Source organism: Streptomyces sp. NPDC002935 (genome assembly GCF_040611295.1).
Lineage (GTDB): Bacteria > Actinomycetota > Actinomycetes > Streptomycetales > Streptomycetaceae > Streptomyces.
Genome location: NZ_JBEXNW010000031.1, coordinates 1 through 109,079 on the forward strand (window position 1 = coordinate 1; position 109,079 = coordinate 109,079).

General features: G+C 69.8%; 118 protein-coding genes and 1 pseudogene. 57 read left to right on the forward strand and 62 right to left on the reverse strand.

The features are described from left to right. Positions 1–215: 215 nt before the first annotated feature. Positions 216–977: a CDP-alcohol phosphatidyltransferase family protein gene (locus ABZX90_RS32440; RefSeq protein ID WP_355210864.1), complete on the reverse strand. Its 762-nt coding sequence runs from the start codon at positions 975–977 to the stop codon at positions 216–218. Between the two features lie 145 nt (positions 978–1,122). On the opposite strand from ABZX90_RS32440, the gene ABZX90_RS32445 reads away from it, so the two are divergent. Continuing rightward, positions 1,123–1,674 carry a GNAT family N-acetyltransferase gene (locus ABZX90_RS32445; protein WP_351135111.1) on the forward strand — a complete coding sequence of 184 codons (552 nt, stop codon included), beginning with the start codon at positions 1,123–1,125 and terminating at the stop codon, positions 1,672–1,674. Between the two features lie 60 nt (positions 1,675–1,734). Here the strand turns inward: ABZX90_RS32445 and ABZX90_RS32450 are convergent, their stop codons facing one another. The 6 genes from ABZX90_RS32450 to ABZX90_RS32475 form a co-directional block, all read right to left on the reverse strand. Then, a complete protein-coding gene (locus tag ABZX90_RS32450) occupies positions 1,735–3,351 on the reverse strand; it encodes a type VI secretion protein (RefSeq protein WP_355210867.1) in 1,617 nt (538 codons plus the stop codon). Between the two features lies 1 nt (position 3,352). Next, positions 3,353–4,780 carry an ATP-binding protein gene (locus ABZX90_RS32455; RefSeq protein WP_351135115.1) on the reverse strand — a complete coding sequence of 476 codons (1,428 nt, stop codon included), beginning with the start codon at positions 4,778–4,780 and terminating at the stop codon, positions 3,353–3,355. A 14-nt stretch (positions 4,781–4,794) separates the two neighbouring features. Further along, on the reverse strand, positions 4,795–6,354 hold the full coding sequence (locus ABZX90_RS32460; protein ID WP_351135117.1) for an SCO6880 family protein: 1,560 nt from the start codon (positions 6,352–6,354) through the stop codon (positions 4,795–4,797). Continuing rightward, entirely contained in the window at positions 6,351–7,682 is a 1,332-nt protein-coding gene (locus ABZX90_RS32465) for a hypothetical protein (protein WP_355210871.1), read from the reverse strand. The genes ABZX90_RS32460 and ABZX90_RS32465 overlap by 4 nt, the downstream gene beginning before the upstream one ends. Beyond that, entirely contained in the window at positions 7,672–8,523 is an 852-nt protein-coding gene (locus ABZX90_RS32470) for a hypothetical protein (protein WP_355210874.1), read from the reverse strand. The genes ABZX90_RS32465 and ABZX90_RS32470 overlap by 11 nt, the downstream gene beginning before the upstream one ends. A 210-nt stretch (positions 8,524–8,733) precedes the next feature. Beyond that, complete coding sequence (locus ABZX90_RS32475) at positions 8,734–9,042, reverse strand: hypothetical protein (protein ID WP_037622434.1); 309 nt, start codon at positions 9,040–9,042, stop codon at positions 8,734–8,736. A 488-nt stretch (positions 9,043–9,530) separates the two neighbouring features. Here ABZX90_RS32475 and ABZX90_RS32480 point away from each other — a divergent pair, with 488 nt between their 5' ends. Both ABZX90_RS32480 and ABZX90_RS32485 read left to right on the forward strand, forming a co-directional pair. Continuing rightward, positions 9,531–9,905 (forward strand): metalloregulator ArsR/SmtB family transcription factor, encoded by a 375-nt coding sequence (locus ABZX90_RS32480; RefSeq protein WP_351135123.1) that lies wholly within the window; start codon positions 9,531–9,533, stop codon positions 9,903–9,905. Then, positions 9,902–10,540, forward strand: a complete 639-nt coding sequence (locus tag ABZX90_RS32485; RefSeq protein ID WP_355210878.1) for an SRPBCC family protein — start codon at positions 9,902–9,904, stop codon at positions 10,538–10,540. Before ABZX90_RS32480 ends, ABZX90_RS32485 begins: the two co-directional genes overlap by 4 nt. A 266-nt stretch (positions 10,541–10,806) precedes the next feature. Here the strand turns inward: ABZX90_RS32485 and ABZX90_RS32490 are convergent, their stop codons facing one another. From ABZX90_RS32490 to ABZX90_RS32500, 3 genes are read right to left on the reverse strand one after another with little or no spacing between them, the layout of a single operon-like run. After that, positions 10,807–11,034 (reverse strand): DUF397 domain-containing protein, encoded by a 228-nt coding sequence (locus ABZX90_RS32490; protein ID WP_355210881.1) that lies wholly within the window; start codon positions 11,032–11,034, stop codon positions 10,807–10,809. After that, positions 11,027–11,230: a DUF397 domain-containing protein gene (locus ABZX90_RS32495; protein WP_355210884.1), complete on the reverse strand. Its 204-nt coding sequence runs from the start codon at positions 11,228–11,230 to the stop codon at positions 11,027–11,029. Before ABZX90_RS32495 ends, ABZX90_RS32490 begins: the two co-directional genes overlap by 8 nt. A gap of 11 nt (positions 11,231–11,241) precedes the next feature. After that, positions 11,242–12,087 carry a helix-turn-helix transcriptional regulator gene (locus ABZX90_RS32500; protein WP_355210887.1) on the reverse strand — a complete coding sequence of 282 codons (846 nt, stop codon included), beginning with the start codon at positions 12,085–12,087 and terminating at the stop codon, positions 11,242–11,244. Between the two features lie 208 nt (positions 12,088–12,295). Between ABZX90_RS32500 and ABZX90_RS32505 the strand changes: the two genes are divergently transcribed. The 4 genes from ABZX90_RS32505 (at position 12,296) to ABZX90_RS32520 (ending at position 15,681) form a co-directional block, all read left to right on the forward strand. Beyond that, positions 12,296–12,742 (forward strand): ATP-binding protein, encoded by a 447-nt coding sequence (locus tag ABZX90_RS32505; RefSeq protein ID WP_351131564.1) that lies wholly within the window; start codon positions 12,296–12,298, stop codon positions 12,740–12,742. A 124-nt stretch (positions 12,743–12,866) separates the two neighbouring features. Then, positions 12,867–13,673 (forward strand): trypsin-like peptidase domain-containing protein, encoded by an 807-nt coding sequence (locus ABZX90_RS32510; RefSeq protein ID WP_355210891.1) that lies wholly within the window; start codon positions 12,867–12,869, stop codon positions 13,671–13,673. A gap of 104 nt (positions 13,674–13,777) precedes the next feature. Next, positions 13,778–14,785 (forward strand): bifunctional lytic transglycosylase/C40 family peptidase, encoded by a 1,008-nt coding sequence (locus ABZX90_RS32515; RefSeq protein WP_351131567.1) that lies wholly within the window; start codon positions 13,778–13,780, stop codon positions 14,783–14,785. 194 nt (positions 14,786–14,979) lie between these two features. Continuing rightward, positions 14,980–15,681 (forward strand): phosphatase PAP2 family protein, encoded by a 702-nt coding sequence (locus ABZX90_RS32520; RefSeq protein WP_351131568.1) that lies wholly within the window; start codon positions 14,980–14,982, stop codon positions 15,679–15,681. A gap of 9 nt (positions 15,682–15,690) precedes the next feature. Here the strand turns inward: ABZX90_RS32520 and ABZX90_RS32525 are convergent, their stop codons facing one another. Both ABZX90_RS32525 and ABZX90_RS32530 read right to left on the reverse strand, forming a co-directional pair. Then, positions 15,691–17,262 (reverse strand): FAD-binding oxidoreductase, encoded by a 1,572-nt coding sequence (locus ABZX90_RS32525; RefSeq protein WP_355210896.1) that lies wholly within the window; start codon positions 17,260–17,262, stop codon positions 15,691–15,693. Positions 17,263–17,460: 198 nt separating this feature from the next. Continuing rightward, positions 17,461–17,631 (reverse strand): hypothetical protein, encoded by a 171-nt coding sequence (locus ABZX90_RS32530; RefSeq protein WP_351131572.1) that lies wholly within the window; start codon positions 17,629–17,631, stop codon positions 17,461–17,463. A 118-nt stretch (positions 17,632–17,749) separates the two neighbouring features. Here ABZX90_RS32530 and ABZX90_RS32535 point away from each other — a divergent pair, with 118 nt between their 5' ends. Further along, positions 17,750–18,580, forward strand: a complete 831-nt coding sequence (locus tag ABZX90_RS32535) for a hypothetical protein (RefSeq protein ID WP_351131573.1) — start codon at positions 17,750–17,752, stop codon at positions 18,578–18,580. 130 nt (positions 18,581–18,710) lie between these two features. Next, positions 18,711–18,899, forward strand: a complete 189-nt coding sequence (locus ABZX90_RS32540; RefSeq protein WP_351131574.1) for a hypothetical protein — start codon at positions 18,711–18,713, stop codon at positions 18,897–18,899. 141 nt (positions 18,900–19,040) lie between these two features. Here ABZX90_RS32540 and ABZX90_RS32545 read toward each other — a convergent pair whose 3' ends face one another. Further along, a complete protein-coding gene (locus ABZX90_RS32545; protein WP_351131576.1) occupies positions 19,041–19,397 on the reverse strand; it encodes a metal-sensitive transcriptional regulator in 357 nt (118 codons plus the stop codon). A 236-nt stretch (positions 19,398–19,633) separates the two neighbouring features. Here ABZX90_RS32545 and ABZX90_RS32550 point away from each other — a divergent pair, with 236 nt between their 5' ends. Together ABZX90_RS32550 and ABZX90_RS32555 are read left to right on the forward strand one after the other, a co-directional pair. Then, positions 19,634–20,254, forward strand: coding sequence for a DUF47 family protein (locus tag ABZX90_RS32550; RefSeq protein ID WP_351131577.1), 621 nt, complete (start codon positions 19,634–19,636; stop codon positions 20,252–20,254). Positions 20,255–20,261: 7 nt separating this feature from the next. Beyond that, a complete protein-coding gene (locus ABZX90_RS32555; RefSeq protein ID WP_355210901.1) occupies positions 20,262–21,260 on the forward strand; it encodes an inorganic phosphate transporter in 999 nt (332 codons plus the stop codon). Positions 21,261–21,558: 298 nt separating this feature from the next. On the opposite strand, the gene pstB is transcribed toward ABZX90_RS32555, so the two are convergent. The 11 genes from pstB to ABZX90_RS32610 form a co-directional block, all read right to left on the reverse strand. Further along, on the reverse strand, positions 21,559–22,335 hold the full coding sequence (gene pstB, locus ABZX90_RS32560) for a phosphate ABC transporter ATP-binding protein PstB (protein WP_351131580.1): 777 nt from the start codon (positions 22,333–22,335) through the stop codon (positions 21,559–21,561). A 48-nt stretch (positions 22,336–22,383) separates the two neighbouring features. Then, positions 22,384–23,442 (reverse strand): phosphate ABC transporter permease PstA, encoded by a 1,059-nt coding sequence (gene pstA, locus ABZX90_RS32565; protein WP_351131581.1) that lies wholly within the window; start codon positions 23,440–23,442, stop codon positions 22,384–22,386. Then, positions 23,439–24,440 (reverse strand): phosphate ABC transporter permease subunit PstC, encoded by a 1,002-nt coding sequence (gene pstC / locus ABZX90_RS32570; protein ID WP_355211047.1) that lies wholly within the window; start codon positions 24,438–24,440, stop codon positions 23,439–23,441. Before pstC ends, pstA begins: the two co-directional genes overlap by 4 nt. A 100-nt stretch (positions 24,441–24,540) precedes the next feature. Beyond that, positions 24,541–25,671, reverse strand: coding sequence for a phosphate ABC transporter substrate-binding protein PstS (gene pstS, locus ABZX90_RS32575; protein WP_351131582.1), 1,131 nt, complete (start codon positions 25,669–25,671; stop codon positions 24,541–24,543). A gap of 461 nt (positions 25,672–26,132) precedes the next feature. Then, a complete protein-coding gene (locus tag ABZX90_RS32580) occupies positions 26,133–26,546 on the reverse strand; it encodes an NUDIX hydrolase (RefSeq protein WP_351131584.1) in 414 nt (137 codons plus the stop codon). Between the two features lie 10 nt (positions 26,547–26,556). After that, positions 26,557–27,537: a CHAD domain-containing protein gene (locus tag ABZX90_RS32585; protein ID WP_351131663.1), complete on the reverse strand. Its 981-nt coding sequence runs from the start codon at positions 27,535–27,537 to the stop codon at positions 26,557–26,559. A gap of 70 nt (positions 27,538–27,607) precedes the next feature. Then, complete coding sequence (locus ABZX90_RS32590; RefSeq protein WP_351131586.1) at positions 27,608–29,839, reverse strand: RNA degradosome polyphosphate kinase; 2,232 nt, start codon at positions 29,837–29,839, stop codon at positions 27,608–27,610. A gap of 316 nt (positions 29,840–30,155) precedes the next feature. Continuing rightward, positions 30,156–31,175 (reverse strand): hypothetical protein, encoded by a 1,020-nt coding sequence (locus ABZX90_RS32595; RefSeq protein WP_355210906.1) that lies wholly within the window; start codon positions 31,173–31,175, stop codon positions 30,156–30,158. Further along, positions 31,172–32,134, reverse strand: coding sequence for a hypothetical protein (locus ABZX90_RS32600; protein ID WP_355210909.1), 963 nt, complete (start codon positions 32,132–32,134; stop codon positions 31,172–31,174). The genes ABZX90_RS32595 and ABZX90_RS32600 overlap by 4 nt, the downstream gene beginning before the upstream one ends. Next, positions 32,131–33,054 (reverse strand): ABC transporter ATP-binding protein, encoded by a 924-nt coding sequence (locus ABZX90_RS32605; RefSeq protein ID WP_355210912.1) that lies wholly within the window; start codon positions 33,052–33,054, stop codon positions 32,131–32,133. Before ABZX90_RS32605 ends, ABZX90_RS32600 begins: the two co-directional genes overlap by 4 nt. Next, on the reverse strand, positions 33,051–33,437 hold the full coding sequence (locus ABZX90_RS32610) for a GntR family transcriptional regulator (protein ID WP_351131591.1): 387 nt from the start codon (positions 33,435–33,437) through the stop codon (positions 33,051–33,053). The genes ABZX90_RS32605 and ABZX90_RS32610 overlap by 4 nt, the downstream gene beginning before the upstream one ends. Before the next feature lie 191 nt (positions 33,438–33,628). On the opposite strand from ABZX90_RS32610, the gene ABZX90_RS32615 reads away from it, so the two are divergent. The 5 genes from ABZX90_RS32615 to ABZX90_RS32635 all read left to right on the forward strand — a co-directional run bounded on the left by ABZX90_RS32615 (position 33,629) and on the right by ABZX90_RS32635 (position 38,313). Continuing rightward, the gene (locus ABZX90_RS32615; protein ID WP_261702099.1) at positions 33,629–34,171 is read left to right on the forward strand and encodes an RNA polymerase sigma factor; all 543 of its coding nucleotides are present in this window, start codon (positions 33,629–33,631) and stop codon (positions 34,169–34,171) included. Between the two features lie 50 nt (positions 34,172–34,221). Further along, positions 34,222–35,097 carry a zf-HC2 domain-containing protein gene (locus ABZX90_RS32620; RefSeq protein ID WP_351131665.1) on the forward strand — a complete coding sequence of 292 codons (876 nt, stop codon included), beginning with the start codon at positions 34,222–34,224 and terminating at the stop codon, positions 35,095–35,097. Further along, entirely contained in the window at positions 35,094–35,954 is an 861-nt protein-coding gene (locus tag ABZX90_RS32625; protein ID WP_351131593.1) for an ABC transporter ATP-binding protein, read from the forward strand. Before ABZX90_RS32620 ends, ABZX90_RS32625 begins: the two co-directional genes overlap by 4 nt. After that, positions 35,951–37,522: an ABC transporter permease gene (locus ABZX90_RS32630; protein WP_355210916.1), complete on the forward strand. Its 1,572-nt coding sequence runs from the start codon at positions 35,951–35,953 to the stop codon at positions 37,520–37,522. Before ABZX90_RS32625 ends, ABZX90_RS32630 begins: the two co-directional genes overlap by 4 nt. 80 nt (positions 37,523–37,602) lie before the next feature. Then, positions 37,603–38,313, forward strand: a complete 711-nt coding sequence (locus ABZX90_RS32635) for an ABC transporter (protein ID WP_355210918.1) — start codon at positions 37,603–37,605, stop codon at positions 38,311–38,313. Positions 38,314–38,483: 170 nt separating this feature from the next. Here ABZX90_RS32635 and mshD read toward each other — a convergent pair whose 3' ends face one another. Further along, the gene (gene mshD, locus ABZX90_RS32640) at positions 38,484–39,410 is read right to left on the reverse strand and encodes a mycothiol synthase (RefSeq protein WP_351131598.1); all 927 of its coding nucleotides are present in this window, start codon (positions 39,408–39,410) and stop codon (positions 38,484–38,486) included. 431 nt (positions 39,411–39,841) lie between these two features. Here mshD and ABZX90_RS32645 point away from each other — a divergent pair, with 431 nt between their 5' ends. Continuing rightward, entirely contained in the window at positions 39,842–41,641 is a 1,800-nt protein-coding gene (locus tag ABZX90_RS32645; RefSeq protein WP_355210921.1) for a bifunctional metallophosphatase/5'-nucleotidase, read from the forward strand. Positions 41,642–41,720: 79 nt separating this feature from the next. On the opposite strand, the gene ABZX90_RS32650 is transcribed toward ABZX90_RS32645, so the two are convergent. The 4 genes from ABZX90_RS32650 to ABZX90_RS32665 form a co-directional block, all read right to left on the reverse strand. Continuing rightward, on the reverse strand, positions 41,721–43,163 hold the full coding sequence (locus ABZX90_RS32650; RefSeq protein ID WP_355210924.1) for a HAMP domain-containing sensor histidine kinase: 1,443 nt from the start codon (positions 43,161–43,163) through the stop codon (positions 41,721–41,723). Beyond that, complete coding sequence (locus ABZX90_RS32655; protein ID WP_351131602.1) at positions 43,160–43,891, reverse strand: response regulator transcription factor; 732 nt, start codon at positions 43,889–43,891, stop codon at positions 43,160–43,162. The genes ABZX90_RS32650 and ABZX90_RS32655 overlap by 4 nt, the downstream gene beginning before the upstream one ends. Before the next feature lie 78 nt (positions 43,892–43,969). Further along, positions 43,970–44,149 (reverse strand): hypothetical protein, encoded by a 180-nt coding sequence (locus ABZX90_RS32660; RefSeq protein WP_351131671.1) that lies wholly within the window; start codon positions 44,147–44,149, stop codon positions 43,970–43,972. A gap of 14 nt (positions 44,150–44,163) precedes the next feature. After that, entirely contained in the window at positions 44,164–45,375 is a 1,212-nt protein-coding gene (locus ABZX90_RS32665) for a trypsin-like peptidase domain-containing protein (protein WP_355210927.1), read from the reverse strand. A gap of 499 nt (positions 45,376–45,874) precedes the next feature. Between ABZX90_RS32665 and ABZX90_RS32670 the strand changes: the two genes are divergently transcribed. Next, complete coding sequence (locus ABZX90_RS32670; RefSeq protein WP_355210930.1) at positions 45,875–46,381, forward strand: VCBS repeat-containing protein; 507 nt, start codon at positions 45,875–45,877, stop codon at positions 46,379–46,381. A gap of 166 nt (positions 46,382–46,547) precedes the next feature. Here the strand turns inward: ABZX90_RS32670 and ABZX90_RS32675 are convergent, their stop codons facing one another. Together ABZX90_RS32675 and ABZX90_RS32680 are read right to left on the reverse strand one after the other, a co-directional pair. Continuing rightward, entirely contained in the window at positions 46,548–47,570 is a 1,023-nt protein-coding gene (locus tag ABZX90_RS32675; protein WP_351131606.1) for a LacI family DNA-binding transcriptional regulator, read from the reverse strand. A gap of 23 nt (positions 47,571–47,593) precedes the next feature. Beyond that, positions 47,594–48,412: a response regulator transcription factor gene (locus tag ABZX90_RS32680; protein ID WP_351131607.1), complete on the reverse strand. Its 819-nt coding sequence runs from the start codon at positions 48,410–48,412 to the stop codon at positions 47,594–47,596. A gap of 253 nt (positions 48,413–48,665) precedes the next feature. Here ABZX90_RS32680 and ABZX90_RS32685 point away from each other — a divergent pair, with 253 nt between their 5' ends. The 4 genes from ABZX90_RS32685 to ABZX90_RS32700 all read left to right on the forward strand — a co-directional run bounded on the left by ABZX90_RS32685 (position 48,666) and on the right by ABZX90_RS32700 (position 51,983). Further along, positions 48,666–49,547, forward strand: a complete 882-nt coding sequence (locus tag ABZX90_RS32685) for an alpha/beta fold hydrolase (protein WP_351131608.1) — start codon at positions 48,666–48,668, stop codon at positions 49,545–49,547. Positions 49,548–49,613: 66 nt separating this feature from the next. Beyond that, the gene (locus ABZX90_RS32690; protein ID WP_351131610.1) at positions 49,614–49,868 is read left to right on the forward strand and encodes a MoaD/ThiS family protein; all 255 of its coding nucleotides are present in this window, start codon (positions 49,614–49,616) and stop codon (positions 49,866–49,868) included. Between the two features lie 8 nt (positions 49,869–49,876). Beyond that, on the forward strand, positions 49,877–51,070 hold the full coding sequence (locus ABZX90_RS32695; protein ID WP_355210935.1) for a hypothetical protein: 1,194 nt from the start codon (positions 49,877–49,879) through the stop codon (positions 51,068–51,070). Positions 51,071–51,239: 169 nt separating this feature from the next. Continuing rightward, the gene (locus tag ABZX90_RS32700) at positions 51,240–51,983 is read left to right on the forward strand and encodes a DUF2993 domain-containing protein (protein ID WP_351131613.1); all 744 of its coding nucleotides are present in this window, start codon (positions 51,240–51,242) and stop codon (positions 51,981–51,983) included. A gap of 34 nt (positions 51,984–52,017) precedes the next feature. On the opposite strand, the gene ABZX90_RS32705 is transcribed toward ABZX90_RS32700, so the two are convergent. After that, positions 52,018–52,893, reverse strand: coding sequence for a transposase (locus ABZX90_RS32705; RefSeq protein WP_355210938.1), 876 nt, complete (start codon positions 52,891–52,893; stop codon positions 52,018–52,020). Positions 52,894–53,207: 314 nt separating this feature from the next. On the opposite strand from ABZX90_RS32705, the gene ABZX90_RS32710 reads away from it, so the two are divergent. From ABZX90_RS32710 to ABZX90_RS32730, 5 genes are all read left to right on the forward strand, one after another. Continuing rightward, complete coding sequence (locus tag ABZX90_RS32710) at positions 53,208–53,288, forward strand: putative leader peptide (protein ID WP_350310325.1); 81 nt, start codon at positions 53,208–53,210, stop codon at positions 53,286–53,288. 147 nt (positions 53,289–53,435) lie between these two features. After that, positions 53,436–54,281: a sulfurtransferase gene (locus ABZX90_RS32715; RefSeq protein WP_351131617.1), complete on the forward strand. Its 846-nt coding sequence runs from the start codon at positions 53,436–53,438 to the stop codon at positions 54,279–54,281. Positions 54,282–54,311: 30 nt separating this feature from the next. Next, complete coding sequence (locus ABZX90_RS32720; RefSeq protein WP_054232391.1) at positions 54,312–54,599, forward strand: DUF1416 domain-containing protein; 288 nt, start codon at positions 54,312–54,314, stop codon at positions 54,597–54,599. A gap of 188 nt (positions 54,600–54,787) precedes the next feature. After that, entirely contained in the window at positions 54,788–55,051 is a 264-nt protein-coding gene (locus tag ABZX90_RS32725) for a DUF3099 domain-containing protein (protein WP_351131619.1), read from the forward strand. 106 nt (positions 55,052–55,157) lie between these two features. Then, on the forward strand, positions 55,158–55,553 hold the full coding sequence (locus ABZX90_RS32730) for a VOC family protein (RefSeq protein WP_351131621.1): 396 nt from the start codon (positions 55,158–55,160) through the stop codon (positions 55,551–55,553). Here the strand turns inward: ABZX90_RS32730 and ABZX90_RS32735 are convergent. Continuing rightward, positions 55,547–55,909, reverse strand: a complete 363-nt coding sequence (locus ABZX90_RS32735; RefSeq protein WP_261702080.1) for a DsrE family protein — start codon at positions 55,907–55,909, stop codon at positions 55,547–55,549. The two genes, ABZX90_RS32730 and ABZX90_RS32735, sit on opposite strands and share 7 nt — an antisense overlap. A gap of 157 nt (positions 55,910–56,066) precedes the next feature. On the opposite strand from ABZX90_RS32735, the gene ABZX90_RS32740 reads away from it, so the two are divergent. The 6 genes from ABZX90_RS32740 (at position 56,067) to ABZX90_RS32765 (ending at position 61,339) form a co-directional block, all read left to right on the forward strand. Continuing rightward, on the forward strand, positions 56,067–56,906 hold the full coding sequence (locus ABZX90_RS32740) for a hypothetical protein (protein ID WP_355210944.1): 840 nt from the start codon (positions 56,067–56,069) through the stop codon (positions 56,904–56,906). Between the two features lie 197 nt (positions 56,907–57,103). Continuing rightward, positions 57,104–57,907: a hypothetical protein gene (locus ABZX90_RS32745; RefSeq protein ID WP_355210947.1), complete on the forward strand. Its 804-nt coding sequence runs from the start codon at positions 57,104–57,106 to the stop codon at positions 57,905–57,907. 212 nt (positions 57,908–58,119) lie between these two features. Further along, on the forward strand, positions 58,120–58,920 hold the full coding sequence (locus ABZX90_RS32750; RefSeq protein ID WP_355211052.1) for a hypothetical protein: 801 nt from the start codon (positions 58,120–58,122) through the stop codon (positions 58,918–58,920). Positions 58,921–59,182: 262 nt separating this feature from the next. Next, complete coding sequence (locus ABZX90_RS32755; RefSeq protein ID WP_351131628.1) at positions 59,183–59,758, forward strand: FABP family protein; 576 nt, start codon at positions 59,183–59,185, stop codon at positions 59,756–59,758. A gap of 121 nt (positions 59,759–59,879) precedes the next feature. Beyond that, entirely contained in the window at positions 59,880–60,305 is a 426-nt protein-coding gene (locus ABZX90_RS32760) for a transcriptional repressor (protein WP_351131629.1), read from the forward strand. Between the two features lie 68 nt (positions 60,306–60,373). Then, positions 60,374–61,339, forward strand: a complete 966-nt coding sequence (locus tag ABZX90_RS32765) for a folate-binding protein (RefSeq protein WP_351131631.1) — start codon at positions 60,374–60,376, stop codon at positions 61,337–61,339. Positions 61,340–61,422: 83 nt separating this feature from the next. Here the strand turns inward: ABZX90_RS32765 and dtd are convergent, their stop codons facing one another. Next, entirely contained in the window at positions 61,423–61,848 is a 426-nt protein-coding gene (gene dtd, locus ABZX90_RS32770; RefSeq protein ID WP_351131632.1) for a D-aminoacyl-tRNA deacylase, read from the reverse strand. Positions 61,849–62,041: 193 nt separating this feature from the next. Between dtd and ABZX90_RS32775 the strand changes: the two genes are divergently transcribed. From ABZX90_RS32775 to ABZX90_RS32785, 3 genes are all read left to right on the forward strand, one after another. Then, the gene (locus ABZX90_RS32775) at positions 62,042–62,698 is read left to right on the forward strand and encodes an AmfC protein (RefSeq protein WP_351131633.1); all 657 of its coding nucleotides are present in this window, start codon (positions 62,042–62,044) and stop codon (positions 62,696–62,698) included. A gap of 273 nt (positions 62,699–62,971) precedes the next feature. Beyond that, positions 62,972–63,910: an asparaginase gene (locus ABZX90_RS32780; RefSeq protein WP_351131667.1), complete on the forward strand. Its 939-nt coding sequence runs from the start codon at positions 62,972–62,974 to the stop codon at positions 63,908–63,910. Positions 63,911–64,173: 263 nt separating this feature from the next. Further along, on the forward strand, positions 64,174–65,439 hold the full coding sequence (locus tag ABZX90_RS32785) for a GNAT family N-acetyltransferase (protein WP_351131635.1): 1,266 nt from the start codon (positions 64,174–64,176) through the stop codon (positions 65,437–65,439). Between the two features lie 176 nt (positions 65,440–65,615). Here the strand turns inward: ABZX90_RS32785 and ABZX90_RS32790 are convergent, their stop codons facing one another. Continuing rightward, the gene (locus ABZX90_RS32790; protein ID WP_351131636.1) at positions 65,616–65,801 is read right to left on the reverse strand and encodes a hypothetical protein; all 186 of its coding nucleotides are present in this window, start codon (positions 65,799–65,801) and stop codon (positions 65,616–65,618) included. Between the two features lie 216 nt (positions 65,802–66,017). On the opposite strand from ABZX90_RS32790, the gene ABZX90_RS32795 reads away from it, so the two are divergent. Then, a complete protein-coding gene (locus ABZX90_RS32795) occupies positions 66,018–66,926 on the forward strand; it encodes a GntR family transcriptional regulator (protein WP_351131668.1) in 909 nt (302 codons plus the stop codon). Here the strand turns inward: ABZX90_RS32795 and ABZX90_RS32800 are convergent. Then, the gene (locus ABZX90_RS32800) at positions 66,916–67,110 is read right to left on the reverse strand and encodes a hypothetical protein (RefSeq protein WP_328554757.1); all 195 of its coding nucleotides are present in this window, start codon (positions 67,108–67,110) and stop codon (positions 66,916–66,918) included. The two genes, ABZX90_RS32795 and ABZX90_RS32800, sit on opposite strands and share 11 nt — an antisense overlap. A 187-nt stretch (positions 67,111–67,297) precedes the next feature. Here ABZX90_RS32800 and ABZX90_RS32805 point away from each other — a divergent pair, with 187 nt between their 5' ends. The 5 genes from ABZX90_RS32805 (at position 67,298) to ABZX90_RS32825 (ending at position 73,339) form a co-directional block, all read left to right on the forward strand. Then, positions 67,298–68,182 (forward strand): GntR family transcriptional regulator, encoded by an 885-nt coding sequence (locus ABZX90_RS32805; protein ID WP_351131638.1) that lies wholly within the window; start codon positions 67,298–67,300, stop codon positions 68,180–68,182. Next, on the forward strand, positions 68,131–68,922 hold the full coding sequence (locus ABZX90_RS32810; RefSeq protein WP_351131639.1) for an HAD family hydrolase: 792 nt from the start codon (positions 68,131–68,133) through the stop codon (positions 68,920–68,922). The genes ABZX90_RS32805 and ABZX90_RS32810 overlap by 52 nt, the downstream gene beginning before the upstream one ends. A 256-nt stretch (positions 68,923–69,178) precedes the next feature. Then, a complete protein-coding gene (locus ABZX90_RS32815; protein WP_355210956.1) occupies positions 69,179–70,234 on the forward strand; it encodes an aminoglycoside phosphotransferase family protein in 1,056 nt (351 codons plus the stop codon). Between the two features lie 220 nt (positions 70,235–70,454). Then, complete coding sequence (locus ABZX90_RS32820; RefSeq protein WP_351131643.1) at positions 70,455–71,102, forward strand: TetR family transcriptional regulator; 648 nt, start codon at positions 70,455–70,457, stop codon at positions 71,100–71,102. Between the two features lie 41 nt (positions 71,103–71,143). Next, positions 71,144–73,339, forward strand: coding sequence for an AAA family ATPase (locus tag ABZX90_RS32825; RefSeq protein ID WP_355210959.1), 2,196 nt, complete (start codon positions 71,144–71,146; stop codon positions 73,337–73,339). 10 nt (positions 73,340–73,349) lie between these two features. Here the strand turns inward: ABZX90_RS32825 and ABZX90_RS32830 are convergent, their stop codons facing one another. The 3 genes from ABZX90_RS32830 to ABZX90_RS32840 all read right to left on the reverse strand — a co-directional run bounded on the left by ABZX90_RS32830 (position 73,350) and on the right by ABZX90_RS32840 (position 76,200). Beyond that, entirely contained in the window at positions 73,350–74,021 is a 672-nt protein-coding gene (locus ABZX90_RS32830; protein WP_351131646.1) for an SDR family NAD(P)-dependent oxidoreductase, read from the reverse strand. Continuing rightward, positions 74,018–74,872 (reverse strand): nitroreductase/quinone reductase family protein, encoded by an 855-nt coding sequence (locus ABZX90_RS32835; protein ID WP_351131648.1) that lies wholly within the window; start codon positions 74,870–74,872, stop codon positions 74,018–74,020. Before ABZX90_RS32835 ends, ABZX90_RS32830 begins: the two co-directional genes overlap by 4 nt. Positions 74,873–75,312: 440 nt before the next feature. Further along, entirely contained in the window at positions 75,313–76,200 is an 888-nt protein-coding gene (locus tag ABZX90_RS32840) for a sigma-70 family RNA polymerase sigma factor (RefSeq protein WP_355210964.1), read from the reverse strand. A gap of 107 nt (positions 76,201–76,307) precedes the next feature. Here ABZX90_RS32840 and ABZX90_RS32845 point away from each other — a divergent pair, with 107 nt between their 5' ends. Further along, on the forward strand, positions 76,308–77,150 hold the full coding sequence (locus tag ABZX90_RS32845; RefSeq protein ID WP_355210967.1) for an NAD(P)H-binding protein: 843 nt from the start codon (positions 76,308–76,310) through the stop codon (positions 77,148–77,150). 112 nt (positions 77,151–77,262) lie between these two features. Here ABZX90_RS32845 and ABZX90_RS32850 read toward each other — a convergent pair whose 3' ends face one another. From ABZX90_RS32850 to ABZX90_RS32860, 3 genes are all read right to left on the reverse strand, one after another. Next, the gene (locus ABZX90_RS32850) at positions 77,263–78,123 is read right to left on the reverse strand and encodes a GNAT family N-acetyltransferase (RefSeq protein ID WP_355210970.1); all 861 of its coding nucleotides are present in this window, start codon (positions 78,121–78,123) and stop codon (positions 77,263–77,265) included. A 119-nt stretch (positions 78,124–78,242) separates the two neighbouring features. Continuing rightward, positions 78,243–78,629 (reverse strand): PPOX class F420-dependent oxidoreductase, encoded by a 387-nt coding sequence (locus ABZX90_RS32855; protein ID WP_355211056.1) that lies wholly within the window; start codon positions 78,627–78,629, stop codon positions 78,243–78,245. A gap of 206 nt (positions 78,630–78,835) precedes the next feature. Then, positions 78,836–79,603, reverse strand: a complete 768-nt coding sequence (locus tag ABZX90_RS32860; protein ID WP_351131652.1) for an SDR family NAD(P)-dependent oxidoreductase — start codon at positions 79,601–79,603, stop codon at positions 78,836–78,838. A gap of 128 nt (positions 79,604–79,731) precedes the next feature. Here ABZX90_RS32860 and ABZX90_RS32865 point away from each other — a divergent pair, with 128 nt between their 5' ends. The 5 genes from ABZX90_RS32865 (at position 79,732) to ABZX90_RS32885 (ending at position 83,317) form a co-directional block, all read left to right on the forward strand. Next, entirely contained in the window at positions 79,732–80,340 is a 609-nt protein-coding gene (locus tag ABZX90_RS32865; protein ID WP_355210974.1) for a TetR/AcrR family transcriptional regulator, read from the forward strand. A 626-nt stretch (positions 80,341–80,966) separates the two neighbouring features. Then, entirely contained in the window at positions 80,967–81,419 is a 453-nt protein-coding gene (locus ABZX90_RS32870) for a DUF1062 domain-containing protein (RefSeq protein ID WP_351131655.1), read from the forward strand. A 264-nt stretch (positions 81,420–81,683) separates the two neighbouring features. Then, the gene (locus ABZX90_RS32875) at positions 81,684–82,214 is read left to right on the forward strand and encodes a helix-turn-helix transcriptional regulator (protein WP_351131656.1); all 531 of its coding nucleotides are present in this window, start codon (positions 81,684–81,686) and stop codon (positions 82,212–82,214) included. Between the two features lie 56 nt (positions 82,215–82,270). Continuing rightward, positions 82,271–82,858, forward strand: coding sequence for a hypothetical protein (locus ABZX90_RS32880; RefSeq protein ID WP_355210978.1), 588 nt, complete (start codon positions 82,271–82,273; stop codon positions 82,856–82,858). 117 nt (positions 82,859–82,975) lie between these two features. After that, positions 82,976–83,317, forward strand: coding sequence for a DUF2516 family protein (locus ABZX90_RS32885; RefSeq protein ID WP_351131659.1), 342 nt, complete (start codon positions 82,976–82,978; stop codon positions 83,315–83,317). Between the two features lie 241 nt (positions 83,318–83,558). Here ABZX90_RS32885 and ABZX90_RS32890 read toward each other — a convergent pair whose 3' ends face one another. The 3 genes from ABZX90_RS32890 to ABZX90_RS32900 all read right to left on the reverse strand — a co-directional run bounded on the left by ABZX90_RS32890 (position 83,559) and on the right by ABZX90_RS32900 (position 87,622). Further along, positions 83,559–84,887, reverse strand: a complete 1,329-nt coding sequence (locus ABZX90_RS32890) for a SpoIIE family protein phosphatase (protein ID WP_351131661.1) — start codon at positions 84,885–84,887, stop codon at positions 83,559–83,561. A gap of 534 nt (positions 84,888–85,421) precedes the next feature. After that, a complete protein-coding gene (locus ABZX90_RS32895; RefSeq protein WP_355210981.1) occupies positions 85,422–86,513 on the reverse strand; it encodes an NlpC/P60 family protein in 1,092 nt (363 codons plus the stop codon). A gap of 323 nt (positions 86,514–86,836) precedes the next feature. Then, a complete protein-coding gene (locus ABZX90_RS32900; protein WP_351120827.1) occupies positions 86,837–87,622 on the reverse strand; it encodes a class I SAM-dependent methyltransferase in 786 nt (261 codons plus the stop codon). Positions 87,623–87,941: 319 nt separating this feature from the next. Here ABZX90_RS32900 and mshA point away from each other — a divergent pair, with 319 nt between their 5' ends. The 3 genes from mshA (at position 87,942) to ABZX90_RS32915 (ending at position 91,866) form a co-directional block, all read left to right on the forward strand. Next, positions 87,942–89,279: a D-inositol-3-phosphate glycosyltransferase gene (mshA, locus tag ABZX90_RS32905; protein WP_351120798.1), complete on the forward strand. Its 1,338-nt coding sequence runs from the start codon at positions 87,942–87,944 to the stop codon at positions 89,277–89,279. A gap of 64 nt (positions 89,280–89,343) precedes the next feature. Next, on the forward strand, positions 89,344–89,835 hold the full coding sequence (locus ABZX90_RS32910; protein WP_355210984.1) for a YbjN domain-containing protein: 492 nt from the start codon (positions 89,344–89,346) through the stop codon (positions 89,833–89,835). Positions 89,836–90,006: 171 nt separating this feature from the next. Next, positions 90,007–91,866 (forward strand): glycosyl hydrolase family 28-related protein, encoded by a 1,860-nt coding sequence (locus ABZX90_RS32915; RefSeq protein WP_355210987.1) that lies wholly within the window; start codon positions 90,007–90,009, stop codon positions 91,864–91,866. Here the strand turns inward: ABZX90_RS32915 and ABZX90_RS32920 are convergent. After that, positions 91,820–92,611 (reverse strand): AraC family transcriptional regulator, encoded by a 792-nt coding sequence (locus ABZX90_RS32920; RefSeq protein ID WP_355210990.1) that lies wholly within the window; start codon positions 92,609–92,611, stop codon positions 91,820–91,822. The two genes, ABZX90_RS32915 and ABZX90_RS32920, sit on opposite strands and share 47 nt — an antisense overlap. 49 nt (positions 92,612–92,660) lie before the next feature. Here ABZX90_RS32920 and ABZX90_RS32925 point away from each other — a divergent pair, with 49 nt between their 5' ends. After that, on the forward strand, positions 92,661–93,113 hold the full coding sequence (locus tag ABZX90_RS32925; protein WP_355210993.1) for a DUF2000 domain-containing protein: 453 nt from the start codon (positions 92,661–92,663) through the stop codon (positions 93,111–93,113). A 51-nt stretch (positions 93,114–93,164) separates the two neighbouring features. Here the strand turns inward: ABZX90_RS32925 and ABZX90_RS32930 are convergent, their stop codons facing one another. Continuing rightward, positions 93,165–94,517, reverse strand: coding sequence for an MFS transporter (locus ABZX90_RS32930; RefSeq protein WP_355210996.1), 1,353 nt, complete (start codon positions 94,515–94,517; stop codon positions 93,165–93,167). 195 nt (positions 94,518–94,712) lie between these two features. On the opposite strand from ABZX90_RS32930, the gene ABZX90_RS32935 reads away from it, so the two are divergent. Beyond that, complete coding sequence (locus ABZX90_RS32935; RefSeq protein WP_326787009.1) at positions 94,713–95,474, forward strand: phosphoglyceromutase; 762 nt, start codon at positions 94,713–94,715, stop codon at positions 95,472–95,474. Between the two features lie 100 nt (positions 95,475–95,574). On the opposite strand, the gene ABZX90_RS32940 is transcribed toward ABZX90_RS32935, so the two are convergent. The 11 genes from ABZX90_RS32940 to ABZX90_RS32990 all read right to left on the reverse strand — a co-directional run bounded on the left by ABZX90_RS32940 (position 95,575) and on the right by ABZX90_RS32990 (position 103,261). Then, positions 95,575–95,754, reverse strand: coding sequence for a hypothetical protein (locus ABZX90_RS32940; RefSeq protein WP_355210999.1), 180 nt, complete (start codon positions 95,752–95,754; stop codon positions 95,575–95,577). Between the two features lie 495 nt (positions 95,755–96,249). Beyond that, a complete protein-coding gene (locus ABZX90_RS32945) occupies positions 96,250–97,506 on the reverse strand; it encodes a site-specific integrase (protein WP_355211002.1) in 1,257 nt (418 codons plus the stop codon). After that, positions 97,506–97,742, reverse strand: coding sequence for a helix-turn-helix domain-containing protein (locus ABZX90_RS32950; RefSeq protein WP_355211005.1), 237 nt, complete (start codon positions 97,740–97,742; stop codon positions 97,506–97,508). Before ABZX90_RS32950 ends, ABZX90_RS32945 begins: the two co-directional genes overlap by 1 nt. Beyond that, positions 97,735–99,033 (reverse strand): replication initiator, encoded by a 1,299-nt coding sequence (locus tag ABZX90_RS32955; RefSeq protein WP_355211008.1) that lies wholly within the window; start codon positions 99,031–99,033, stop codon positions 97,735–97,737. Before ABZX90_RS32955 ends, ABZX90_RS32950 begins: the two co-directional genes overlap by 8 nt. A gap of 164 nt (positions 99,034–99,197) precedes the next feature. Continuing rightward, positions 99,198–99,437, reverse strand: a complete 240-nt coding sequence (locus ABZX90_RS32960; RefSeq protein ID WP_355211059.1) for a SpdD protein — start codon at positions 99,435–99,437, stop codon at positions 99,198–99,200. A gap of 31 nt (positions 99,438–99,468) precedes the next feature. Further along, the gene (locus ABZX90_RS32965) at positions 99,469–99,663 is read right to left on the reverse strand and encodes a hypothetical protein (RefSeq protein WP_355211011.1); all 195 of its coding nucleotides are present in this window, start codon (positions 99,661–99,663) and stop codon (positions 99,469–99,471) included. Between the two features lie 14 nt (positions 99,664–99,677). Beyond that, on the reverse strand, positions 99,678–99,869 hold the full coding sequence (locus tag ABZX90_RS32970; protein ID WP_355211014.1) for a mobile element transfer protein: 192 nt from the start codon (positions 99,867–99,869) through the stop codon (positions 99,678–99,680). Positions 99,870–99,881: 12 nt separating this feature from the next. Continuing rightward, positions 99,882–100,502 (reverse strand): DUF2637 domain-containing protein, encoded by a 621-nt coding sequence (locus ABZX90_RS32975; protein ID WP_355211017.1) that lies wholly within the window; start codon positions 100,500–100,502, stop codon positions 99,882–99,884. An 85-nt stretch (positions 100,503–100,587) separates the two neighbouring features. Continuing rightward, a complete protein-coding gene (locus ABZX90_RS32980) occupies positions 100,588–101,964 on the reverse strand; it encodes an FtsK/SpoIIIE domain-containing protein (RefSeq protein WP_355211020.1) in 1,377 nt (458 codons plus the stop codon). Further along, positions 101,964–102,320 carry a hypothetical protein gene (locus ABZX90_RS32985; protein WP_355211023.1) on the reverse strand — a complete coding sequence of 119 codons (357 nt, stop codon included), beginning with the start codon at positions 102,318–102,320 and terminating at the stop codon, positions 101,964–101,966. The genes ABZX90_RS32980 and ABZX90_RS32985 overlap by 1 nt, the downstream gene beginning before the upstream one ends. Before the next feature lie 155 nt (positions 102,321–102,475). Beyond that, positions 102,476–103,261, reverse strand: coding sequence for a GntR family transcriptional regulator (locus ABZX90_RS32990; protein ID WP_355211026.1), 786 nt, complete (start codon positions 103,259–103,261; stop codon positions 102,476–102,478). A gap of 107 nt (positions 103,262–103,368) precedes the next feature. Here ABZX90_RS32990 and ABZX90_RS32995 point away from each other — a divergent pair, with 107 nt between their 5' ends. The 4 genes and pseudogenes from ABZX90_RS32995 to ABZX90_RS33010 all read left to right on the forward strand — a co-directional run. Beyond that, positions 103,369–103,776 (forward strand): NUDIX domain-containing protein, encoded by a 408-nt coding sequence (locus ABZX90_RS32995; protein ID WP_355211029.1) that lies wholly within the window; start codon positions 103,369–103,371, stop codon positions 103,774–103,776. A 46-nt stretch (positions 103,777–103,822) separates the two neighbouring features. Beyond that, positions 103,823–104,251 (forward strand): ATP-binding protein, encoded by a 429-nt coding sequence (locus ABZX90_RS33000; protein ID WP_355211032.1) that lies wholly within the window; start codon positions 103,823–103,825, stop codon positions 104,249–104,251. Then, on the forward strand, positions 104,251–104,616 hold the full coding sequence (locus ABZX90_RS33005) for a hypothetical protein (RefSeq protein ID WP_355211062.1): 366 nt from the start codon (positions 104,251–104,253) through the stop codon (positions 104,614–104,616). The genes ABZX90_RS33000 and ABZX90_RS33005 overlap by 1 nt, the downstream gene beginning before the upstream one ends. 176 nt (positions 104,617–104,792) lie before the next feature. Beyond that, positions 104,793–104,915: pseudogene (locus tag ABZX90_RS33010) on the forward strand (OB-fold domain-containing protein); the annotation flags it as partial. 39 nt (positions 104,916–104,954) lie between these two features. On the opposite strand, the gene ABZX90_RS33015 reads toward ABZX90_RS33010, so the two are convergent. From ABZX90_RS33015 to ABZX90_RS33030, 4 genes are all read right to left on the reverse strand, one after another. Then, the gene (locus ABZX90_RS33015; protein WP_355211035.1) at positions 104,955–105,446 is read right to left on the reverse strand and encodes a hypothetical protein; all 492 of its coding nucleotides are present in this window, start codon (positions 105,444–105,446) and stop codon (positions 104,955–104,957) included. Next, positions 105,443–105,709 (reverse strand): hypothetical protein, encoded by a 267-nt coding sequence (locus tag ABZX90_RS33020; RefSeq protein ID WP_355211038.1) that lies wholly within the window; start codon positions 105,707–105,709, stop codon positions 105,443–105,445. The genes ABZX90_RS33015 and ABZX90_RS33020 overlap by 4 nt, the downstream gene beginning before the upstream one ends. 1,056 nt (positions 105,710–106,765) lie before the next feature. Further along, positions 106,766–108,175, reverse strand: coding sequence for a pentapeptide repeat-containing protein (locus tag ABZX90_RS33025; protein WP_355211041.1), 1,410 nt, complete (start codon positions 108,173–108,175; stop codon positions 106,766–106,768). Then, a complete protein-coding gene (locus ABZX90_RS33030; protein WP_355211044.1) occupies positions 108,172–108,528 on the reverse strand; it encodes a hypothetical protein in 357 nt (118 codons plus the stop codon). Before ABZX90_RS33030 ends, ABZX90_RS33025 begins: the two co-directional genes overlap by 4 nt. Between the last annotated feature and the right edge of the window lie 551 nt (positions 108,529–109,079).

The window sequence follows — 109,079 nt, forward strand, 5'->3', positions numbered from 1 at the left end:
CTCACAGCGCCGATGGTACTGCAGGGGGGACCCTGTGGGAGAGTAGGACGCCGCCGAACAAATTTTGAAGAAAACCCCCGTACCGGGAAACCGGTACGGGGGTTTTCTGCGTTCAGGACTGTTTCGTTCAGTACTCGGACGCGGAGGTCCTGGTGAAGGTGAAAGGGGGGCGGTCTCCTTGCGGAGTCCGCCCCCCTTTTTTTCTTGCTGTGCGGTTACTTCAGGCGGGACGACGCGACGATCGAGACGATGTGCGCGGGCACGAGCAGCCACACGATCGCGGTCACCGCGACGGTCGCGATACGCGTGGCGGTCAGGTCGCCGAGCGCCAGGTCGATGATCGCGGTGACGAGCAGCAGGATCGTGCACTCGATGCCGTTGACCAGGCGGTGGAGGCCCACGGCCGAGGTCAGCCGGCGGATCCGCGCGAGACCGCTGGAGCGCGGGACGACGGACTGGTCGGTGGCCTTCTGCATACCGCTGTCGGAGCGGGCCACGTGGACGAGGTCGGAGGACGACTTCAGGAGCAGGACGCCGATGGCCGCGGCAAGACCGGCCACCAGATAGGGGTCGAGGCCGAGTTGGGAGGCTCGGATGCCCATGCCCACCATGACGGCGGCGTCGGCGAGGTAGGCGCCGAGCCGGTCCAGGTAGACGCCGAGCGGGCTGAACTGGCGGCGCCAGCGGGCCACTTCGCCGTCGACACAGTCGAGCAGCAGGTACAGCTGCATGAAGAGGACGGAGAGCACGGCGCCGCCGAGGCCCGGCAGGATCAGGGCGACTCCGGAGAACACCCCCGCGAAGACCATGATCACGGTGATCTGGTTCGGCGAGATGCGCGTGTCGACGAGGTGGCGGGTCACGCGCAGGGAGAGAGACCTCATGTAGAGGCGGCCGGCCCAGTGTTCGGCCCTGCTGTCCAGTTTGCCCGTGGGGTGAATGACGGTGCGGAGTTCCTCTAGTTGGACTTTGGGCATGCGGCGTTCTCCCTGGCGAGCTGGCACTGGATCGATCGGCTGGCAATGTCGTACAGGGAAGAGCATGACGGGGGTTCGGGCGGCGTTGATCGGCAGGGTGGATATCAGGTGAGAGTTGTCGTACGCGCGTACTACGGTTTCTCCCATGACCCACGTGATCCGTTCCATACGACCCGACGAGTGGCTTCAGGTGAAGGAGCTCAGACTCGACGCCCTGCGGGACCCGGTCGCGCACCTGGCTTTCCTGGAGACCTACGAGGACGCGGTCGCCAAGTCCGATGCGTTTTGGCAGGACCGGACGGTCGGAGCGGCCGTCGGTGTCACGGAGCGGCAGCAGATCGTGGCCGTCGCCGACAACGGGGTGTGGGCCGGATCCGTGACCGTGCTGGTCGAAGAGGCCGGTGTGCGGGACCCGTTCGGGAAGGTGACCGAGCGGAGCCAGGGGCATCTGGTGGGGGTCTTCGTGCGGCCCGAGTACCGGGGGAGTGAGGCCGGGGTGACCCGTGCGCTCTTCGACGCCGCTCTCGCCTGGTCCTGGGGGATCGGGCTCGATCGTGTGCGGCTCTTCGTGCACGAGAAGAACAGCCGTGCCGAGGCGTTCTACCGGAAGGCGGGCTTCGTACCGACCGGAGAGACGGTGCCGATGCCGGGGGACACCGGGGAGTTGGAGCTCGAGTTCGTGATCGATCGGGGGTAGGGCCTGCCCGCTTGCGGGGCGGCGTCCTCCGCCGACCCGGGTGCGGTGGCCGACCGGGCGTCAGACCGGAAGCTCGTACTGCGGCCAGCGCGACCGGAGTTGTTCGCGGGAGCGGAGGAGGGCCAGGGTCGGCAGGCCGCGGGCCGGACCGGTGGTCAGGAGGTCCGGGAGCTGGGGGAGCGGGGCCACGGCCGCGACGTCGTCGAGGACGAGCGTGAGTGGTGGGTCGAGGCGACCGGAGGATGACCGTTCGGCCATGCGCCGGCCACGCTCGACCACGCTTGAGGCGAGGGCCGTCAGGAGCGGCATGGCGCCGGGGTTCGCCTTGGGGTCCTCGATGGGTTCGCCGACCACATAAAGCGTGCCCCCTTCGTTGACGAAGGAATCCAAGGCGAGGCTGTCATTTCGGTTCGGAGTGCAGGCCTCGCGGATATTGACCGTGCCGAAAGAGGCGAGGGCACGCGCCGTCAGTTCCTGCGCGATGTCCCGGCGTTCGGGGTGCGAGATGAGCGCGGCCTCCAGCTCGCCCGCGGCGCCGGACGCGGCCTTGGGGTTCGTCCGCAGGGCTCGTACGGCGTCCTGCACCTGTGAGCCCTGGGCCCAGCGGTGGACATGGCGGAAGGTCTTGCCCTCCACCGCGGCGGCGTGCAGATAGCTGCGCATGAGCGTTTCCGCGACATCGGCCATCGCCTGGTCCACCTTGGCGGTGGGGCGCACCGGGGCGAGGAGGGCCGCCGCCCTGGCCGCCGCCGTCTCCTTGTCCTCGCAGCCTGCCGCGGGGGACCAGTGGAGTCGTGCGGGGGTGTCGCAGAGGTGGGCGGGGTCGTAGAGGAGGACGGGGCCCAGTTTGGCGCGGGCGTCCTTGGTCTCCGACCAGGTGCGGGGGTCGGACGTGATGACGAGGGCCGGACCCTCGGCGTCGCGTACGGCCTCGGCCGCGGTGGGGTGGCGGGCTTCGGCGGGGGCCAGGACGACCGCGCGGGTGGACGTCCACGTCGGATTCGGCTGGGGTGCCATGGCGGGGCGGGGTGCCGTCGCTTCGAAGGAGGCGGTCTCCCGGCCACCCACACGTTCGCCCGCCTGCTCGTCCGCCCGTTCGCCTGTACGTTCGCCCGCATGGTCGCCGGCGAGCTCGCGCGCCCGCTGGTCCACTCGTTCGCCCTCGGCTGCCGTGAAGGCCGTCTCCAGGGGCTGCGCGGCCATCGGTTGCGCGGGCCTCGGCCGTACCGCCGTCGGCTGCTGCTCCGTCCTGGCCGGCGGCACCACCGGACCGGGCGCGTCCGCGGACGCGGTGGCCTCGGCCCGTCTTCGCGCCCGTCCCGCCCGCCACCGCGCCACGGTCCCCATCACGAACACCGCGAGGACCAGCAGCACCATCAACTGGCCGATGAACAGGCCCCAGAAGAGGCCGTAGCCGGACAGCTGGGCGGCGGGGGTGTCGGGCCAGGCGCCGGCGATGTCGTGCGGCGCGCCGATCAGGTGCCGCATGGCCAGCGGCGTACGGGTGAAGGTGATCGCTTCCGGCCAGGCGCCGCGGGAGAACCAGCCCGCGAGGCCCGTCGCCGTCCACACCATCAGCGTCATGCCGAGGAGGAAGCCCAGCACCCCGATCAGCAGGCCGTCGGGGATGCCGCCCGCTGCCTCGCGCCGGGGGTCGTGCCGGTCGTCCTGTCTCATCTCACGCCACCGTGGACTCGGAGGAGCCGTCGAGATCGCTGAGGTGCTGCTCCATGAAGGCAGCCGCCCGTTCCTCGGCCTCCAGTTCGGCGGCGCGCATCGCGTCGTCGGAGAGGAGGAGGTCGGCGGACGACTCCGTCATCGCCCGGTCGGTGAAGACCAGCGGGCGTTCGGTCTCGGTGATGAGGTGCTTGACCACCTGGACGTTGCCGTTGACGTCCCAGACCGCGATGCCCGGGGTCAGCGTCGGGATGATCTCGACCGCCCAGCGGGGCAGGCCGAGGACCCGGCCGGTGGACCGTGCCTCGTCCGCCTTCTGCGCGTAGATGGTCCTCGTCGACGCCATCTTCAGGATCGCGGCGGCTTCCTTGGCCGCCGCTCCGTCGACCACGTCCGACAGATGGTGGACCACCGCCACGAAGGACAGGCCGAGGCGCCGCCCGAACTTCAGCAGACGCTGGAACAGCTGCGCCACGAAGGGGCTGTTGATGATGTGCCACGCCTCCTCCACCAGGAAGATGCGCTTCTTGCGGTCGGGCCGGATCCAGGTGTGCTCCAACCACACACCCACGATCGCCATCAGGATCGGCATGGCGATCGAGTTCCGGTCGATGTGCGACAGGTCGAACACGGTGAGGGGGGCGTCCAGGTCGATGCCGACCGTCGTCGGGCCGTCGAACATGCCTCTCAGGTCACCGTCGACCAGCCGGTCCAGGACCAGTGCGACGTCCAGGCCCCATGCCCGTACGTCGTCTATGGCGACGTTCATCGCCTCGGCCGACTCCGGTTCGGGGTGGCGCAGTTGCTCCACGATGTCGGTGAGCACGGGCTGGCGCTCGACGATCGTCTCGTTGACGTAGGCGTGCGCGACCTTCAGGGCGAAGCCGGACCGCTCGTCGAGGCTGTGGCCCATCGCGACCTCGATGATCGTGCGCAGCAGTGCCAGCTGGCCCGTCGTCGTGATCGCGGGGTCGAGCGGGTTGAGGCGGATTCCCATGTCCAGGGCGGCCGTCGGGTCGAGCCGGATGGGAGTTATTCCCAGCTCCTGCGCGATGAGGTTCCATTCGCCGACGCCGTCCTCGCCCTGGGCGTCGAGGACGACGACCTGGCGGTCGCGGAAGCGCAACTGCCGCAGGACGTACGTCTTCTCCAGCGCCGACTTGCCGTTGCCGGACTCTCCGAGGACCAGCCAGTGCGGGGCCGGGAGCTGCTGCCCGTACAGCTGGAAGGGGTCGTAGATGTAGCCCTTTCCGGAGTACACCTCGCGGCCGATGATGACGCCCGAGTCGCCGAGGCCCGGGGCGGCGGTGGGCAGATAGACCGCCTGGGCCTGGCCCGTGGACGTACGGACGGGGAGGCGGGTCGTCTCGACCTTGCCGAAGAGGAAGGAGGTGAAGGCGTCCGTCGCGGCGGACAGCGGATCCCGCATCAGTGCATCAGCCCCTACCTGCGGATTCCGGTGGCGAACGGGAGGGTGTTGACGAAGGCCCGGTGGTGCTCGCGGTCGCACCACTCCAGCTTCAGGTACGACTTGCCGGCCGAGGCGCGGATGGTGCGCTTGTCGCGCGCGAGGGCCTCGGGGGAACGGGAGGACACGGTGATGTAGCCGACGAGGTTGACGCCCGCGGCGCCGCTCGCGAGGTCCTCGCCGCGCTGGTCGAGACGGTTGTGCGAGGCGACGTCGCGCGGGTCGACGGTCCGGTTCATCTTGGCGGCGCGGCTGGCCTCGGCCTCGTCGTTCGTCTTCTCGGTCAGCATGCGTTCGATGGCGATCTCGGTGGGTTCGAGGTCCATGGTCACGGCGACCGTGCGGATGACGTCGGGGGTGTGGACGAGGAGCGGGGCGAGGAAGTTGACGCCCACCGGGGTCATCGGCCACTCCTTCACCCAGGCCGTGGCGTGGCACCAGGGCGCGCGGGTGGAGGACTCGCGGGTCTTCGCCTGGAGGTACGTCGGCTCCATGGCGTCCAGCTCGGCCGGCCAGGCGTTGCGCTTGGTCATCGCCTGGATGTGGTCGATCGGGTGGTCGGGGTCGTACATCGAGTGCACGAGGGAGGCCAGCCGGCCCTGGCCGAGCGGCTGGCGTACGCGGATGTCGGCTTCCTGGAGCCGGGAGCAGATGTCGGTCAGCTCGCGCGCCATGACGACGGCGAGCCCGGCGTCCCGGTCGAGCTTCCGCCCGCCCTGCGGCCGCGCGGCCCGTGCCATCGCCTGTGCCTCGGCGGCCAGTTCGCGTGAGTAGTGCATGCAGGCGACGAGATAGGCCCGGTGCTGCTCACTGCTCGTGGACACCATGGACTGGAGCTGGTCGTAGGACTGCTGGAGCCATCCGGGAGCCCGCTCGTCCCCGCGTACGGAGACGTCCTTGGCGTGCGCGTCCGGGTCGGCGGGGAGGGTGCGGGCGAGCATCTGGAGGCGGGTGACGAAGCCGTCGCCGTTCGCCACGTGCTTGAGCAGTGTGCCGAAGCGGTCGACGAGGGCCTCCTGGTCCTCGCTGTCGCGCAGACCGACACCCGGCCCCTCGATCTCGATCGCGGCCGTCACGGTCCGCCGGTCGGCGTGCAGCAGCACGGCGATCTCGTCGGGGCCGAACGGGGCGGCGAGCCAGGAGATCCGCCCGATGCCGGGCGGCGGTCCGATCTCGACCTCTTTCCCGTCGACGCGGGTACCGGCCTCCATCACATGACTGCGGTACGCCGTTCCCCGGCGCAGGCTCCGCTTGTAGCTGCGGTTGATCTCGAACCACTTGTAGAACGTGCGGCGTTTGTAGGGGATGTACACCGCGGCCAGCGCGAGCAGCGGGAAGCCCATCAGCAGCACGATCCGCAGGGACAGGACCGGGACGAGCAGGCCGCACATCATGCCCAGGAACGCGCCCCCGATGATGAGCGCGATCTCGCCGGACTCGCGGTTCCGGCCGACGATCGCGTTCGGCCGGGCGCGGCCGATCAGATATGTACGGCGGGGCGTGACCGGATGGGACAAGTGGGACTCGGTCGTCAACGCCCTTCACCTCCCGTGCGGTTGGTACTGCTGTTGCGGGTGTTGCTCGCGTGCGGGGTGTTGACCGGGCTGGTACGCGGTGGGGGTGCGGCGGAGGGGACAGATCCGCCGCCTCCGTTCGGCGTACGACTGCTGTGCGCGGCCACACCGCCGGACGCGGGGTTGGCGGGGCGAGGCTGGCTGTTCCCGCCCCCGCCTCCTCCACCGTTGTTGTCGGCGCGCGTGCTGTGCGTCTTGATGCCCTGCGCGACCAGGGTGGCCGGCGAGCTGATCACGGCGGCGGCCTTGCCTTCGGCGCCCTGCATGATGCGGTTGTTGCGGGAGCCGGCGATCTCGTCGCCGAAGCCCGGTACGAAGCGGTAGATCATGGCGCTGGCGAAGATGGCGAGCAGGATGATGGCGAGCCCGGAGACGACGGCGGAGAACGCGTCGGGTCCGCTGTCGGAGCTGAGGGCTCCGGCGAGGCCGAGCACTATCACGATGACCGGTTTCACCAGGATCACCGCGATCATGATGCCCGCCCAGCGGCGGACGTGGCCCCACAGGTTCTTGTCGACGATGCCGGAGTAGACGACGGTGCCGAGGAGGGCGCCGACGTAGAGCAGGGCGGCCCGGATGACCAGCTCCAGCCAGAGGACTCCGGCGGCGAGGATCGAGACCAGGGAGACGACGATCAGCATGATGGGGCCGCCGCCGATGTCGTCGCCCTTGTTGAGCGCGCCGGAGAACGTCCCGAAGAACGCGTCCGTCTGATTGCCGGTCGTCTTGGCGAGCACCTCCGTCACGCCGTCGGTCGCCGACACGACGGTGTAGAGGATCAGCGGCGTGAACGCCGAGGCCAGCACCGTCAGCCAGAGGAAGCCGATCGCCTCGGAGAGAGCGGTGCTGAGGGGGACACCCCGCACGGCCCGCTTCGTCACGGCCAGCAGCCACAGCAGCAGGGTCAGGATCGAGGACGCCGCGAAGACGACGGCGTACTGCTGGAGGAACTTGGGGTTCGTGAAGTCGACGTTGGCGGTGTCGTTCACGGCGGCGGAGAGTTTGTCGACGGTCCAGGAGGCGGCGTCGGCACAGCCCTTGGCCAGGGAGGAGAGGGGGTCGAGCGTGGACCCGAGCCCGGGGCTGTCACTGAGACCTGATCGGCCGGAGCCCTTGTCGCCGCTCTCGCAGTAGTTCTTGGCGGGGCCGTGAATGAGACCGCAGGGGTCACTGCTCGCCGAGGGCGACGGAGTGGGCGCGGCGACGGCTCTCGTGGCCAGCAGCACCGCCGCGGCCTGTACGGCCCCGACGGCAGCGGTCAATTTGAGTACGCGGCGGTTAGCGGGCATACGTGAACCCTCCGTACTCCTCGACAGCCTTCGCGATGTCGTCGGCGCTGGAGGCCCGGTCATCGCCCGGTACGGGCGCGGGGCCGTCCTTCTGGGAGTGCGTGACGATCTTCCAGTCGCCGCCGGTCCACTCCAACTTCATGGTGATGGTGAACCAGCTGCTGGTGACCGGGTTGGTGGAGTTCTGGCCGGCGAGGCCGAGCAGGCCACCGCACCAGACCTCCACGGTCGCCTTGTCGTTCGAGGACTCGGTCGTCTTGGTGCCGATCGGGCTCGTACGCGAGACGAATGTGTAGCCCTGCGGAGCTGAGCCGTCCTCGTTCAGGCCCACGTTCTTGTTGAACTGCGGCGTGTACGCCTTGTCCAGCGTCGCCTCGAGGGCGGCCACCCGGGAAGGGGTGATCACGGTCGCGAGGATCTGGTCCCGGCTGGGCTTGTTGAACATGTCGGCCGAACCCAGCGCCACCGCGTAGTTCGCCGCTGCGCTCTGCGCGCCCTCGCCCGTGTGGGCGAAGCCCGAGGGGATGCCCGCGACCTTCGACTTCACCGGGTGCTCGCCGGAGGCCGTCGTGGGGGAGGTCTTCGCCTTGTCGCCGGCGCCGTCTCCCGAGGGGGACGTGCTGTCACCGCGGTTCGCGAAGGCGATCGCGGCGATGAGGAGGACCACCACGCCGACGACCGTGATCAGGCTCCGCGAGGAGGATCCGCGACCGCGCCGCGCGCCACCGTAGACGTCGCCCGGGCGGTCGGGGAGGCGGGTGCGGGTCTGGCCGGAGCCCCCGTACCCTCCGTCCTCGCCGCGCGAGGCGTCGCCGTACCCGGGTTCGTCACCGAGACTCATGCCGCGTACGCCCCCTCAACCTCTGGCTGAACCAAGTAGTACGACGGTAGCCGTGCTGGTTCCCGCGCGGGCGCGGTGTGGTGACTCGACATCAGGGAAACGCAACCTCAGCCGGTGGGCACGACGGACGGGTGGGTCGGAGGAGAGAGATTCCGGGCGCGCCCGGCCGGGGACTGGCGGTGCGCCGGGTGGGGGCGCGGCCCGGCCGGGCTACACGGCCATGCCGTACACGATGGTGAAGAGTGTGCCGAGGGATCCGATGATGAAGACTCCCGTGAGCCCGGCGATGATGAGGCCCTTGCCCTGTTCGGCGCTGAAGGTGTCGCGGAGGGCCGTCGCGCCGATGCGCTGTTTGGCCGCGCCCCAGATCGCGATGCCGAGGCAGAGCAGGATGGCGACCGCCATCACCACCTCGACCATCACCTTCGCTTCGTTGCCCAGGCTGCCGAAGGGGCCCCAGTCCGGGGCGATTCCACCGATGATTGTGTTGATGTCGCCCTTGTCGGCTGCGAAAAGCATGTAAGTCACCGCCCCTAGTGGGTAGTTCTGCACCCCCTGCCACTGCGCGCAGAGGTCGGGCCCATTCTCGCCGAAAATGACGCCGTCGCATGTCGACTTGACGTCATTGGTTGGCGGGATTCGTACGAATTCCTTGTCACCGGCGTACGCGGGACCCTCGCGGGAGGCGTACGGCGGTGTACGAAGAGTCGTATCGTCACTCTGTGTATCACGGCCGGTCACGCCGGGCAATGAAGCGGAAGCGAAACCTGGCGTGTGGTTCCGTCGTTGTGCCCTTCTACGGCTCGCGCGCGGGGCGAATTCGAACGGACACGGCCCCGCCGGACCGTTTCTGACGGTCCGTCGAGCCGGTGTTCCCCGGGTCGCCGCTTCTGCGTGAGGTGGACGCCGTACGTCGAACCGATGATCCGAAGGCTATCCCCCCGGCTGGTTGCCGCGGCCTGATATCTGCGGTGGCTTATATAAGTGATGGTTGATATCGTCGAGGGATGCACGCATTCGACGTACTCGGAGACCCTGTGCGCCGCAGGATTCTGGAGCTGCTCGCGGACGGCGAGATGAGCTCCGGGGCGGTGTGCGAGGTCATCAGGGAAGAGTTCGGGATATCGCAGCCCGCCGTCTCGCAGCATCTGAAGGTGCTGCGGGAGAACGGCTTCGCGACCGTACGGCCGGAGGGGGCCCGGCGGCTGTACGCGGTGGACTCGGAACCGCTGCGGGACATCGACGTGTGGCTGGACCGGTTCCGTCGTTTCTGGACGCCGCATCTGGACGCTCTGGGGACCGAGCTGGCGCGGGGGAAGCGGGAGCGTCGCCTGAGGGAGTCCGGCGACGGCAAGGGAACACCTCCGGAGGAGCAACCGTGATCGACGTGACCTACCAGATCAACGCCGTGCGCCGCACCGTCGGCACGCGCGAGTTCAAGGCGGGCGAGGCCCGTGTGGTGACGCTGAGCCAGACCTACGACGCGACGGTCGAGGACGTCTGGGACGCCTGCACCAGCGCCGAGCGCATCCCCCGCTGGTTCCTGCCCGTCTCCGGTGACCTCCGCCTCGGCGGGACCTATCAGCTGGAAGGCAACGCGGGCGGCACGATCGAGCGGTGCGAGCCGCCGGAGAGCTTCGCCGCGACCTGGGAGTACGGTGGCGAGGTCAGCTGGATCGAGGTGCGGGTGACCCCGGAGGGGGACCGCGCCCGTTTCGAGCTCGAACACATCGCCCACGTCGACGACGAACGCTGGGAGCAGTTCGGGCCCGGTGCGGTCGGCGTCGGCTGGGATCTCGGCCTGATGGGCATGGCCGGCCACCTCGGGTCCCCGGGCGGCTCCGTGGACCCGAAGGAGAGCATGGCCTGGCTGGCCTCCGACGAGGGCCTGCGCTTCATCACGCTGAGCAGCGAGAGCTGGTACGAGGCGAATGTCGCCGCAGGCGAGCCGGAATCCAGTGCCCGGGCCTCGGCGGACCGGACGACGGCGGCGTACACGGGGGCCGAATCGGCGTGAGGCCGCCCGCCCTCACCTCATGAGCGGCCCTCGGCGGGAGCCGGGGGCCGCTAGGGCCTGTCCGGCGGATCATGCCGGAGACGCGGGGCCTGGCACGCCCTCCCCCAAGCTCTTCGAGCAGGGGGGACCCCCAGCGGCGTTGTCGTCGGTTGCCGATGCTCCGCATCGACGCCCTCCTCCGCCTTGCAGTTGGACGCACCAGACCCCGCTCACGTGCGCTGATCAGGCGCCGCAGGTTTCCTCCGACTTGATCCGCCGGACAGGCCCTAGTCCTCCAGCCCCGCCACGAAGTGGTCGAACTCGCCCGCCTGGACGCCCAGGACGAACGCGTCCCACTTCCTGCGGGTGGTGGTGACGACGTTCTCCGGGTCGCCGGTCTCCCGGATGTAGACCAAGTCGTCCTCGCCGAAGGCGAGTTCGATCCAGGGGCCCGGACCCGTCGCGTCGTCCGGCGCGGCCCGCACCCAGTCGAGGTTCGGGGGGATGTCAGCCACGGTCCAGTTCCTTCTTGTCCTGCTTGAGGGTACGGAGGAGGGAGCGGAAGGCCGCGGGCGCGGCGGTGAGTATCGCTCCGCCGGGGTCGCCGGACTCGGTGAGGTGGATCGCGCCGGAGGCGCGCTCTCCGGCCACGTGTATGCAGGCCTCTCCCTCGCCGCAGCGCGAGGACTTCTGCCAGGTGGTGGTGGGCATCTCGGGTCCTTTCACAGGTCCTGGGCGATGGAGTGGAGGAACTCCCGCGACTCTCGGGGGCCAAGGGCGATGCCCGTCATGCGCTCCAGCAGTACGCGGTACTTGCCGAGCTGGGCTTCGGCGTCGAGCAGTACGGAGCCGTGGGACTGGTCGAGGTGCACCGTGTCGAGCTGGGGGACCGCTCCGTGGGCGTACAGGATCGACTGCCCGGACCCGGGGTAGGCGCCGGCGGCGAACGGGATGACCTGGACGACGATGTGCGGGTGCTCGCTCATGTCGAGGATGTGCCGGAGTTGCTTCCTCGTGACGGCCGGGCCGCCGAACTGCATGCGCAGGGCGGCTTCGTGGAGGACGGCCCGGTACGGCGTGGGGGAGTCCTTGAAGAGGACGGCCTGACGCTTGATCCGGAACGACAGCCGGTGTTCGACATCGGGGGGCGAGAGCTCCGGTACGACCTGGCGGAAGACCTCGCGGGCGTGATCGTGGATCTGGAGCAGGCCGGGGATGTGGGCGGTGATCCCGGCGGTCAGGCGTGTGGCGTGGTGCTCCATCTCGGCCAAGTCGATCAGCCCGCCCGGCAGGATCTCGCGGTACTCCTCCCACCAGCCGCGTGCGCGTCCGGCCGTCATGTCGCTGAGCGCTTGGACCAGGGCTCTGTCCGAGCAGTCGTAGTGACAGGCGAGTGTGTGGACGCGCTCGGCGCTCACGCCAACCCGTCCGGCTTCCATGTTGCTGACCTGGGCCTGCTTGATGCCCATGAGTTGACCGGCCTCGGTCGAGGTCAGGCCCGCGCGCTCGCGGAGTTTGCGCAGCTCCGTGCCGAAACGGAGCTGGCGACCCGTCGGGTTCGTCCTCACGGGCTCGCTGCCTCCTTGCTGGTACTGGTCACCCACACGGGTGGTAGTAAAGCCGATTCCCGCTATCCGGTGAACGCGTTTACCGGTCGCGGCTACCTTATTGCTCGGGTCCCCCGCCCAGAAGCACCCCGCTCGACGGAGCGGCCGGGTCACTGGGCAACGTAGCGGCACGACACCACCCAACTCCCCTCCGTGATCGGAGACTTCCATGGCCACCGTATCCCCGCCCTGGTCCTACACCCTCCAACTCCCGCACGATCCCCGGGCCCCGGGCATCGCCCGTGTCACCCTCCGTGCCGTGCTCGCCGCCCACGGGCTCACCGAACTCACGCCCACGGCCGAGTTGTTGGCCTCCGAACTCCTGACCAATGCCCATCTGCACGCACCCGGCCCGTACGCCCTCCGCGTCCTCTCGGCGGAACCCGACCGGCTGCGGGTCGCCGTGTGGGACTCGGACCCGACCGTCCCGCCCGGATTCCGGCAGGGCGCCACCGGCGGCCCGCCCCCGCAGGACGCCGAGCACGGCCGGGGGCTGCACCTCGTACGGGCCTGCGCCGACGCGTGGGGGGTGTCCGTGCTGCGCGAGCTGGGGGCGTCGCGGGGCGGGAAGCTGCTGTGGGCGGAGTGCCGCGGTGCCGGGCGGCCCCAGGGCTGAACCGGAGCGTGGTGGCCTCGGGGGAACGGGAGGGCGGGAGTGGCCGGGCGGGGCGAGCCTTCACAGGTGATACTCGGACTGGTCGAAGGGTTTTTCTCACCCGCTCGGGGCAAGGTGAGAGGCGATGAACCGCACCCGCATCACCCGTTCCCCCGGCGCCCGGCGGCCCGTGCTGCTCGGTGCGGCGGTCGTCCTGATGGCCGTGACGTCCGCGTCCGTGGCGGCGGCCGGCGACGGCCCAGGACCGTTCGGCGTGACTGTCCAGGCCGCCGAGAACGGCCGGACCGCCCGCGTGGGCGCCCTGTTCCACGGGAGCGCCGCGAGCGGCGGCAACGGCGGGCACTTCTGCACCGCCTCCGTCGTGCACAGCGCGGGGCGGGACCTCGTCGTCACCGCGGCCCACTGTCTGGACGGCGGAGGGGAAATCTCCTTCGCGCCCGGGTACCGGGGCGGCAGCGCGCCGTACGGGTTCTGGGACGTCCAAGGGGTCTTCCTCCCCGAGGGGTGGACGGACGGCAAGGACGGCAAGGACGGCCAGGGGAGCAAGGTTGAGGACAGCGACGTCGCCTTCGCCGTCCTCGGCACCCGCGACGGCAAGGAGGTCGAGGACGCCGTCGGAGGCGGCAACGCCTTCGCCGCGCACCAGGCCACCGGGGCCACTGCCGTCACCGTCACCGGATACCCCAGCTCCCTCGACACCCCCGTCACCTGCACCGACAAGCCCACCGCGCACAGCCGCACGCAGCAGCGCATCGAGTGCCCCGCCTTCGCCGGCGGGACCAGCGGCAGTCCCTGGGTGAACGGGGACGGCGCCGTCGTCGGCGTCATCGGCGGCCACGAGCAGGGCGGGGACACCGACGACATCTCGTACAGCGCCGTGTTCGGGTCCGAGGCCGCGAACCTCTACCGCGAGGCCGGCCGGGCCGGTTAGGGCCTGTCCGGCGGAACACCCGCCCGTCCTTGTGCGCGATCGCCCTCGCGCGCGGAGGCCGCCTCTACACTGACGTCGGCGGACTCCTGTGCGGTGAGGGGCGGTTGACGGTGCGTAAGGCATGGATCGCGGCGACCCTTGCCATCGGAGCGGCGCTCAGCTTCGTGATGCTGCTCGTCGTCGGCGTCTACATGGTGGCCGGGAACCTCGCCAACGGGATCGGCGGCGGTTCGGTCGGACTCGCCAAGGGCGCCGTACCCGCCGTGTACCAGCCGCTCGTTCAGAAGTGGGGCAATCTCTGCGGCGCGATCAATCCCGCGCTGCTCGCCGCCCAGCTGTATCAGGAGAGCGGATTCAATCCGAACGCCAAGAGTCCGGCGAAAGCGGAAGGGATAGCGCAATTCATTCCGGGGACCTGGGCCACGCACGGAGTCGACGGCGACGGTGACGGCGACCGCGACGTATGGGACCCGAATGACGCGATTCCGTCGGCCGCTTCGTACGACTGCCAGCTCGCCTCCTATGTGAAGGACGCGCCGGGAAACGTCACCGAGAACATGCTCGCCGCCTACAACGCGGGCGCGTACGCGGTCATCAAGTACGGGGGCGTGCCGCCGTACAAGGAGACCCAGAACTATGTGAAGACGATCACCACGCTGTCGAAGAGTTTCGCCGCGCCGGTGACCCGCGTGGACCCCTCGAAGCAGGCCGCGGCGGCCATCACATACGCGCAGAAGAAGCTCGGCACCCCCTATCTGTGGGGCGGCAACGGAACCGCCGACCAGGGCGGACGCTTCGACTGCTCGGGACTCACCAAAGCCTCGTACGAGAGTGTCGGGGTCACCCTGCCGCGCGTCGCCAACGACCAGTACAACGCGGGGCCGCACCCCAAGCGGGAGGAGTTGCTGCCCGGGGATCTGGTCTTCTTCTCGGACGACCTCACCAACTCCCGGGCCATCCGGCACGTGGGCATCTATGTGGGCGGCGGCTACATGATCGACGCCCCCAGGCCGGGTGCCGTCATCCGCTTCGACCCCGTCGACACCCCCGACTACTTCGGGGCAACCCGGGTGACGGAGGATGGCGCGAAAGCATTGCCCACTTCGGTATGAGTCCACCCCCTGATCTGCGGCGATGCATCTCTCTTCGATAACGTCTGCGTGATCATTCCGTGGAGGGTGGAACGTAGTGGAGCGGAGTGTGCGTTCCTCTTGACGTAGAGAACTGATCTACAACCACGGGGGTGGATCGAGCGGCGCACGAAAGGGTGCGTCCGCGGGAAAGACGACGAAGGGGCCGCAGCGCCATGGCTGGACTCGCCGCATCCGGTTCGAACCCCGACGTCGAGCTGCTGTACGACATCAATGGCCTGGCCAAGGACGCGCCGCACTGGTTCGACCGGATCATGGGGTTCGTCGGCGAGTGGGGACTGCTGCTCGCGATGGTCCTGCTGGTCGTGTGGTGCTGGTGGACCGTGCGGCGGCGGGGCGGTGCCGACGCGGCGTCGTCCGTGGCCGGACTCGTCTGGGCACCGCTCGCGGCCGGTATCGCGCTTCTCGTGAACGTTCCGATACGGGGTTTCGTGGAGCGCCCGCGCCCCTTCGCCGACCACCAGGGCCTCGACGTCCTCGTGAGCGGCAAGACCGACTTCTCGTTCGTCAGCGACCACGCGACGCTCACCATGGCGATGGGCGTCGGACTCTTCGTCGCCAACCGGAAGTTCGGACTCGCGGGGATAGGGCTCGCGCTGCTCGAAGGGTTCTGCCGGGTCTACATGGGTGTGCACTACCCGACGGACGTCATCGGCGGCTTCGCGCTCGGCACGGCCGTCGTCCTGCTGCTGTCGCCGCTCGCCATGGCACTGCTGACCCCGGTCATGAAGGCCGTGGAGACGGCTCCGCGCGCCGGCCGGCTGATCCGCGCGCGGGCCGCCGCACCCGCCGGGCAGGAGACCCTGATCCCGGGGGCGCGCGCCGAGCAGTCCGAGGAACGGGACCTGGCCGCGTAGCGCCTGCGGCTACAGCGCCTGCGGGAACGAGAAGAAGCGGTTCGGGTCGTACTGGTGCTTCAGGGCCGTGAGCCGGGTGGCCGCGTCGCCGTAGTATGCCTTGCGCCAGTCGGTCAGTGTCGCGTCCGTGTAGTTCTGGTAGGCCGCGCCCGAGGCGTGCCGGGCCATCGCGTTGTGGGCGCCGGTCAGCCAGGACTGGGCGGTGGTGCCGGAGGTGCCCGCCCGCCACGAGACGATGTACTGGGCCAGCATGCGCGAACGCCGGTGCACGAACGCCGTGGACGTGGGCGCGACCCGGTTGACGGCGCCACCGAGCGCGGTGAGCGCGATGCTGCCCGCGCCGCCGCGAACCCCGGAGATCTGGCTCAGGAGCGTCTGGATGCCGGCCGCCGAGATCGAGCGGTCGAAGAAGTCCGAGCGGGCCGCGTACGTCTCGCGGCCGAGGGCGCCCTGCGGACTGCGGCCCGGCGTCGAGCCCGGCAGATGGCACTGGGCGTCCGCCGCGAAGGAGGAGCAGCCCGCGTACAGCTCCATCGACTCCTCGTACGAGCGCCTCTTGAGGGTGACGCTGCGCGCGGGGGAGCCGATCCGGTCGGCCAGCCGGTCCACGGCGTTCTGGAGTTCGCCGTAGGTGCCGAGGGAGAAGGCGGCTATGGACACGGTGGGCGTGCCGCCGGCCGCGTTGGACAGGTGACAGGACGACCAGATCTCGTCCGGCTGGCTCGGACCCCACTCCTGCCAGGCCTTCACCACGGCGGCGGCCTTGGCCCACGGCCAGGTCATGTACGCCGAGACGGCCTGCGGTGCCGGGTGGGTCTTGAAGCGGAGCTCGGTGACGACCCCGAAGTTGCCGTTGCCGGCGCCGCGCAGGGCCCAGAACAGGTCCTTGTTCTCGGTGGCGTTGGCGGTGAGCTGCTTGCCGTCGGCGGTGATCAGCGTCGCCTGCGTGAGGCTGTCGCAGGTCAGTCCGTACGCCCGGGACACCACGCCGTGGCCGCCGCCCAGGGTCAGGCCGGAGACGCCCACGGTGGGACAGGAACCCGCGGGGATGGTGACGCCCTTCGCCGCCAGGGCGCGGTAGACGTCGATCAGCTTGGAACCCGCGCCGACGACCGCTTCGTTCACCGATGCCCGGATCTTGTTCAGCTTGGACACGTCGATGACCAGGCGGCCGTTGCCTGAGGACCAACCGGCGTACGAGTGGCCGCCGTTGCGGATCGACACCTTCACACCGTGGGCGTGGGCGTAGTCCATGGTGGTGCGGATGTCGTCGGCATGCGCGACATAGGCGACGGCGGCGGGCGTCAGGTTGTCGAAGCGCGTGTTGTACAGCTGGTGGGCGGCCGGCCAGCTGCGGTCGCCGGGGCGGATGAGGGCGCCGTCGAGCTGATGGGACAGCGCGGCCCAGTTGGCGGCCGCGCGGCTGCTCGCGGTCGCCGTACGTACGCCGGTGTTCTCGGCGCTGGTGCTCTCGGTCGGCCCGGACGCTTTGGCGTCGCCGCTGTCACTGCCGTTGCACGCGGACGTCGCCGCCGCCGCGAGGACGGCGGTGGCTCCGCCGATGAACGAACGCCGTTGCATGTGCGCCTCCCGTGGGTTCCGTGGAACGAGACGGGCCCCCGGGCCCGGGGGTTCCACGTCCGTATGTCGCAGAACCGCTACAGCACCCCGCATCCCAGCACGCGCGCTCAGGACCGGGCGCGGCGGGGTGGGGTTGCGGGGATGGCCGCGGGGGTGACGTGGGGAAGGGGGAGACGGGAGGCGGGACTGTGGCTGGACCTAGGCGGTCAGGCTCAGGGTGTGGATCGTTCCGTCGGTGCGGGCCTGGCTTCTGGCGCGGCGGGCCGGGCCCTGCCAGCCGCAGGTGCAGCGGGCCAGGCAGAAGGGGCCATTTTCGACCGTGGTCGTCCGGTGCTCGGTGGCCGGGGGCGTCTCGTCCAGATGCTCCACACCGACAACGTTACCCAAGGCAAGTGAACGGACACCTCCCGCGTGACGGGCGCCCCTACCCGTCGTTAACCGGAACGACAGGAAGGCCCGGGACGGACCGGCTGGGGGTCGGCGGACGATGGTGGCGCAGCAGCAGGGGCGGGCGGTCGTGGTCGCGCTCGTCGCGGCGGGGCTCATGGTCTGTGGCACCGCGTGTTCGGGCGGCGGGCCAGCCGCCGAGGACGTCCGCACCGGCGCCGGCACCGTCAAGACGCTGCGTCAGGCGGCTGCCGCGCTGGAGCGCGCGGGCAGCGCGAAGGCCACCACGTCGATGGAGATGGCCACCGGCGGGACCCGGGTCACCATCCGCGGGCAGGGCGTGTACGACTTCAGGAAGCAGACGGGGCGGCTGAAGGTGATGCTGCCGCAGGACCCCGCGGGGACGGCCGAGCACCGGCCGATCACCGAACTCCTCGCCCCGGGCGCTCTGTTCATGAAGAACCGGGGCGCCGGAGTGCCCGCCGACAAATGGGTCCGCGTGGCGACGGCCGGTCTCACGGACGGGAACCTGGTCACGGGCGGTGCCACCGACCCGTACGCCGCGGCCGAACTGCTGCGGGGCGCGCGGACGGTGACCTATGTGGGGAAGACCGAGGTCGCCGGGACCCCGGTACGGCACTATCGCGGGACCGCCGACCTCGGCGCCGCCGCGCGGGTCGCCTCGAAGGGGCAGCGGTCGGCGCTGACGGCGGCGGCGAAAGGGTTCGCCACCACCGAGGTGCCGTTCGACGCCTACCTCGACGACCAGGGGAGACTGCGCAAGGTCAGGCACCGGTTCAGCTTCGTCAACGGGCAGCAGAAGGGCACCGTCGCGGTCGCCTCGACGATCCTGCTGTACGACTTCGGCAGCCCCGCCGACGTACGGCTGCCGGCTGACGCGGACATTTTCGCCGGGAAGATCGCGGAGTAGTGGGTTCCGGAGGAATGGGCAAGAGCATCCGGAGCCGTAGCTTCACAGGAGGGCCGGAAATGGCCCTTCCGTGCCATGCGCGGTGTGTAGGCCGCTCCCTACTCTAGGAAGTCGGTGACGGCAGGAAGAGGTGACGCACGTGGCTCCGGTCGGTGGTACGGCAGTTCAGGACCACGTGGCACTCGCCGAGATCGAGCTGTGCGGAGAGCTGATCATCGCGGCCTCGGCCGCCCACGAGGACCGGCTCAGCCTGGAGAGCATCGACGAGGTGCTGAATGTGGCCGAAGAACGTGCCCATCGGCGAGGTGCGGAGGACTAGTCCGTCCCGCGCGCCGTACCCGTCGCGCACGTCGCACACATCACATACGTCCCGCACGTCGCATGCGTCACATATGTCGCCACACATGCGTCGCCATGCGCACCGCCTTGCCCGCTGTCTTGTACGTCGTCGCGTACGTCGTCAGGTACGGAGCAGGCGGCCGATCGCCTTCGTCGCTTCCTCGACCTTCGCGTCGACCTCGTCGCCGCCCTTGAGGGCCGCGTCCGCGACGCAGTGGCGCAGGTGCTCCTCCAGGAGCTGGAGGGCGAAGGACTGGAGGGCCTTGGTGGAGGCGGACACCTGGGTGAGTATGTCGATGCAGTAGACATCCTCGTCGACCATCCGCTGGAGGCCGCGGATCTGCCCCTCGATGCGGCGCAGCCGCTTCAGGTGCTCGTCCTTCTGCTGGTGGTAGCCGTGGATACCGCGGTCGTGGTCGGTCACGATCTCCTGCGCGTCGCCGGAGGGCGTCGCTGCGCCGGCCTCGGTGGTCGTCATCGCGTCCTCCTGCTGGGTTCGATCGTGATCATGTCTGAAACGCCCCATACATATACCCCTAGTGGGTATATGGTATCGAACTTTGCTGGGTATAGGGCCCTTGCCCGACGCCGGTACCGGACCCTGTGTTGATCACTGTGCCCGATGGGCGACACTGGGGGACGGCCCATTAGCCGTGGCCGGATGATGCGCCTAGCATCAGCCTGACCGAACCGAAGCACCCCGAGGACCCCAACGTGCGCTTTCGTCTGACCCCCAGGGAGACGAGCTTCTACGACATGTTCTCCGCGTCCGCGGACAACATCGTCACGGGCTCGAAACTCCTGATGGAACTGCTCGGGGCAGACGCCTCGTCCCGGGCCGAGATCGCAGAGCGTATGAGGGCCGCGGAACACGCCGGTGACGACGCGACACACGCGATCTTCCACCAGCTGAACTCCTCCTTCATCACGCCCTTCGACCGCGAGGACATCTACAAACTCGCCTCCTCCCTCGACGACATCATGGACTTCATGGAGGAGGCCGTCGACCTGGTCGTCCTCTACAACGTCGAGGAACTGCCCAAGGGCGTCGAGCAGCAGATCGAGGTGCTGGCACGGGCCGCGGAGCTCACCGCTGAAGCCATGCCCAACCTGCGGACCATGGACAACCTCACCGAGTACTGGATCGAGGTCAACCGTCTGGAGAACCAGGCCGACCAGATCCACCGCAAGCTGCTGGCGCACCTCTTCAACGGCAAGTACGACGCCATCGAGGTGCTGAAGCTCAAGCAGATCGTGGATGTGCTGGAGGAAGCGGCCGACGCGTTCGAGCACGTGGCGAACACGGTGGAGACCATCGCCGTCAAGGAGTCCTGACCGGTTCATGGACACCTTCGCTTTGATCGTGACCATTGCGGTCGCGCTCGGATTCACGTACACGAACGGCTTCCACGACTCGGCGAACGCCATCGCCACCTCCGTGTCCACGCGCGCCCTGACGCCGCGGGCCGCGCTCGCCATGGCCGCGGTGATGAACCTCGCCGGCGCGTTTTTTGGCAGCGGGGTCGCCAACACCGTCAGCGAGGGGCTGATCCAGACGCCCGAGGGCTCGACGGGGATGGCCGTCCTCTTCGCGGCGCTCACCGGCGCGATCGCCTGGAACCTGATCACCTGGTACTTCGGTCTGCCGTCCTCGTCCTCGCACGCCCTGTTCGGCGGCATGGTCGGCGCGGCACTGGCCGGTGGCACGACGGTCTACTGGAACGGCCTGCTCGACAAGGTCATCATCCCGATGTTCCTCTCGCCGATCGTCGGTCTGCTCGTCGGCTATCTCGTGATGACCGCGATCATGTGGATGTTCCGGCGGTCCAACCCGCACAAGACCAAGCGCGGTTTCCGTATAGCCCAGACGGTGTCCGCGGCCGGCATGGCGCTCGGGCACGGTCTTCAGGACGCCCAGAAGACGATGGGCGTCGTGGTGATGGCGCTGGTCATCGCCGACGTCCAGGGGCCGGGCGACCCGATCCCGGTCTGGGTGAAGATCGTCTGCGCGACGATGCTGTCGCTGGGGACGTACGCGGGTGGCTGGCGCATCATGCGGACGCTCGGGCGGAAGATCATCGAGCTCGATCCGCCGCAGGGCTTCGCGGCCGAGACGACCGGTGCGTCGATCATGTTCACCACGGCCTACCTCTTCAAGGCGCCGATCTCCACGACCCATGTCATCACCTCGGCGATCATGGGTGTCGGGGCGACGAAGCGGGTGAACGCCGTGCGGTGGGGTGTCGCCAAGAACATCGTCCTCGGCTGGTTCATCACCATGCCGGCCGCCGCGCTCGTGGCGGCGGCCTGTTTCTGGGTCGTGAACCTGGCGTTCCTGTAGGAGCGGGATCGTTCCTGCGGCGCCCGGTTGTTCAGGGGCCGGTCCTTCAAGGACCGGCCCCTTGGCGTTGCCGCCCGCCCCTCCCGACCTCCGGGGGCTGCGTCCCCAGGCCCCCCTTCGGCCTGAACGGCCTTGTCCTCAAACGCCGGACGGGCTGAAAGCTCAAGCGGCGGACGGGGTGCAAACCTTTGGGGGAACGCGAACGGGCCCGCCCCCGGGAGCCAGGGGCGGGCCCTTCTCGTCCTCGCGGTGGCACCGCCATGCAGCACCGCGAGGGATCTTTCCGGAGGCGGTCCGGTCAGCCGAAGCGACCGGAGATGTAGTCCTCCGTGGCCTGGACGGACGGGTTGGAGAAGATCCGCTCCGTGTCGTCTATCTCGATGAGGCGGCCGGGCTGGCCGACCGCGGAGAGGTTGAAGAACGCGGTGCGGTCGGAGACGCGGGCGGCCTGCTGCATGTTGTGCGTCACGATGACGATCGTGAAGCGCTCCTTCAGCTCACCGATCAGGTCCTCGATGGCGAGGGTGGAGATCGGGTCCAGGGCCGAGCAGGGCTCGTCCATGAGGAGGACCTGCGGCTCCACCGCGATCGCCCGCGCGATGCACAGACGCTGCTGCTGACCACCGGACAGGCCGGAACCCGGCTTGTTCAGGCGGTCCTTGACCTCGTTCCAGAGGTTCGCGCCCTTGAGGGACTTCTCGACGATGTCGCTGAGCTCGGCCTTCTTGTAGGAGCCGTTCAGCTTGAGGCCCGCCGCCACGTTGTCGAAGATCGACATCGTGGGGAAGGGATTGGGGCGCTGGAAGACCATGCCGATGGTGCGGCGCACCGCGACGGGGTCGATCCCGGTCCCGTACAGGTCCTCGTCGTCGAGGAGAACCTTGCCCTCTACACGCCCACCGGGGGTGACCTCGTGCATGCGGTTCAGGGTGCGCAGGAAGGTCGACTTGCCGCAGCCGGAGGGGCCGATGAAGGCCGTCACGGAGCGGGGCTCGACCGTCATGGAGATGTCTTCGATCGCCTTGTGGGCGCTGTAGTAGGCGGTGAGACCGCTTACGTCGATTCGCTTGGCCATGTCAATCACTGCTTCTTTCGCAAAGGATCGGGTCGCTGATCGGCCGCGTCAGCGGCCCGTCTTGGGGGCCTTCCAGCGGGCAATGGCCCGCGCCCCCATGTTGAGAATCATGACGAAGGCGATGAGCGCCAGTGCCGCAGCCCAGGCCCGGTCGGAGCCCGCGTCGGTTCCGGAGGCGTACTGCTGGTAGATGTACAGCGGCAGCGAAGCCTGCGGGCCGTCGAACGGGTTGTTGTTGATGTAGTTCGTACCCCACACCAACAGCAGCACGGGAGCGGTCTCACCGGTGATACGCGCGACAGCGAGCATCACGCCCGTGGTGATGCCGCCGATGGACGTCGGCAGAACCACCTTGATGATGGTGCGCCACTTCGGGATACCGAGCGCGAGGGAGGCCTCGCGCAGCTCGTTCGGTACGAGCTTGAGCATCTCCTCGGTGGAGCGGACCACCACGGGCATCATCAGGATCGACAGGGCGAGCGCGCCGGCGAAGCCGGAGTAGCCCATGTCGAGAATCAGGATCCAGAAGCTGAGGATGAACAGACCGGCGACGATCGAGGGGATGCCCGTCATGACGTCGACGAAGAAGGTGACGGCCCTGGCGAGCTTGCCGCTGCCGTACTCGACGAGGTAGATCGCGGTGAGCACACCGATCGGTACCGCGATCACCGAGGCGATGGCGACCTGCTCCAGCGTGCCCAGGAGCGCGTGGTAGATGCCACCACCGGACTCCGTGGCGGTGACCACACCCATCGAGTGGGTCAGGAAGTAGACGTCGAAGGCCTTCGCGCCGCGCTTGATGGTCTCCCAGATCAGGGAGGCCAGCGGGATGACGGCGACGATGAAGCAGACCCAGACGAGGCTGGTCGCGACGCGGTCCTTGGCCTGACGGCGGCCCTCGACGCGCGCGGCGATGACGTACGTACCGAGGACGAACAGGATCGCGGCGATCAGGCCCCACTGGACCTTGCTGTCCAGGCCGGCGCCGAGGCCGATGCCCACGGCGACCGCGAGGGCTCCCGCGGCGATGCCCCAGGGCGACCACGAGGGGAGCGAGCCGCCGCGCAGCGTGCTGGCGTGCTTCCGGGTGACGGGTGCGTTGCTCATGCGTTGGCCCCCGAGTACTCCTTGCGGCGGTTGATGATGATGCGCGCCGCGCCGTTGACCAGCAGAGTGATGACGAACAGGACGAGACCCGAGGCGATCAGGGCGTCCTGGCCGAACACGGTGGCCTCGTTGAACTTGCTCGCGATGTTCTGCGCGAACGTGCCGCCGCCCGGGTCGAGCAGGCTGGCCTGGATGTCGAAGCTGGGGGAGAGCACGGTGGCGACGGCCATCGTCTCGCCGAGCGCGCGGCCGAGGCCGAGCATCGAGGCGGAGATCACGCCGGAGCGGCCGAAGGGCAGCACCGACATGCGGATGACCTCCCAGCGCGTGGCGCCGAGGGCCAGCGCGGCCTCCTGGTGCATCTGCGGCGCCTGGCGGAAGACCTCACGGCTCACGTTGGTGATGATCGGAAGGATCATGATCGCGAGCAGGATGCCGACGGTGAGCATCGAGCGGGGTGCCCCGCCCTCCCACGAGAAGATGCCGGTCCAGCCGAAGTAGTGGTCGAGCCAGCCGAACAGGCCGGTCATGTGCGGCACGAGGATGATCGCGCCCCAGAGGCCGTACACGATCGACGGGACGGCGGCGAGCAGGTCGATCACGTACGCGACGGGTCCGCCGAGCTTGCGCGGAGCGTAGTGCGTGATGAACAGCGCGATGCCGACGGCGATCGGGACGGCGAGGGCCATGGCGATCATCGCGGAGACCACCGTGCCGAAGGCCAGCACCGCGATACCGAAGACCGGCGGCTGGAAGTTGGCGTTCCACTCGAAGGTGGTGAGGAAGTTGCCCTCGTCCTTGCTGATCGCGATCGCGGCCCGGTAGGTGAGGAAGACCGCGATGGCGGCCATGATCACCAGGAGGAGGATGCCAGAACCGCGGGAGAGCGCGAGGAAGACGCGGTCGCCCGGACGGGTGGCACCCCGGGCGGCGCGCTTCTGCGCGGCGGGCGGTGGGGTGGGGGGAGGTGCTTCAGTGTTCCGTGTCGATATGTCCATCATGAGTCTCCGGTCTGCGGAGCCGGATCGAGTGACGGCTCCAGGCGGCGGTGCACCGGACGGTGCGGCCCGCCTCGGCGAGGCGGGCCGCACACTCGGGTCAGCTCAGGTTCGCGAGGGTGGAACGAACCTTGGTGATGATCTCGGCGGGGATCGGGGCGTACTGGGCGGCGGTCAGCTGCTTCTGGCCGTCCTCGGACGCGATGTAGGTGAGGAAGGACTTGGTGGCGGCCAGGGTGTCGGCCTTGTTGCCCTTCTCGCAGACGATCTCGTAGGTGACCAGCGTGAGCGGGTAGGCGCCCTCGGCGGTCGGCTTGTAGTTCAGCTCCAGGGCCAGGTCGTTGCCGACGCCGGCGACCTTGGCGGTGGAGATGGCCTTGGTGGCGTTCTCGACGGTGGCCTTGACCGGGGTGGCGGCGTCCGTCTTCAGGTCGACGGTCTTGATGCCGTCAGCGGCGTAGGAGAGCTCGAAGTACGAGATCGCGCCCGAGGTCTGCTTGACCTGCTGCGCGAGGCCGGAGGAGCCCTGAGCGGACTGGCCGCCCTGCGCCTGCCACGCCTTGCCGCCGGAGTACTTCCAGTCGGACGGGGCGACGGCCTTCAGGTACTTGGTGAAGTTGTCCGTGGTGCCGGACTCGTCCGAGCGGTGGAACGCCTGGATCTTGGTGCTGGGGAGCTTCGCGTCGGGGTTCAGGGCCGCGATCGCCTTGTCGTCCCACGTCTTGATCTTGCCATCGAAGATCTTGGCGATCGTGGAGGCGTCCAGGACGAGGTTGTCGACACCGTCGACGTTGTAGCCGAGCGCGATGGGGCCACCGACCATGGGCAGGTCGACCGCCGGGTTGCCGCCACACACCTTCTTGGCGGCGGTGACCTCTTCGGGCTTGAGGGCCGAGTCCGAACCGGCGAACGCGGTCTGACCCTGGGTGAACGCCGTGACACCGGCGCCCGAGCCCGTCGGGTTGTAGTTGATCTGAACGTCCTTGCAGGCGGCCGTGTAGGCCTTCACCCAGGCGTCGATCGCGTTCTTCTGCGCGGAGGAGCCGGAGGCCTGCAGCTGACCCTTGGCGTCGTCACACTTGATGGCGCTGTTGTTACTGGCCGAGGCCGAACTGCTGCCACCGCTGGTGTTGCCGGTGTCGTCAGAGCCGCACGCCGTGAGGGCCAGGGCGCCGGAGACGGCGAGAGCACCGAGGGTGAGGGCACGCCGGTTCATGCGCTGAAGCTTCACTTCGGGAGTTCCTTCCAGGAGCCGCCGTCTGGTGGCGGCGTGCGATGTCTGTGTAATGCGGTCCGTGACGATGCGGAGGGTTCGCCCTGAGGCGTCCTTCGCACCGTGTAAGGCCGAAATTAAGCAGATCAGGTGAAGGCGTCGAAGGCCGTAAGTGAACGGGGGGTGAACCCCTGACGGCGGTGCGGTGAGGTCACGGAACGCTTACGTCGAGGACACGGCTGTGTCCCGGCGAAGGGGGCCAATGAGGAAACTCTAAGTAATCGAACGGGTGCGTACGCGTTCCACGGGCCCCATGTTCCCGTCATCCCTCATTCGCCTCACTTTTCCCATGAGCACCAGCGAAGGGAGCGCTCGCTACGGTGAGTGCGCGCCGGCCGCGCGCTCCACCGCGTCGTCCCGCACGGAGTGGGGCACCGCTTCGGTCGCCGGAGCGGTGCCCTCGTACCCAGGGGAACACGTCAGGCGAGGTGCAGCGCGTCCAGGAGCGCGTCCACCAGGTCGCGGTCGCGGAGCTGGGTGAGGCGGTGGCGGGCGGCGGTGGGGGAGAGCCACAGGACGCGGTCGACCTCGTCGTTCGGGGTGAAATGACCGTCGTCCGCCTCGGCCGCCCAGTAGCGGACCTCCTTGGGGCGGCCGCCGACGAGGTAGTGGACGGTGGGGAGGACGGAGCCGGGGAGAGCGCCGTAGCCCGTCTCCTCCTCGACCTCGCGGAGCGCGCCGGAGAGCGAGTCCTCGCCGCGTTTCAGCTTGCCCTTCGGATGCGACCAGTCGTCGTACTTGGGCCGGTGGACGAGGCAGATCTCCAGCGCGGAGTCGACCGGAGAGCGGCGCCACAGGACGCAGCCCGCCGCTCGGATGGTGTCGTCGGCCATGGGGCCTCCCTCACGGGGTGCGTACGGCTTCCTTCTGCCAGGCCTGCTGGAAGGCGAACCGCGCCGCCTCCACCTCGTGCCGCTGGTCGGCGTGCAGCACACCGAGCGCGTACGCCGTCGCCGGCGCGATGCGCGGGGTGCGGGCCGCCGACGCCGCGGCGGACGCCGCCTCCGCCGCGTCCCGGTGCCGGTTGAGCGCCTGGCCCGCACCGAGCAGGCGTACGTCGACGGGGCATTCCCCCGCGTGCAGCACCTCACGTGCGTAGCGGTGCAGCCGCAGCAGCAGCCGGACCTGGTGCCACGGCGCGTCCTGCGGCTGGGGAGCGGTGTCGGCGGAGAGGCCGTGCACGAGGGCCTCCGCGTTATAGGGGTGGCCCGCGGTGACCAGGGGCAGCCCGGTGACGGCGTCGGTCAGCCGGTCCTGGGCCGCGGCGGCCAGCGGACGCAGGTCGGTCGTGTCCGCGGCCGGGGTCAGCGGGACCTCGCTGGCGAGCACGGCGACGCTGTCGGCGACGGCGTGGAAGCGGGAGGAGCCGAGCGCCTGGAGGGCCGCCGAGTGGGCGCGGGTCCGAGCGAGCGTCAGCTGGCGGTCGAGGAGCGCGCCCGCCTTCGCGGCGCCGACGGTCAGATTGCCCTTGGGGGTCGTGGCCGGGGCCCGTCCGGCCTGGGCGGGCAGCGCGGCCGTGCCCGACAGCCGGTTCAGCGCGCCGAGCAGCCGCTCCAGGCGTGCGGCGTACGCGTGCTCACGCGCCAGCGTGCCCGACAGCCAGGCCAGTTCGGGGCGCATGCCCTCCGACCATTCCGCGTCGAGCAGCGGCCGGAACGTGTGCAGGCTGCCGCTGATACGGCGCGCGGAGCGGCGCAGTGAACGCGCCGCGTCGCCGGACTCCCCGGCGCCGCTCGCCGCGGCACCGGTCTCCCGGTGCTGGCGCAGCGAGCGCAGGAACTCCGTGGCCTGAGCCCGCAGATAGCCCGCCAGGGCGTCACCGATGGGGGCACCTCCCTCGTCGAGGGGGGCCGGGGACCTGGGGACCGTCCCGGCCGCGGAACTGGTGGGGGGATCAAGGTGCTGCTGTGCCACGCCGGCGCCTCCGGGCGTCTATGAGCATCTCCTGGACGTTCCGCAGAGGCTGGCCGTCCGCGTCGGTCGCGTGTCGGGTCCACTCGCCGTCGGGGCCGAGGTGCCAGGAGGCCGTGGTGTCGGACATGCCGGTCTCCAACAGCCGGTTGAGGGCTGCTCGGTGAGCCGGGTCGGTGACCCTGACCAGGGCCTCGATCCGCCGGTCGAGGTTGCGGTGCATCATGTCGGCGCTGCCGATCCACACTTCGGGTTCGCCGCCGTTGCCGAAGGTGAAGACCCGGGAGTGCTCCAGGAAGCGGCCGAGGACGGAACGGACCCGTATGTTTTCGGACAGGTCCGGGACGCCTGGGCGGACGGCGCAGATTCCGCGCACCCATACGTCGACCGGCACGCCTGCCTGGGAGGCGCGGTACAGCGCGTCGATGATCGCCTCGTCCACCATCGAGTTGACCTTGATGCGGACGAAGGCGGGACGCCCGGCGTTGTGGTGCTGGATCTCCTTGTTGATCCGCGAGACCAGGCCGTCACGCAGGGACTTGGGGGCGACCAGCAGACGGCGGTAGGTCTCGCGGCGGGAGTAGCCCGAGAGCCGGTTGAACAGGTCGGAGAGGTCCGCGCCGACCTGCGGATCGGCGGTGAGCAGTCCGAGGTCCTCGTACAGCCGGGCGGTCTTCGGGTGGTAGTTGCCGGTGCCGACGTGGCAGTAGCGGCGCAGGGTGTCGCCCTCCTGCCGGACCACGAGCGACAGCTTGCAGTGGGTCTTCAGGCCGACGAGCCCGTACACCACGTGGCAGCCGGACTCCTCCAGCTTCCTGGCCCACTTGATGTTGGCCTGCTCGTCGAAGCGGGCCTTGATCTCGACCAGCACGAGGACCTGCTTGCCGGACTCGGCCGCGTCTATCAGGGCGTCCACGATCGGCGAGTCGCCGGAGGTCCGGTACAGCGTCTGCTTGATGGCCAGCACGTCCGGGTCGCCCGCGGCCTGCTCCAGGAAGGCCTGCACGGACGTCGAGAAGGAGTCGTACGGGTGGTGCAGCAGGACGTCGCGCTCGCGCAGCGCCGCGAAGATGTCGGGCGGCGACGCCGATTCGACCTCCGCGAGATCGCGGTGGGTGCCCGCGATGAACTTGGGGTACTTCAGCTCGGGCCGGTCCAGGGCGCCGATACCGAAGAGGCCGGTGAGGTCCAGGGGACCCGGCAGCGGGTACACCTCGGCCTCGGAGATCTTCAGTTCGCGTACGAGGAGATCGAGGACGTACCGGTCGATGGACTCCTCGACCTCCAGGCGCACCGGCGGGCCGAAGCGGCGCCGCATGAGCTCCTTCTCCAGGGCCTGGAGCAGGTTCTCGGCGTCGTCCTCCTCGACCTCCAGGTCCTCGTTCCGGGTGAGCCGGAAGGTGTGGTGCTCCAACACCTCCATACCGGGGAAGAGCTCCTCCAGGTGGGCCGCGATCACGTCCTCGATGGGGACGTAGCGGTTCGGGGAGGCCTCCAGGAAGCGGGAGAGCAGCGGCGGGACCTTGACGCGCGCGAAGTGGCGGTGGCCGCTGACCGGGTTCCGTACGACGACGGCGAGGTTCAGGGACAGACCCGAGATGTACGGGAAGGGGTGCGCGGGGTCGACCGCCAGCGGGGTCAGGACCGGGAAGATCTGGTGCCGGAAGAGAGTGAACAGGCGGGCCTGCTCCTTCTCGGTCAGCTCGCTCCAGCGGACCAGGTGGACGCCCTCCTCCGCGAGCGCGGGGGCGACGTCCTCCTGGTAGCAGGCCGCGTGCCGGGCCATGAGTTCGCGCGAGCGGGCCCAGATCATCTCCAGGACCTCGCGGGGCTGCAGGCCCGACGCGGACTTGGTGGCGACACCGGTGGCGATGCGGCGCTTGAGGCCGGCCACCCGGACCATGAAGAACTCGTCCAGATTGCTGGCGAAGATCGCCAGGAAGTTCGCGCGCTCCAGGAGGGGCGTGTTCGGGTCCTCCGCGAGTTCCAGAACGCGCTCGTTGAAGGCCAGCCAGCTGCGCTCACGGTCCAGGAACCGGCCTTGCGGCAGCATGATCCCGTCCTGCTCCGTGTCCTCGTACTCGTCGAGGTCGGCGTCGAGGTCCGGCTCCAGGTCGGAGACGTTGGCCGCGACGGTGTGCGGACGATGCGCCGCTATGGAGCCGACGGACGGCTGCGGGTGCTGCACGGGTGCCTGGGCGCTTCGCTGGTTCATGGACCCATTCTTCCGTGCCGAAGGCGAGACCGGCGCGTCGGAGAGGGCGGGGGCCAGCGCGGCGATGCGGAAATTCCCGTTCCGCTTGCTTGGCGTACGCTCACTCCCCGTCGTCGGTGAGGACTCGTTCTCCGGCGGGGGAGAAGGCTCGGGCGCGGCGGGCTGCATTTGTTGAGCGTCGCAAGGTCACCTGAATCGATGGTTACGGGGACATGACGTGCGGGCTATCGGGGGGCGGCTCCCGGACGTCTGCATGCCCGGGAACCGTGTACACACCCACCCCCGTGAGGTGCGTGCCCGCCGGGGCTGCCGCGGGTTACGCGGTGCGGCGGCGCAGCAGGGCGAAGGCGGCGGCGGTCGCGAGCCCCGCGACGGCCAGGAGCAGGCCGCTCTCCACGAGCTGGAGGGGCCAGAAATGGGACTCCGGCTGATAAGTCGTCCAGAAATCGGTGAGCCCCGACCGCTCCACACACTTCCCGAGTGCGGCGGCGCTGTCGGTTCCGACGCAGGCCATGCTGGTGCTCAGCCGCTCGCCGTCGCCGGTGACGGCACCGTGTTCGAGGACCAGGGCGCCGTGCGGGAACTGGAGTGCGGCCCGTCCGGTGGTCGTCTCGGCAGGCCACAGGCTCATCCGGAACCTGTCCAGCACCTCGTGCAGGACGTACGCCGCGGCGAGGGCGGCCGCGGCGGCGGGCAGGGCCCTGCGCAGGACCAGGCCCGCGAGCGCCCCGAGGGCGAGTCCCGCGAGGGCGTACGCGACCGCCACCGGCCCGGAGGAGATGAAGACGTTCGTGATGAACCAGCCGCCGGACAGTTCCCCGTTCCCGGCACGGCGGGTCCAGTCGCCGAGCAGAACCGCCAGTGCGGTGCCCGCCGTGAGCAGGACCGCCGGGACGGCGAGCTTGGCGGCCAGCCAGCGCGCCGGGGTGACGGACTGGGTCCACGCCAGCCGCGCCGTGCCGCTCTCCAGCTCGCGGCCGGTCAGCGCGGCACCCGCCCACACCGCGACGGCGTACATCAGATACGTGACGCAGGTGGAGACCAGGGCCAGACCGTAGGCGTAGATCTTGTCCGCCGCGGTCTCCCGGATGATTCCGCAGTCCGCCAGGAAGTCCGACGCGGCGCAGTCGCCGGCGGCCGCGCGGGCGTCGGGGCCGATGGCGTGCATCCAGATCAGGGCCGCCACGACGGTGAGCAGGGCGGCGCCCCAGACGTACAGGGCCGTGCGGTGCAGGCGCAGCACGGTCCAGGTCAGGCCGGACGGGCGGTACGGGGACGGGCGGGGCGGGCGATACGGGGCCGGGCCGGACGGGCGTCGGCCGGTCAGGGTGCTCATGAGGCCGACCTCCTCCTCAGGACGGCGAAGGCGACGGCGATCAGGACCGCGGTGGCGCCCAGCAGGACGCCGGTCTCCAGGAGCTGGCGGGGCCAGTAGTCGGGGGAGGGGAGGTACTCGCGGGTGAAGCGGACGACATCGTGCCGGGCGAGACACGCGCGGCTCTCGTAGCAGCCCGGGTCCGGGATCTCCGCGCCGGTGGAGGTGATCGCCCGGCTTCGGACAGACAGCTCGGGCTGTTGGTAACTGCCTTGGAAAGGCCAGGAGTTGGCGCGGAACGCGATGACCGCGCTCTGCGCGAGACCGGCGACGGCGAGGGCGGGCAGGGTGCGGCGCAGCACGAGACCGGCGAGAACACCGACCGCCAGACCGAAGAGCGGTGCCGCGACGGTGGCCGGGCCGACGGAGAAGTACAGCGCGCGCGGTCCGATACCGGCCAGCAGAAGGTTGCTGTGGGCGGACCACAGCATCCGGTACAGGGCGACCAGCAGGCCCGTGCCCACGGTGATGAGCAGCGCGGGCACCGCCAGTTTGGCGGCGAGCCAGCGGGCCGGGGTGACGGACTGGGTCCAGGCGAGCCGTGCGGTGCCGCTCTCCAGCTCGCGGGCGATCAGCGAGCCGCCGGCGAAGACGGCGACGGCGAACGAGGCGATGTTCAGCAGGGAGGCCGGGTCCTGGAAGAGGTCGTTGTAGGCGGCCGAAAAGGGGGAGCCGACGATGCCGACGAAACCGACGGTCCAGGCGTCCTCCTGCACGCCCGCGTAGCCGAAGGTGTCGAGCAGGTGCTGTGTGTGCGTGGCACCCGGGCCGTACAACCACAGCAGCAGACCGGCGGTGAGCACGACGAAACCGGTCCAGATCCACAGGGCGGTGCGGTGCAGCCGAAGGACCGTCCAGACCAGGCCGCGCGGCCGGGGCAGAGCGCGACGTGCGGGGGACGTCAGGGTGGTGGCGCTCATCGGGTCACCGCCGCGGGGGTCGCGGTCGTGCCGGGCGTGAGCAGCGCCGGGGCCGAGGGGGAGCGCAGATGGGCGAGCACGAGTTCCTCCAGAGACGGTCGTTCGGCCTGCCAGTGGTCGTCCACCGGCCCGTCGTTGCGTATCAGGGCGGTGAGGCCGCGGCCGGCGGCGCGGGACTCGACGACGAGGTGCGGGGCGAGGTCGGCGGGGGTGCCGCGGCCGGTCACCAGGGTGTGCGCGATGAGCAGGTCGTCCAGGCCACCGCCGAGCCGGATGCGTCCGGCTCCCAGAAGCAGCAGGTGATCGCAGGCGTCGGAGAGTTCGGCGACGATGTGCGAGGAGATCAGCACCGTGGTCCCGCGCTCGGCGGCGTCCGCCATCAGGGTGCCCAGCAGTTCGTGGCGGGCCAGCGGGTCCAGGTCGGCCATCGGCTCGTCCAGCAGCATCAGGTCGGGCCGCTTGCCCAGCGTGAGGGCGAGTGCCACGCGGGTCCGCTGTCCGCCGGACAGCCCCCTGACCCGGGACCGGGGGTCGAGCGAGCCCTGTTCCACGATCGCGGCGGCGTACGAGGCGTCCCAGCGGGCCGGGTTGAGTTCGGCGCCCAGGCGCAGTGTCTCGGCGATCGTGAGCTGGGGGTGCAGGGGCTTGTCCTGGGAGAGGTAGCCGATGCGCTCGCGTGCCTCGGCCGGGCTGGTGCCGAGCACGGTGATCGTGCCGGCCGTGGGCCGCAGCAGTCCGGCCGCCGTCGCCAGCAGCGTCGACTTGCCCGCGCCGTTCGGGCCGACGAGGGCGCTGACCCGGCCGGCCGGAAGGCGGAAGGAGCAGTCGTCCAGGGCCGCGGCGGAGCGTCGGCCGTAGCGCACGGTGAGACCGTGCGCCTCGATGGCGACGGTGGGGCGGGTGGTGCTGGTGGAACTCACTGGTCCCCCTTCGGGAAGTGTTCGTCCAGTACGGAGCCGAACAGAGCGGCCACGTCTTCGCGGTCGAGGCCCGCCGTGCGGGCGTTCTGGGCCCAGGCGTCGAGTTCCGCGCGCAGGGGCGAGTCCGCCGGGGCGGCGCCGAGCGTTCTGCGGACGAACGTGCCGAGGCCGCGCCTGGCCTCGACCAGGCCCTCGCGTTCCAGCTCGCGGTAGGCCTTCAGGACGGTGTTCGGATTGATAGCGGTGGCTTCCACGACCTCGCGGGCCGTGGGGAGCTTGTCGCCCGGTTCCAGGAGGCCGAGGCGAAGTGCCTGCTTCGTCTGCTGGACGATCTGGACGTAGGTGGCGACGCCGCTGCGCCGGTCGATCCGGTACACGAGCACTCGGACAACCACCCTTTCACTAATTGAGTAGTGAAAGGGTGGTGCAAGAGGGTGGCCTTCGTCAAGTCCGGGACGTCCGGACGGTGTTGCGCCGGCGCTGGAACAGACTGCTTGCCGGGCACGCAAAGGCGTTCGGAAAATTCCTCGGCCGATGTGTGAACCGATCGGCAGGGCTCGTCCGATGAGGGGTTGTGAGGGAAACGAGAAGCGACGGAGAGCTGCTGCGGGCCATCGCGGCGGACGGGGACCGTCGCGCCTTCGAAGAGCTGTACCGGCGGTACGCGCCATGGCTGACCGCGCGGTTGCGCGGCCGGTGCGCCGACGCCGGGATCGTCGACGACGTCGTCCAGGAGACCTTCCTCGCGGTCTGGCGCGGCACCGCCCGCTACCGCGAGGAGGGCGACCCGGCCGGCTGGCTGTGGCGCATCGGCTCACGACGGCTCGTCGACACGATGCGCGGCGACGGCGCGCGCGGCCGGCTCCGGCACGCGCTGGCCCGGCTCCGGCACCGCGACGAGGCCTCGGCGGAGGAGCGCGTGCTGGCAGGCGTCGAGCACGGCGATCTGGCGGGCGCGCTGACCAGACTCTCGCCCGAACTCCGGGCGGTTCTCCAGGCCACGGTGATCGACGGGCTCAGCACCAGGGAAGCGGCCGTCCTGCTCGGTATTCCGCCGGGCACGGTCAAGACGCGGGCACTGCGTGCGCGCAAGCAGTTGCGGGAGGCGTTGGCATGAGCGACGACCGTCGCGGAAGCGATGGCAACGACACGAGCGGTGACCGTGACATGAGCGGTGACAGCCGTACGACCTGGCATGTGCCGGAGGAGGACCTCCGGGCCTATACCCAGGGCGAGTTGGCGGCGCCCCGGCTGTGGTCCGCCGACACACACCTCGCCGCGTGCGCCCGGTGCCGCGAGGCGCTGGCCGGGATCAGCGACCCGGTCGCCCTGGACGCCGGATGGGAGCGGCTCGATGCCGAGCTCGACGCCCCGCGACCGGGCCCGGTCGAGTGGCTGCTCGTCCGGCTCGGCGTCGCCGACCACACGGCACGGCTGCTGGCCGCCGCCCCCGTCCTGCGCCGCTCCTGGCTGGGCGCGATCGTCGCCGTCCTGGGCATGACCGTGGCCGCGGCCAACGCGGTGCAGGCCGGGGCCACGCCCACCCTCTTCCTGGCCCTCGCACCGCTGCTCCCGCTCGCCGGGGTCGCGCTGTCCTACGGTCCGGCGCTCGACCCGACCTACGAGATGGCGGTCGTCTCCCCCCTGCACGGCTTCCGGCTCCTGATGATCCGCACGGTCGCGGTCCTCACGGTGGGTCTGGGGATCAACGGCGTCGCGACCCTCGCCCTCCCCTCCTACGGTCTGCACGCACTGGCCTGGCTGCTGCCCGCCCTCGCCCTCACCATGACCGGCCTCGCGCTCAGCTCAAGGCTCGGTCCCGTCCTGGCTCCCTCCCTGGTCGGCGGCGGCTGGATCGCCCTGCTGGCCGTGGCCCGGGCGACCACGGAGCCCCACGCCACGCTCGCCCCGTTCACGGCGGCCGGGCAGGGCGTCGCCGGCGCAGTCGCGGCACTGGCCGCCGGACTCCTCTATCTCGCACGGGACCGGTTCGACGTGTCGCGCCTCCCGTTCACCGACTTCACCGACAGGAATGCCGCATGATCCCCACTGTCTCCGCCTCCGGCCTGAGCCTCCGCTTCGGCGGGACGCTCGCGCTCGACGACGTCTCCGTCCGCCTCGGCGAGGGAGTGACCGGACTCCTCGGTCCCAACGGCGCCGGAAAGACCACCCTGTTGCGGGTGCTCGCCACCGCCGTGCCCGCCGACCGGGGCACCTTCACCGTCCTCGGACACGACCCGGGCACCACCGCCGGACGCCTGGACGTGCGCCGCGCACTGGGCTATCTGCCGCAGAGCCCCGGGTTCCACCAGGACTTCTCCGCCTTCGAGTTCGTCGACTACGTGGCGATCCTCAAGGAGATCACGGACCGCACCGCCCGGCACCGCGAGGTGCGCCGGGTGCTGGAGGCCGTCGACCTGTCCGACGTGCGCGGCAAACGCATCAAGCGGCTGTCCGGCGGTATGCGTCAGCGGGTCGCGCTGGCCGCCGCGCTCGTCGGCGACCCCGGCTTCCTCGTCCTCGACGAGCCGACCGTCGGCCTCGACCCCGAACAGCGCATGCGCTTCAGGGAGCTGATCGCCCAAGCGGGAGAAGGACGCACGGTCCTGCTCTCCACCCACCAGACGGAGGACGTCGCGATGCTCTGCCACCGCGTGATCGTCATGGCCGCCGGCCGCATCCGCTTCGAGGGCACCCCGGCCGAGCTGACCCGACGAGCGGCGGGCCGGGTCTGGAGCAGCACGGAGCGCGATCCGGCCGCCCGAGCCGGATGGCGTACGGGCACGGGCGCCTTCCGCAATGTCGGCGACCCGCCCGAGGGCGCCGAACTCCTCGAACCAACCCTGGAGGACGGCTACTTGCTCACTCTCGACGGCGAGCCCGCGGAGGTGGCGGCATGAGCGCCACCACGGACACGATCACGCAGGCGGCCCCCACGGGGGTGGAGCCGCCTGCTCAGGGCCGGGAATCCCGGGCGGCCGCGGTCCTGGCCCTCGCCCGCTTCGAAGCACGCGAACTGCTGCTCCAGATCCCGATCCTGGTCTTCCTCGCGCTGTACGTCGGCTACACCGGCTGGAGGCTGTTCTCCGGCCGCGAGGGCATGGACGATTTCCCGGTCCTCCAGGACGTCGACCGGTCCACCCAGTCGGCCCCCATACTGCTCGGCATCGCCCTGTTCGTCGGGATCAACCGGGCCGTGCTGCGCACCCGCCGGCAGTCCACCGACCGGCACTTCGACGTCCTGCCCATGGAGCCGTGGCGGCGTACGGTCGCGCACGCGCTGTCCGTCCTGCCCTTCGTCGCGATCACCGCACTGGTCGTCGGCTTCCAGTTCACCTGGTCGGCGCTGAAGCCGGGCGCTGTCGGCCACGGCTCACCCGCCGAACTGGCCGTGGGCCCCCTGGTGATCCTCCTGGCCGGCGTCCTCGGCGTACTGCTCGCCCGGCTGATCCCGGTCGGGTTCGTCGCACCGCCCTTCGTGATCGGCGCCTACACCCTCACCATCCTGGTCTCCGCGTCCACACAGGGAACACACTGGGTGCGCTGGCTCGGACCGGTCGTCTCCGAAGAAGGCGCCGACCCCATCCCCTCCGACCTGCTGGGCCGCCCGGCCGCCTGGCACGCGCTCTATCTGACGGGCCTCGCGGTCCTGGTGCTCTGCCTTGCCGTGCTGAGGAGCGGCGGCCCGACACGTCTGGTCGCATCGGTGGCGGTGGTCGCCCTCGCCGCGACGGCCGTCGGCGTGGCCGGGCAGTCCCCCGACGAGCCGGCCTCACTGAACGCGGCCCGCACCAAGGTGTCCGTGACCCCGGAGAAGGTGCAGACCTGCGTCCGGCACGGACGGTCCACGTACTGCGCCTATCCGGAGTGGACCGGCCGCACCACGGACTGGGCGGAGGCCGTCGACCGCATCCAGTCCCGCGCGGGCGGATCGGCCCGGGGCGAGCGGCTGACCGTGCGCCAGCTGATCGACGCCCGCTACGGCCTCCAGAGCGACGCCGCGATCCCCGCGTCCACCACGCCGGGTGCCGTGACCGTCGGCACGCGCTGGGGCGGCAACCGCCTTCCCGAGTTCGCGGTCGGTGTCGCCTCGGTCCTGGTCGCGGGCGACCAGGCGAGCGCCGGTGAGATGTGCGACGCCCGCGTGGTGACCACCATGTGGCTGGCGCTCAGCACACAGCCGGACCCGATGAAGGCCCTCCGCGACGTCCGGCTCGACGACAGCATCCAGGGCTCCGCCATCGCGCTGACCCCGACGGAGCCCGTCTCCATGTCGGCCCAGCAGACCACGGTGGTGCGCGAGTTGCTTCAGAAGCCGCACTACGGCGTCGCCGCCAAGGTGAAGGCCCACTGGACGGAGCTGACCTCCGCGAAGACGTCCACGGCACGCGTGGCCGAACTGCTCGGCGTGCCGACCGGGGGCAAGGGGACCGAAGCGGACTCGGGGAGCGGATCGTGCGGGGAGTAGAGGGGGAGACGGGGGACAGCGGTGGTGTTTCCGCCGAGGTGAGGCCGCCGGGTACGGGGGACCCGGACGGTGCCGGGTCCATGCCGTCCACCTCGCCCACGGGTTCGACGAGTTCCGTGCCCGCCGCCGGGAGGCCGCCCGCGTCCGTCGTGGCCCTCGCCCTTCTCCGCCCCGTGTGGCGCAGCCTCCCCAACACCCCGCTGGTGACGGGCGCCGCCCTCGGGCTGCTGCTGGCCGGCATGCCGCGGATGCTCTCCGCTCCGGCCGACCCGTGGCTTAGTCTCACCCTGCTGCGGGCCGCCGCGCTCGCCTTCGGTCTGGGGCTGGCTTTCCTGCTGGACGATCCGGCCCGGCACACCACGGCGGCGGTGCCGACCAGGCGCCCGGTGCGGATCGGGCTGCGGGTGGGGTTCGTCGTGCCGATCATGGCGGCGTGGTGGACGGCCGCGCTGTTCCTGATACCCGACAAGGGCCGGCCCCCGGTGGGCGCGATCACCCTTGAGGCAGCCGCCTTCGTCGTCCTCGCCCTGACCGGCGCGCTCGTCGCCGTCCGGCACTCGGAAGCCACCGAGCCGGGGATCGCGGTCTCCGCCGGACTCGTGGGCGCGTCCTTCGCCGCCGCGCTGCTGCTCCCCGACCGCTGGGCGCTCTTCGTGGCGACGTCCGACCCCCACTGGGACGACGCGCACCGGCGATGGGCGGGCGTCCTGGTCGTGGCGGCGCTGACGGGGGTGTTCTCCCTGGCCGAACCCCTGCGGCGACGCCGGACAACCATCCTCGCCCACCGCTGACTTCGGCAGCAGGAGCGGGTGCTGCCTCGGCACCCGGAGCGGCGCTGCCTTCGGCACCCGGGGCGGTACCCGGAGCGGCACCCAGTGGGGCGACGGGAGCGGCAGCCGGAGCGGCGCGCGGACCCATGGCAGTCAGGACCAGGTCCCCGAGCGGTCAGGACCCCGGGTGGTCAGGACTCCGTTCGGTACATCAGGTCCGTCTCGTGGGTGACGAAGCCGAGACGCTCGTAGACGGTGACCGCCGCCTTGTTGTCGGCGTCGACGTAGAGCATCGCGGTGGGCATGCCCTGCGCGGCGAGGTGGCGCAGTCCGATCGTGGTCAGCGCCTTGCCGAGGCCGCCGCCCTGGGCGCCGGGGAGCACACCGAGGACGTACACCTCGCCCAGCCCCTCCTCGGCGTGGACCTTGGTCCAGTGGAAGCCGACGAGTTCGTCGCCGCGGAAGGCGAGGAAGAAGCCGGCCGGGTCGAACCACGGTTCGGCCTTCCGGTCGTCCAGGTCGCGCTGGGTGAGGGAGCCCTGCTCGGGGTGGTGGGCGAAGGCCGCGGCGTTCACGGCGAGCCAGGCGGCGTCGTCCTGTCCCGGCACGAAGGTCCGGACGGTCACTCCCTCCGGCAGCTTCGGTTCGGGCAGGTCGAGGCTCTCCAACGGGCGGCGCATCTGGCGCAGTTCGCGGAAGAGGGTGAGGCCGAGGACCTGTGCGAGATGCCGGGCGGCCGAGTGCCCGCCGTGCGCCCACACCCGCAGCCGCTTCCCGGACTCATGGAGCATGGCCGAGCCGAGCGCCCGTCCGTGCCCGTGCCCACGGTGCGCCGGGTGGATGACCAGTTCGGCGGCCGGGGCCTCGACCGGGTCGGTGTCCTCCAGCTGTGCGTAGCCGACCAGTTCGTCGCCGAGGGTCAGCAGCAGGTGCCGGACGCCCTCACGGCTCCCGCCCTTCAGCTGAAGCCGCCCCTGCTCGGACACCGCCTGTTGCCCGTCGGTCCGGGCGGACTCCGAGAGCAGCCGGAGCACGTCCTCGGCCTGATCCGGGGAGAGCGCGGAGTAGGTCTCGATGGAGCGGGAGAGGGCGAAGGGTGCCGCGTCGTCGCTGGTCATGGATACGAGGGTACGGCTCGGCGATGGGGGGACAAGGAGTTGGGCGGCGTGGATATCGATCGTGGCGGGGAGGGACCAACCGGGGAGGCGAGGGCGCACCCGGCGGCCTTCGGCGACGTGCCCGGCGGCCTCCGGTGACGTGCCCGGCGGCCTCCGATGAGGTGCTCGTCAGTCTCCGGTGAGGCGATGGCAATCACTCCGTAACCCTGAACCCCCTTTTGCGCTACGCGCGTTGATTCTAAAGTGCGTGCAAAAGCCACGGCTGTCACTCGACCCGCACAGCCCGCACCATCAGCACAGCCCGCACGACCTGCACCACCCGCATGACCCGCACGACCTGCATCACCAGCACGGTTCGTACAGCACGCATCACCTGTTCCGCTCGTGCACGTCCCACCGTTCTCGCTTCTCACCGTTCTCCAGGGGGAACCATGCCGCCCACGTTCCGGCACAGACGCAGTCATCGTCTTCTCGCGGCCGCCGCCGGTCTCGCCACCGTCGGTGCGCTGGCCGCAGCGATGCCCGCCAGCGCGCACCAGGACAAGGCGACTCCGCTGCACCATCACGGCAGCGGCCGCTACCAGGACGTCCAGCTGCTGTCCTTCAATGACCTGCACGGCAACCTGGAGCCGCCGACCGGTTCCTCGGGCCGGGTCACGGAGCTGGCGGCGGACGGCACGACGAAGACCATCGACGCGGGTGGTGTCGAGTACCTGGCCACGCATCTGCGCGACGCCCGCAAGGGCAACAAGTACTCGATAACGGCGGCCGCCGGTGACATGGTCGGCGCCTCCCCGCTGATCTCCGGCCTCTTCCACGACGAGCCGACGATCGAGGCGCTCAACGGCCTCGACCTCGACGTCACTTCGGTCGGCAACCACGAGTTCGACGAGGGTGCCAAGGAGCTGGCCCGGCTTCAGAAGGGCGGCTGCCACCCGACGGACGGCTGCTACGAAGCCGGCAGTAAGTTCCGCGGCGCCGAATTCCCCTACCTCGCGGCCAACGTCACCGACGAGAAGTCCGGGAAGCCGATCCTCAAGCCCTACTGGGTGTGGAAGAAGAACGGCGTCAAGGTCGGCTTCATCGGCGTGACGCTGGAAGGCACCCCGAACATCGTGTCGGCCGACGGCGTCAAGGGACTGAAGTTCGGCGACGAGGTCGAGACGATCAACAAGTACGCCAAGGAGCTCCAGCGCCAGGGCGTGAAGTCGATCGTCGCGCTGATCCACGAGGGCGGGGCGCCCGCGTCGACGGCGTACAACTACGACTGCGACAGCCCCGGTGCCGGTGACGGTATCTCCGGGCCGATCGTCGACATCGCCAAGAACGTCACGCCGGCCGTGGACGCGCTGGTCACCGGCCACACCCACCAGGCCTACGCGTGCACCATCCCCGACCCGTCGGGCAAGCCCCGCATGGTCACCTCGGCCTCCTCCTTCGGCCGGCTCTACACGGACACGACGCTGACGTACGACCGTTGGACCGGCGACATCGCCCGTACGGCGGTGAAGTCCGCGAACCACGTGGTCACCCGTGATGTCGCGAAGGCCGCCGACATGACGTCGCTGATCACCAAGTGGAAGACGCTCTCCGCGCCGGTCGCCTCGCGCCCCCTCGGCTACATCGCCGGCGAGATTGGCAACACCGGCACCGAGTCCCCGCTCGGCGACCTGATCGCCGACGCGCAGCTCGCGTACGGCAAGTCCGTCGACCAGGAGGCCGACCTCGCGGTGATGAATCCGGGCGGCATCCGCGCCGGACTCACCTACACGGCGACCAGCGGTGAGGGCGACGGGGTGGTGACCTATGGCGAGGCGTACACGGTCCAGCCGTTCGCCAACACCGTCAATCTGGTCGACCTCACCGGCGCCCAGGTGATCACCGCGCTTCAGCAGCAGGTCAGCGGCGCCAACGAGGCCGCCCCGAAGATCCTTCAGATCTCCAAGGGCCTCACCTACACGCTCGACCTGACGAAGACCGGCGCCGCGCGCGTCGTCGCCGACTCGGTCAAGCTCAACGGCACGGCGATCGACCCGGGCGCCACCTACCGCGTCGCGATGAACTCCTTCCTCGCGGGCGGCGGCGACGGCTTCGCGGAACTCGGCAAGGGCACCAACGTCCGTGTCGGCGGCGATGACCTGGCGGCCCTGAGTGCCTACCTGACGGCCAACTCCTCGGCCACGACGCCGTACCCGGTCCCGACCGCGGACCGGATCACGATCGTGAAGTAGAACCCTGATGGACGAGCCCCCACCCGGATTCGGGTGGGGGCTCGTTCGTGGTCAGGGCGCATCGGCCGGGGCGTATCGGTCAGGGCATGTCGGGCGGGGCCGTCGGAGCTCCCGGTAGCCGTACGGTCGCGATCGTGCCGCCGCCCTCCGCGGGGCGCAGCGACACCTCGCCGCCGGACTGCTGGACCGTGCGGGCCACGATGGACAGGCCGAGGCCCGAGCCGGGGAGGGCCCGCGCGTCGGGGGAACGCCAGAAGCGGTCGAAGACGTGCGGGAGTTCGTCGGTGGGGATGCCGGGGCCGTGGTCGCGCACGGTCAGTTCGCCGTCCTTCAGCCGGACGTCGACCGTGCCGCCCCCGGGGCTGAACTTCACCGCGTTGTCGAGGATGTTCACGATCGCCCGCTCCAGCGCGGAGGGCTCCGCCCGGACGAACCAGGGCTCCAGTTCGGCCGTGATCGTCAGTTCCGGTCCGCGGAGCCGCGCCCTGCGCAGGGCCGCCTCCACGGTGTCCTGGAGTGCCACGACCTCCACCCGGTCGGCCGGGTGTCCCGCGTCCGACCGCGACAGTGTCTGAAGGTCGCCGATCAATGCCGCCAGCTCGGTCATCTGCGCGGTCACGGAAGCGAGCAGCGCCTTGCGGTCCGCCGGGGGGATCGGGCGGCCGATCTCCTCACTGCGGGTGAGGAGTTCGATGTTCGTCCGGAGGGAGGTGAGCGGCGTCCGCAGCTCGTGCCCGGCATCGGCGATGAGCTGCTGCTGCAACTCGCGCGAGCTCGCGAGGGAGGCGGTCATCGAGTTGAAGGAACGGGAGAGCCGGGCGATCTCGTCGTCGCTCTCCTCGTCCACGGGGATGCGGATGGTGAGGTCTTCGGTCCGGGCGACGTGCTCGACGGCGTCGGTGAGCTCGTCGACGGGGCGCAGGCCGGCCCGGGCGACCCAGAGACCCACGGCTCCGGCGCCGACCACTCCGATGCCGGAGACGAGAAGCAGGACCAGCGCCAGGTCGTTGAGCGTGGACTCGGTGCTCTTCAGAGAGACGGCGATCATGAGACCCACGTTGGGCCCGGGCTGCCCGTCGGCCGTGGTGGTGGCCAGCGGCTGAAGCATCACCCGCACCGCGTTGCCGTCCTGGTCGGTGCCGTCGCGGAAGTAGGTCTTGCGGAGTTCGCCGCTCTTGATCGCGGTCTTGTCGGCCTGGGTGACCTTGACCTTGCCGATCGAGTTGTCGAGGACGCAGGCCGTTCCGTTTTCCTTGACCACCTGGACGTAGTTGTTCCGGAAGGGAGGAACAGCCGTGTCCGGGGTCGCGGTGCAGTAGTTGAGCGCGCTGACGATCGCGGGCGTCGGGGCCCTCATGCCCCTCTGCAGATCGTTGTTGACCTGCTCGTACAGCTTCCCCTGCACGATGAACCAGCAGGTGACCGAGACCGTCGCCACCCCGAACGCCACGGCTGCGGCGACCAGAAGCGACAGCCGGGCCCGGATGGGCAGGGAGCGGAACCGGCGGAGCACCTTTCTCACTCCGCGCCACCGGACCGCAGCACATACCCCACGCCCCGCACCGTGTGGACCAGGCGCGGCTCGCCGCCCGCTTCCGTCTTGCGGCGCAGGTACATGACGTACACGTCGAGAGAGTTCGACGACGGTTCGAAGTCGAAGCCCCAGACGGCCTTCAGGATCTGCTCGCGGGTGAGGACCTGGCGCGGGTGGGCCAGGAACATCTCCAGCAGGGTGAACTCGGTGCGGGTGAGCTCCACCGGGCGCCCCGCGCGGGTGACCTCGCGCGTCGACAGGTCCATGCGCAGGTCGGCGAAGGTCAGCGCGTCGTTCTCGGGTACGGCACCCGCCGACGCCGCGTACGAGCTGCGCCGCAGCAACGCCCGGATGCGGGCGAAGAGTTCGTCGAGCTCGAAGGGCTTGACGAGGTAGTCGTCCGCCCCGGCGTCCAGGCCCGTGACCCGGTCGCCGACCGTGTCACGGGCCGTCAGCATGAGGATCGGCGTGGTCGTGCCCGCGCCGCGCATCCGGCGTGCCGCGGTGAGGCCGTCCATGCGGGGCATCTGGATGTCGAGGACGACCAGGTCGGGCTGGTAGGCCGTCGCCTTCTCCAGGGCGTCCGCACCGTCGACCGCGACCTCGGTGTCGTACCCCTCGAAGGCGAGGCTGCGCTTGAGTGCGTCGCGCACGGCCGGCTCGTCGTCGACGATCAGGATGCGCTGGGTGTCACGGTCGCCTTCGGCGGAGCTCATGGGTGTGGGTTCCTCGGGTGGCATGGGTCGAGATCGGGTGCTTTCAGCCTCGCACGTTCCTGGCTGTCCCGGAATGGATCAGCTTCGTACGGTACGGCGGCGGGTGGAGGTCCGGCGTGGTGCGGGCCGGGAGACGGCGGGCGCCAGTTCCGGGGCGCGCCGCGCGGGCGCGTGCAGTTCGCGGGCGACCGCCAGGGCGAGGCCGAGTCCGGCCGGGTCGCCGCCGGCGGCGGTGTGCGCGACATGCTTGATCATCATGGCGACCTCCGGGGTCAGCTGTCGGAACCGCCGGCCCGCAGTGTGGCCAGGTCGGACTTGACGGTGTTGATCGGGATGGCGAAGCCGAGGCCGACGCTGCCCGCGCTCGACGAGGACGAAGAGGAGTCCGAAGCGGCCGAGTACATCGCGGAGTTGATGCCGACGATGTTGCCGTTCATGTCGATCAGGGCGCCGCCGGAGTTGCCCGGGTTGAGCGAGGCGTCGGTCTGCAGGGCCTTGTACGTCGTCGTGGAGGAGCCGGTGTCGCCGTTGAACTGCCGGCCGCCGAACTCGAACGGCCACTGGCCGCTGCCGCCGTCCTGCTGCTGTTGCTGCCGGCCCTGGCTCTCGTCGGTGGAGACGGTCACGTCACGGTCGAGGGCGGAGACGATGCCGCTGGTGACGGTGCCGGTCAGGCCCTCGGGGGAGCCGATCGCGACGACCTGGTCGCCGACCTGGACGCCGTCGGAGTCGCCGAGCGTCGCGGTCTTCAGGCCGGACGGCGCGTTCTCCAGCTTGATCAGTGCGAGGTCCTTCTTGCTGTCGGTGCCGACGACCTTCGCGGTGTACGACATGCCGTTGTTCAGCTGCACCTTGATCGCGGAGGCACCCGAGATGACGTGGTTGTTCGTGATGATCTCGCCGCCGGTCGTGATGATCACGCCCGAGCCGGTGGACGAGCCCGCGCTCGAGGTCGCGCTGATCTCGACGATGCTCGGGCTGACCGCCTTGGCGACGCCGGAGACCGTGCCCTTCTGGCTGGTGGGCACCACGTTGGTGCTGGTGGTGCTGCTGGAGGCGACGGTGTCGTTGCCGGTCAGCTCCTGGAAGGCGTACGCGGTGCCGCCGCCGATCGCCGCGGCGACGATGGCGACGGCGGCGAGCAGGGCGAACGGCCCCTTGGCGCGGCGCCTGGCGGCGGGGGCGGGCTCCGGAGCGCCGGGGGCCGCGGCGAACACGGCGGTCGAGCCGGCGTCGGGCTCGGGGTAACCGGCGTACGGGCCGCCGCCGTGGCCGCCGTTCCCGCCGCTGCCACCGTGACCGGAGCCCGGCCACACGGTGGTGCCCGGCTCGACGTGGACCGGCGTGCCCGGGCCGTACGCCGGCGGGGGAGGCCACTCGGGGTTCACGGGGGAAGAGGAGGGGTGCGACTGCTGCTGGGGGTACGCGGACCCGTGGTCGTCGCCCTGGGGGTACTCGCCGCTGCGGCGGAAGCTCTCGGTCATGAAAAAAGACTGTCCCCCGATCATGAGAGCTCCCTGAGTGGTCCCTGAGAAGCCCGACAGAAGCTCGTATGCCCGATATAAAGACGCTTCCTGTGGGCTTCCGGTGTGCTCGCGGCTCTTTCTCCGTGCGTCTCTCCCCGGGGGTCCGGGCGGGCTCGGCAAACAACGGGTTGCCTCCGGGTGATGTCACGGAAGGCCGAGGGCGAATACTTGTCCGACCGGTGTGAAGGCCGTGTGTCCAGGGGCTGGTGAGGCCTACGATCTCCGGGCCGGAGGGGGGCTCCGCGGTTACGCCCGATGTCGATGCAAGCGATTGCCGTCGACGGTCGGGCCGGTGCGTCGTACGCCCTTCTCGGGCCTTTCACGAGCACACGCACCCACACCAGGAGTCCTGAGTGATACCTGCCCTGCGCGCCCGCTGGAGACGCCCCGCCACGGCGTTGCCGACGGCCGCTCTCGCGCTGGCGCTGACCACCACAGCTCGGGCGAGTTCGAGTGGATGCAGATCAGCTCGGTGTGGGGCGGCTACAAGTCCTACGCCATCCCCGGCGACATGACCGGTGACTCCCGCCCCGACCTGGTCGCGGTGGACTCCGACGGCTCGGTCTACCTCTACCCGGGCAAGGGCACCGGCCAGTTCTACGGCCGCGTCAAGGTCGTCGACAAGGCATGGAAGGGCGTCAAGATCTTCGGCCACGGCGACCTGTCCGGCGACGGCCGCGCGGACCTGCTGGTCCGCAGCACCTCCGGCGTTCTGTACCTCTACCGGGGTACGCAGGTCGAGAAGACCCCGTTCGCCGCGCGCATCCAGGCTCGTACGGGCTGGAACTTCACCTCGAACGTGGCCAACGGCGACGTGACCGGTGACGGTATCGCCGACGTTCTCGCCCGTGACTCGGGCGGCACGCTCTGGCTCTACCCCGGCACGAACAAGGCCTCCAGCAGCCTGTTCGGCACCCGGAAGAGCCTCGGCACCGGCTTCAACCAGTACAACCTGCTGTTCTAGTTCCTGCTTTTCCTGCTCTTCCTGCTTTCTGCTTTTCCTTCCTTCGGGAAACAGAGATCCCCGCGTCCCGTCAGGGGCGCGGGGATCTCCGCTTTTCGCGTGCGCTGAGTGTGTGGGCAGGGCGTGCAGGCCGTGCGTGTGGGCCGCGCGTGCGGCGCCGGCGGGGCTATTCGCAGCCGCAGGACTGGCGTACCACCAGCCGTGAGGGGAACAGCTTCAGCCGCTCGCGCCGGGACCCGGGCACCCGCAGCCCGTCGTCCAGGACGAGGTCCACGGCCGCGCGGGCCATGGCCGACCGGTCCGATGCAATCGTTGTCAGAGGAGGGTCGGTCAGGGCCGCTTCCTTGACGTCGTCGAACCCGGTGACCGCGAGCTGCCCGGGCACGTCGATGCGCAGTTCGCGCGCGGCGCGCAGCACACCGATCGCCTGGTCGTCCGTGGAGCAGAAGATGGCCGGCGGCCGGTGCGGCCCGGCGAGCAGTTCCAGGCCGACCTTGTAGGCGTCGTACCGGTTGTACGGGGCCTCGAAGAGGCGTCCCTCGGTCGGTATGCCGGCCTCCTGCATGGCGCGCCGCCAGCCCTCGACGTGGTCGGAGACGGGGTCGCCGACGGCGGGCGTCTCGGCCGTACCGCCGAGACAGGCCACGTACGCGTACCCGTGCTCCAGAAGGTGCCGGGTGGCGAGCTGGGCGCCCCCTATGTCGTCGGTGACGACGGCGACGTCGTCGATCGCCTCGGGGCGCTCGTGGAGGAGCACCACGCGGGCGTCCCACGCGTCGATCTCGGCGGCCGCGTGGTCGTTCAGCGCGTGGCTGACGAGGATCAGTCCGGAGACCCGCATGCCGAGGAAGGCGCGCAGATAGTGGACCTCGCGCTCGGCGATGTAGTCGGAGTTGCCGACCAGGACCATTTTCCCGCGCTCGGCGGCGGCCTGTTCGACCGCGTGCGCCATCTCCCCGAAGAAGGGCTGGCGCGCGTCCGGCACGATCAGGCCTATGAGCTCTGTCCGCCGCGAGGCCATGGCCTGGGCGACCCGGTCGGGCCGGTACCCCAGCTCCTTGATCGCGGCGAGAACACGCTCGCGCGTGGCCGGGGCAACCGGCCGGGGTCCGTTGTTGATGACATAGCTGACGACGGCGGTGGAAGTACCCGCCAGTCGCGCCACATCATCCCGAGTCACCTTGGCCACGCGCGGAGTCTACGCGGATGGACCTACCTCTGGGCAGGGCGTACGGCGGCTTCCTGCTGCTCCGCCGGGGCGTCCGCCGGGGCGGCGGCGTCCAGGTGCGCCGTCTCGTCCGCATCATCCGGCTTTGGCTGGGCCGCCTTGGCCTTCGCCCCGTCCGCGGCGCGGTCCACCTTTTCCGGGGTAACGAATCGATAACCGACGTTCCGGACGGTTCCGATCAGCGACTCGTGCTCGGGCCCGAGCTTCGCGCGCAGTCGCCGTACGTGGACGTCGACCGTCCGCGTACCGCCGAAGTAGTCGTAGCCCCAGACCTCCTGGAGCAGCTGGGCACGGGTGAAGACGCGGCCCGGGTGCTGCGCGAGGTACTTCAGGAGCTCGAACTCCTTGAAGGTGAGGTCGAGGACCCGGCCCTTCAGCTTGGCGCTGTACGTCGCCTCGTCCACGGAGAGGTCGCCGTTGCGGATCTCCATCGGGGAGTCGTCGTTGACGATCTGCTGGCGGCCCATCGCGAGCCGCAGACGCGCCTCGACCTCCGCCGGACCGGCGGTGTCGAGGAGGACGTCGTCGATGCCCCAGTCGGCGGTGACGGCCGCGAGGCCGCCCTCCGTCACGACGAGGATGAGTGGACAGCCGGGTCCCGTGGAGCGCAGCAGCTGGCACAGGCTGCGGACCTGCGGGAGATCACGTCGTCCGTCGATGAGGATGACGTCGGCACCGGGGGTGTCGACGAGAGCTGGGCCTTCGGCCGGAGCCACGCGCACGTTGTGCAGCAGCAGGCCGAGAGCGGGAAGCACCTCCGTCGACGGCTGAAGGGCATTGGTCAGGAGCAAGAGAGAACTCATCGCGCCTCACCCACCTGGGTCGTCCTGCGTTCGTGCACGGTTCGCTCGCCCATAACGTCTGGTTCCTCCTCGGTCCCTGCGAGGACGTTTGCGGCACTGCTCTGTACGTGCGGTTCCCGCGCCCCTGGGATCCGCTGTGCGTCCGAGGCCCCGTACACCTGCGGTTTCCCGCTTCGTATACAACGCTTCCGAAAGCACAAAAGGACCCGGGGGCTACTCTGCCCGAGTCCTCATGCCCAGCAGAATAGCCCACATGAGCTCAGGTCCGGCAGGTCAAGTGACGCGATCTTTCAATAGTCCACGCCTTGAGACAACGGCGCGCGTCCCTTTGCGGAGGTTTCTGCGCACGGTCGACGGGGTGACGATCGATGCGGCCTACGACCCCGGAACGGGGTCGTCCGGTGACCTTGCGTTCATCGTGGCGCATGGATTCACGGGTGATCTGGAGCGTCCGCACGTGCGCCGCGCGGCCGGTGTCCTCAGCCGCAGCGCGGCCGTGGTCACCTTCTCCTTCCGTGGTCACGGCGGATCGGGCGGCCGTTCCACGGTCGGCGACCGCGAGGTCCACGATCTGGCGGCCGCGGTCGCCTGGGCGCGTGAACTCGGGCACACCCGGATCGCGACCGTCGGCTTCTCGATGGGCGGCTCGGTGGTGCTGCGTCATGCGGCGCTGTACGGGGAAGGGGGCGCGGGGTCCGGTCGTGAGCCGGTGCCCGGCCGGGAGCACGAGGGGCGCACGGGGGCGCGTACGGACGCGGTGGTTTCGGTCAGCGCACCGGCCCGTTGGTACTACCGGGGTACGGCCCCTATGCGGCGGGTGCACTGGCTGGTAACCCGTCCGGAGGGTCGGTTCGTGGGCCGGTTCGGCCTGCGGACCCGTATCCACCACCGCGACTGGGACCCGGTGCCGGAGTCCCCGGTCGAGTGCGTCCCGCACATCGCGCCGACCCCGCTCCTCATCGTCCACGGCGACCAGGACGGCTATTTCCCCGTCGACCACCCGCGCATGCTGGCCGAGGCCTCCGACGGCCACGCCGATCTGTGGCTGGAGCACGGCATGGGGCACGCCGAGAACGCCGCCGCCGACGACCTGCTCGCCCGTATCGGGGACTGGGCCCTCGCACACGCGGGCTAGCCTGACGGGGTTCACGCAAACACGCGCGCGAACGCACAGACACCGGATCGCTGATTGAGGGACGAGATGGCAAAGGGCACGGTGCGTTACTGGGCCGCCGCCAAGGCCGCGGCAGGCGTCGCCGAGGAGCCGTACGAGGCGGGCACGCTCGCCGAGGCACTCGACGCGGCCCGCGAACGGCACCCCGGCGAACTCGTCCGCGTCCTGCGGCGATGCTCGTTCCTCATAGACGGTGACCCCGTGGGTAGCCGCGGGCATGAGACGGTACGGCTGGCCGAGGGCGGCACGGTCGAGGTGCTCCCGCCGTTCGCAGGAGGGTGACCGAGACGATGAGCAACCAGCCGTACGAGGGTCGGTACGAGGGGTACGACCCGTACCAGCAGCAGCCGCCGCAGCAGAAGTCCCGGCGGGAACAGGAGCGACAGCCCCAGCAGCAGCCCGAGTGGCAGCAGCACACCCAGCAGTGGGAGGGGCAGACCTGGGAGACGCAGGCGCAGACGCCGGTCTCCTCGTCGGACACCGCGTATCTGCCCCCGCAGGGTTACCAGCCGTACGGCGAGCCCCAGGGGTACGGCGGCGTCGTGGGGGAGCCCCTGCCGCCCGAGGCTCCGGCGGGGCCGTGGACCCCGGCGCACGCGCCGGCCGCCCACGACGCGCCCGGCACCGACGGCCCGGCCGACCCGTCCCGCCCCGGCGGGACGATCCCCGAGAGCGCGAGCGGGGCCGCCGCGGCCTACGGGCCCGCGACCGTCGTCGGCAACACCCGGGTCACCGACGCCCAGCGTGCCCGCGCCGAGGGACGGTCGCCGATCATCGAGCCCGGGATGCAGCCGGCCGCGCTGACGGCGGTGCTCGCGCTGCTGCTCTCCGGGGCGGCGGCGCTCGGGGAGTTCGCGCTCGTCGTCCCCCTCGTCATGCTCCAGGCCGTCACCGCGGCCGGATGGTTCCGGCTGAACGGGATGTGGCCCGCCCGGCAGGGCATCGCGCTGGCGTTCGCCGGTGCGCTGACCGCGGACGTCGCCCTGCTCGCCGCGGGCCGGGAGAACGCGCCGGCGGCGATCCTCGGCACCCTCGGCGTGTGGGTGCTGCTGACCCTCGTGCTGCAACTGCGCAGTCACGCCGATCCGGACACCCGGATGTACGGCCTGATGGCGACCGTCGTCTCCGCGGCGCTGTCGATCATCGCGGCCGGGCACCTGGCGGCCGAGCCGGACGCCGTGACGGTGGGCGCGGCCGCGGTCGCCGTGGCGATCCTGGCCCGCGCGCTGCCGCTGCCCACGGCGGCCTCCGTGGTGGTGGCGCTGCTGGCCGCCGCGGGCGCCGGTATCGCGGTCGGCGGGATGACGGACCTGGGCACGCAGGGCGCCTTCCTGGGCCTCGGCGCGGGTGCGTGCGCGCTGATCGGGCACCGGGTGGCGAGCTACGACTACCCGTCCCGGTTCGTCCACTTCACCGCGGGCGTGGCGCTGCCGCTGGCCGCCGCCGCCCCGGCGGTCTACCTGCTGGGCCGCGCGCTGGGCTGATCGAGTGCCCCATTCCGATCAGATCCGGTCATTCGAGCTCACGAATCGTCACAGCTGATCGACAAGCCTCATGAAGGGCCCCCGTTTCGGGGGCCCTTCGGGGTTAGGCTCGCGCTCGGCGGTCACTCGGCCGTCCAGACGGGCCGTCCCAGGTGGGGGAACAACGAGCATGCGCGCACTGCGAATAAGCCTGATCCTGTTAGTCGTTCTCGGCGGTCTGTTCGTGCTCGCCGACCGGGTGGCGGTCGGGTTCGCGGAGGACGAGGCGGCGGACCGGCTCCGGAGCACCGAGGGCCTCGCGACCACCCCCGATGTGTCCATCGAGGGCTTCCCCTTCCTCACCCAGGTCGTCGGCGGCGAACTCGACGACGTGAAGATCGGCATCAAGAACTACGAGGCGTCGACAGGCGGCACGGACGCCGCCGCCGGCACGATCCGTATCGACGACCTCAACGCCGAGATGCACGGCGTCGCCTTCAGCGGTGACTACAGTTCCGCCACCGCCGACAGCGCCACCGGCAGCGCGTCGATCTCGTACGCCGAGCTGCTCAAGGCCGCCAAGCCCGAGCCCGTGGACGTCGGGTTCGGGATCAAGACCCAGGTCACAGGCCTCTCCGACGGTGGTGACGGCAAGGTCAAGGTCGCCGTCGCGGTGACCGCCCCCGGCTCCAAGTCGTCCCGGACGCTCTCGGTGCTCAGCTCCGTGACCGTCTCCGGCGACACGGTGAAGGTGCACGCCGATTCCCTGCCCAAGCTGGGCGTCCAGCTCGCCGAGGGCCGGATCCGCTCGATCACCGACTTCCAGCAGAAGATCGAGGAACTGCCCGGCGGCATCAAGCTCGACAAGGTCGAGGCGGCCCCGGGCGGCGTCGAGATCTCGGTGAAGGGTTCGGACGTCAGGCTGGTCGGTTGAAGTGCTCTCCCGGCTGAAGCAGGGAGATTCCCCTCTACCTTGCGGTGGCGGGCTTGACGCGCGGTGCGCGCCTGGCGACTGTCCTCCCGGCAGCCGGGACGAGCGCGTGGCCCGTCCGGTACAGGTGCAGGATGTTCCGGGCCGCGTTGTGGTCGGCGTTGCCGGACCATCCGCAGTCGGGGTTCTTGCACACGAACAGGGCCTGGGTCTCCCTGCTGCCGGGGGTGGTGAAGCCGCATGCGGAGCGGCGTCGGGAGGTGTTCGGGGCGGGGACCTTGGCCAGGGTGCCGCCCTGGCGGGCGGTCTTGTACGTCAGCAGGGTGACCGTGCGGCCCCACGCCTCCCCGCTGATCGAGCGGTTCAGCCCGGATTTCTGGGCGACGTTCTTCCCCGGCTCCTCGACGGTCCCTCTGGCGGACTTGACCATGTTCGTGATCTGCAATGCCTCCACCACCACGACGCTGTACGTGCGGGCGATGTGGGTGGTGGTTTTGTGCTGCCAGTCCGTGGCCCGGCGCTTGGCTTTCGCGCGCAGTCCTGCGATCTGGTCGTAGGTGTGGTGCAGCTGGCGGGAGGTGCGTTCACCGGGCGTGCGGTGCTTCTTGCGGCGGGCGGCGCGCTGCTCCAGACCCAGGAGCCTGGCCTGTTCCCGGTTGGTCAGCCATTCGCCGTGCTCGTACGTTGCGCCGTCGGAGAGGGCGAGGGGAACGGTGATGCCGACGTCGATGCCGATCTCCGGCCCCTGGTGGGTTTCCGACGTCTTTTCGAGGGTCTGGACGCGGAAGGCGATGTGCCAGCCGAGCGGGTCCTTGACCAGGCGTGCACCGGTGATCCGGTTCTCTGCGTCGGCACGCTTGCCGACGGGGAGGTCTTTGGTCCAGTGGAAGCGGACGCGGCCGATCTTCGGCATGTCACGATGCTGGAATCCAAATCCCGACGTGTGCACCAGTCATCGCGTCGTCCACAACCTGCACGTCCATATGGTTTCTTCAGTAGAAGGCCCGACCGCCCCGCCAGAAGGCCCCGTCGGAGTGTGGCTGTCCGAAGGGCGAGACGGCCTCGTCCGTAGCGCAGATGCGCTGTCGATCTGATGACCGATACAGGCCCCCGGAACCCGTGCGGGCCGGGCCCCGACGGCGCACTCGTATCACAGTGCGGACGATCGCGTCTCAGCATCCGACACACCGGTGACATGCCCGCCTGTCCGTCCCTACGATCGGACCCATGAAGCGACAGGCGGATCTCACGAAGCGGCGGGCAGTAGACCTGTGCCGCGTCGCCGCCATGCTCTGTCGCACCTTCTGAGCGGAAGCCTTCTGCCTTCCGCGAGCCGGGCCCTTGGACCTCTCTTGTCCGGGCCACCATTGCGCCGCGCAGCCCTCACCGGCACGCATCACCGCGCACCCTCTCCAACGCACCACCCCGCCGCAACTGCCCCGGAGGAGAACGAGCATGAGCCGCAGCGACGTCCTGGTAGGCGCCGACTGGGTCCAGGATCACCTGGACGACCCGAACGTGGCCGTCGTCGAGGTCGACGAGGACACGTCGGCGTACGAGAAGAACCACATCAAGAACGCGATCCGGATCGACTGGACCAAGGACCTCCAGGACCCGGTCCGCCGTGACTTCATCGACGAGGAGGGCTTCGAGAAGCTCCTCTCGTCGAAGGGCATCGGCAACGACACGCTGGTCGTCCTCTACGGCGGCAACAACAACTGGTTCGCGTCCTACGCCTACTGGTACTTCAAGCTCTACGGCCACGAGAACGTGAAGCTGCTCGACGGCGGCCGCAAGAAGTGGGAGCTCGACTCCCGCGACCTGGTCGACGGCTCGCAGATTCCCGAGCGCGCCGCCACCGCCTACAAGGCCAAGGCTCAGGACACCTCGATCCGCGCCTTCCGCGACGACGTCGTCGCCGCGATCGGCTCGCAGAACCTGGTCGACGTCCGGTCGCCCGACGAGTTCAGCGGCAAGCTGCTCGCCCCGGCGCACCTGCCGCAGGAGCAGTCGCAGCGTCCGGGCCACGTCCCGAGCGCCCGCAACATCCCGTGGTCGAAGAACGCCAACGACGACGGCACCTTCAAGTCGGACGACGAGCTCAAGGAGCTCTACGCCGACGAGCAGGTCGACCTCGCCAAGGACACGATCGCCTACTGCCGCATCGGTGAGCGTTCCGCGCTCACCTGGTTCGTTCTGCACGAGCTCCTCGGCGTGCAGAACGTCAAGAACTACGACGGCTCCTGGACCGAGTACGGCTCCCTCGTCGGCGTGCCGATCGAGCTCGGCGCCAACAAGTAACCCTCAAGGCCTGAAGGACGGAATCGAAATATGTGTGGAGCGAAGGCCGGCGGCCCCGACGCCTCGACGATCAAGCCCGGTGAGACCACGATCCAGGGTCAGGTGACCCGCGACGGCGAGCCGGTGACGGGCTACGTCCGTCTGCTGGACTCGACCGGCGAGTTCACGGCGGAGGTCCCCACCTCCGCGACGGGCCAGTTCCGCTTCTACGCGGCCGAGGGCACGTGGACCGTCCGGGCCCTGGTCCCGGGTGGCACCGCCGACCGCACGGTCGTCGCCCAGACGGGCGGCCTCGCCGAGGTCGCGATCGCCGTCTGAACGGCAGACCGCCGTCCCTGACGGCAGTCGACTGAACGGCCGAAGGGCCGCACCCCCGGGGGTTGGACGCTTACCGGATCGGGGTGCGGCCCTTCGGCTTGCCCTCCCCCGCCCGTCCTCGCCCGTCCCGGCCCCTCGGGGCCCGCCGACGCTGAGCCGGACGGGTTGTCCGGGCCTACGCTGGTGGTATGTACGCACGCAGGCGTCACCTGTACTTCGCCATGATGGGGACGTGCATCGTGCTGTTCGTCCTCGCCTGGGGAGTCGTACGGCTGTGGTCGGTTCCCGTGGCCGTCGGGATGTGTGTGGTGGCCATGGTGATTCCGCCGGTGGCCGCGATGGTGGCCAACCGGCGCGGGCCCGAGGACAGATGGTGGGACGACCCGTCCGGGGACGCGAAGTCCGACGAGTGGTGGGACGAACTGGACGGCAAGAAACGACGGCAGCCGTAGCGCGGCAGCGGTAGAGCGGCAGCGGTAGCGCGGCAGCGGTGGAAAACGGCGGCAGCGAAGCGGCAGCCGTGATTCGGCGGCAGTGGTGGGAGCGGAAAAGGCGTCTATGTCGCGTACGAGGTTGTCCACCGTGGTGCTCGACGCGCCCGACGCCCATGAACTGGCCGACTTCTACCGGAGGCTGCTCGGATACGAGGTGCGCGCCGAGGAGCCCGACTGGGTGCTCATCGGCCCGCCGTTCGGCGGGGTCGCGCTCGCCTTCGAGACCGAGCCGCTCTACACACCGCCGGTCTGGCCCGCGGGCCCCGGCGACCAGCGGATGATGCTCCATCTCGACATCGAGGTCGACGACCTGGCCGAGGAGACGGCCCACGCCGTCGAGCAGGGTGCCCGGCTCGCTGACCAACAGCCCCAGGAGGACGTACGGGTGCTGTTCGACCCGGCGGGCCACCCCTTCTGCCTCTGGGTGGACACGCGCGCACGGCGCAGACGCGGTCAGTAGACCAGCGCCTGCGTCCCGTCCGCCATCGCCTCCTGCACGAACACCTGCGCACCCGCGATCCGTACGCCCTCCAGGACGTCCTTCTCCGTGATGTCGCGCCGGGCCGCGCACTGGGTGCACAGGGTGATGCGCCCGGCCGCCAGGATCGAGTCGATCAGATCGGGCAGCGGTGCCGCGTGCGGCAGTTCGAACTCGGCGGCGCGGCCCGGCAGCGCGAACCACGCGGACTCCCCGGTCAGCCAGAGGGAGACCTCGACGCCACTGGCCACGGCCACCGCCGCGACGGTGAACGCCTGTGAGCAGCGCTCCGGGGCATCGGCCCCCGCCGTCACCTTGATCACGAGCTTGTTCGCCATGGCCGCCATCGTATTCCGAATCGTGATCAACGTCCGTGCAACCCCATGTGTGGGCCATGGGTCTCCTGTGCGCGCGGATACGGAATCCACGCTTCACGTTCAGTGGGGGGACGTCTTGGTAGTACCTGAAAGACCCGAAACACCGGAAAGACCGAGCGTGCCCGAGTCCGCGGGGTCCGCCGTGTCCGCGGGGTCCGTGGAGTCCGTGGAGGTTCCGGCGGCCGAGTCCGTCGAGCTCCCCGAGTCCGCCGAGTCCGCCGAGTCCGCCGAGTCCGCCGAATCGGGCGGTGTCCCGTCCGTGCCGAGGGCCCGTCGGCGCGGGCGTACGGCCCTGCTCATCGCCACGGCCGCCGTGCTCGGTCTCGTCGCCGGCACCTGCGCCGGATATCTGGTCCAGGCCGATCGCGAGCCCACGAAGCTGCCACCGCTTTCGCAGCCGGTGGTGGCCCAGGCCAAGGGCGACGGCCCCGAGCCGCTGTCCGCCGCCCAGGACCACCGGGTGAAGACGGACGGCGACCTGCGCAAGCTGCTGATCAGCCGGCCGAAGGGCACGAAGGTGCCCGACTGGGCGCCCGAACAGGACGGCTGGCTCACCTTGGCGGCCTACGCGGACTCCTTGAAGAACGCGGACCGCGAGTTCACGGATCTGATCAAGGCGGAGTTCCGCCGGGGGGCCGGAGTGAGCTGGACCGAGGGACGCGCCTACAGCGTCCAGATCCGGCTGGTGCAGTACCGCCAGGAGGAGTACCTCAGCGCGGCGGCCCAGGCGAGCGGGTGGGACGTGCGGGAAACGCGGAGCTGGCCCGTCCCCGGTGCGGGCGACGGCATGGTCTACCTCTCGGAGCCGGAGAGGAAGGCCGGATACCTGCCGTTCTACAAGGCGCAGGCGACGGCCTCGCGCGGTGACATCGCCATGGAGATCTGGATCTACGACTCCAAGCCGATCCCGAAGTCGAAAATCATGGACCTGGCCGAGCGGCAGTTGGAGCGGCTGTGAACGAGCGACCTGTGAACCCTGAGGACGCGGAATCCGTTCCGGCCCCGGCCACACCTGAGGCGAACGCTCTGGAGCCGGTTTCTACCGAGCCGGTTTCTACCGAGCCGGTTTCTACCGAGCCGGTTTCTACCGAGCCGGTTTCTACCGAACCGGCTTCAACTGGGCCGGACTCCCCTGACGCGAACGCCGTCGCACCGGTGCTGCCGCAGTCGGCCGCACCGGAGACCGTCGCCGCGGAGACCGCGCAGGTGAAGAAGCGCGTTCGCCGTGGCCGCGTCGCCGCCGTCGCCGGTGCCGTGCTGCTCGTCGGTGCCGTCGTCGCGGGCAGCGCCTACACCGTCGTGACCGTTCAGGACGCCGACCGCGACGCCGGCGCGCCGTCCTGGAAGTTCCCGAAGACCGTGAGCGAGGAGACCGAGCCGCCGAAGCCGGCATCGTCGCTCGCCGCCATGCTCGTGCCGTACAACGACACGCACCTGAGCCGCGGTCCGGACATCGCGGGGTTCGGCACCGATGCCGCGCTGAACGGCGGAGCGGCCACAGCCCTGCGCAAGGAGTCGCTCCGCGATCTGCCGCGTTCCCAACGGCGGCGGATCGAGAAGCAGATCGACAAGCAGCACACCAAGGGCATCGCCATGCGCAGCTACCTCAACGTGGGCTCCACGATCGGCGGCGCAGCCACCTTCACCGCCGAGATCGAGCTGTCCCAGATCGAGGACAGGCAGGCCGTCCGGAACATGTCGACGTTCCAGAACGAGTTCTTCGACGCCCTCGAGATCTTCCGCTCGGGCCCGAAGATCAAGGGCCACAAGAACGCCAGGTGCTTCCTGCCGCCCACGGACAAGAAGGAGGAGCTCGACCTGATGATCTGCTCCGGCTACCAGGGCGACGTGCTGGTGAACGCCATCGCCTACGCGGCCAAGCCGCTGGACACCGAGAGGGTCGCGCAGCTCTTCCGCGAGCAGCTCGACCGTATCCAGGAGCCGGGGGAAGCGGTATGACCGAGCAGACGACACCGGTCGAGGAGATCACGCCGGAATCCGTACCGCAGGCCGCACCGCAGCCCGTCGGACCGGAACCCGTACCGCAGTCCGTCGAACCGGAACCCGCACCGCAGCCCGTAGAACCGGAAGTCGAACCGCAGGTTGCCGGCCCCCAGGCGGCCGAGCAGCCGCCGGCCGAGGCGCCGCCCACGGCCGCCGCGGTCGAGGGGATGGCCGTCGAGCCTCAGGCGGCGCCCGTCAAGGTCAAGAAGGACCGCCGGGTGCTGCGCGCCGTCCTGCGCTGGACCGCCGCCACCGTGGTCGTCGCCGCCGTCGGCTCCGCCGCCGCGTACGGCATCACCGGTATGGAGCGCACCGACGTACCCGGTCTTGCGACGGAGTCCGACGGGCGCTGGGAGTATCCGACGATCGTCAGGCCTCCACTGCCGTCCGGCAGCCCGGGACCGTTCGCTGACTCCAACAAGGCAGGCTCCCACTACGCCGATCTGCGCAAGCTCTTGCTCCCGGCCCCGAAGGGCGCGAAGGCCGACGCGGCGCTGCGCGGCGAGGACGGCTGGCTGGCGCGGAAGAACTTCCTGGCGCAGTACGGGAAGGCGGACGGGGAAACCATGGACCAGTTGCTGACCGACTACGGTCTGCGGCACATCGCCGCGCGCGGCTGGACCGTCGCCGACGGCACCCGGACGCGGGTCTACCTGCTCCAGTTCGGCACCGCCACCGCCGCCTACGAGCTCGTCACCGACGAGCTGGCGAACTACGACTCACCGCGGTACGCGCTGCGGGAGGCAGCCCTGACCGAGCGGGACGGGCAGTTCCCCGACAAGGTATCGGTCGACGAGGTCGTCCGGTACGCGTACGCGGAGAGCAAGCCGTACGGCGCCGAGCAGGCCCGGGAGGCGTGCCTGCTGGCCGGGGACACCGTGGCCCTCGTGGTGCAGTCCCGCAAGGGTGCCGCGCCCGAGATCCCCTTCCAGCAGACGGTGGTCCTGCAGAGCCAGCTCCTCGGCTGAGGCCGCTCGCCACGACAGGGCGCACCTGAAAGAGAGTGCCGGGCCCCAGCCGCGTAAGCTGGGGCCCGGCTTTTGTGTACCACCCCGGTCTCGGCTGCGCCCGAGCGGGGACCCGTTCAGCTCACCGAGGAGCACCCCGTGGAGATCTTCTTCGAAACCCTGCTGGCCTTGGTCTGCGTCGGCGTGCTCGCCTTCGCCGGACTGACCGTGAAGAAGCTGTACCAGGGCCAGCGCTGACCCCCATCAAGGAACTGCTCAGCTCATGATCGAGATCCCGTCGGACCTCCACAAGGACCTGGTCCCCCTTGTCTTCCTGCTCGGCGACTGGGCCGGAGTCGGCGTGTACGACTTCCCCGGCTCCGAGAAGTGCAACTTCGGGCAGGAGGTCAGCTTCACCCACGACGGGCGGGACTTCCTGGAGTACCGCTCGCACAGCTGGGTGCTCGACGCGGACGGCGAGAAGGTCCGGCCGCTGGAGACGGAGACCGGTTTCTGGCGCGTCGACGCCGACCGCAAGGTCGAGGTCGTGATGACCCGCGACGACGGCGTCGTCGAGATCTGGTACGGCGAGCTGGCCGACAAGAAGCCGCAGATCGACCTGGTCACCGACGCCGTGGCCCGTACGGCCGCGTCCGGCCCCTACAGCGGCGGCAAGCGCCTCTACGGCTATGTGCACAGCGACCTCATGTGGGTCGGCGAGAAGCAGACCCCCGAGGTCGAGCTGCGCCCCTACATGTCCGGGCACCTGAAGAAGGTCGTCACCCCGGAGGACGTCGAGCGCTGGGCCAAGGACCTGCCCGACGACATGCCGGACGACGGGATCGCCTTCTTCAAGTAGGCCGCACGGTAGTCGCCCAGTAGGTCGCCGCACAGTTCGTGGCCCAGGTCGCCCCGCAGTTCGTAGGTCGCCGTGCAGTTCATCAGGTCGGCACCGAGGGGAATGGTCCTAGACTTCGAGTGTGGTGAGCACCGACTGGAAGAGCGACCTCAGGCAGCGCGGCTACCGGCTGACGCCGCAGCGCCAGCTTGTCCTCGAAGCAGTGGACACCCTGGAGCACGCGACCCCCGACGACATCCTCGTGGAAGTGAGGAAGACGGCGTCGGGGGTCAACATTTCCACCGTCTACCGGACCCTGGAGCTCCTGGAGGAGCTCGATCTGGTCAGCCATGCCCATCTGGGCCACGGCGCACCGACCTACCACCTGGCCGACCGGCACCACCACATCCACCTCGTCTGCCGCGACTGCACGAACGTCATCGAGGCCGATGTCTCGGTCGCCGCCGAGTTCACCGCGAAGCTCCGGGACACCTTCGGCTTCGAGACGGACATGAAGCACTTCGCCATCTTCGGACGCTGCAAGGACTGCACGGCCCGGGACAAGTGACCCGGTGATCACACGGTCGTCGGCGCAGAAATAAAATCGGCGGCCGCGCGGTCGTAGTGTGTATGTCCATGAAGAGCTCACTCCTGTCCCTGCCCGGCGCCGTTCCCGCCGAAGGCGTGGACGAAGGCGTCGCCGCCCATTACGGCGACCTGTTCCGTGAGCAGCGCGCCCTCGCCGACGGGATCGGCTTCGTGGACCTCTCGCACCGCGGAGTCGTCACCGTCACCGGCGACGACCGGCTCACCTGGCTGCACCTGCTGCTCACCCAGCACGTCACCGACCTCCCGGCGGGCCGCGCCACCGAGGCGCTGATCCTCTCCGCGCACGGCCACATCGAGCACGCGCTGTACCTCGTGGACGACGGCACGACGGTATGGATGCACACGGAACCCGACACCCAGGACGCGCTGATCGCCTACCTGGAGTCGATGAAGTTCTTCTACCGCGTCGAAGTCGCCGACCGTACCGCCGACTTCGCGGTCGTCGAGCTCCCGGCCGGTTCGATCGCCGAGGTCCCCGAGGGAGTCGTCGTCCGCGAGACGCCGTACGGCCGTGATCTCTTCCTCCCGCGCGCGGACCTGGAGTCGTTCGCCGAGAAGGCCGGCCCCGCGGCCGGACTCCTCGCCCACGAGGCCCTGCGGGTCGAGCAGCACCGGCCCCGCGTCGGCTTCGAGACCGACCACCGCACCATCCCGCACGAGTTGGGCTGGATCGGCACCGCGGTGCACCTCCAGAAGGGCTGCTACCGCGGCCAGGAGACGGTCGCCCGCGTCCAGAACCTGGGCAAGCCCCCGCGTCGGCTGGTCTTCCTCCACCTGGACGGCAGCGAGGTCCATCTGCCCCCGCACGGCACCGAGCTGCGCCTCGCGGACGAGGACCCCGACGGCCGCAAGATCGGCTTCATCACGACATCCGTACGCCATCACGAACTGGGCCCGATCGCCCTGGCCCTCGTGAAGCGCAACGTGCCGCTGGACGCCCGGCTGATGGCGGACTCGACGGCGGCGGCGCAGGAGGTCGTGGTCGAGCCGTAGGGCTCACATCTGAGGGCGGCCCGTACCTCCGACAGGACTCACATCTCCGGGAGAACCGGGAGTACTCGCGCCTTCGGGCGGGCTCACATCTCCAGGAGGACGGTGAACGGGCCGTCGTTCGTCAGGGAGACGCGCATCTGGGCGCCGAAGCGGCCCGTGGCCACCGTGGCGCCCAGAGCGCGGAGTTGGGCGACGACCTCGTCGACGAGGGGCTCGGCCACATCGCCGGGTGCGGCGGCGTTCCAGGTGGGGCGGCGGCCCTTGCGGGCGTCGCCGTACAGCGTGAACTGGCTGATGACGAGCAGCGGCGCGTCGATGTCGGAGCAGGACCGCTCTTCGGCCAACATCCGAACGGACCAGAGTTTGCGGGCGAGTTGGGCCGCCTTCTCCTTGGTGTCCTCGTGTGTGACCCCGACGAGGACGCACAGTCCCTCGCCGCTGATCTCGCCGACCGTCTCGCCGTCCACGACGACGCTCGCGCCGTCCACCCTCTGCACCACCGCACGCATGCGGACCATGATGCCGTGTCATGGCGGCGTCGCGCGCCGCGGGCCCTTCGCGTGATTTTCAGGGGGAACCGACCCGCCATCCGGGGCCGATCGGGGGCACTCGGTCACATGGCGACCACAGAGGGTGGCACGATGCGGGGTGTCGCGGTGCACCCGTTGGGTGGACCGCTGTTCGAGGGGACGGTAGAGGCACATGGGCACATCGAGTACCGGGCAGCAGCCCGGGGCCGTGTCATTGACCCGCACAAGCGCACGGGCGGAGCGGATGACGGCCCGGCCGCCGGTGCAGCGCACCGACAGCGGCCCGCTGGCGGCCGATCCGGCCCGGCCCGACATCGAGGTGCTCCGGCTGCCCGAGCTGCGGACGCTGCGCCGGGACTCCCAGCGGGACGAGGCCGACCTCAGCTATGTCCGGCGGCTGCTCCAGGGGCGTATCGACATCCTGCGCGCGGAGCTCGCGCGCCGCGGGGAGCGGCGGTTGCCCGGCGCGGCCTCCGGGCACCGGTCGCTCGTGGACGGCCGGAACCCGTCCGTCGTCGAGCGGCTCTCGGAGATCCTGACGGACGCGCCGGCCCGGTACCGCTCCTCCGCCCGTCATGTGACGGTGGGCACGCCGCGCGGCGAGGAGTACCGGGCGCTGGCCGCCGACATGCTCGCCGAGGTGGAGCTGTCGGACCTCGGCGCCCGGACGGACGAAGAGCTCGGCGCGGGACTGGGACGCCTCGTCCGCTATGAGCAGCAGGTCTCCCGGCAGCGCCAGCAGCTTCAGCGCACGGCCGACGACTGCAGCGCCGAGATCGCCCGCAGGTACCGTGAAGGTGAAGCACAAGTAGACGACCTGCTCATGTGACGTGGCGGCCCCGGCGATCCCGGGGCCGAGGGAGGGCGCCGGAATCCAGGAGGCGCGCTTCCGTTCCGCGGAGGCGGGGCGCGGTCCGGGACACGACCCGGCCGTCGCCTTCCGGGCGGGTCCCGTTCCGGAAGGCCACCGCCGATGTCCGTCGCTCCCCGCACGCCCGAAGGCTCCCCCGTCCCCGACGGCACACCGGGCATACCCGGCGTGCCGGGTGCGCCCAGTACGCCCGGCACGACATGGACGCCCGGTACGCCCGGTACGCCCGACATGCTCCCGGTCCTCGCCGAGGTCGTACGTTCCGGGTTCGTCGAGGGCCGCCACCGCGGCAGCCTGGTGGTGCTGGCCGCGGACGGGACGGTCGAGCTGGCGCTCGGCGACGTGACGGCGCCGGTCTTCCCCCGCTCGTCGAACAAGCCCATGCAGGCCGCGGGCGTCCTGCGCGCGGGCCTGGATCTGTCCGGGGAACGCCTCGCCCTCGCCGCCGCGAGCCACTCCGGCGAGATCTTCCACCGCGACCTGGTCCACAAGATGCTCGTCGAGCACGGACTGACCGCCGGGCAGCTCCAGTGCCCGCCGGATCTGCCGCTGGACCCCGCCGAGGCCGAGACCTTCCTCGCCTCCGGTGCTGTGCGCGACCGGGTCACCATGAACTGCTCCGGCAAGCACACGGCGATGCTCGCGGTGTGCGCGCAGCGCGGCTGGCCCACCGATTCGTACCTCGATCCCGGGCACCCCCTCCAGCGGCTGATCCACTCCGTCGTCGAGGAGAACGCCGGGGAGACCGTCGCCGCGGTCGGCACGGACGGCTGCGGGGCGCCGCTGATGGCCATCACCCTCGCCGGCCTCGCCCGCGCCTTCCGCTCCTTCGTCCTCGCGGCCCCCGGCTCCGCCGAGCGCCGCGTCGCCGACGCCATGCGCACGCACCCCGAGTACGTGGCCGGCACCCGGCGCCCCGACACCTGGCTGATGCGCGAGATCCCGGGCGCCCTCTCCAAGATGGGCGCCGAAGCAGTCCAGGCGGTCGCCCTCCCCGACGGCCGTGCGCTCGCCTTCAAGATCGACGACGGCGGGGGCCGGGCACTGGGCCCCGTCCTGGCCCGCGCGCTGGGCCTGCTGGGCGTGGACGCGCCGGTGGTGGCGCGGATCGGCAGCGCACCCCTGCTGGGCGGCGGACGCGAGGTGGGCGAGATCCGGGCGGCTTTCTGAGGCGCCGGGCGCGAGGCGGCGGATTGAGTCGGCCTATCTGAGGGCGTGCGCGCGAGGCGGGGCGATTGGCCGGGCGTTCTGCGGGGTTGCGCGTGAGGCGGGGGATTGGGGCGGCGTTCCGCGGCGCCGGGCGCGGGCTCTGGGTGGTTCGGGTGGCTCTCCGTAGAGGAAGGGGCGGAAGGGGTGGGGCGGAGGCGCTGGGGCGGAAGGGGTGGGGTGGAAATCCCCGCGACACCGCTCCGACGTCCCCCTAGCGTGGCCCCATGACCCCGCACGACGCCATCGACACGATCGACGTACGACCCATCGCCGCCCCCGAGATCCCGGACTGGCTGCGCGCGCTGAAAACGGGATTCCTGCGATCGCCCGCCGTCTCGGAGCAGGAGGCCGAGGCCCGGGCGTCGGGGCTTCTCCTGCCGAGGACGCTGGGCGCGTTCGACGGCTCCCGCTGCGTCGCGACGTTCAGGTCGTTCCCGCAGGAGCTCACCGTGGTCGGCGGAGCGGTCGTCCCCGCGGACGCGATCTCCAACGTGACCGTCTCGCCCACGCACCGCCGCCGGGGCCTGCTCACCCGCATGATGGAGGCCGATCTGGCGGCGGCGAGGAAGCGGGGCGATGTCGTCGCGACGCTCATCGCCGCCGAGTACCCGATCTACGGCCGCTACGGCTTCGGCCCCGTCACCACCTCGGCCGAGTGGACCGTCGACGTACCGCGCACCGGTCTGGACCCCCGCTGGGCGGGCCCCGCCGACGGTGGCCGTATCGACCTCGTGGACGCCGAGGACGTCCGCAAGGCGGGCCCCGAACTGCACGAACGGTTGCGGCGCGGCCTTCCCGGCGCGGTCAGTCGCGACGCCCGCTGGTGGCAGGTCAACACCGGTCTGCTGAAGCTCGGCGACCCCTGGAAGGAACCGTTCTACGCCGCGTACCGCTCGGCGTCCGGCGAGGTCGAGGGCCTGGTCGCCTACGAGTCGGACGACAACTGGGGCGACTCCAACCAGCCCCGGAACACGGCGGACGTGAAGTGGCTGCTCGCGGTGACGCCGGCGGCCGAGCGCGCCCTGTGGCAGTACCTCTGCTCGATCGACTGGATCACCCGGGTCAAGAGCGGCCGACGCGCCCCCGACGACCTGCTGCCGCACTTCCTGCCGGATCCGCGCGCCGCCCGCATCACCACCCAGTCGGACTGGCTGTGGGTGCGGATCCTGGATGTCGTACGGGCTCTGCAGGCACGGACGTACGGGGCTGCCGGGACGCTCGTGCTGGAGGTCATGGACGAGAGCGGGCCGGACGGCGGCCGCTATCGGCTCCAGGTCGCCCCGGACGGTACGGCGACCTGCGAACCGACCACCGAGTCCGCCCAACTGGTGCTTTCCATCGCCGACTTGGCGATGCTGTGGCTCGGTGACGAGTCCGCGGTGCGGCTGGTGGCGCTGGGCCGGGTCCGGGAACAGCAAGAGGGCGCCGCCTCCGATGCCGACGCCCTGCTGCGGACGTCCAGGCGACCGTGGTGCCCGGACATCTTCTGAACTGCTGTTTCCGGTAGGGCGGTTCTCCTTCCCACTCGGGTGCCGGCTGTTGATCCGTAGCGATTCAGTTGTGGTTGTGGTGGTGCGGGTTGGTGCGGTGGTGCGGACTGACCGGGCTCCCGGCTCCCCTCCGGAAGGGAGCCCGGTCAGCCGGACTGGCGGACGGTGGCGTCCGGTCAGCCGGACTGGGCGAGCAGCATCACGAGGATCACGGCCCCGATGCCGCTGATCATGGTGTTCCGGGCCTTGAGCCCGACGGACAGCGCGACGAACGCGATGATGCCCATCGGCCCGTACTCCCACTGGATGACTTGCTCGAATCCGATGGCGAGGGCGGCGACGGCGAGGGCGACGAGCGGCATGACGGTCCCTCCTTCGGGACGGGGAGGCGGACCCCCGCTGAGGACCGTCCGCCCGGACCACCTGGCCTGCAGGCGGAGTTTCGGCGGCCAACCCTCGGGAAGTTTGACCATGTTGCGCAAGTTGGCGACCAACTCACAGTTAGTTATCTCCGTGTTGGGACGACTCATAACCACCTATCCGACAACTGCCAAAAGATGGCGAGAAGTTGTAGGGTTCTGGTTGTGGACCCGGAGCATGCCGCCGTCAACGGGCGGAACAGGTCACCACGGCCACCGAGGTCACACCGAGAGGTGGCCGACGAGCTGCGCAGCCGGATCAGGTCCGGTCAGCTGCGGGCCGGCCAGCGCATGCCGACCCAGGCCAAACTGGCCGACGAGTTCGGTGTCGAGCGCGGCGCGGTGCGCCAGGCGCTGCGCATCCTGCAGACGGAGCAGCTGCTGGTCGATGTGACCAAGGGGAGCCCGGCGACGGTCGCGGATCATCCCGAGAGGGCGCTGACCGGGCCGGAATCGCGGCCGCAGTCCACCATGGTGGCACTCGCCCCGCGGATCACGGCGGCCTTCGCGGTCCCGCACGTGGAGATCGACGCGCTCTGTCTGACCGCGGTGTCGCTCACCCTCGCCATGGGCGAGCCGTTGCGCGAGGTTCACGCGGGGCGCCTAAAACCGGCCAGGGTCGACGTCCGGGTGCTGCTGCCGAGCCGGGACATCGACCTCGCGTTTCCCACGCCGGTCGACGACCTGGAGGACGACCGTCCGCGGCGTCGCTGGCTCGCCCAGCGCAACGCCCAGGTGCAGGTCCTGCGGCACAACCTGCTGGCGTTGCGGGCCACGCACGGCATCGACGTGCGGGTCTCGTTCCGCGCGCTGCCCTTCACTCCGCCCGTGAAGCTGTACCTGCTCAACGAGGCGGAGGCGCTGTTCGCGTACTACACGCTCACGCGGCGGGGCGAGGAGATCGACCACGAATACCTGGAGATGTACGACGCCGAGGGCACCCAGTCGATGCTGTTTCCCTTCAGCCAGGGGGAGGGACTGCGGGACACCACGTTCGTGGAACAGTCCCACCTCTGGTTCAACGCGTTGTGGGAGACCATCAGTTCCGAGCTGCTGTTCACGAACTGATGGCAGGCCCCGCGACCAGCAGGGCCAGCACGACGGCCCCGATGGAGCTGCACGTGGGGTTCTTCGCCTTGATCCCGATGGTGAGCAGCAGCAGCCCGACGATGCCCGTCGGCCCGTACTGCCATTGAACGAGTTGCTCGAAGCCGACGACGAAGACGGCGGAGAGGAGGGCTATGGCGGGCATGGTGGTTCCTCCTGCTTCTTCAGTGACCTGCTCGGGGTGGTGGGTGCCGCGGCTGGGCGAGGGGGAGGCAAAACTTCCGCCAACTTGGCCAAGTTGGCAACCAACTCTGACTAGGTTGTCCCCACTTGGTGACTGTCCATAAACAACTTTCGAATAACTCCCCTGAGATGGGGGAGAGTTGTACCGTTTGGTCGTGACTCAGGAGAACGTTGTGACGAGTGACAGCAGCAGAAGGCTTTCGCCCCAGGAGATCGCCGACGTCCTGCGGGAGCGCATCCGCTCCGGCGAGCTGAAGGCGGGCGACCGGCTGCCCACCCAGGCGGAGCTGGCCGACGAGTTCGGTGTCGAGCGCGGTGCCGTCCGGCTGGCCCTGCGCGCGCTCCAGGAGGGCGGCCTCCTCAGCAACGTCAGCAAGGGCAGCCCGCCACGGATCGCCGACGTCACTCCCACCCGGGACGGACCGCAGCCGACCATGGTGGGCCTCACGCCGCGTCTCACCGAGGCGTTCTCCGTGCCCCACGTGCGGATCGACGCGGCCTGTCTCACCGCGGAGACGCTGATGGTGGCGCTCAGTGAGCCGCTCCGCCAGATCCACGACGGCAGGATCCACCCCGAGCGCATCGACTTCCGGATCCTGCTGCCCAGCCGGGAGATCAACCTGGCGTTCCCGATCTCCGTCGAGGGCCGCAGCGACGACGACCCGGTCCACAAGCGCTGGCTGGAGCAGCGCAACGCCCAGGGGCACGTCCTGCGCCACAACCTCCAGTCCCTGCGCTCCTCCCACGGCATCGACGTCCACGTGACCTTCCGGGCGCTTCCGTTCACGCCACCGGTGAAGCTCTACCTGCTCAACGAGTCGGAGGCGCTGATCGCCTACTACATGATCACCAGGCGCGAGGAGACCACCCTGGAGGACGGAGTCCTGGACATGTTCGACACCCTCGGCTCCGCGTCCCTCCTCTTCTCCTTCGAGAGGCGGACGGGGCTACGGGACGCCGCTTTCGTGGACGAATCCCAGAAGTGGTTCGACGCCCTCTGGGAAACCATCACCACGGACCTGAAACTCTCCTAGTGACTTCTGATACGACGCAGCAGACTGATGCGGTGGCGGCACAGACAGAGAGCCTGCGGCATGCGATCACCCGCGCGCGCTTCGTGCTCTTCGACTTCGACGGGCCGATCTGCCGGCTGTTCGCGGGGCACTCGGCGGAGCGGGTGGCGAAGGATCTGGTCGAGTGGCTCGAACGACAGGGGATGCGCGGGCTGCTGACCTCGGAGGAACGCGAACACCCCGACCCGCTGGCGGTTCTGCACGCGGTCGACCGGCGGCGTCCGCGCAGCGACCTGGTGACCGAACTGGAGGCACGGTTCACCCAGCAGGAGCTCAAGGCGGTGCCCACCGCCTGGCCCACCGCGTACGCGGACCCGCTGATACGGACCTGGAGCGCCGTCGGCGCCCGGCTGGCGGTCACCACCAACAACTCCCCGCTGACGGCGTCCCGTTACCTGGCCGGCCGGGGGCTGACCGAATGCTTCACGCCCAACATCTACGGCCGCACCAAGGATCTGACCCACCTCAAGCCGGACCCGCACTGCCTCAACCAGGCCCTGAACGCCCTCGGCGCCGCTCCCTCGGCGGCCCTCATGATCGGCGATGCCCCGTCCGACTTCTACGCGGCCGAGCGGGCCGGGGTTCCGTTCCTGGGCTACGCGCGTCACGAGGACAAGGAGAAACTGCTGCGGGACGCGGGAGCCGAGCACGTGGTGGCCTCGCTGGAGACCGTGCTCCGGGTGCTGCTGGGTCAGCACTGACACCACCCCGACCGTGTGAACGCAAAGACGTTTCCGCCTGACGCCGCGAGGTGTTGCCGCTGCTCAGTACCCGCTTTCGCGGCAGTGGGCGACCAATTGCCCGGCAAGGGAGCCGAGATGAAAGGCGCCTTTCTGGCACCATACGCACGCATGGGGGAGTACCGTTCTCCCCTCTTTCCCATGGGTCTGCGGTCACGCGAGAGAACGGTCAATGTCACCCGAATCGGCTTCCCCGGCTCTGCGACGAGCCGTTGAGGTGAGTGGCGACGTAGGAGCGGTCGAAGGACCACTCCATGGCTACCACCATGAGACGTATGTCTTTCCCCTGCCGGGTGGGACCGGACTGACCGAGCCGGGCCGCGGGAAGTGCCGGGAGCCGCGCCCCGGCCTGTTGTGGTTCGACCGGCGCTGCTTCGCCTCCGAGGAACAGCTGCTCCGCGCTCTGGAGGGACGCATCGAGGGCATCCCCGATCTCATTCAGGCGGATACGGTCAGCCTTCAGCGGTTCATCGAGGGAAAGACACTGGGAACGCTGTACGGGTCGGGCAGCGAGATCCCTCCGTCCATTGTCGGGCAAATCGTTTCCCTCTTCCGGCAGTTGGCCCGCATCAGACCCGATTCCCTCGCCGCGGACCGTACGTGCAAATCCGTGGACCGGGCCGCCGAAGGCGACACCTCGGGCTTTTTGGAGCGGCTCATCCTGTTCACGGAAGAGCGGGTGTACCAGCGGAATATGCCGGGATTCAAGGGCCTGTTCTACGACCTCGGACTGGACGGAGTCTCCTTCACGAGACTCCGGGGGCATGTGTCGGGACTGACCCGGCGCCCTTTCTGTCTGCTGCACGCCGATCTCCACCGCGAGAACTTCGTGGTCGATGCCGAGGACAGGCTCTGGACGATCGACTGGGAACTGGCGCTGTTCGGAGACCCGTTGTACGACCTGGCCACCCACCTCTACCTGATGCGGTATCCGGAGGACCAGGAGAAGCGGATGATCCGGGACTGGTGCGCGGCCGTCGAGAGCGTGGCCCCGGGCAGTTCGGCCGGGTGGAAGGGCGACCTGCCCAAGCTGCTCGCCTACAAGCGCGCCCAGTCCGTCTTCACCGACGTCATCCGGACGGCCCTGCCGCTGGCCGCGCAGCCGACGGTCGACGGGAGTCTCCTCGCCCACGCGAGCGGCAAGATCCGGAAGGTGCTGAGCGCCGCGGAGGAACCGCTGGGGTTCACGACACCGACCGCGGAGCACATCACGGCCTCGCTGGAGAAGTGGCACGACCGCTACGACCCGATCGGCGGCAAACCCCTGCCGTGACACGCGCCGCGCGACGACGGCCGGCGCCGTCAGCGAGATCTTCAGCAGGCGTGAGGTCGAAGCTCCTCACCGGCAGTCTTTGACCTCAAGTCCGGTCGAGGTCAAGCGCGACAAGGGGCGACACGGGCGACACGGGCGTTACGGACGAGGGGCCGGGCCGCGTGCCGCGCGGGGTCTCGGGCCGGCCGCGGGGGGCCGAGTGGTGCGTAGGCTCGTGACCATGAGTGACACCGGACTGCGCGAACGCAAGAAGCAACGGATGTACCAGGCCGTCTCCGACACCGCCATCGGCCTCTTCCTCGAGAAGGGGTTCGACGCCGTGTCCGTCGCCGAGGTCGCGGCCGCCGCCGAGATCTCCAAGCCGACGCTCTTCCGGTACTTCCCGGCCAAGGAGGACCTGGTCCTGCACCGGTTCGCGGACCACGAGACGGAGGCCGCGCGCATCGTCGTGGAGGGCAGGGCGGCCGGGCGGACCGCGATCGACGCGCTCCGCGAGCACTTCCTGGACGGGTTGCGGCGCGAGGACCCCGTCACCGGGCTCAACGAACATCCCGGCGTTCTGGCCTTCCACCGGCTGCTCTACGGGACCCCGTCGCTGGTGGCGCGGATGTACGGGTATCTGGAGCGGTCCGAGGCCGCGCTCGCCGAGGCCCTCGCCGAACCGCTGGGCGACGGGCTCGACGCACGGCTCGCCGCCGGACAGATCACCGCCGTGCGCCGCATCCTCGCCGAGGAGAACCTGCGGCGGATCGCGGAGGGGGAGCGGGTGACGGACGTACGCCAGGACGCCGTGGCGGCGGCCGAGCGGGCCTTCGCGCAGCTGGCGTCGGGGCTGCCGGGGCTCGCCCAACAAGTCGTTACTGAGTAAAGAATGTTACCCGGTTGCGTTATTCCGCTATGCTGGATGGAATGACGTCACCCGACCCCGCCCCGAGGCGTGCCCCGGACCCGCCGCTCGCCCGCTTCCTCTCCCGCGAGCGTGCCTTCCACGACACCTGTCGCGCCGCTCTCGCCGCGATGGTGGACGGCGCCGAGGAGCAGGTCGTCACCGGGGAGGACGTCTCCGCCTCCGGCGCCGACGCCGAGGTGCTCGGACATGTGCTGCGCAGCCAGGCGAAGGAGCTGCGGGAGCTGCCCCAAGGGCCCTTGTTCTTCGGCCGGTTGGACTTCGAGGCCTCGCGCGCGGCGGCCGGCGACCACGCCGGGCAGAGCTATCACATCGGGCGGCTGCGGATCAGGGAACACCCCGCCGCCCCGCCCCTCGTCGTCGACTGGCGTGCCCCCGTCTCGCGCGCCTTCTACCAGGCGAGCGTCCGCGAACCCCAGGGTGTCGCCGTCCGCCGCCGCTTCGGCTGGGCCCCCGGCAGCCGCGGCGACTCCGCCGACCTCACGGGCCTGGAGGACGAGCACATCGCGGCGGAACGGACCGGAGCCGCCGGCGCCGGGCGCGCGGCCGTCGGGGGCCAGGTCATCAAGGGCGAGGCCATCGAGGGTGAGGGGCACGGGTACGAGCGCGGCGGCAGCGGGACTGCCGGGAGCCGGACGGCCGGGAGCGGGGCCGGTCACGGCAGTTCGATCCTCGCCGGGGAGATCGAGCGCCCCCGCGTCGGCCCCATGCGTGACATCGCCGCCACCATCCAGCCCGAACAGGACGATCTGGTACGAGGTGATCTCACGGCCTCGGTCTGTGTGCAGGGCGCCCCGGGCACCGGCAAAACGGCAGTCGGCCTGCACCGGGCCGCCTACCTCCTCTACACGCATCCGCAGCGCATCCGCCGCGGCGGACTGCTGATCCTCGGCCCCAACCGCACCTTCCTGTCGTACATCGCGGAGGTCCTGCCCGCTCTCGGGGAGACCGGCGTACGGCAGTCGACGATCGGGGAGGAGATCGCCGGCCACCCGGTGAAGGCCGAGGACGACACACGGGTCGCGGTCGTCAAGCACGACGCCCGGATGGCACAGGTGCTGCGCCGGGCGCTGTACGGGAACATCGGCGTACCGGCCGACTCCCTCGCCGTGCCGGACGGCACCTACCGCTGGCGCGTCCCCGTCGCTGTACTGCGCCGCATCGTGGACGGCGTACGCGCCGAGGAACCGCCGTACGCCGTGGGGCGGGAGCGGGTGCGGACGCGGGTCGTGCGGTATGTGCGGGAGCGGGCCGAGCTGCGGGCCGGCCCGCAGACGAACGCCTGGGCGCAGCGGATCTCGCGTGCCCGGCCGGTCGGCGCGTACGTCGACGCGGTGTGGCCACGGGTGCGCCCCGAGGAACTGCTCGCCCGACTTCTCACCGACGCCGAGGCGTTGGAGTGGGCGGCCGACGGAATCCTCGACGCCGACGAGCAAAAGGCGGTCCTGTGGGCGAAGCCGCCACGTTCATGGAAGTCGGCGCGCTGGTCGTCCGCCGATCTGGTCCTCCTCGACGAGATCGCCGGGCTCATCGAACACCCCGAGGGATACGGCCACTTGGTGATCGACGAGGCACAGGACCTGTCGCCGATGGAGTGCCGGGCGATCGCGCGGCGGGCCTCCTTCGGTTCGCTGACCGTGCTCGGCGACCTGGCGCAGGGCACGACTCCCTGGGCGGCACGGGAGTGGGACGAACTCCTCCTCCATCTCGGCAAACCGGACGCCGTCGTCGTCCCCCTGACGACCGGATTCCGGGTGCCCGAGGTCATCGTCGAACTCGCCAACCGGGTGCTGGACCGCCTCGGCGTGGGTGTGCCTTTGGCCCGATCTCTGTGCAGGGACGGCGAGTTGACGATCCGGCCGACCTCCGACCCGTCGGCCGAGACCGTCGCGGCCGTGCGGGAGGCGCTCGCGCACGAGGGGTCCATCGGGGTCATCGCCGCCGACGCGGACGTCGCAGGGGTCCGGGAGGCGCTCGGCGCCGCGGGGATCAGGGCGGCCGGTGTCGATGAACTGGGCGCCCGGATCGCGGTGTTGCCCGCGAGCCTCGCCAAGGGTCTGGAGTACGACCATGTCGTGGCCGTGGAACCGGCCGCGATCGCGGAGGCGGAGGCCCGCGGGCTGCACCGGCTCTACGTGGTGCTGACCCGGGCGGTGTCGCGCCTGGACGTGATCCACGCACGACCGCTGCCCTGGTGACTCCGGCGGTTCACCAGGGCAGTCGTCGGCCGTCGCGGAAGAAGCCGCCGGTGGGGCCGTCGTCCGCGAGGGTCGCCGCCCAGACGACGCTCGCGGCGCCCTCCTCGACGGGCCGACCGCCCGGCCCGCCCATGTCGGTGGCGACCCAGCCAGGACAGACCGCGTTCACCAGAATCCCGTCGGAACGCAGCTCGGCGGCGAACATCCTGGTCAGGGCGTTGAGAGCTGCCTTCGATGCTGAGTACGCCGGGGTTCCGCCGCCCATGCCCGCGAGGGACGCGGCCTCGCTGGAGACGTTCACGATCCGCGGGTGCCGGCTCGCGCGCAGCAGCGGGAGCAGGGCCTGGGTCAGCCTCCAGGGCCCGTACAGATTGGTCTCGGCCGCCTCCCGTACGACGTCCAGGTCGGCGGTCGTGGCGCGCTGCCAGGTGTCGTACGCGATCGCCGCGTTGTTGATCAGCACGTCGAGGGCGTCGATGTCCCGGGCCGCCGCCGCGATGTCCGCCTCGGAGGTGACGTCGAGGCGGAGCGGGCGGACGTCGGGCAGTCCGATGGCATCGGCCGCGTCGGCTGCGGCCTCCGCGGACCGGGCCGTCAGGTACACGGTGTGGCCGTCGGAGGCCAGTCGGCGGGCGACCTCACGGCCGATACCGCGGTTGGCACCGGTGACGAGCGCGATCACGGGGTCGCTCCGGCAGGGTCCAGGAGTGGGATCAACTGCTCTTCCTCATACGTCAGATGGGCTTCGAGTTCGCTCGTGAGGCGGTCCACCTCGGAGCGTACGCGGCCGGGGTCCGCGTCCTCGGCAGCGACGACCCGGCGCAGCTCGTCGAGGAGTCCGGAGATCCGTTCGTGCTCGTGACGCAGCCGGTCGAGGACGGGTGCCGCTTCGGGACGGTGGCCGGCGAGCATCGGGAAGATGCCCAGCTCCTCGCCGGTGTGGTGGTTGTGCAGGCCCTGGCAGAGAGTGAGGCAGTTGACGCGGAGCTGGGCGCCCAGGGACGCGGTGCCCTGTTCGGTCACCTCCTTGCGGATCAGGGCGAGTTCGCGCCGGAAGGCGTCGTGGACGACCTTCAGCGCTTCGGCCATGGAGTCGGCGTCGATGTTCGGCGGGCCGTCCTTGGGCAGCGCGCGCAGGGCGACGACGGGAATGACTCGGTCGGTCTTCGCCTGGTACTCCGCCCACCCCGGGTCGGCCTCCACCGCACGGGCGAAGACACGGTCGCGCTCGGCGCGTTCGAGCACGACGGCTTCCGCCTCGTACCTGAAGACGCCGTCCTCGACGGTCACCCGCGGATGTGCGACGAGGTTGCGGAACCAGTCGGGATGCCGGGGCGCGCCACCGGCCGACGCGATGACGAGCACCCGCTCGCCGCCGTCGGGGTAGTAGCCGACGGGGGTCGTGTGCGGGGTCCCGGTCCGTGCCCCGAGGGTTGTCAGCAGAATAAGCCGCGCTCCCTCGAAATATCCGCCGACGCGCCCGCCATTGGCGCGGAATTCCCCGATGACCTGTTGATTGAAGGGGTTGGGCATTCTCTTCCTTTTTCTGTTTTCGGGCAGGGTGAATTACCGCGGGGCGAATGCGGTCCGCGGTATGTCAGGTGCTCGGTGGATTGCGCGATCGCGTGCGCGGGCCCGTGTCCCGTACGAGGGGTACGCAGAGAAAAGCGCCTACGGGCGCGGGGTTCGTACGAGCTCACAGGGGGCGCACGCAGGCAGCGCGCGCCGGAGGCGCACAGGGAAAGGCGTACGAGGAGAGAATTCGTACGAAGGAAGAGAACGGGGGGCGGCGCTCTGGCCCGCCCCGGCCTCACTCGGAGGCCGGGTACCCGATTCGCTCACGGCACAAGGCCGACCCGGCAGTCATGGACGTCACCGTAATGCCTCTTTGTGGCGCAAGGCAATAGCGATTTCCGTAAGGCGGCCGAATCGGCGACTGTGACGGTGCTCCCGCGCTCCTGTGTTCTCGTGTTTCAGGCGCCGAGAGCCGCGACTTCGATGCGGCGCAGGTCGTCCGGTTCGGCGATGACCTTGATCTCGGTGATGAGGCCGTCGTCCGTGACGGCGAACGTGAGGACCAGGCTGAGCCGGCCGAAGGGGGCCATGACGAGGCCGACCGTGCCGTCCAGAAGAGCGGGGCCGGTGAAGCGGGCGCGGCCGGTGGCGGCCATCGCGCTCCCGGCGACCGTGGCCGCGCCGCCGACCACGACCGGTTCGGGGGTCGGGATGACGGACCGGTCGGCGTGCAGGACGACATCGGGATGCAGGAGGGCGACCAGCGCCTCGAAGTCTCCGCCGCGGGTGGCGGCCAGGAACGCGTCGACCACTCGGCGCCGACGGGCCAGATCGGCCTCCGGCAGGGGAGAGGCGCCCTTCACGCGGCGACGGGCGCGGCTCGCGAGCTGTCGTACCGCCGCGGGAGACCGTTCGAGCAGCGGGCCGATCTCGTCGAACGGCACGGCGAACAGGTCGTGCAGCACGAAGGCGAGCCGCTCGGCGGGGGTGAGGGTGTCGAGGACGACCAGCAGCGCCACTCCGACCGAATCGGCGAGCACCGCCTCCTCTTCGGGGTCGCCGCCGCTCCCGGGGCCGACGGGCCGGTCGGCGATCCGTGGGTCGAGAGGGTCCTCGCGCCGGCGTTCCCGCGTACGGAGCATGTTCAGACACACCCGTGCCACGATCGTGGTCAGCCAGCCGGCGAGGTTGCCGACGGCGTCGATGTCCGCCGGGGCTGCCCGCAGCCACGCTTCCTGGACGGCGTCATCGGCCTCGCTCACCGAGCCGAGCATCCGGTAGGCGACCGCCCGCAGATGCGGCCGCTGCTCCTCGAAACGCTCGGCCGGCCATGCGCTCTCGGTCACCGTGTCACATTCCCTTCACCCGTGGTGTCAGTGAAGTAGAACATCGGAACCCGCTGACGGGGCCCGGGTTTTCACACCCCCGGCCCCCCACCACCTTGGGAGCAGCCATGACGACCAGCTCGGCGAACCCGTCCGACCCGTCCACCCCGTCGACGATCCTGGTCACCGGCGGTACGGGCACTCTCGGAAGCCTCGTCGTCCCGCTGTTGCGCGAGGCCGGACACGACGTGCGCGTCCTGAGCCGGCACGGCCGGGGGACCGTCGACGGCGTCGCGCACGTGGCCGTCGACCTCCTCGACGGCGAGGGCATCGAGGCCGCTCTGACCGGCGTCGGAACCGTCCTGCATCTCGCGGGCGGCCCCAAGGGCGATGACCTCGCGACCCGCAACCTCGTGCGGGCCGCCCGGGACGCGGACGTACGGCACTTCGTCTACATCTCCGTCATCGGCGCGGACCGTGTTCCGCTGGCCTGGCTCAGGTCCAAGCTGGACGCCGAGCGCGCGATCGCCGGGTCGGGGCTGCCGTGGACGACGCTGCGGGCGGCCCAGTTCAACGAGTTGACCCTGAAGATGGTGGCCACGATGGCGAGGATGCCGGTGTTCCCGGCGCCGGGCGGCCTGCGGCTTCAGCCGGTCGACGCGCGCGATGTGGCGGCCCGCATCACGGAACTCACGCTCGGCAGCCCGTCCGGCCTGGTCCCCGACCTCGCCGGACCCGAGGTGTACACCCTCACCGAACTCGCCGACGGCTACGCCGAGGCCCGCGGCAAGCGGCGCCGTCCGATACTGCCGGTCCGGATCCCGGGCAAGGCGGGACGCGCGTACCGGGCGGGCGACAACCTCGCGCCGGCCGGGGCGCAGACAGGAAAGAGGACGTGGGAGGACTTCCTGGCGGAGCGCGTGGGCCAGGGGGCGCCGCTCACGTCGGCGCGGGTCCGCGACGCCGGGTAGGAGCACTCCCGCACGGCTGCGCGACCGAGGCTTGCGGCCCGCGGACAACAGAAGGACCGGCACGCCGCCGCGGCACATGTACCCCAACACCTTTCAGGCAGTCGGCATCCGGCTAAACGAATTGGTACCCGGCCCACTCGGCGAGCGGGCGATAGCCGAGGCGCTGGTAGAGGGCGTTGCTGATGGGGTTGGACAGGTCCGCGAACAGCACGACCTCCCGGGCGCCCGCGGCCAGCGCGGCCCGGCTCACCTCCGCCGTCACGGCTCCCGCGTAGCCGCGCCCGCGCAGGTGGGCCGGGGTGTAGACGATGTCCACCTGGATCTGGCCGCCGATCATCGGGTTCATGCCCGCGACGGAGACGGGAGTGCCGTCCGGGGTCTCCCACAACGTGTAGCGCTTGTCGGCGAAGCGCGTACCGGCCCAGGAGTCGGCGTCGATGGAGACGACTTCCCCGACGGCCTTGGCGAACTCGCCGCACCAGAACATGGCCTGGTCAAGGTCCTGGTCGCCCAGGACGCGGCCCCGGCCCGCCGGTAGCGGCTCCGGTGGGGTGAGCGTGCCGAGGCGGTACAGGCGGAGCCGCGTGTCGCGGGGTTTCGGCGTCGCGCCGGTGTGCCGCTGCCAGGCCTCGGCGAAAGCGGTGGCGGTGGTGTGGTCCGCGCTGACGGAGCCGAGGGAGTGCCCGAGGGCGGCCAGCCGGGCGGCGAGGCTGTCGGCCTGCTCGGGCGTGAGCGGCGTGAGGCCCAGACCGCCGGACGGGAGGCGGTAGAAGGCGGCGTGGACCTCGCCCGCTCGGTCCAGCACGCCGAAGACGGGGGCTTCTGTGCCGAAGGCGGCCGCCCCGCGCGTTCGCAGTCTCGCGGTCCACGTCAGCGGCATGACGTGCAGGCCGGGCCGCGAGCGCAGGAAGTCCCCGGCCCGGGCGAGAAAGTCGTCGACGTCTTCGGCGAGGTGCCAGTCATCCGGGTGCATGCTTCATGATTTCCCACGCCGTGGAAGCGCCCAACGGTTTTCCGCCAGGGCGCGGAAGTGGGGCCTCCGCAACTCCTCAGCGAGCCCTGCTGGGCCTGGAGTTGACGCTGCGTCACCCGTTACGGGGCGAGCCGCACGCGGATGCCCAGCGTCCCGTCCGCTCCCCGGCGCAGCCGGCTGTCGAGAATCATGAGGCGGCCGAGGATGCCGTACTTGCGGGCGATGAGTGAGCGGTAGCGGGCGCCGGTCGCCTTGTCGGCGATCTCGGCGGTGGCCGGGATCTGGTCACCCGTCGGGTTGCCGCGCAGGTCGCAGGGGCCGACGAGGATGTCGCCGCGTGCCCGGATCCTCTTGACCTTCCAGGAGTCGGCGGGGGTCCGCACCCCCAGTGCGTCACCGTCGCGCACCACCCACACCGGGGAGGTGACCGGGGTGCCGTTCTTGCGGTAGCTGGTGACGAGCAGGTACTTGCCGGCGCCGAGCCGTTCCAGCAGCGTGTCGTCCATGATGCGTTTCTGCTCCTTGTCATTGCGTTCGGGGTCGTTGGCCACTTGGGCGGCGTACCGCGATGTCAGTTCGGGGGCAGCCGCCATGCGGCGAGAATCAAGTCGATGCCGGCCTTGGTGGACACTGGGTTCTGGCCCGTGATCTTCGAGTGTGGGCCGCCATCACGCCTCCTTGCCTGCCTCGGGGCTGGCCACGGGGATGGTGTTCAGCCCTGCTCGGTGGGGCGTACGAGCATTTCGTTGACGGCGACGTGCCGGGGGCGGGTGGCGATGTAGCCGATGGCGTCGGCGATGTCCTGGCTCTGCAGCCGCTCGATGTCGCCCAGGCCGGCGACGATCAGCTGCTGGACGACTTCCGAGTTGTGGGTGCGCAGTTCGGTGTCGACGCTGCCCGGCTCGACGACGGAAACGCGGACGTGCTGGCGTCCCAGTTCCTGGCGCAGTGCCTCGCTGAAGCCTCCGACGCCGAACTTGGTGGCGCTGTACACGGCGGACATGGCGAAGGCGGTGCGGCCGTTCAGCGAGCTGATGTTGATGATGTCGGCGACCTGGCGCGGCGCTTCGGCGGCGGCCTTGACCAGGTGGGGGACGGCCGCGTGGGTGGTGTACATCAGGCCCATGAGGTTGATGTCGATCATGCGCTGCCAGTCGTTCAGGTCCGCGCCGGGGGTGGGCCCGAGGAGCATGAGGCCGGCGTTGTTGACCAGGATGTCCAGGCGGCCGAGGCCCTCGACGGTCCGCTCGACCGCTGCCGCGGCGGCCTGGGCGGTGGTGATGTCGGCGGGCACGACCAGAGCCTTGCCGCCCGCCTCGGAGATTTCCGCGGCGAGGCCGGTGAGCCGGTCCTCGCGTCGGCCGACCAGGGCCACGGAGGCCCCCTCGCGGGCGAGCTCCAGCGCGGTGGCGTGGCCGATGCCGCTGGACGCTCCGGTGACCAGAGCGACGGTTCCTTCGAGGCGACGAGTCTGCGTCATGGTTCAAGCCTTTCGATGAACGGCCACGTTGCTCGGGGCCGTACGGGACAGGGGGAAGACAGCCCTGCCGGCGAGGGCCGTGCAGGGGTGGAGGCCGCTCAAGGCAGAGCCGAGGGCACAATGGGGAGGTGAGCAGCACTGGGCAGAAGACCACCGACGCCAAGCATCGGCAGAGCACGATCGAGGGAGACCTGCCACCTCGCGAACGCCTGGTCAGGGCCGCCTCGCGGCTGTTCTACTACGAGGGCGTACGCGCGATCGGCGTGGAGCGGCTGATCGCCGAGGCCGGGGTGACGAAGGCGACCTTCTACCGGCACTTCGCCGCCAAGGACGACCTGGTCGTGGCCTATCTGCTGACCAAGGACGCCTACTACAAGGACGTGGCCGAACCGCTGGCCGCCGCGCACCCGCCCGCGGAAGCGATCGACCTGATCTTCGAGGCGATCGCCGAGCATGCCCGCGAGCGTGGCTTTCGAGGATCGCCGTTCATAAACGCGGCCGCCGAGTACCCGGACGCCACCCATCCGGTCCGCGGCCTGGTGACGACCCACCGGGACTGGATCCGCACCCTCTTCCAGGGACTGCTCACCCGGCTCGGCCACACCGACCCCAAGTCGGCCGCCGGCGCCCTGCTGATGCTGTACGACGGAGCGATGGCAGCCGGCTACCTGGACGACTCGACGGCCGCCCACAAGACCCTGCTGGACGCGGTCCGCCTGATCCGATCGGGAGGCTGACCCCATCGAGGCCGCGCGAAACACCGGCCCCCTGTTGGACCCCGGGCAAGCCAGGGCGCTGATTGGCTTCATGGAGCTTTCATCTCTGTTCGACGTGCACCGGGATCCACTGGCAGTTGCTTGCCTGGTTGGCAGTCCCGCCCGGAAGGCCGAGACGCCCACCCTCACGAGGTAGGAAGACCGGTCGTTCTACCTCTTGACGATAACCCTCCTGGCGTCTTCGCGCCAGCGGTCGAGCGGCTTGTGGGATCCCTCACGGGCTGCTGCCGCCTCGGGGGCCCTCCCGGCCTGCCTGGCCGAACTCGCCTGTTCCCTCGTCTCCCGGCATCACCTTCGGACATGGTCGCGGCGACGAAGTGAAGGCCGCGGTCGACGGCTGCTTCGGCCCCCGGTCCGGTGGGTCGAGGGTGGTGTGGGCGCCCCGCCACGAGGTGTCGCCAGCCGCCCGAAAATCCGTGGAACCGCACTCTCGTGTGCCGTTACCGTTCTCCCGCCCGCATTTGCCCTGTCAAGGACGTGCCGTTGTACACCAAGTGAGACCCCCTGAGCGCTGATCCGTCGCGCGTCGCACCTGTGCGCCGCGCTCCTTTTCGCTGCGGTCTTCTCACTGGAACCGGTGTATCTCTGTGTCCAAGAACCGGGTGGTCGTGCCCACCTGCCTGTCGATAGTTCTCCGCCGTTGCCACACGTGCGCCTCCGGGCGCTTCCGGGCGAACGGCGCATTCCGCGTCAACGCGAACCGCAAGCTCCTCGACGCCTGGCTCCTCGCGCTGCGCGCCGGGTGCGGGGACACGATCAAGGTCACTGTCCTGGAGCGGATGAACGTGCGTTCCGTGCGGCCCGAGGTCCTGAACCTGCTGCACGACAGCGACCCCGGCCTGGCAGCCGAGCTGCTCCAGGACCCGGTCGTACGGCGCCGCGACGTGGCCGGCCCGGGTCGGACCGAGCGGCCGGCCTGGCAGTCGCCGTACGGTCCGCCGCCGCACCGGGCGCACCGCGGCCGGTGGGCGCCCGTGCCGGGGTTGGCCTGGTCTCGGTCCGCTCTGCGGCGGGGATACGTGTGCGACCGGTGCGTCTGAGCGCCGAAGGTTTCCGCTCTTCGCGAGCCCAGGTCGAGGGACTGCCCGCAGAGGGGGACCTCGTGTCGACAGTCCCCCCGAGCGGCAAGCTCTCGGGCGACTTCACCTTCATGCTCAAGCGCTGAGTCCTTCCGGCCCGGGGCCTGTCCGGCAGTATCCGATCCGCCGGACAGGTCCTGGCGACAACACCGCACCGGAGTGGCGTGACACACTTTTGCAAGCAGGTGCTTGCAAAAGTTAGCGAGGGTGCGGCAAGGTGGAGGCATGGCATCGCTCAACGTCGGCAACCTTGGTGAGTATCTGCGGGAACAGCGGCGCACCGCGCAGCTGTCGCTGCGGCAGCTCGCCGACGCCGCCGGGGTGTCCAATCCGTATCTGAGCCAGATCGAGCGCGGGCTGCGCAAGCCGAGCGCGGAGGTGCTCCAGCAGGTCGCCAAGGCGCTGCGGATCTCCGCCGAGACGCTGTACGTGCGGGCCGGCATTCTCGACGCCGAGCGGGACCGGGACGAGGTCGAGACGCGCGCCGTCATCCTCGCCGATCCCACGCTGAACGAGCGGCAGAAGCAGGTGCTGCTCCAGATCTACGAGTCCTTCCGCAAGGAGAACGGATTCGAGATCGCGCCGGCGGACGAGACCGCTCACGGCATCGAAGTGCCCGGCACCGACGAGAGCCGCGGCACCGACGTACCCACGGCTCAGGACATACCGGGCGCCCAGCCTTCACAGGACACCGCCGTCCGCGGCCCCCGCACGGCCGACGGCAGCGATGCCGGTCCGCAGCAGACCGCGAGTTGACCGCATGCGGATCACCACAACCCTCAGCTGAAAGCGATTACGGGAGGACCATCGCCATGGCCATCACCGACGACATCCGCAAGGCCGCCACCGACCCGACGCCGCTCTACTTCCTCGCCGGCACCGCCGACCTGGCCGTTCAGCAGGCGAAGAAGGTCCCCGGCATCGTGGAGCAGATCCGTGCCGAGGCTCCGGCGCGCATCGACACCGTGAAGAACATCGACCCGAACGCCGTCCAGGAGAAGGCCACCGCCCGCGCCAAGGAGGCGCAGGAGAACCTTCAGGCCAAGGTGACGGAATTCATCAGCACCCTCGACACCGACCTGAAGAAGCTCGGTGAGTCCGCCCAGGACTTCGCCCTGCGCGGTGTCGGCGTCGCCGCCGAGTACGCCGTCAAGGCCCGGGAGACGTACGAGAAGGTCGCCGAGCACGGCGAGCAGACCGTACGGACCTGGCGCGGCGAGGCCGCCGACGAGATCGAGGAACTCGCCATCGCCGTCGAGCCGAACGCCGAGACGGCCGAGGTCAAGGAAGAGGAGAAGCCGGCGGCCGCCGCCGAGGACTCTTCCTCCAAGAAGTCCCCGGCGAAGAAGGCCCCGACCCGCAAGCCGGTCGCCAAGAAGACGGCTCCGCCCCCGAAGTAGGCGAGCGGCGCCAAGACAACTCCGCCTTACGCGGACGGGCCGGGCACTCTCGGAGTTCCCGGCCCGTTCTCCGGGTACGGTGGCCATAGAGACGACTCGACCCGGGCGGTGGGCATTGTGCTGATGACGGCATTCGGCGGCCTGATGTGGCTGATCTTCACAGCCATGCTCGTGCTGGCCGTGGTGGCGCTGGTGATGGCCGCGGTCGCCCGCGAGGACGCCTACCGCGCCGCCGACAAGCAGAACAAGATGTTCTGGCTGATCATCCTCGGCATCACCGTGGCGGTGAACCTCCTGGTGCCGATGCTCTTCCTGCAGATCGCCGGCCTGATCGCCACGATCGTCTTCTTCGTCGACGTCCGCCCCGCGCTGCGCCAGGTCTCCGGTGGCGGCGGCCGCGGCCGCCGCGGCGGAAGCAGCAGCGACGGCCCGTACGGCCCGTACAACGGCGGCCGTTAGGACACCCACCATCTGGGTGTGGTGGTACGCGGTGGTCGTCAGGACAGCCACCATCTGAATGTGGCTGCATGCGGTGGTCGGTAGGACACCCACCATCCGGATGTGGCGGCACGCGGCACCCGGTAGGGCACTCACCATCTGAGACGGCGCGGCGCGCCGTGGTCGGTGGATCACCCGCCATCCGAGATGGCGCGGCGCGCGGGGGCGGTAGGACCCCCCCCCGCTACGCGGCAGTCGGACGCTACGGCGTCCTGTCCAGCAGCAGTACGGCCACGTCGTCCGCCAGCTCCCCGCCGTTGAGTTCGCGCGCCTCGTTCACCGCCGCACGCAGCAACTCCTCGCCCTGGAGCCCCTGGGCGAGCTGGCGGCGGACCATCTCCACCATGCCGTCCAGGCCAAGGCGTTCGTTGCCTACTCCGGTGTGGCCCTCGATCAGGCCGTCGGTGTAGAGCATCAGGCTCCACGCGGCACCCAGTTCCACCTGCATGCGCGGCCAGCGGGCGTTCGGGAGCAGACCGAGCGCGGGGCCGTTGTTCTCGTACGGCAGCAGTTCGGCGGGCCGCCCCGGGCGGGCGATCAGCGGCGACGGGTGGCCGGCGAGGCAGAGCCCGGCGCGGCGGCCGTCCGGCGCGATGTCCACGGTGCACAGCGTCGCGAAGATCTCGTCGTTCTCGCGCTCGTGCTCCAGTACCTGCTGCAGCGTGGACAGGAGTTCGTCGCCGCACAGGCCCGCGAAGGTCAGCGCGCGCCAGGCGATGCGCAGTTCCACGCCGAGCGCCGCCTCGTCGGGTCCGTGCCCGCAGACGTCGCCGATCATCGCGTGCACCGTGCCGTCGGCCGTGCGCACGGTGTCGTAGAAGTCGCCGCCGAGCAGCGCGCGCGAGCGACCGGGACGGTAGCGCGCGGCGAAGCGCAGGGGGGAGCCCTCCAGCAGCGGGGTCGGCAGCAGGCCGCGCTCCAGACGGGCGTTCTCCTGGGCGCGCAGCTTGGACTCGGTGAGCCGCCGTTCGGCCTTGTCGGAACGTTTCCGCTCCACCGCGTACCGGATCGCGCGGCTCAGCAGCCGGCTGTCCAGCTCGTCGCGGAAGAGGTAGTCCTGGGCGCCGACGCGCACCGCCTCCGCGCCGCGCTCGGCGTCGCCGGACGCGGTGAGCGCGAGGACGGCGTGCCCGGGCGCGAGCCGCAGCACGTGCTTGAGCGTCGCCAGCTCGTCGGCGCTGTCCGCCGCCCGTCCCGGCGCGGGCAGCGCGAGGTCGAGCAGGATGCAGTGGACGTCGTCGGTGAGCAGTCGCTCGGCCTCGGTGAGGTTGCGGGCGGTGCGGACACGGATCGGCTTGCCGGCCGCGTCGAGCATTTCGGGCACACCGAGCGAACCCGCCGGGTCGTCTTCGATGACCAGGAGGGTCAGGTTGGTGGTGCTGCCTACAGGGGTCGTGGCGCGAAGTTCCGGTGCTGTCCCGGCGGGGCCGCCGGTTGTGTCTCCGGATGGGCCGCCGGGTGAGAACACGGCTTGAGCCAGACCACTTTCCACGGCCGGGATCGCTCTCTGCCGCGGTACGGGTACGGGCATCGTCTGGGTTCCTTCCCTCCCCCCGAGGGCGTGGTGGGCGAAGGACCTCGACCCACCGACGGGGACCATAGCGCCCGGCGGTGCCGCAACGGAATGCCGTAGGGCGCGGCGCCGGGCAAAGGGCCACCGTCATATGCCGCATCCCGTAACGCATTTGGACAGGACGCGGTTCTGCCAGGGATGACGAAGGTCACGTCCTCGTGGTTGCGAGGGCGGGGCAACCGTGCGGTGGGTCACGTGCGGTGGGTCACGCGTGCTGCGTCACGCGTGGTCCTCAGGCGCGGGCCGCCCTCAGGCACCACCCCTCAGCCACGGGCCCGCAGGCACCGGCGCTCAGGCAACGTGCCTCAGACACGGGCCCTCAGGCACGGTGCGTCCCGCGTGCTGCGGGCACGGTGGGTCCCGCGTGCTGTGCCAGGCGCCCTGCCTCACGCGGGGTGCGTCCCGCGTGCCGCCTTCCTGTGATGCGCGGCGTCGGGTGCCGCGCGCCGCGGCCTACGCGGCCTGCCTACGCGGCCTGCCTACGCGGCCTGCCTACGCGTCCGGTCGTACGACGCCCAGAATCTGCATCGAACCCGCCCCCGTGATGGTCACCGTGCGTCCGGGACGTGGGGCGTGCACGACCGCGCCGTCTCCTATGTACATCCCGACATGGCTGGCGTCGTCGAAGTAGATGATCAGGTCGCCGGGGCGCATGTCCTCGACGGCGACGTGCTTGAGCTGCTTCCACTGCTCCTGCGAGGTGCGCGGGATGGGGTGACCGGCGGCCGCCCAGGCCTGCGAGGTGAGCCCCGAGCAGTCGAACGTCTTCGGGCCCTCGGCGCCCCACTCGTACGGCTTGCCGATCTGGTCGGTCGCGTACTTCACGGCCTTCCTGCCCTCCTCGGACGCCTCGCTCTTGATCGCCGCGAGGACCCCGGAGCTCAGCCAGGCCGACTGCGCCTGGTACGCGGCCTCCTCCTCCAGCTTCGCCAGCCGCTCCTTCTCCTTCTCCTCCAGCTGGGACTCCAGCTTCTCGGCGGCGGAGATCCGCTGTTTGATCTTCGTCTTGGCCTCGGCCCTGGCCTTGCGGTTGTCCTCCAGCTTCCGCCACTGCGCGGAGGCGTCCTTCGCGTACTGCTGCAAGTCCTGCTGGGTGCGCGTCATCTCGCCCAGCAGTCCCTTGGTGGCGTGCTCGCCCTGCCGTACCCGCCCCGCGCCGTCGAGGAACTCCTGCGGGTCGTCGCTCAGCCACAGCCGCGCCTGGGGCGGCAGCCCGCCGCCCCGGTACTGCGCGCGGGCCGCGGCACCCGCGCGGTCCTTCAGCTTGTCCAGCTTTGTCTGGCCCTTGACGATCTCCCGGGCCAGATCGACGATCTCGGCGGACTGCTTCTCGGCCTTCTCCTCGGCGGCGTTGTACGCGTCCGTGGCGACCGCCGCCTCGTGGTACAGCTTGTCCAGCTTCTTGCGGACCGCTTCAAGGTCCTTGTTGCTCACGGGTGTCGGGGTCGCCGTGGGGGTTCTGGTCGGCGCCGGTGTCGGTGCCGGGCTCGCGTAGGCCGTCCCTGATGTCGCCAGCACCACGCAGGCACACGCGCAGGCCAGGGCCACGGCCGCCGTGGTCAGGCTCCCCTTGCCGGATCCCATTACTCCGCCCCCAAACTGATTTACCGTCAGTAACATACGGCCGCCTCGGGGATCGTGCCATGTCGGCGCGCAATGCGACAGAGCCGGGCAAGAACTCCCTCCCCCGGCCTGCGGGCCGGGCACGAACTCCCTTCCCCAAGGCCCGCTTCGGCATGACGATCTCATCCCTTCGCGTGTGTGACGTGCGACTCGGGGAGATCGTTCCCTGCGGGACACGCACTGGTCGTGTCCCGGACGCTTGGGCCGACCGGTTCGGCGCTCTCGGGCCGATCCGCTCCGCGGCTCCCCGGGCCGAAGGGCCCGCCGTCCGCTGTCGTGGCCGGTCAGGCGCGGGGCGCCAACGACTCCCAGCGCACTGTCACTTCGCCCTGGCGCCAGCGGGTGACCCCGTCCGTGACCGGCCAGTCGGCCCTCAGGTCGCGGACCGTGCGTATCCAGCGCTGCCGGGCGCCGTACGCGGCGTACGGCGCGGCGGCCGCCCAGGCGCGGTCGAAGTCGCGCAGGAAGGCGTGCACGGGCTCGCCCGGGACATTGCGGTGGATGAGGGCCTTCGGCAGCCGCTCGGCCAGGTCGGACGGGCGGTCGAGGGAGCCGAGCCGGGTGGCGAAGGTGACCGTGCGCGGGCCTTCCGGGCCGAGGGCGACCCAGACGTGCCGACGGCCGATCTCGTCGCAGGTGCCCTCGACGAGCAGTCCGCCCCGGGAGCCGTGGCCCGCCGGTGCGAGCCGCGCGCGCAGCCGCTGCCAGACCTCCGCGACCTGCTCCTCGTCGTACTGGCGCAGTACGTTCGCCGCCCGGATCAGGTGCGGCCGGCCCGGCACCGGGACCTCGAAGCCGCCGTGCCGGAAGGCGAGGCCCTCGCGTTCGTATGGGCGGGCGGCGGTGACCCGGGCCGGTTCGATCTCGATGCCGAAGACGTGGGTGCGGGGTGCGGTGGTGCGCAGACGGGCCAGCAGCTCGACCGCGGTCCAGGGCGCCGCGCCGTAGCCGAGGTCGACCGCCCTGGGCTCCGGGGTCCTGCGGAGTTCGGCGCCGTGCACCGCCGCGATCCAGCGGTCCATGCGGCGCAGACGGTTGGGATTCGTCGTCCCGCGCGTCACCGTACCCACGATGGGGGTGCCCGCGCTCGAGCGAAGCCGAGAGTGGGGGCGGGACGCTGCGCGGGATGTCATGCGTACGAGAGTAGGCGGCCCCGGCGAGGACCGGGCGAGCCTGTGGACAACCCGCGGCCGACCCCCGGCCCGCTGTGGAAAACCCTGGTGGGTCCCGGTGGGCAGGGAGGCAGACGCATCCCCGTGTCGAACGGTTGAGCGATATGCGGTAATGATTCGGCAAAGAGGAAATGGAGCGGAGACCTCCGGCGTTCCACCTCCTGGAGGGCGTGACACGTCCTCCGAAAGGCATGCCCGCAGCAAGGAGGAACGCGACGTGAGCCAGTACGTCAGCAGGCTCGGGCGTCGCTCTCCGGCGGCACCCTCACGGCTCAGGCTGCACCGCAGGCCCCGTCGCGTAGCGATGCTCTCCGTGCACACCTCGCCCCTGCACCAGCCCGGCACGGGCGACGCGGGCGGGATGAACGTCTACATCGTGGAGCTCGCCCAGCGGCTCGCCGCCATCAACATCGAGGTCGAGATCTTCACGCGGGCCACCACGGCCGCCCTCCCGCCGACCGTCGAGCTGGCTCCGGGCGTTCTCGTCCGGCACGTCGACGCGGGCCCCTACGAAGGCCTCGCCAAGGAAGACCTGCCCGCCCAGCTGTGCGCGTTCACGCACGGTGTCATGCAGGCCTGGGCCGGACACCGCCCCGGCTACTACGACCTCGTGCACTCGCACTACTGGCTCTCCGGCCACGTCGGCTGGCTGGCCGCCGAGCGCTGGGGCGCGCCCCTGGTGCACGCGATGCACACCATGGCCAAGGTCAAGAACGCGGCGCTGGCCGAGGGCGACACCCCCGAGCCCGCCGCCCGCGTCATCGGCGAGACCCAGATCGTGCGCGCCGCCGACCGCCTCATCGCGAACACCGCGGAGGAGGCCGACGAGCTCGTGCGCCACTACGAGGCCGAGGCCGGCAAGGTCGCCGTCGTCCACCCGGGCGTCAACCTCGACCGCTTCCGCCCCGCCGACGGCCGTGCCGCCGCCCGCGCCCGGCTCGGCCTCCCGCAGGACGCCCTGATCCCCCTCTTCGCGGGCCGCATACAGCCCCTGAAAGCCCCCGACGTGCTGCTGCGCGCGGTCGCCGTGCTGCTCGACGAGCGGCCGGAGCTGCGCAGCAGGATCGTCGTCCCCGTGGTGGGCGGTCCGAGCGGCAGCGGGCTCGCCAAGCCCGAAGGGCTCCAGAAGCTGGCCGCGCGGCTGGGCATCGCCGATGTCGTGCGGTTCCGGCCGCCCGTCGGGCAGGACCAGCTCGCGGACTGGTTCCGGGCCGCGTCCGTGCTGGTCATGCCCTCGTACAGCGAGTCCTTCGGGCTGGTCGCCATCGAGGCGCAGGCGGCCGGCACGCCGGTGCTCGCGGCCGAGGTCGGCGGCCTGCCGGTGGCCGTCCGTCACCAGGAGACCGGCTTCCTCGTCCCCGGCCACCGACCCGCCGACTACGCGCGCGTGCTGGGCGAGTTCGCCGACGACGAGACCCTGGCTGCCCGGATGGGCGCAGCCGCGGCGCGCCACGCGGAGCACTTCGGCTGGGACACCGCGGCCGCGGCGACGGCAGACGTGTACATGGCCGCGACGCAGGACCACCGTCGCCGGGTGCGCGCGCACCACGCCTGACGCGGGACCACCGGCGCCGGTGGCCCGCCCGTCACGCCTGACGCGGGTCACGTACGCTCCCCTCATGGCTGACGCAGCGTCGATCATCGAGCGGGTCCTCACCGAGGCCGAACTGGAGTGGGAAAGCCCCCGGACGGGCTCGTACGTCGTGAAACTGCCCGGCACCCGCAAGCTCTCGACGACGGTCTCGCTGATCGTCGGCAAGCACTCGCTGTCACTGAACGCGTTCGTGATCCGCCACCCCGACGAGAACCGCGAAGCGGTCCATCGCTGGCTCCTGGAGCGCAATCTCAAGCTCTACGGGGTCGCCTACGCGGTCGACTCCCTCGGCGATGTGTACCTGGTCGGCAAGCTGCCGCTGACCGCCGTCACCCCGGAGGAGGTCGACCGTCTTCTCGGCTCCGTCCTCGAAGCCGCCGACGGTTCCTTCAACACCCTTCTGGAGCTCGGCTTCGCCTCCGCGATCCGCAAGGAGTACGCCTGGCGGGTGTCCCGCGGCGAATCGACGCGCAATCTGGACGCGTTCACACATCTGACTCAGCGTCCCGCCGACTGACCCTCACCGTCCGGTCATCAGGCATTGCGTGATCCCTTGCATTGCCTGACCTCTTCTTGCGTGACCCCTTCCGTGCCCGGGGTCCTCGTGGCATGCTCGCGGCCGACGCAGATCTGAACGTCGTTCACATCCATGAAATCGCACGAGAGTCACATGGAAGGGCGGACGGGCATGACCAACAGGGACGGGTACACAGGCATCACCAGACGGGCCCTGCTCGGCAGCGCCACGGCCGTGGCGGCCACCGCCGTGACCGGCGCGAGTGCGGCGACGGCCGCCGCATCGCCCGGGGCCACGGCGCCGACACCGTCACCCGCGCGCGGGACGGCCGCCGGGGCCTCCGCGGATGCGCCGTCCGGGGGCGCTCCGGGCGCCCTCACCCGGCCGGGTGAAGTCCCTGAGCTCTGGCGCGCGTTCACCCGCTCGCCGTTCACCCACCCGCAGATCCCGTACGTCGGCAGGGCCGGCTCGCGCCGCGGAGCGGTGCGCTTCCCCCGCCGCCCCGTCGTGGCCGACATCCGGGACCACGGCGCCGTCGCCGACGACGGCACGACGGACTGCGCTCCCGCGATCAACCGTGCCATCGCCGCTGCCGGTAGGGCCGGCGGTGGCACGGTCACCATCCCGCCCGGCACGTTCCGCATCGACGACCTGATCCACATCGGTCACTCGAACGTGATCCTCCGGGGCGCCGGCAGCGGCCGTACCACGCTGCTCGCGACCAAGAACCTCACCGAGCTGATCGGTGCCTACGGATCCCGCTACGGCGGCGACAAGTCGTCCTGGTCCTGGGCCGGCGGCCTCATCTGGCTCGCCCCCACGGCCCGTTGGGACTCCCTCGTCGCCGCCATCAGGGCGAAGGCGTGGCCCTTCGAGGGCTGGACCGGCAACAAGCGTGACGCCTGGCAGACCCTCACGACGGTCGAGCCCGCACGCCAGGGCTCCTGGACGGTGACCGTCGCGGACGCCTCGAAGCTGCGCCCCGGCACGCTCGTCCTCCTCCGCCTCGCCGACGACGCGGACCATACGCTCCTGGAGCACATGTCGGGCGGCGGACCCGGCCCCGAGGCGTACTTCTGGGACGACAAGACCAAACTGACCTCGTACGTCCCCTACGAGTGGCCCGTCCGTATCGCGCGCGTGCGCGGCCGCAGGGTCACCCTCGAACGCCCCCTCCCGCTCGACGTACGCCCGCAGTGGGACCCGCGACTGACCACGCATGTGGAGGAACTGACGGGCTCGGGGGTGGAGGGGCTGACCCTGGAGGCGGTGGAGACACCGCAGTCGCAGCACCTCCTCGACAAGGGCTACAACGGCGTCGTCCTCCAGTGCGCCTACGACTGCTGGGTGGACGACGTCACGGTCCGCCACGTCGACAACGGATTCGGCCTCGTCGCCGCCTCCGCCTGCACCCTGCGCCGTACGAGGGTCGCGGGACGCGGCTCGCACCACCCGTACTTCTGCCGCGAGGGCTCGCACGACAACCTGATCGAGGACTTCACCGTCGAGGAACGCACCGTCCCCGCGCCCGCCGGAACCCAGCTGCACGGCATCAACGTCGAGGGCCTGTCCTCGTACAACGTCTGGTCGCGCGGCGACATGCGGATGGGCACCTTCGACTCCCACCGCGGCCTGCCGTTCGCGAACGTCCGCACCGACATCACCGTCGACAACGACGGCCGGCACGGCGGCGACGCCTCCGCCGGGCCCCTGTTCGGCGCGCGCTTCACCCACTGGAACATCCGGGTCACCAACGGCCGGGCCGGCCTGATGAAGATCGACGGCCTCGCTCCCTACAGCGCCACCGTCGGCGTCAACGAGGTCACCGAGTTCGACCAGATCGACGTACCCGACTTCACCGGGGACCTGCACTCCCGCCTGGAGCTGTACGGGACGACGGACGTCGTACGGCCGCGCAATCTGTACGAGGCCCAACGCGGCCTCCAGACCCGGCCCAGGGCCGCGGTCACCGGTCCGGTACCGCTCACGACCGTGCGTACCGGCCCGGAGTCACTCCCACCAACCGCCTGAAATGGCGGGTGAGATGGGACTGGTCGTAGAAGCCGGTCGCGGTGGCCACCTCGCCCGGTGGCCGTCCGTCGAGCAGCAGGCGGCGGGCGCGGTCCACGCGGCGGGACATCAGGTACTGGTGCGGGGCGATGCCGAACGCGCCGCTGAACGCCCGGACCAGATGGGCGGGATGGGCGTGCACGAGCCGTGCGGCCTCGTCGAGGGCGATCCCCTCGACGAGCCGTGCGTCGAGGAGTTCGCGCAGCTGCTGGGCGAGCGGTCGGTCGGGGCGCGAGGGTTCCACGGCCGACCGGGGCCGCAGCAGGCCGCGCAGCCGGTCCCCGATCAGCGTCAGCCTGCTGTCGGCCTCCAGCTCGTCCCCGGGGTGCGCGAGCGCCGTGTGCATCTGCCCGACCCGGCGCCGCAGTACGGGATCCACCAGATCGGGCCCGTCCACCGCCGGCCCGATGAGGTCGTCGGCCAGGCGCGAGCTGTCCAGGTAGAGGACCCGCTTGCGGAAGCCGTGCTCGGTGGCCGGCGCACCGTTGTGCGGGATGTGCGGCGGCAGCAGGGACACCGTGTCGTGCGGGGTGCCGTGCTCATGCCGGTCGAGGTCGTACCGGACGGCGCCGTCGTCGACGATCAGCAGAGTCCAGGCCTCGTGCACGTGCATCGGGTACGCGTACTCGGTGTAGTGCGCGTGGAAGACCTCGACGACGCCCGGGATGCTCGGGCGCCACGCGGAGATCTCCCGCCGGGGGGCCATGCAAAGAACGTACAAGACGAGGACGTACGCCGGTCGGCAGTCTCAGTGCATGAGCAGCGTGAGCAGCATGAACGTCTCCGACGACGCACCCGTCCGCTTCGACACGAAGATCGCCGTCGTTCTGCGCGAAGACCTGGAGCCCTGGCAGCGGCTCAATGTGACCGCCTTCCTTGTCAGCGGCCTGGGCACGGCCGTCCCCGAGGTGATCGGTGAGCCCTACGAGGACGCCGACGCGGTCGCCTACCTGCCGATGTTCCGCCAGCCCGTCATGGTCTTCGAGGCGTCCAAGGAGACGCTGACCGCCGCCCACGGCCGCGCGCTCTCCCGCGCGCTGCCGCGGGCGCTCTTCACGTCCGACCTGTTCGCCACGGGCAACGATCGGGACAACCGTACGGCCGTACGGGCCGTACGGACCGGTGACCTGGACCTGGTGGGTCTCGCGGTCCATGGGCCGCGGAGCGCGGTGGACAAGGTGGTGAAGGGGGCGCGGATGCATCCGTGAGGGCGGGGGCTCAAGGGGGGTAGACGGACACCCCGGCCCGGGGCTCGGTTCTCAGGCCGGGGCGGACTCCGTGCGGGTTGCCGGGGCGGCCTCCACCGCTGGGCCGCAGCCCACGGCGGCGGGGCCGACCTCGACGACCACCTCGTCGGCGAGCGACGTCTGAAGGGGCTCCCGTACCGACTCGCGTACGTGCTCACGCACCGACTCCTCCGCCGGGAGCCGCCGCATGAGCAGCCCGTATCCGAGCCCCGCCGCCGTGCCGACCACCGCGCACAGCCCCCAGAGCCAGGCCGCGCCGAAGCGGTCGATGACGACGCCGGACATCACGGGGGCGATGAGCGCGGCGAGCGCCCAGGAGAGGGTGTACATGCCCTGGTAGCGGCCGCGGCCGTGGACGGGGGAGAGGCGGACGACGAGACCTGTCTGCGTCGGGGCGTTGACGATCTCGGCGAGGGTCCACACGCAGACGGTGAGCGTGAAGACCCCCAGCGACCCGGCGAAGGCGGTGAGCCCGAACCCGTATCCCGCGAGCAGCGACGAGATGACGAGGAGGCGCTTGGGGTCCCGGTGCTCGATGAAACGGCTGACCGGGATCTGGAGCGCGACGATCAGTACGCCGTTGACGGCGATCGCCGTGCCGTAGTCGGCCGGGGTGAAACCGGCTCGGCCCATGGCGACCGGCAGTCCGACGGAGCCCTGCTGGAAGATGAGGGCGACGAGGAACGACAGCCCGACGACGCTCATGAACCGTCCGTCGCGCAGCACGGTCCCGAGCCCGACCGCGGGCTCCGTCTCCTTGGCGACCTGCACGGGCCTGGACTCCGGGAGCTTCGCGAAGACGACGAAGGCGCAGACGAGGGTCATGCCGGCCTCGATGAGGAAGCCCGCGAGGTAACTGAACTCGGCGATGAAGCCGGCGCCCATGGAGGAGACGGCGAAACCGAGGTTGATGGCCCAGTAGTTGAGGGAGAAGGCGCGGACGCGGTCCTCGGGCCGGACGATGTCGGCCATCATCGCCTGCACGGCGGGCCGGGAGGCGTTGCTGGCCATGCCGACCAGGAAGGCGACCGAGGCGATGGCCACCGGGTGGTGCATGAAGCCGAGCAGCGCGACCGAACCGGCCGTCGACACCTGCGCGACGAGCAGCGTTGGCCGCCGCCCGAACCGGTCGGTCATCACTCCGGCGACGAGCGAGGAGACCACGCCGCCGAGGCCGTGCAGGGACGCGACCAGACCCGCGTACGAGGCGGAGTAGCCGCGGTCGAGGGTCAGGTACAGGGCCATGAAGGTGGCGACGAAGGCCCCGAGCCGGTTGACGAGTGTGCTGGTCCACAGCCACCAGAACTCGCGGGGGAGCCCTGAGACGGTCTCCCGGACGGCACGTCTCAGGACGGCGTGTGGCATGGATCCCCCACGGATGTAAGCGGCTCGGGCGGTGCGCACAACTTACGAGCGGGCTGCCTCGGAGAGCCACTCAATTAACAGATGCCGTCAACTGAAGGACGGCGCGGGAAGCCGGGAGCGGCGAGGCGGCGACTCCCGTGTCCGACTGATGGCCGAGGGCGCGAGCGGTCGCGGGGTTCGATTACGCTCGGAGCCATGGCCGACGCACCGTACAAGCTGATCCTCCTCCGCCACGGCGAGAGCGAATGGAACGCGAAGAACCTGTTCACCGGTTGGGTGGACGTCAACCTCAACGAGAAGGGCGAGAAGGAGGCAGTGCGCGGCGGTGAGCTGCTCAAGGACGCCGGCCTGCTGCCCGACGTGGTCCACACCTCGCTCCAGAAGCGCGCGATCCGCACCGCGCAGCTGGCCCTGGAGTCCGCGGACCGCCACTGGATCCCGGTCCACCGCAGCTGGCGCCTGAACGAGCGTCACTACGGAGCCCTTCAGGGCAAGGACAAGGCCCAGACCCTCGCCGAGTACGGCGAGGAGCAGTTCATGCTCTGGCGCCGCTCGTACGACACCCCGCCGCCGCCGCTCGACCGCGACGCCGAGTACTCCCAGTTCGACGACGCGCGCTACGCGGCGCTGCCGCCGGAGCTGCGCCCGCAGACGGAGTGCCTCAAGGACGTCGTCGTCCGCATGCTTCCGTACTGGTTCGACGGCATCGTCCCGGACCTCCTGACCGGTCGTACGGTCCTGGTCGCGGCCCACGGCAACTCGCTCCGCGCCCTGGTCAAGCACCTCGACGGCATCTCCGACGCCGACATCGCGGGCCTGAACATCCCCACCGGCATCCCCCTCTCCTACGAGCTGGACGCCGACTTCAAGCCCCTCAACCCGGGCGGCACCTACCTCGACCCGGACGCGGCAGCGGCAGCGATCGAGGCGGTCAAGAACCAGGGCAAGAAGAAGTAACGCGCCACCAGCGAGCCCCCGACCTGCTGTTTCTTGGCAGGGCGGGGGCTTTTTGGTGGGGCTGGGCCGTCCCTGGGCCGTCAGGTGCTTCGGCGGGTCGTCAGATCCGTCGGCGCGAGCGGCGGATGCGGATGTCGAGGACGATCAGCAGGGCCGTGGGGATGGCGACTTCGACGGGGGCGTGAGCCCAGAGGGCGAGGGTGCCGCCAGCCGTGCCTACGAGCGCCATGGGCAGATCGCGAGGATGGATGTCGACGGTGACGCCTGTGCGTGGGACCATGGGGCCTCCATGTGTGATCGGTTCCTGGCTAGGGTTTCCGAGCGCAGAAATGGAAGCGAATGCCGCCCCTGCACGGGCGGCATTCGCATGCTGCGGAAACTTTCCCATAGTCGTCACGTGTGAACCAAACGCACAGCTAGGCGCCACCTTGTCCATTTGGATGGACAGATTGTCCACGACCGTGGACAGCTAGAGCGCTCCGAAAACCTTGGAAAACTTTCCAAACTTTCCAATCTTTTCAGGAGTCGTCTCGTGTCGACCCACGTGACTCCCCGCCGCCCCTGGTGCCTCGTGCTGCCTCGCTCTTCAGGGACGTCGCCACCGTTGTTGCGCGCTAGCCAGGGATCCCCGCTCCTGGCAGGGGGCAGGGATCCGGTTAGTCGCTAAGCGGCACTGATCGGCTTTACGGTTTCGCCTTAACGGCATTGCTTGTTCGTCTTTACTGGTCAGTGATTACTGGTTCGGCATTACGGGTTAGAGATTACTGGTTCGGCATTACGGATTTCTTATCTGGTCTGTGAGCGCATTGCTCGTCTCGTAGGTGCCCGCAATCGCCTTCCGGGTACGCTCCTGGCTCGACGGCATGAGGTGCGCGTAGACCCGAAGCGTCAGCCCTGGATCCGAGTGGCCGAGGTACTCGGCCAGGGCCTTGATGTTCTCCCCGGCATCCAGGAGCACCGACGCGTAGAAGTGCCGCAGCGCGTGCATGCCGTTCTCGCGGGACTCGACGTGCGGTTGTCCACGCTCGGGGGCCGGGATCACCCCGGCGCCGGCCAGCGCCCGCTTCCACGCCTCCTCGTTGAGCGACGTGCGCCAGACATGACCCCCGCGCGGTCCGGTGAAGATCAGTCGCTTGGTCACCGGAGGACCGTCCGCGACCTTCAACGGCAACGTGATTTCGACCGGCGGGAACTCCTTCATGTGTGCCCGGAGGGCGTCAGCGACCGGCCCGGGGAGCGGCACGTCCCGAAGCTTGCCGCCCTTCGGCGGCGCGAACACGGCCTTGCTGCGGCTCAGCTTGAGTTGCTGGACCACGTGAAGCGTGTCCGACTCGAAGTCGATCGCGTCGACAGCGACGCCGAGGATCTCGCCCTGCCGGAGTCCGCAGCCACCGCCCAGGTCGACCATCGCTCGGAACCGCTCAGGCATAGCGGCGCGAACAGCGAAGACCCTTTCCGGCGTCCACGGCTTAACGCGCTTCGTGTCGACAGTCGGCGGCCGGACCGAGCGAGCCGCACACGGGTTGCGGGGGAGATGCCCGTCATCTACGGCGGCGCTCAGCGCAGCGCGCACGTTGGAGTAGATCGTCCGGGCGTACGAGCCCCGGACGCCGTTCTTCTGAAGCTGCCGCACCCAGTCGCGGATGTGGGCGGGTTGGAAGGACCCGAGGGGGCGCGTACCCAGATACGGGAAGGCGTGCAGTCGAAGCTGCGACTCCATCGAGGCCTGCGTGTTCGGGTCAGCGCCCTGGGCCTCCACCCAGCGTTCGGCGTACTGCTGGAAGGTGATCCGGGCCGCGCGCGGGTCGATGTACTGCCCGCGCGCCATGTCCGCCTCGATGTGGGCGAGCCACTGATCGGCAAGCCGCTTCTGCCGGTCGGGAAAGCTCTTGGCTTTCTCCGTACCGTCCGGGCCGATGTAGCGCGCCCGGTAGCGAAGTCCGGAGCCGTAGCGATCGCTCTTGGCCCTGCGGACCTTGCCGTCCGGACCCGTCTCGCTCTTGTACCAGCGGTCTTGGATGTGTCCGGCCATCAGGCAACAGCCCCTTCCATCAGGGACTCGACCCAGGCCCGGACGTCATCGGGGTCGTAGCGCAGGTGCCGGCCGACCCGGAAGCCGCGGGGGCCGGTGCGCTTCCGGCGCCATTGGTAGACCGTCTCGATCGGCACGCCCAGAAGTTCGGCGACGTCCAACGGAGTGAGGTACCGCGCTGGAAGGGGGCGCGGCTCGTCGGGAACGCGCGCCACGGTAAGGCGCCGCTCAGCCATGGGTGGGTTCTCCTTCTGTTCCGGGGGCGGGTTCGAGGGATGCGGCGAGCCAGGCTTCGGCCGAGGACAGGCCCGTTCCGGCGAAGACCCAGTGCGAGACGACGAGGGTCGTCGTGTCGATGTCGCCCGCGGTGGCTGCTGGGGCTTGTGCGCGGCGCCATTCGGCGCGGGCGGTGCGGAGGGCGCCGAGGGTGGTGGAGTAGCGGCGGGACTTGGTGGAGAAGTGGCCGCGGAAGCCGAGCATGTGAGCCCAGGCCCGGAGTCGGAGATCTTCTAACTCCTTGCGCATGCCGAGAGTCCAGGCGGTACGGATCAGCTGGCGGGCGTGGTCGCTGATGTCGAGCTGTGCCAGTTCGGCGAGGAACTTGAGCGGGCGGTCGAGAGCTCCCGTGGCGGTCTCGGCTCCCTTGGTGGCGTACTTGGCGATGTACGAGGCGACAGCCCGCTCAGTCAGCTCCTGGCCACCGTCGAAGTCGGGGGAGCGGATCGTACGGACGTCGAGCTGACGGCCGAAGGTGAACGTGCGCGCGCGTCCGTCGATGACCGGGCCGTCCACGCGAACGTGAGCAGCGGCAGCAGCGATGGCCTCGGTGAGCAGTTCGGCGGTGGCCCAGGCCGGAGGCGGTGTGTCGCCGCCCTCGGGGCCGTCGATGCGGATGACGGCGTGGAAGTGGACGGCTCCGCGCTTCTGGTACTCGGCGACCTTGGCGAAGGAGACGCGGGCGTACTGGCGGAACGCGCGCTGTGAGAGTCCGGCGCGCTTGGCGACCTCGCGGCGCAGGTAGGTGGAGAAGCGCCGCCAGAGCGGACCGGCGTGGGCGTTCCAGAGGACAGCCGCTTCGTAGTTGTACGTGTCCGGGTCGAGCGGGGTGCTGAGTGCGGCGTCGTTCTGGTCGTGGTGGACGCCGCAGCGGCAGCGGCGGACCGAACCGGCCGGGCCGGTGGGGCGGTTGTGGACGGGGCCGAAGCTCGGGGCGGTGAAGGTGGCGAAGACCCGGGGGTGCGCGGCGACGCGTTCCGGGACGCCCTTGCCGCCGCGCAGGCCGCTGGTGATCAGGTGGAAGGTGTCGCGGCGGTAGACCTCGGCGCAGGTTTCGCAACGGGTCGCGCGGCGGTTGTTGCAGCGGACCAGGAGGTGACCGGCCGGGAGGCCGGCGGAGTCGAGTCGGTGGAGGACGTTGCCGATCTCGCCGGTGCGGGTGTTCACGTCGTACTCGGTGCGGTGGCCGTCGAGGCGGATCGGGTGGGTGCAGCCGCCGAGGCCGGAGAGTTGCCGCAGCAGTTCGGGCATGGTGCCGAGCGAGGCCAGTTCGGCGAGTTCGGGCAGCGGTGGTGGTGTGGAGCGGGTGATGATGGCGTTCTCCTTCTGGCTTCGGCTAGGAGGGGTAGGGCCCCCGGGGCGGCGGATGCTTGGCGGTATCGAGGCCGTCCCGGGGGTCTGTTGTTCGGCGGGTTTCAGCGGCGGTGGTGGTCGCGGAGCATCGAGCGCAGGACCACGGCGGCGATGGCCACGGAGATGGCCGTGACGGCGACGGCGGCCAGGAGCGCGGTGAGGACGACTCCGCCGGCGAGAACGGCCGCGACCGCCCCGGTGCTGATGGAGACCTGCGGGACCGCACGTCGTGCGGGTGCCGGATCGGCCGGGGCGTGGCTGTGCGCGGGCGGCGGGGTCGGGTTCTCGGGGTACTTGGGCAGGAATACGGCGAACCTCTCCTTGCCTACTCGTCTAGTCGTGTGAGCCGTTTATGACGTCCACGCCGGATCGCGTACCGGAGTCGATGGCCGGGGCCATGAAGGTCTGCGAGAGCAGGAAGCCGAACAGGGCGATCACGACGACGACCCAGGTACGGACGCCGAGGAACTTGATCGCTCCCCAGGCGATGAACCCGAGGACGAGGACAAGCGGCAGGCTGACGGTCACGGGAGCGGGTCCTTTCAGCGGACGGAGCAGCGGTGAGTGCGGGCGGCCAGTTCGGCGGCGGCGCGGCTGTCGTAGTCGGCGGAGAAGCCGCAGCGCGGGGCGGTGCAGGCGGCGGTGTGCTTCTCGCGGCCACGGCTTTCGTAGGACGTGCCGACCTGTACGGGGCCGATGCGGGTGACGGAGCGGAAGCGGCGATTGGCGGTCACGCGGATCTCCTTTCAGAGCTGAGCGGCGATGGCGTCGGCCATGGGGGCAGGGACGCCGAGGCGGGCGCGAAGGGTCGGAGCGTCGATGGCCGCTCCCGTACGGGCCTGGTGTTCGGCGGCGACCTTGCGAGCGTGCTCGACCAGAGCGGCCGGGACGGATACGGCAGGCGGAGTTGGGGTCGGTTCGGATGTCGGTTGCGCGGGGAGCTCCGGTACGACTTCGGGCACGTCCTCCTGATCCGTGGCGTCCTCGGCCTCCTCGTGAGGCTCTGGAACCGAGTGGGCGAGGAGCGTGCCGCCGAGGAAGGCGACCGCGGGCCAGCCCGCGACGAGGATGCGAAGCCACGCCGGGACCTGGTCCAGATCGAGGAGCCCGGCGGTGGCGACGTTCGCGCCGAGGGATGCGACGAGCGCGATGACGAACCAGCACCACCCAGCGGCGATTGCGTCACCAGCCCGGAGCCGTCGCCAGGCCGCGACGAGCAGCAGATCGACCGAGACGGGATACGCCCACGCCTTCCACCCGTCCTGACCGGCCGCCGAGGCGACATCGTGCAGGTGGGCGAACGACAGCGCGGCGGCGATGACCGCTTGGACGAGCACCGCGTCGATACGAGCCAGTTGGGCGCGCATGCTGCGGCTCCTTCCTGATTCAGGCATGGCGGGGGTAGGGACATGGCGCGAGACGGTCACGCCGGCCGAGAGGGAGCAGGAAGGCTCAGTCGGTCACAGGGCGAGGCTGGACAGCCGGGGCCGGAGACTCGACGGGGCGTACGGGAACGTAGGGCCGGAAGGGCTTGAGCGCGGGCAGGTCGGGCACCAGGTGCGCCGACTCCCAGCAGATCTCGGCAGCGTCGCCGAGCGAGAGGTACGGCGTGCGGATGCGGGACCAGCCGCCGGAGGAGTCTCCCGCGACGGCGAGGCCGGGGCTCTCGGGCGCGATGGCGCAGGCGGCGGAGACCGCCTCGGGGGCAATGTCGCCGAGGGCCATTTTGGCGGAGGCTTCGTCATTGACGCGGTGGCAGACACGGCCGGTCAACTGGGCCCGGAGCATGGTCGCCCCCTTGCCGAGTTCGGCGCCGAAGCGCTGCCCGCAGACCTCCAGGTAGATCCCGGAGGCGCGGCCGAGCTGGGCAAGTCGGATGAGCTGGGTGACCATCTCGTCGCGCCGTTCCTCGTCCTTGCGTGTGGCGACGAGGAAGAGTTCGGCCACCTCGTCGACGAACAGCACGATCGGGACAGGGCGTTCGTCCTCGGGAAGCCCCCAGACGTCTGAGGTGATCTCCTCGTCGGGCGTACTCGGGGCGAGTCCCTGACGGGCCTTGATCAGTTCGTACCGCTCCTCCATCTCTTGGATGAGCGCGGGCAGCAGCTCGGCTGCCTGCTCGGGGTCGGTGGCCAGGGCAGAGAGCCGTGGGGCGAAGGGGGAGAGTTCCACGCCGCGCTTGCAGTCGATGCCGACCAGGGCGACGGGTTGCCGGGCGAGACCGGCGACGAGGTGGCGTAGGTACATGGACTTACCGGAGAGCGTTGCGCCGAGGGTGAGTTGGTGAGGGATGGCGCGGTAGTCGCGTACGAACGGGGTGGCGTCCTCGCGCAGGGCCACGGGCACTTTGAGGAGCCCGGACGCAACCTTGCGAGGCATCCGCACGCGCCGCAGAACGTCGAAGCCGACGAGCCGGAGTTCGACCACGCCGGGCTTGACCGTGCTGACGTACACGGCGTGAACTCCCCAGGCGTGCCGCAGCCGTTCGGCCGATGCCGCCACGTCCGCCGGCTCCTGTCCTGGGGCGAGCCGGAGGCGCAGGCGTAACCCGGTCGACGTGGGGCGGATGATGCCCCGGCGGGGCGGTACCGGCCGGACCTCACGGCGGGTGGTGGCCTTGACCGCCAGGACCCGCAGCCGGGACGGAGCCACGGTCAGCCCGCACGCCTCCATGACCGAGCTGTACGAACCGAGCAGCCGGGCCGTGGATATCGGCAGGCCGACCGTGGACCAGTAGACGCCCGGGTGTTTGGCCCGGGTGTAGGCAGCCGCGCCGCCGAGCGCGGCGACAGGACCACCCACCTCCAGGAGCGTTGTCAGGTCGGTCATCAGGCCGTGGCCCCCATGGCGGCCGGGAACACGGCCGGAGTGACGGCGGCGGAGCGGTAGGCGATGCCGTGCCGCTGCTGACCGTTGAACACGCTCTCCCACGGCCGGGCCACGAGGCCGGGCAGCGAGACCGGCGCCCCGAGCGTGAGCCCTTCGGACACCCCGCTCTCGGGAACGGTGACCTTGATCAGGGACGACTCCCCTTCCTCGATGTAGACGACGCCGATCGTCATCAGGGCCTCGCCACTGACGGCGTCCTTCGCGATCTCGCCGGTCTGACGGTCGCGGACCTTGGGCTCGGGCGCCTCGGTCAGCAGGATCGTCGCGGCCGAGGTCTCCACACGGATGGTGCGCAAGATTTCTTCCCATCTACTCGTCTAGATAAGGTGCAGTCTTTGAACCCGATGACTTCGGGAACGCCAACCACACTGCCACACAACTTGGCCACTCGTCTATACGAGTAGGGCTGTTGGGGTGTACGAGTCCGAAAAGAGGCCTCGCGCACCGCCGATCAGGTCGCCGGAAGCTGGTAGGAGAGGACGTACGCGTCCGCCGCCATCACGGTGTCGCAGACCTCCACGGCGCGTCCCTCCGTGTCGTACGCGGTGCGGATGAGGTGGATCACCGGCACGCCGGAGGCCAGTCGGAGCGTCTTGACCTCGGTCGGCGAGGGCATTCGGGCGCGGATCTCCTCCTCGAAGTGGTCGAGGTGGTGGCCCAGCTCCTCAAGTCGGGCGTAGATGCCACCGGGGCCAGGATTGGGTTCGGCGATCTGCGTGCCGCGCGCGATGTCGAGCGGGAGGTACGAGGTGGCGAACTCGACCGGTCGGCCGTCGAGCAGGTACCGGCGCCGACGGGCGAGCACGCGCCGTACGGACCCGAGCCGGGTGGAGATGTCTTGACTGGCCTTCTCCTCCTTGACCTCAAGACTGTCCACCTGCGGATGACTGCCCGCGGCGTCCGCCTCGACGATGAACGCCGACTTCCCCTGCTCACGGTGACGCCGGGCGAACCGGTCGGAGGCCAGCCGGCGGACGGGCGGACGCGGCCGGACGAAGACGCCCTTGCCGTGCTCAGCGGCTACCAGGCCCTCGCCCTGGAGGATGGAGAAGGAGTTCCGGACGGTCATCCGGGAGACGCCGTAGTGCTCGACGAGTTCGGCTTCCGAGGGGAGCTTTTCACCCTCCTTGAATCGCCCACGGTCGATGGCCTCGCGCAGCTGGTCAGCGATCTGCCGGAACACCGCACGATCGCTCGTGGGGTCCAGATCGCCGAGCAGGGACGGAAGTGAGGTCACGAGTACTCCTTTAGGTATCTAGACGAGTGGGCGAGTGTTGTTGCTACGGTGGAGAGCCTAGCCATCTGAGAGGGCCGAGGAACGTGACCGCTGACCGTCCGCACTCCGTGAGCGTTGCCGGAGTCATCGTCGACGACCAGGGCCGGGCCCTCTTGATCCAGCGGCGCGACAACGGCCGGTGGGAACCTCCGGGTGGCGTTGTCGAGCGGGAGGAAACCCTCCCCGAGGCACTTCAGCGCGAAGTACTCGAAGAAACCGGCATCAAGATCGCGCTTCCCACGACCCTCACCGGCGTCTACAAGAACATGACGGGCCTGATCGTCTCCCTGGTCTTCCGCTGCGAAGCCGCCGACGGCTCGCCCACCACTGGGGACGAGACCCGCGCACTGCGTTGGGCCACCCGCGAAGAAGTCACCGACCTCGCCGACGAGGCGTACGCGATCCGCGTCCTGGACGCACTCGACGCGGCATCCCCGCCGGCCATCCGCGCCCACGACGGCGTGAAACTCGTCTAGCCCGAACCCGCTGCACATGGCGGCCTACCAGCACGAAGGAACTTGTATGCACGAGTATACGAGCACTGCGCGGGTCTGGGGACTCACTTGCCCAGGATTTCCAGAAGAGGTAAGTAGGGCCCGCCGCTGGACCCGCGACATCCTGCGCGGCTCACCCTTAGCCGAGGATGCGGCCCTGATCGTGAGCGAGCTGAGTGCTAACGCGATCCTTCACACCGCCAGCGGCAAGGAGTCGGGCAGCTTCCATCTCGCGCTCGCGGTCTCCTCGCAGGTGATCGCCCTGTCGGTCACGGATGACGGAGGCACGGGATCGGCTCCGGCCATCGAGCACCAGGACCAGGAGGCCGAGCACGGGCGGGGGTTGGGCATGGTCAGCGTGATCGCGCACCGCGTCGTCGTCCACGACAGCGACGGCGGCCACACGGTCACCGCGGAGCTCTTCACCTGGGCCCGCAGGGGAGGCCACCCGTGCTGATGGACAAGCCGCGGCGCGGCTACTGGTGCGAGTGCTGGACCGAAGAACTTGCCGAAGGTGAACCGCCAGAGCTCCGTGCATCTTTCGACGCCTATACGGCGCCCCAGGCCGACCGGTGGGTAGCGATTGCTCTCCGCACGATCTCGCCGGCGCTCGACGCCGACGCCTCCGACGAAGCGTGGGCCTGGCTGTACGAGGGACGCATCCGGACCCGGAGAGCCCTCGCACGCATGGAGCCCTGCACAGTCTCAGTGACCCACGCCGGCACACGCATCACCTGGACGATCCGCCCAGTCCTCTTCGTGCCGCTCGCACACCGACAGGGCATCGAACTCCCATCCTGTGCATACCACTTCAAGCCTTAGAACTCCTAACGGGCTGGCACTTGAAGGCGTAAGTGTCTGGACGATCGGAAGGTACTGTCCGGCATCCTGTTCGCGCTGTACACCGGCATTCCATGGGTTACCCCAAGAGCTGAGAGCCAGCGAGCAGCCGGGCCACCCTTTACACCTGGTCCGTCGTCGTCCACCGCAACGACCAGCCCCCCTTCGAGGAGCGCACCCTGTACGTTGCCGCGGTCGTCGACCTCGCGGAGGGACCGCGGGTGATGACGGAGATCGTGGAGTGCGGGGAGGGGGAGCTGCGGGCGGGGGATGGGGCTTGAGGTGGCGTTCCGTGGCCTGGGTGACGGTGTCCACGGTAGTCACGGTTCCTGTCTTCCGGCGCGCCTCCTAGCTCGGCATGCGTTCTGGCGGCAGGAGTCCGAGCAGTACTTTCTGGGGCGGCCGACCTGTCCCGGCGGCCGTCCGAGAAACCGCATCCTGCAGGGTTCATACGCACACGGGATAAAGGCGTTCACGCCGTATGTACCGGCGATCTCCTGCACTTTTCTGGAGGGTGCGGAGAGGGGACCATCGCCCCCGTCTTCAAGGTCATAATTTGTGAGCGCCTGGCTGCGGGACCTATGCCGCAGCTTCGACATCGTCTTTGAACTGATCCCCAGGACGCGGCGGATGGTGAGGCCTAGTTCCTGGGCGATCACATGGGCTGGGACGCACAACGCGACATGGGCGGTGACGACGTGCACTTCGCGTTCGCTGAGAGTGTTGAGCACCGAGTCGAGTTGCTCGGCCAACAGGATCCGTACGACCCGGTCCTCCGCGAACGTGTCGGGCACTACCTTGCGCCGGGTCATGCCGCACCTCCAGAAGTCCCGTCCTGGTTCTCACTCTGCTCTGTCGGCGGTGTCGGTGGCAGGGAATCCGGCTGGGCGGGAACGCCGAAGAGCAGGGCGAGTGCGATGAGGACTCGCGCCAGATCCTGACCGTCGGTGAGTTTCTTGAGCACCATCCGGGTGATGGCGTACTTCAGGCATGCCTTGATCAGGGTGATACCCAACAGGCTGCTCATGACCAGCAGCAGCACGTGCGGATCGAGTGATGACAGCAGGACGGACACAGGACTCCTCGGCGCGGAAAACGCAAAAGGCCCCGCGCTGAGGAGCGCAGGGCCTTCGTGGGCATGGAAAAAGCTCCCGTCCGGCAGGACAGGAGCTATATCGTCACGAGGGCACACTGAGCCCCTCGCCACACCCCACTGTAGCTGATCAACTTTGCTTTGTCCGGCGGGAGTTAGGAGACCGAGGGAGGAGTGAACATGGCGTCTCCGCAGGTCGCGCGAGGGCATCACGCGTGCCGGACGAGAGGTGCCGTCTGGTTACTGATTTCGTGACACACCCCCGGGCTCGCGGCAGTCAATGACTCGATGGCCACAGCCGACAAGCAGCCCGACATCGACTCCTTCCCCGACCTGTTTAGCGCCGCCCTCCATCACCGCGTGATACCGCTGCTCGACCACGTTCAACTCCACCAGCACGGCCCCGGCCCTCCCTGCACACGCCGATCAGACGCGCACAGCCAAGCCGAGGCAAGCGGTGTCAAGCATCAGGTGAAGCCACAACGTCAAGCATCAGCCGAGACAAGACAGGCCTCAGTCGACCGACTGAGTTACAACTTTCTCTACTGGTTCAAGGCGGCTCGCTCCGCTCACCGCGCGCGGCCCGGCCCCCGGCCGGGCCTGCGCTCCTGTCTCCGCCCCGCTCCAGCCCGGCCAGCGCCCGTGCCGCACGCACAGCAATCAGCCGCTTGCCGTAGAAGGGGTCCCTCATGTCTGGGCAGTCGGCTCCAAGACCGGATGGCTCTCAAAAAACCGCAGGCGTGCCGGTCGTCATGAAGCTGCGTCGGCAAGGCTCAGGCCGGGTGAGGGATCCGGCCGTGACGCATCGAAGAAGCGTGGCTGAGGCCGCCACGGGGTTGCTGGAAACACACGTGACGGGTGATCGTTCGCCGCACCCACCGTCGTGGCTGACTTTCGGTGGCTGAGGACAGAAACGCCGGCGCGCCAGCCATGACAGCTTCACCCTCCCCTCGTGGCCGAACGCGCTACATCGAGCACCCACACCCAGTGGGAAATAGCATCCCATGCACGGAACGTCAGGTGCCCCATAACCGACAGCTACCAAATATAGGGATATTGAGAATTAGCTCGATGGAAAGCGTCATACCTCATTTCGTCATGAATCCTGCGACGAATGTCATCATTTGTAGTTGCATTATCTAGAATGGTATTTCGTATTTCTATGTCAGCATATTCCGTGGATGCGTCAGTCAGATTCGCAGAGCTAAGGTCGATTTCCCAGAGTTTCGCTCCGTCCAGGTTGGCTGACATCAGATTTGCGGCTACTAGAGTAGCTCCATACAGATCCACTTCTTCCAAATTTGCGCAACTCAGATCTGCCTGATTCAGGTTCGCTCCACGCAATGACATGCCGTGTAAATCCGCTCCACTCAATCGAATTCCGGATAGATCGAGGCCATCGCCGCCGACAATCCGAATTAAATCCAGGGATTTCTGGATATCTTCTGGCAAGTTTGGTGAGTTTTCGACAGATTCCCGCGATCGCTCTCGCATGAATGCCGCCAGGACGTTTCCGATGTCAGAGTGGAAACCTGGGGCCATCCTCGCCAACTGATCTAGGTATGCGATTCCCGATACTCGCTCTGTGATATTCTGGGACCTGAGGGTTTTTTCCGCTCTACGGAGCGCCGCCTTCGCCGGGTGTTCGGGTTCACTCAATACTGCCAAAGACAGTGGCGCCAGCAGTTGGTAGGCAGGATTGCGGGAGAACACAATGCGAGCACCGTGCGCATTGCTGCCGAATTTGGGTTCCGGAATTCCGGGGCGGTCGAGGCGCTGTTGAAGCTCGCCGTAGATGGTACCCATGTCAAGATACTCAGGACCGCCGGGTATGCCGTCGCAGAGAATGGAAATGAGTTCGCCGGTAAAGGCGGTGAAGCGTTCCCCGGGTACTGCGATAGCTTTTCGGGTAGCGGCGGATGCAGTCAGGACGCAAGCGCCACCAATTAGGGTGCTATCTTTAACCACCTCTTCGTAGCCGCGCGAGGCATTTCCCATGCCGCCGACGCCGTCAATGGCTTGGCCGCTGTAACAGCAGTCGATTATAACGATTGAGCGTGCGGCCTTCCGGTGTCTGCGGATGCACCTTCGAATGTCATTATAGGAAAGGCATTCGTATTCGGCGGTAGCGCCGGGTAGGGCAAGATAGAGCTGGTTATCCTCGTCGAGGAGTCCATGGCCAGTGAGGTATATCAGGAGCGTATCAGTTGCCTCGACCGTGGCCTTCTCCACCGCGCGTAGTACGCCCCTTGGGTCGGTGGGTTGTGACAGGTGGACGCAGTGATCAGGGTCGATTCGCCACACCGACCCGTTGGTCAGGATCTTGCGAAGTTCAATAAGGTTTTCAGCGACGCCGGGCAGATCTTTGGCCCATTCGCCGAGGCTGCCGCAGTCGGCGTAGGTTCCGATCAGGACAGCACGAGAGCCTGATGGGTCCTGGAGCGTCATCGGGAGTTGACCGTCCCGTCGCCGCTGGTGAGGGCTTGCACGATGCGGTGAACGTCGGCGGGGTCGGCACCAGTGACAGTCATGCTGATGTCACCGCATTCGATCATCACTTGTACAGGCGGTGTTCCCGGTCGACGGCGGCGGGCGTCCCACCAGGTCCCAACCGCCACGAGTAGGCTGCCAAGAGCAGTCGAATCTTGCACAACAGCTTGGATGATCTCCCCACCCCCCATCTGCCCAGGGTCGCCGGACATCACGGACAGCGCTGCCTGCTTCGACACCGGATCGGCATGGAGCCAAGGCATCAAGCCCCGACCGTGGACGTCGCCGTCAACCTTGATCAGCACGTGCACCGCACATCACCCCATCATCGGCATGCAACCTCTGCTGGTTAGATTCCCAGAACGTGGTCGCACCCACCGCAGATTGGGACGAATTAAGGGCCACATCCCGCAACGTGATGTAGTGGCACGATTACGACGCCGATCGACGATCCCCAACGGTCAGCAGGTTGGTGTAGACGAGTCACGAGAGGAGATCGCTGCCACACCGCTCGGTGGGACACGGCCTTGCCGTACAGCAACCATCGCAACCACAGCCGACCGTCAAGAGCCGTCGATGGCCGAACGACCAGTCCACCAGCTCTCGATGACCACGCGGACGATAGTTGGAGACGAAGAGGTCGTGCCAGAACCGTGCCAGACTCAGCGGGGAAGGACGGAGAACAACGGGGTACCGGATCGGCGGTCGACGTTCGGCTGGCGCTGCTCCGCCACAGCTCAGGCCCGGCAGCCATGTCTAGATCACATCAGCTTCCCAAGCTGAGCGTCCGATCTCGCCGTACGTCGGTCGTGCTGAAGCCAGTAGGCCGAGCTGCTCAGGCTCATATGGTGATCGCATGCCG

Bases quoted from the DNA above. Each gene is read 5' to 3' on its own strand.
- ABZX90_RS32440 (WP_355210864.1), bottom strand. From the start codon at position 977: ATGCCCAAAGTCCAACTAGAGGAACTCCGCACCGTCATTCACCCCACG.
- ABZX90_RS32445 (WP_351135111.1), top strand. From the start codon at position 1,123: ATGACCCACGTGATCCGTTCCATACGACCCGACGAGTGGCTTCAGGTG.
- ABZX90_RS32450 (WP_355210867.1), bottom strand. From the start codon at position 3,351: ATGAGACAGGACGACCGGCACGACCCCCGGCGCGAGGCAGCGGGCGGC.
- ABZX90_RS32455 (WP_351135115.1), bottom strand. From the start codon at position 4,780: ATGCGGGATCCGCTGTCCGCCGCGACGGACGCCTTCACCTCCTTCCTC.
- ABZX90_RS32465 (WP_355210871.1), bottom strand. From the start codon at position 7,682: ATGCCCGCTAACCGCCGCGTACTCAAATTGACCGCTGCCGTCGGGGCC.
- ABZX90_RS32470 (WP_355210874.1), bottom strand. From the start codon at position 8,523: ATGAGTCTCGGTGACGAACCCGGGTACGGCGACGCCTCGCGCGGCGAG.
- ABZX90_RS32475 (WP_037622434.1), bottom strand. From the start codon at position 9,042: ATGCTTTTCGCAGCCGACAAGGGCGACATCAACACAATCATCGGTGGA.
- ABZX90_RS32480 (WP_351135123.1), top strand. From the start codon at position 9,531: ATGCACGCATTCGACGTACTCGGAGACCCTGTGCGCCGCAGGATTCTG.
- ABZX90_RS32495 (WP_355210884.1), bottom strand. From the start codon at position 11,230: ATGCCCACCACCACCTGGCAGAAGTCCTCGCGCTGCGGCGAGGGAGAG.
- ABZX90_RS32505 (WP_351131564.1), top strand. From the start codon at position 12,296: ATGGCCACCGTATCCCCGCCCTGGTCCTACACCCTCCAACTCCCGCAC.
- ABZX90_RS32510 (WP_355210891.1), top strand. From the start codon at position 12,867: ATGAACCGCACCCGCATCACCCGTTCCCCCGGCGCCCGGCGGCCCGTG.
- ABZX90_RS32520 (WP_351131568.1), top strand. From the start codon at position 14,980: ATGGCTGGACTCGCCGCATCCGGTTCGAACCCCGACGTCGAGCTGCTG.
- ABZX90_RS32525 (WP_355210896.1), bottom strand. From the start codon at position 17,262: ATGCAACGGCGTTCGTTCATCGGCGGAGCCACCGCCGTCCTCGCGGCG.
- ABZX90_RS32535 (WP_351131573.1), top strand. From the start codon at position 17,750: ATGGTGGCGCAGCAGCAGGGGCGGGCGGTCGTGGTCGCGCTCGTCGCG.
- ABZX90_RS32545 (WP_351131576.1), bottom strand. From the start codon at position 19,397: ATGACGACCACCGAGGCCGGCGCAGCGACGCCCTCCGGCGACGCGCAG.
- ABZX90_RS32555 (WP_355210901.1), top strand. From the start codon at position 20,262: ATGGACACCTTCGCTTTGATCGTGACCATTGCGGTCGCGCTCGGATTC.
- pstB (WP_351131580.1), bottom strand. From the start codon at position 22,335: ATGGCCAAGCGAATCGACGTAAGCGGTCTCACCGCCTACTACAGCGCC.
- pstA (WP_351131581.1), bottom strand. From the start codon at position 23,442: ATGAGCAACGCACCCGTCACCCGGAAGCACGCCAGCACGCTGCGCGGC.
- pstC (WP_355211047.1), bottom strand. From the start codon at position 24,440: ATGGACATATCGACACGGAACACTGAAGCACCTCCCCCCACCCCACCG.
- ABZX90_RS32580 (WP_351131584.1), bottom strand. From the start codon at position 26,546: ATGGCCGACGACACCATCCGAGCGGCGGGCTGCGTCCTGTGGCGCCGC.
- ABZX90_RS32590 (WP_351131586.1), bottom strand. From the start codon at position 29,839: ATGAACCAGCGAAGCGCCCAGGCACCCGTGCAGCACCCGCAGCCGTCC.
- ABZX90_RS32595 (WP_355210906.1), bottom strand. From the start codon at position 31,175: ATGAGCACCCTGACCGGCCGACGCCCGTCCGGCCCGGCCCCGTATCGC.
- ABZX90_RS32600 (WP_355210909.1), bottom strand. From the start codon at position 32,134: ATGAGCGCCACCACCCTGACGTCCCCCGCACGTCGCGCTCTGCCCCGG.
- ABZX90_RS32620 (WP_351131665.1), top strand. From the start codon at position 34,222: ATGAGCGGTGACAGCCGTACGACCTGGCATGTGCCGGAGGAGGACCTC.
- ABZX90_RS32625 (WP_351131593.1), top strand. From the start codon at position 35,094: ATGATCCCCACTGTCTCCGCCTCCGGCCTGAGCCTCCGCTTCGGCGGG.
- ABZX90_RS32630 (WP_355210916.1), top strand. From the start codon at position 35,951: ATGAGCGCCACCACGGACACGATCACGCAGGCGGCCCCCACGGGGGTG.
- ABZX90_RS32635 (WP_355210918.1), top strand. From the start codon at position 37,603: ATGCCGTCCACCTCGCCCACGGGTTCGACGAGTTCCGTGCCCGCCGCC.
- mshD (WP_351131598.1), bottom strand. From the start codon at position 39,410: ATGACCAGCGACGACGCGGCACCCTTCGCCCTCTCCCGCTCCATCGAG.
- ABZX90_RS32645 (WP_355210921.1), top strand. From the start codon at position 39,842: ATGCCGCCCACGTTCCGGCACAGACGCAGTCATCGTCTTCTCGCGGCC.
- ABZX90_RS32655 (WP_351131602.1), bottom strand. From the start codon at position 43,891: ATGAGCTCCGCCGAAGGCGACCGTGACACCCAGCGCATCCTGATCGTC.
- ABZX90_RS32660 (WP_351131671.1), bottom strand. From the start codon at position 44,149: ATGATGATCAAGCATGTCGCGCACACCGCCGCCGGCGGCGACCCGGCC.
- ABZX90_RS32665 (WP_355210927.1), bottom strand. From the start codon at position 45,375: ATGACCGAGAGCTTCCGCCGCAGCGGCGAGTACCCCCAGGGCGACGAC.
- ABZX90_RS32670 (WP_355210930.1), top strand. From the start codon at position 45,875: ATGCAGATCAGCTCGGTGTGGGGCGGCTACAAGTCCTACGCCATCCCC.
- ABZX90_RS32680 (WP_351131607.1), bottom strand. From the start codon at position 48,412: ATGAGTTCTCTCTTGCTCCTGACCAATGCCCTTCAGCCGTCGACGGAG.
- ABZX90_RS32685 (WP_351131608.1), top strand. From the start codon at position 48,666: ATGAGCTCAGGTCCGGCAGGTCAAGTGACGCGATCTTTCAATAGTCCA.
- ABZX90_RS32690 (WP_351131610.1), top strand. From the start codon at position 49,614: ATGGCAAAGGGCACGGTGCGTTACTGGGCCGCCGCCAAGGCCGCGGCA.
- ABZX90_RS32695 (WP_355210935.1), top strand. From the start codon at position 49,877: ATGAGCAACCAGCCGTACGAGGGTCGGTACGAGGGGTACGACCCGTAC.
- ABZX90_RS32700 (WP_351131613.1), top strand. From the start codon at position 51,240: ATGCGCGCACTGCGAATAAGCCTGATCCTGTTAGTCGTTCTCGGCGGT.
- ABZX90_RS32705 (WP_355210938.1), bottom strand. From the start codon at position 52,893: ATGCCGAAGATCGGCCGCGTCCGCTTCCACTGGACCAAAGACCTCCCC.
- ABZX90_RS32710 (WP_350310325.1), top strand. From the start codon at position 53,208: ATGAAGCGACAGGCGGATCTCACGAAGCGGCGGGCAGTAGACCTGTGC.
- ABZX90_RS32715 (WP_351131617.1), top strand. From the start codon at position 53,436: ATGAGCCGCAGCGACGTCCTGGTAGGCGCCGACTGGGTCCAGGATCAC.
- ABZX90_RS32720 (WP_054232391.1), top strand. From the start codon at position 54,312: ATGTGTGGAGCGAAGGCCGGCGGCCCCGACGCCTCGACGATCAAGCCC.
- ABZX90_RS32725 (WP_351131619.1), top strand. From the start codon at position 54,788: ATGTACGCACGCAGGCGTCACCTGTACTTCGCCATGATGGGGACGTGC.
- ABZX90_RS32730 (WP_351131621.1), top strand. From the start codon at position 55,158: ATGTCGCGTACGAGGTTGTCCACCGTGGTGCTCGACGCGCCCGACGCC.
- ABZX90_RS32735 (WP_261702080.1), bottom strand. From the start codon at position 55,909: ATGGCGAACAAGCTCGTGATCAAGGTGACGGCGGGGGCCGATGCCCCG.
- ABZX90_RS32750 (WP_355211052.1), top strand. From the start codon at position 58,120: ATGGCCGTCGAGCCTCAGGCGGCGCCCGTCAAGGTCAAGAAGGACCGC.
- ABZX90_RS32755 (WP_351131628.1), top strand. From the start codon at position 59,183: ATGATCGAGATCCCGTCGGACCTCCACAAGGACCTGGTCCCCCTTGTC.
- ABZX90_RS32765 (WP_351131631.1), top strand. From the start codon at position 60,374: ATGAAGAGCTCACTCCTGTCCCTGCCCGGCGCCGTTCCCGCCGAAGGC.
- dtd (WP_351131632.1), bottom strand. From the start codon at position 61,848: ATGCGTGCGGTGGTGCAGAGGGTGGACGGCGCGAGCGTCGTCGTGGAC.
- ABZX90_RS32775 (WP_351131633.1), top strand. From the start codon at position 62,042: ATGGGCACATCGAGTACCGGGCAGCAGCCCGGGGCCGTGTCATTGACC.
- ABZX90_RS32780 (WP_351131667.1), top strand. From the start codon at position 62,972: ATGCTCCCGGTCCTCGCCGAGGTCGTACGTTCCGGGTTCGTCGAGGGC.
- ABZX90_RS32785 (WP_351131635.1), top strand. From the start codon at position 64,174: ATGACCCCGCACGACGCCATCGACACGATCGACGTACGACCCATCGCC.
- ABZX90_RS32790 (WP_351131636.1), bottom strand. From the start codon at position 65,801: ATGCCGCTCGTCGCCCTCGCCGTCGCCGCCCTCGCCATCGGATTCGAG.
- ABZX90_RS32800 (WP_328554757.1), bottom strand. From the start codon at position 67,110: ATGCCCGCCATAGCCCTCCTCTCCGCCGTCTTCGTCGTCGGCTTCGAG.
- ABZX90_RS32820 (WP_351131643.1), top strand. From the start codon at position 70,455: ATGAGTGACACCGGACTGCGCGAACGCAAGAAGCAACGGATGTACCAG.
- ABZX90_RS32825 (WP_355210959.1), top strand. From the start codon at position 71,144: ATGACGTCACCCGACCCCGCCCCGAGGCGTGCCCCGGACCCGCCGCTC.
- ABZX90_RS32835 (WP_351131648.1), bottom strand. From the start codon at position 74,872: ATGCCCAACCCCTTCAATCAACAGGTCATCGGGGAATTCCGCGCCAAT.
- ABZX90_RS32845 (WP_355210967.1), top strand. From the start codon at position 76,308: ATGACGACCAGCTCGGCGAACCCGTCCGACCCGTCCACCCCGTCGACG.
- ABZX90_RS32850 (WP_355210970.1), bottom strand. From the start codon at position 78,123: ATGCACCCGGATGACTGGCACCTCGCCGAAGACGTCGACGACTTTCTC.
- ABZX90_RS32855 (WP_355211056.1), bottom strand. From the start codon at position 78,629: ATGGACGACACGCTGCTGGAACGGCTCGGCGCCGGCAAGTACCTGCTC.
- ABZX90_RS32860 (WP_351131652.1), bottom strand. From the start codon at position 79,603: ATGACGCAGACTCGTCGCCTCGAAGGAACCGTCGCTCTGGTCACCGGA.
- ABZX90_RS32875 (WP_351131656.1), top strand. From the start codon at position 81,684: ATGGCATCGCTCAACGTCGGCAACCTTGGTGAGTATCTGCGGGAACAG.
- ABZX90_RS32880 (WP_355210978.1), top strand. From the start codon at position 82,271: ATGGCCATCACCGACGACATCCGCAAGGCCGCCACCGACCCGACGCCG.
- ABZX90_RS32890 (WP_351131661.1), bottom strand. From the start codon at position 84,887: ATGCCCGTACCCGTACCGCGGCAGAGAGCGATCCCGGCCGTGGAAAGT.
- ABZX90_RS32895 (WP_355210981.1), bottom strand. From the start codon at position 86,513: ATGGGATCCGGCAAGGGGAGCCTGACCACGGCGGCCGTGGCCCTGGCC.
- ABZX90_RS32910 (WP_355210984.1), top strand. From the start codon at position 89,344: ATGGCTGACGCAGCGTCGATCATCGAGCGGGTCCTCACCGAGGCCGAA.
- ABZX90_RS32915 (WP_355210987.1), top strand. From the start codon at position 90,007: ATGACCAACAGGGACGGGTACACAGGCATCACCAGACGGGCCCTGCTC.
- ABZX90_RS32920 (WP_355210990.1), bottom strand. From the start codon at position 92,611: ATGGCCCCCCGGCGGGAGATCTCCGCGTGGCGCCCGAGCATCCCGGGC.
- ABZX90_RS32925 (WP_355210993.1), top strand. From the start codon at position 92,661: ATGAGCAGCGTGAGCAGCATGAACGTCTCCGACGACGCACCCGTCCGC.
- ABZX90_RS32930 (WP_355210996.1), bottom strand. From the start codon at position 94,517: ATGCCACACGCCGTCCTGAGACGTGCCGTCCGGGAGACCGTCTCAGGG.
- ABZX90_RS32935 (WP_326787009.1), top strand. From the start codon at position 94,713: ATGGCCGACGCACCGTACAAGCTGATCCTCCTCCGCCACGGCGAGAGC.
- ABZX90_RS32940 (WP_355210999.1), bottom strand. From the start codon at position 95,754: ATGGTCCCACGCACAGGCGTCACCGTCGACATCCATCCTCGCGATCTG.
- ABZX90_RS32945 (WP_355211002.1), bottom strand. From the start codon at position 97,506: ATGGCCGGACACATCCAAGACCGCTGGTACAAGAGCGAGACGGGTCCG.
- ABZX90_RS32950 (WP_355211005.1), bottom strand. From the start codon at position 97,742: ATGGCTGAGCGGCGCCTTACCGTGGCGCGCGTTCCCGACGAGCCGCGC.
- ABZX90_RS32955 (WP_355211008.1), bottom strand. From the start codon at position 99,033: ATGCCCGAACTGCTGCGGCAACTCTCCGGCCTCGGCGGCTGCACCCAC.
- ABZX90_RS32975 (WP_355211017.1), bottom strand. From the start codon at position 100,502: ATGCGCGCCCAACTGGCTCGTATCGACGCGGTGCTCGTCCAAGCGGTC.
- ABZX90_RS32980 (WP_355211020.1), bottom strand. From the start codon at position 101,964: ATGACCGACCTGACAACGCTCCTGGAGGTGGGTGGTCCTGTCGCCGCG.
- ABZX90_RS33000 (WP_355211032.1), top strand. From the start codon at position 103,823: ATGCACGAGTATACGAGCACTGCGCGGGTCTGGGGACTCACTTGCCCA.
- ABZX90_RS33005 (WP_355211062.1), top strand. From the start codon at position 104,251: ATGGACAAGCCGCGGCGCGGCTACTGGTGCGAGTGCTGGACCGAAGAA.
- ABZX90_RS33015 (WP_355211035.1), bottom strand. From the start codon at position 105,446: ATGACCCGGCGCAAGGTAGTGCCCGACACGTTCGCGGAGGACCGGGTC.
- ABZX90_RS33025 (WP_355211041.1), bottom strand. From the start codon at position 108,175: ATGACGCTCCAGGACCCATCAGGCTCTCGTGCTGTCCTGATCGGAACC.